General features: G+C 69.7%; 107 protein-coding genes and 4 pseudogenes (1 of these 111 cut by a window edge). 46 read left to right on the forward strand and 65 right to left on the reverse strand.

Going from position 1 to position 114733, the window contains the following annotated elements; all coding sequences use genetic code 11:
- Window positions 1-222 precede the first annotated feature (222 nt).
- Genes AC3ERS_RS30560 through AC3ERS_RS30570 form a run of 3 tightly spaced genes read left to right on the forward strand, consistent with a single transcriptional unit; the run spans window position 223 to window position 2755 of the window.
- Window positions 223-1095, forward strand: coding sequence for a MetQ/NlpA family ABC transporter substrate-binding protein (locus AC3ERS_RS30560; protein ID WP_431971596.1), 873 nt, complete (start codon window positions 223-225; stop codon window positions 1093-1095).
- On the forward strand, window positions 1092-2087 hold the full coding sequence (locus AC3ERS_RS30565) for a methionine ABC transporter ATP-binding protein (RefSeq protein ID WP_431971597.1): 996 nt from the start codon (window positions 1092-1094) through the stop codon (window positions 2085-2087). Before AC3ERS_RS30560 ends, AC3ERS_RS30565 begins: the two co-directional genes overlap by 4 nt.
- A gap of 5 nt (window positions 2088-2092) precedes the next feature.
- The gene (locus AC3ERS_RS30570; protein ID WP_431971598.1) at window positions 2093-2755 is read left to right on the forward strand and encodes a methionine ABC transporter permease; all 663 of its coding nucleotides are present in this window, start codon (window positions 2093-2095) and stop codon (window positions 2753-2755) included.
- Between the two features lie 7 nt (window positions 2756-2762).
- Here the strand turns inward: AC3ERS_RS30570 and AC3ERS_RS30575 are convergent, their stop codons facing one another.
- Complete coding sequence (locus AC3ERS_RS30575; RefSeq protein ID WP_431971599.1) at window positions 2763-3263, reverse strand: GNAT family N-acetyltransferase; 501 nt, start codon at window positions 3261-3263, stop codon at window positions 2763-2765.
- An 80-nt stretch (window positions 3264-3343) separates the two neighbouring features.
- Complete coding sequence (locus AC3ERS_RS30580) at window positions 3344-3787, reverse strand: DUF4189 domain-containing protein (RefSeq protein WP_431971600.1); 444 nt, start codon at window positions 3785-3787, stop codon at window positions 3344-3346.
- 167 nt (window positions 3788-3954) lie between these two features.
- Here AC3ERS_RS30580 and AC3ERS_RS30585 point away from each other — a divergent pair, with 167 nt between their 5' ends.
- Window positions 3955-8187, forward strand: a complete 4233-nt coding sequence (locus tag AC3ERS_RS30585; RefSeq protein WP_431971601.1) for an nSTAND1 domain-containing NTPase — start codon at window positions 3955-3957, stop codon at window positions 8185-8187.
- Window positions 8188-8374: 187 nt separating this feature from the next.
- Here AC3ERS_RS30585 and AC3ERS_RS30590 read toward each other — a convergent pair whose 3' ends face one another.
- Window positions 8375-8992, reverse strand: a complete 618-nt coding sequence (locus AC3ERS_RS30590; RefSeq protein WP_431971602.1) for a TetR/AcrR family transcriptional regulator — start codon at window positions 8990-8992, stop codon at window positions 8375-8377.
- On the opposite strand from AC3ERS_RS30590, the gene AC3ERS_RS30595 reads away from it, so the two are divergent.
- On the forward strand, window positions 8976-9851 hold the full coding sequence (locus AC3ERS_RS30595) for an SDR family oxidoreductase (protein ID WP_431971603.1): 876 nt from the start codon (window positions 8976-8978) through the stop codon (window positions 9849-9851). The genes AC3ERS_RS30590 and AC3ERS_RS30595 overlap by 17 nt on opposite strands.
- Before the next feature lie 40 nt (window positions 9852-9891).
- Here AC3ERS_RS30595 and AC3ERS_RS30600 read toward each other — a convergent pair whose 3' ends face one another.
- The 9 genes from AC3ERS_RS30600 to AC3ERS_RS30640 form a co-directional block, all read right to left on the reverse strand.
- On the reverse strand, window positions 9892-10311 hold the full coding sequence (locus AC3ERS_RS30600; protein WP_431971604.1) for a DUF4189 domain-containing protein: 420 nt from the start codon (window positions 10309-10311) through the stop codon (window positions 9892-9894).
- Between the two features lie 236 nt (window positions 10312-10547).
- Window positions 10548-10973, reverse strand: coding sequence for a DUF4189 domain-containing protein (locus AC3ERS_RS30605; protein WP_431971605.1), 426 nt, complete (start codon window positions 10971-10973; stop codon window positions 10548-10550).
- A 176-nt stretch (window positions 10974-11149) separates the two neighbouring features.
- On the reverse strand, window positions 11150-11521 hold the full coding sequence (locus tag AC3ERS_RS30610; protein WP_431971606.1) for a metal-sulfur cluster assembly factor: 372 nt from the start codon (window positions 11519-11521) through the stop codon (window positions 11150-11152).
- Window positions 11514-12011: a Fe-S cluster assembly sulfur transfer protein SufU gene (gene sufU / locus AC3ERS_RS30615; protein WP_431971607.1), complete on the reverse strand. Its 498-nt coding sequence runs from the start codon at window positions 12009-12011 to the stop codon at window positions 11514-11516. Before sufU ends, AC3ERS_RS30610 begins: the two co-directional genes overlap by 8 nt.
- A 3-nt stretch (window positions 12012-12014) precedes the next feature.
- The gene (locus tag AC3ERS_RS30620) at window positions 12015-13268 is read right to left on the reverse strand and encodes a cysteine desulfurase (protein ID WP_431971608.1); all 1254 of its coding nucleotides are present in this window, start codon (window positions 13266-13268) and stop codon (window positions 12015-12017) included.
- 1 nt (window position 13269) lies between these two features.
- Window positions 13270-14046, reverse strand: a complete 777-nt coding sequence (gene sufC, locus AC3ERS_RS30625; RefSeq protein ID WP_431971609.1) for a Fe-S cluster assembly ATPase SufC — start codon at window positions 14044-14046, stop codon at window positions 13270-13272.
- A 36-nt stretch (window positions 14047-14082) separates the two neighbouring features.
- On the reverse strand, window positions 14083-15261 hold the full coding sequence (gene sufD / locus AC3ERS_RS30630; protein ID WP_431971610.1) for a Fe-S cluster assembly protein SufD: 1179 nt from the start codon (window positions 15259-15261) through the stop codon (window positions 14083-14085).
- Window positions 15261-16697, reverse strand: a complete 1437-nt coding sequence (gene sufB, locus AC3ERS_RS30635) for a Fe-S cluster assembly protein SufB (RefSeq protein ID WP_431971611.1) — start codon at window positions 16695-16697, stop codon at window positions 15261-15263. Before sufB ends, sufD begins: the two co-directional genes overlap by 1 nt.
- The gene (locus tag AC3ERS_RS30640) at window positions 16694-17506 is read right to left on the reverse strand and encodes a helix-turn-helix transcriptional regulator (protein WP_431971612.1); all 813 of its coding nucleotides are present in this window, start codon (window positions 17504-17506) and stop codon (window positions 16694-16696) included. The genes sufB and AC3ERS_RS30640 overlap by 4 nt, the downstream gene beginning before the upstream one ends.
- Window positions 17507-17978: 472 nt before the next feature.
- Here AC3ERS_RS30640 and mptB point away from each other — a divergent pair, with 472 nt between their 5' ends.
- The 4 genes from mptB (at window position 17979) to AC3ERS_RS30660 (ending at window position 22424) form a co-directional block, all read left to right on the forward strand.
- On the forward strand, window positions 17979-19661 hold the full coding sequence (gene mptB / locus AC3ERS_RS30645; protein WP_431971613.1) for a polyprenol phosphomannose-dependent alpha 1,6 mannosyltransferase MptB: 1683 nt from the start codon (window positions 17979-17981) through the stop codon (window positions 19659-19661).
- Window positions 19658-20590, forward strand: coding sequence for an ABC transporter ATP-binding protein (locus AC3ERS_RS30650; RefSeq protein ID WP_431971614.1), 933 nt, complete (start codon window positions 19658-19660; stop codon window positions 20588-20590). The genes mptB and AC3ERS_RS30650 overlap by 4 nt, the downstream gene beginning before the upstream one ends.
- Window positions 20587-21378 carry an ABC transporter permease gene (locus AC3ERS_RS30655; RefSeq protein WP_431971615.1) on the forward strand — a complete coding sequence of 264 codons (792 nt, stop codon included), beginning with the start codon at window positions 20587-20589 and terminating at the stop codon, window positions 21376-21378. Before AC3ERS_RS30650 ends, AC3ERS_RS30655 begins: the two co-directional genes overlap by 4 nt.
- Window positions 21379-21449: 71 nt before the next feature.
- Window positions 21450-22424 (forward strand): COX15/CtaA family protein, encoded by a 975-nt coding sequence (locus tag AC3ERS_RS30660; RefSeq protein ID WP_431971616.1) that lies wholly within the window; start codon window positions 21450-21452, stop codon window positions 22422-22424.
- A 25-nt stretch (window positions 22425-22449) separates the two neighbouring features.
- On the opposite strand, the gene AC3ERS_RS30665 is transcribed toward AC3ERS_RS30660, so the two are convergent.
- Window positions 22450-23199 carry a hypothetical protein gene (locus AC3ERS_RS30665; protein ID WP_431971617.1) on the reverse strand — a complete coding sequence of 250 codons (750 nt, stop codon included), beginning with the start codon at window positions 23197-23199 and terminating at the stop codon, window positions 22450-22452.
- 199 nt (window positions 23200-23398) lie between these two features.
- Here AC3ERS_RS30665 and AC3ERS_RS30670 point away from each other — a divergent pair, with 199 nt between their 5' ends.
- Window positions 23399-24286, forward strand: coding sequence for a universal stress protein (locus AC3ERS_RS30670; protein WP_431971618.1), 888 nt, complete (start codon window positions 23399-23401; stop codon window positions 24284-24286).
- A 19-nt stretch (window positions 24287-24305) separates the two neighbouring features.
- On the opposite strand, the gene AC3ERS_RS30675 is transcribed toward AC3ERS_RS30670, so the two are convergent.
- The gene (locus AC3ERS_RS30675; protein WP_431971619.1) at window positions 24306-24659 is read right to left on the reverse strand and encodes a hypothetical protein; all 354 of its coding nucleotides are present in this window, start codon (window positions 24657-24659) and stop codon (window positions 24306-24308) included.
- A gap of 62 nt (window positions 24660-24721) precedes the next feature.
- Here AC3ERS_RS30675 and AC3ERS_RS30680 point away from each other — a divergent pair, with 62 nt between their 5' ends.
- Window positions 24722-25687 carry a quinone oxidoreductase family protein gene (locus tag AC3ERS_RS30680; protein ID WP_431971620.1) on the forward strand — a complete coding sequence of 322 codons (966 nt, stop codon included), beginning with the start codon at window positions 24722-24724 and terminating at the stop codon, window positions 25685-25687.
- 120 nt (window positions 25688-25807) lie between these two features.
- On the opposite strand, the gene AC3ERS_RS30685 is transcribed toward AC3ERS_RS30680, so the two are convergent.
- On the reverse strand, window positions 25808-26410 hold the full coding sequence (locus AC3ERS_RS30685; RefSeq protein WP_431971621.1) for a TetR/AcrR family transcriptional regulator: 603 nt from the start codon (window positions 26408-26410) through the stop codon (window positions 25808-25810).
- Window positions 26411-26493: 83 nt separating this feature from the next.
- Here AC3ERS_RS30685 and AC3ERS_RS30690 point away from each other — a divergent pair, with 83 nt between their 5' ends.
- Complete coding sequence (locus AC3ERS_RS30690; protein WP_431971622.1) at window positions 26494-27918, forward strand: FAD-dependent monooxygenase; 1425 nt, start codon at window positions 26494-26496, stop codon at window positions 27916-27918.
- A 66-nt stretch (window positions 27919-27984) separates the two neighbouring features.
- Here the strand turns inward: AC3ERS_RS30690 and AC3ERS_RS30695 are convergent, their stop codons facing one another.
- Entirely contained in the window at window positions 27985-28977 is a 993-nt protein-coding gene (locus AC3ERS_RS30695) for a heme o synthase (protein WP_067835303.1), read from the reverse strand.
- 398 nt (window positions 28978-29375) lie between these two features.
- On the opposite strand from AC3ERS_RS30695, the gene tkt reads away from it, so the two are divergent.
- From tkt to AC3ERS_RS30730, 7 genes are all read left to right on the forward strand, one after another.
- A complete protein-coding gene (tkt, locus tag AC3ERS_RS30700) occupies window positions 29376-31517 on the forward strand; it encodes a transketolase (RefSeq protein ID WP_431971623.1) in 2142 nt (713 codons plus the stop codon).
- A gap of 6 nt (window positions 31518-31523) precedes the next feature.
- On the forward strand, window positions 31524-32660 hold the full coding sequence (gene tal / locus AC3ERS_RS30705) for a transaldolase (protein WP_431971624.1): 1137 nt from the start codon (window positions 31524-31526) through the stop codon (window positions 32658-32660).
- 4 nt (window positions 32661-32664) lie between these two features.
- Window positions 32665-34233: a glucose-6-phosphate dehydrogenase gene (gene zwf / locus AC3ERS_RS30710; RefSeq protein ID WP_431971625.1), complete on the forward strand. Its 1569-nt coding sequence runs from the start codon at window positions 32665-32667 to the stop codon at window positions 34231-34233.
- Window positions 34230-35138, forward strand: a complete 909-nt coding sequence (gene opcA / locus AC3ERS_RS30715; RefSeq protein WP_431971626.1) for a glucose-6-phosphate dehydrogenase assembly protein OpcA — start codon at window positions 34230-34232, stop codon at window positions 35136-35138. The genes zwf and opcA overlap by 4 nt, the downstream gene beginning before the upstream one ends.
- Window positions 35131-35916: a 6-phosphogluconolactonase gene (gene pgl, locus AC3ERS_RS30720; protein ID WP_431971627.1), complete on the forward strand. Its 786-nt coding sequence runs from the start codon at window positions 35131-35133 to the stop codon at window positions 35914-35916. The genes opcA and pgl overlap by 8 nt, the downstream gene beginning before the upstream one ends.
- A gap of 271 nt (window positions 35917-36187) precedes the next feature.
- Window positions 36188-38437: a thiamine pyrophosphate-dependent enzyme gene (locus AC3ERS_RS30725; RefSeq protein ID WP_431971628.1), complete on the forward strand. Its 2250-nt coding sequence runs from the start codon at window positions 36188-36190 to the stop codon at window positions 38435-38437.
- 89 nt (window positions 38438-38526) lie between these two features.
- Window positions 38527-39006: an SRPBCC domain-containing protein gene (locus AC3ERS_RS30730; protein ID WP_431971629.1), complete on the forward strand. Its 480-nt coding sequence runs from the start codon at window positions 38527-38529 to the stop codon at window positions 39004-39006.
- A 44-nt stretch (window positions 39007-39050) separates the two neighbouring features.
- Here the strand turns inward: AC3ERS_RS30730 and AC3ERS_RS30735 are convergent, their stop codons facing one another.
- Window positions 39051-39605: a hypothetical protein gene (locus AC3ERS_RS30735; protein ID WP_431971630.1), complete on the reverse strand. Its 555-nt coding sequence runs from the start codon at window positions 39603-39605 to the stop codon at window positions 39051-39053.
- Between the two features lie 202 nt (window positions 39606-39807).
- Between AC3ERS_RS30735 and AC3ERS_RS30740 the strand changes: the two genes are divergently transcribed.
- Both AC3ERS_RS30740 and AC3ERS_RS30745 read left to right on the forward strand, forming a co-directional pair.
- Window positions 39808-40614: a bestrophin-like domain gene (locus AC3ERS_RS30740; protein WP_431971631.1), complete on the forward strand. Its 807-nt coding sequence runs from the start codon at window positions 39808-39810 to the stop codon at window positions 40612-40614.
- A gap of 97 nt (window positions 40615-40711) precedes the next feature.
- Window positions 40712-41530 (forward strand): hypothetical protein, encoded by an 819-nt coding sequence (locus tag AC3ERS_RS30745; protein WP_431971632.1) that lies wholly within the window; start codon window positions 40712-40714, stop codon window positions 41528-41530.
- 10 nt (window positions 41531-41540) lie between these two features.
- Here AC3ERS_RS30745 and AC3ERS_RS30750 read toward each other — a convergent pair whose 3' ends face one another.
- A complete protein-coding gene (locus tag AC3ERS_RS30750) occupies window positions 41541-42488 on the reverse strand; it encodes an alpha/beta fold hydrolase (protein ID WP_431971717.1) in 948 nt (315 codons plus the stop codon).
- Window positions 42489-42584: 96 nt separating this feature from the next.
- Here AC3ERS_RS30750 and AC3ERS_RS30755 point away from each other — a divergent pair, with 96 nt between their 5' ends.
- Window positions 42585-43433, forward strand: coding sequence for an SDR family NAD(P)-dependent oxidoreductase (locus tag AC3ERS_RS30755; RefSeq protein WP_431971633.1), 849 nt, complete (start codon window positions 42585-42587; stop codon window positions 43431-43433).
- 26 nt (window positions 43434-43459) lie between these two features.
- Window positions 43460-44629, forward strand: a complete 1170-nt coding sequence (locus AC3ERS_RS30760; protein ID WP_431971634.1) for a YbfB/YjiJ family MFS transporter — start codon at window positions 43460-43462, stop codon at window positions 44627-44629.
- Here AC3ERS_RS30760 and AC3ERS_RS30765 read toward each other — a convergent pair.
- Window positions 44604-45292 (reverse strand): annotated as a pseudogene (locus tag AC3ERS_RS30765) (DUF8020 domain-containing protein). The gene AC3ERS_RS30760 and the pseudogene AC3ERS_RS30765 sit on opposite strands and share 26 nt — an antisense overlap.
- Window positions 45293-45483: 191 nt before the next feature.
- On the opposite strand from AC3ERS_RS30765, the pseudogene AC3ERS_RS30770 reads away from it, so the two are divergent.
- Window positions 45484-46354 (forward strand): annotated as a pseudogene (locus tag AC3ERS_RS30770) (ABC transporter ATP-binding protein); the annotation flags it as partial.
- Here the strand turns inward: AC3ERS_RS30770 and AC3ERS_RS30775 are convergent.
- The 6 genes and pseudogenes from AC3ERS_RS30775 to AC3ERS_RS30800 form a co-directional block, all read right to left on the reverse strand.
- Window positions 46351-46605: pseudogene (locus AC3ERS_RS30775) on the reverse strand (LysR family transcriptional regulator); the annotation flags it as partial. The pseudogenes AC3ERS_RS30770 and AC3ERS_RS30775 sit on opposite strands and share 4 nt — an antisense overlap.
- Window positions 46606-46707: 102 nt before the next feature.
- Window positions 46708-46941 (reverse strand): preprotein translocase subunit SecG, encoded by a 234-nt coding sequence (secG, locus tag AC3ERS_RS30780; protein ID WP_067835097.1) that lies wholly within the window; start codon window positions 46939-46941, stop codon window positions 46708-46710.
- 87 nt (window positions 46942-47028) lie between these two features.
- Window positions 47029-48639 carry an MFS transporter gene (locus AC3ERS_RS30785; RefSeq protein ID WP_431971635.1) on the reverse strand — a complete coding sequence of 537 codons (1611 nt, stop codon included), beginning with the start codon at window positions 48637-48639 and terminating at the stop codon, window positions 47029-47031.
- A gap of 278 nt (window positions 48640-48917) precedes the next feature.
- Entirely contained in the window at window positions 48918-49121 is a 204-nt protein-coding gene (locus AC3ERS_RS30790) for an EF-hand domain-containing protein (RefSeq protein ID WP_431971636.1), read from the reverse strand.
- Between the two features lie 170 nt (window positions 49122-49291).
- Window positions 49292-49684, reverse strand: a complete 393-nt coding sequence (locus AC3ERS_RS30795; RefSeq protein WP_431971637.1) for a GlcG/HbpS family heme-binding protein — start codon at window positions 49682-49684, stop codon at window positions 49292-49294.
- Entirely contained in the window at window positions 49681-50268 is a 588-nt protein-coding gene (locus AC3ERS_RS30800) for a hypothetical protein (RefSeq protein WP_431971638.1), read from the reverse strand. The genes AC3ERS_RS30795 and AC3ERS_RS30800 overlap by 4 nt, the downstream gene beginning before the upstream one ends.
- A gap of 200 nt (window positions 50269-50468) precedes the next feature.
- Between AC3ERS_RS30800 and AC3ERS_RS30805 the strand changes: the two genes are divergently transcribed.
- Window positions 50469-51263 (forward strand): META domain-containing protein, encoded by a 795-nt coding sequence (locus AC3ERS_RS30805; protein WP_431971639.1) that lies wholly within the window; start codon window positions 50469-50471, stop codon window positions 51261-51263.
- Window positions 51264-51645: 382 nt separating this feature from the next.
- Here AC3ERS_RS30805 and tpiA read toward each other — a convergent pair whose 3' ends face one another.
- From tpiA to gap, 3 genes are read right to left on the reverse strand one after another with little or no spacing between them, the layout of a single operon-like run.
- Window positions 51646-52431: a triose-phosphate isomerase gene (gene tpiA / locus AC3ERS_RS30810; RefSeq protein ID WP_431971640.1), complete on the reverse strand. Its 786-nt coding sequence runs from the start codon at window positions 52429-52431 to the stop codon at window positions 51646-51648.
- Window positions 52432-52434: 3 nt separating this feature from the next.
- Window positions 52435-53649, reverse strand: coding sequence for a phosphoglycerate kinase (locus tag AC3ERS_RS30815; RefSeq protein ID WP_431971641.1), 1215 nt, complete (start codon window positions 53647-53649; stop codon window positions 52435-52437).
- Between the two features lie 5 nt (window positions 53650-53654).
- Window positions 53655-54674 carry a type I glyceraldehyde-3-phosphate dehydrogenase gene (gene gap / locus AC3ERS_RS30820; RefSeq protein WP_431971642.1) on the reverse strand — a complete coding sequence of 340 codons (1020 nt, stop codon included), beginning with the start codon at window positions 54672-54674 and terminating at the stop codon, window positions 53655-53657.
- Window positions 54675-55085: 411 nt separating this feature from the next.
- On the opposite strand from gap, the gene AC3ERS_RS30825 reads away from it, so the two are divergent.
- Window positions 55086-55670, forward strand: coding sequence for a GNAT family N-acetyltransferase (locus AC3ERS_RS30825; protein ID WP_431971643.1), 585 nt, complete (start codon window positions 55086-55088; stop codon window positions 55668-55670).
- A 114-nt stretch (window positions 55671-55784) separates the two neighbouring features.
- Here the strand turns inward: AC3ERS_RS30825 and whiA are convergent, their stop codons facing one another.
- From whiA to AC3ERS_RS30850, 5 genes are all read right to left on the reverse strand, one after another.
- The gene (gene whiA, locus AC3ERS_RS30830; protein ID WP_357459559.1) at window positions 55785-56762 is read right to left on the reverse strand and encodes a DNA-binding protein WhiA; all 978 of its coding nucleotides are present in this window, start codon (window positions 56760-56762) and stop codon (window positions 55785-55787) included.
- Window positions 56759-57805 carry a gluconeogenesis factor YvcK family protein gene (locus AC3ERS_RS30835; protein ID WP_067780407.1) on the reverse strand — a complete coding sequence of 349 codons (1047 nt, stop codon included), beginning with the start codon at window positions 57803-57805 and terminating at the stop codon, window positions 56759-56761. The genes whiA and AC3ERS_RS30835 overlap by 4 nt, the downstream gene beginning before the upstream one ends.
- The gene (gene rapZ / locus AC3ERS_RS30840; RefSeq protein WP_431971644.1) at window positions 57802-58743 is read right to left on the reverse strand and encodes an RNase adapter RapZ; all 942 of its coding nucleotides are present in this window, start codon (window positions 58741-58743) and stop codon (window positions 57802-57804) included. Before rapZ ends, AC3ERS_RS30835 begins: the two co-directional genes overlap by 4 nt.
- Window positions 58744-58901: 158 nt before the next feature.
- On the reverse strand, window positions 58902-60953 hold the full coding sequence (uvrC, locus tag AC3ERS_RS30845) for an excinuclease ABC subunit UvrC (protein WP_431971645.1): 2052 nt from the start codon (window positions 60951-60953) through the stop codon (window positions 58902-58904).
- Window positions 60954-61024: 71 nt separating this feature from the next.
- The gene (locus AC3ERS_RS30850) at window positions 61025-61720 is read right to left on the reverse strand and encodes an HAD family hydrolase (protein ID WP_431971646.1); all 696 of its coding nucleotides are present in this window, start codon (window positions 61718-61720) and stop codon (window positions 61025-61027) included.
- Window positions 61721-61912: 192 nt separating this feature from the next.
- Between AC3ERS_RS30850 and AC3ERS_RS30855 the strand changes: the two genes are divergently transcribed.
- Together AC3ERS_RS30855 and ggt are read left to right on the forward strand one after the other, a co-directional pair.
- Window positions 61913-62593 carry a hypothetical protein gene (locus tag AC3ERS_RS30855; protein ID WP_431971647.1) on the forward strand — a complete coding sequence of 227 codons (681 nt, stop codon included), beginning with the start codon at window positions 61913-61915 and terminating at the stop codon, window positions 62591-62593.
- Window positions 62594-62647: 54 nt separating this feature from the next.
- Window positions 62648-64597 carry a gamma-glutamyltransferase gene (gene ggt / locus AC3ERS_RS30860; protein ID WP_431971648.1) on the forward strand — a complete coding sequence of 650 codons (1950 nt, stop codon included), beginning with the start codon at window positions 62648-62650 and terminating at the stop codon, window positions 64595-64597.
- Between the two features lie 131 nt (window positions 64598-64728).
- Here the strand turns inward: ggt and AC3ERS_RS30865 are convergent, their stop codons facing one another.
- From AC3ERS_RS30865 to AC3ERS_RS30880, 4 genes are all read right to left on the reverse strand, one after another.
- Window positions 64729-65247 carry a PH domain-containing protein gene (locus AC3ERS_RS30865; RefSeq protein ID WP_431971649.1) on the reverse strand — a complete coding sequence of 173 codons (519 nt, stop codon included), beginning with the start codon at window positions 65245-65247 and terminating at the stop codon, window positions 64729-64731.
- Between the two features lie 3 nt (window positions 65248-65250).
- Window positions 65251-65730, reverse strand: a complete 480-nt coding sequence (gene ribH, locus AC3ERS_RS30870; RefSeq protein ID WP_431971650.1) for a 6,7-dimethyl-8-ribityllumazine synthase — start codon at window positions 65728-65730, stop codon at window positions 65251-65253.
- Between the two features lie 31 nt (window positions 65731-65761).
- Window positions 65762-67006 carry a bifunctional 3,4-dihydroxy-2-butanone-4-phosphate synthase/GTP cyclohydrolase II gene (locus AC3ERS_RS30875; protein WP_431971651.1) on the reverse strand — a complete coding sequence of 415 codons (1245 nt, stop codon included), beginning with the start codon at window positions 67004-67006 and terminating at the stop codon, window positions 65762-65764.
- 85 nt (window positions 67007-67091) lie between these two features.
- Window positions 67092-67715 carry a riboflavin synthase gene (locus AC3ERS_RS30880; protein WP_431971652.1) on the reverse strand — a complete coding sequence of 208 codons (624 nt, stop codon included), beginning with the start codon at window positions 67713-67715 and terminating at the stop codon, window positions 67092-67094.
- A gap of 610 nt (window positions 67716-68325) precedes the next feature.
- Here AC3ERS_RS30880 and AC3ERS_RS30885 point away from each other — a divergent pair.
- A complete protein-coding gene (locus AC3ERS_RS30885) occupies window positions 68326-68796 on the forward strand; it encodes a hypothetical protein (RefSeq protein ID WP_431971653.1) in 471 nt (156 codons plus the stop codon).
- A 43-nt stretch (window positions 68797-68839) separates the two neighbouring features.
- Here AC3ERS_RS30885 and rpe read toward each other — a convergent pair whose 3' ends face one another.
- Window positions 68840-69493 (reverse strand): ribulose-phosphate 3-epimerase, encoded by a 654-nt coding sequence (rpe, locus tag AC3ERS_RS30890; protein WP_431971718.1) that lies wholly within the window; start codon window positions 69491-69493, stop codon window positions 68840-68842.
- 124 nt (window positions 69494-69617) lie between these two features.
- Here rpe and AC3ERS_RS30895 point away from each other — a divergent pair, with 124 nt between their 5' ends.
- Together AC3ERS_RS30895 and AC3ERS_RS30900 are read left to right on the forward strand one after the other, a co-directional pair.
- Window positions 69618-70040, forward strand: a complete 423-nt coding sequence (locus AC3ERS_RS30895; RefSeq protein WP_431971654.1) for an ATP-binding protein — start codon at window positions 69618-69620, stop codon at window positions 70038-70040.
- Window positions 70040-70900, forward strand: coding sequence for an RNA polymerase sigma factor SigF (locus AC3ERS_RS30900; protein ID WP_431971655.1), 861 nt, complete (start codon window positions 70040-70042; stop codon window positions 70898-70900). Before AC3ERS_RS30895 ends, AC3ERS_RS30900 begins: the two co-directional genes overlap by 1 nt.
- 4 nt (window positions 70901-70904) lie before the next feature.
- Here AC3ERS_RS30900 and AC3ERS_RS30905 read toward each other — a convergent pair whose 3' ends face one another.
- The 6 genes from AC3ERS_RS30905 to AC3ERS_RS30930 form a co-directional block, all read right to left on the reverse strand.
- Window positions 70905-71249: an MmcQ/YjbR family DNA-binding protein gene (locus AC3ERS_RS30905; protein WP_431971656.1), complete on the reverse strand. Its 345-nt coding sequence runs from the start codon at window positions 71247-71249 to the stop codon at window positions 70905-70907.
- A gap of 104 nt (window positions 71250-71353) precedes the next feature.
- Window positions 71354-72688: an RsmB/NOP family class I SAM-dependent RNA methyltransferase gene (locus AC3ERS_RS30910; protein WP_431971719.1), complete on the reverse strand. Its 1335-nt coding sequence runs from the start codon at window positions 72686-72688 to the stop codon at window positions 71354-71356.
- A gap of 644 nt (window positions 72689-73332) precedes the next feature.
- Window positions 73333-74256, reverse strand: coding sequence for a methionyl-tRNA formyltransferase (gene fmt, locus AC3ERS_RS30915; RefSeq protein WP_431971657.1), 924 nt, complete (start codon window positions 74254-74256; stop codon window positions 73333-73335).
- Window positions 74256-74813: a peptide deformylase gene (gene def / locus AC3ERS_RS30920; RefSeq protein ID WP_431971658.1), complete on the reverse strand. Its 558-nt coding sequence runs from the start codon at window positions 74811-74813 to the stop codon at window positions 74256-74258. Before def ends, fmt begins: the two co-directional genes overlap by 1 nt.
- Window positions 74814-75064: 251 nt before the next feature.
- Complete coding sequence (locus AC3ERS_RS30925; RefSeq protein ID WP_431971659.1) at window positions 75065-75502, reverse strand: RICIN domain-containing protein; 438 nt, start codon at window positions 75500-75502, stop codon at window positions 75065-75067.
- A 182-nt stretch (window positions 75503-75684) separates the two neighbouring features.
- On the reverse strand, window positions 75685-76677 hold the full coding sequence (locus tag AC3ERS_RS30930) for a helix-turn-helix transcriptional regulator (protein WP_431971660.1): 993 nt from the start codon (window positions 76675-76677) through the stop codon (window positions 75685-75687).
- A 300-nt stretch (window positions 76678-76977) separates the two neighbouring features.
- On the opposite strand from AC3ERS_RS30930, the gene AC3ERS_RS30935 reads away from it, so the two are divergent.
- Window positions 76978-77943 carry a hypothetical protein gene (locus tag AC3ERS_RS30935; protein WP_431971661.1) on the forward strand — a complete coding sequence of 322 codons (966 nt, stop codon included), beginning with the start codon at window positions 76978-76980 and terminating at the stop codon, window positions 77941-77943.
- 145 nt (window positions 77944-78088) lie between these two features.
- Window positions 78089-79468: an MFS transporter gene (locus AC3ERS_RS30940; RefSeq protein ID WP_431971720.1), complete on the forward strand. Its 1380-nt coding sequence runs from the start codon at window positions 78089-78091 to the stop codon at window positions 79466-79468.
- Window positions 79469-79576: 108 nt separating this feature from the next.
- Here the strand turns inward: AC3ERS_RS30940 and AC3ERS_RS30945 are convergent, their stop codons facing one another.
- Window positions 79577-79996: a DUF6223 family protein gene (locus AC3ERS_RS30945; protein WP_431971662.1), complete on the reverse strand. Its 420-nt coding sequence runs from the start codon at window positions 79994-79996 to the stop codon at window positions 79577-79579.
- Between the two features lie 216 nt (window positions 79997-80212).
- On the opposite strand from AC3ERS_RS30945, the gene AC3ERS_RS30950 reads away from it, so the two are divergent.
- The 5 genes from AC3ERS_RS30950 (at window position 80213) to AC3ERS_RS30970 (ending at window position 85512) form a co-directional block, all read left to right on the forward strand.
- Window positions 80213-81319, forward strand: coding sequence for a sensor histidine kinase (locus tag AC3ERS_RS30950; RefSeq protein WP_431971663.1), 1107 nt, complete (start codon window positions 80213-80215; stop codon window positions 81317-81319).
- Window positions 81316-81978 carry a response regulator gene (locus AC3ERS_RS30955; protein ID WP_431971664.1) on the forward strand — a complete coding sequence of 221 codons (663 nt, stop codon included), beginning with the start codon at window positions 81316-81318 and terminating at the stop codon, window positions 81976-81978. Before AC3ERS_RS30950 ends, AC3ERS_RS30955 begins: the two co-directional genes overlap by 4 nt.
- A gap of 106 nt (window positions 81979-82084) precedes the next feature.
- The gene (locus AC3ERS_RS30960) at window positions 82085-82291 is read left to right on the forward strand and encodes a hypothetical protein (RefSeq protein WP_431971665.1); all 207 of its coding nucleotides are present in this window, start codon (window positions 82085-82087) and stop codon (window positions 82289-82291) included.
- A gap of 268 nt (window positions 82292-82559) precedes the next feature.
- The gene (locus AC3ERS_RS30965; protein ID WP_431971666.1) at window positions 82560-84062 is read left to right on the forward strand and encodes a sulfatase family protein; all 1503 of its coding nucleotides are present in this window, start codon (window positions 82560-82562) and stop codon (window positions 84060-84062) included.
- Between the two features lie 226 nt (window positions 84063-84288).
- Window positions 84289-85512, forward strand: coding sequence for an oxygenase MpaB family protein (locus AC3ERS_RS30970; RefSeq protein WP_431971667.1), 1224 nt, complete (start codon window positions 84289-84291; stop codon window positions 85510-85512).
- Window positions 85513-85790: 278 nt separating this feature from the next.
- Here AC3ERS_RS30970 and AC3ERS_RS30975 read toward each other — a convergent pair whose 3' ends face one another.
- From AC3ERS_RS30975 to AC3ERS_RS30985, 3 genes are all read right to left on the reverse strand, one after another.
- A complete protein-coding gene (locus tag AC3ERS_RS30975) occupies window positions 85791-86777 on the reverse strand; it encodes an esterase/lipase family protein (protein WP_431971721.1) in 987 nt (328 codons plus the stop codon).
- Between the two features lie 120 nt (window positions 86778-86897).
- Window positions 86898-87560, reverse strand: coding sequence for a PadR family transcriptional regulator (locus AC3ERS_RS30980; protein ID WP_431971722.1), 663 nt, complete (start codon window positions 87558-87560; stop codon window positions 86898-86900).
- 156 nt (window positions 87561-87716) lie between these two features.
- Window positions 87717-88283 carry a TetR/AcrR family transcriptional regulator gene (locus AC3ERS_RS30985; RefSeq protein ID WP_431971668.1) on the reverse strand — a complete coding sequence of 189 codons (567 nt, stop codon included), beginning with the start codon at window positions 88281-88283 and terminating at the stop codon, window positions 87717-87719.
- A gap of 72 nt (window positions 88284-88355) precedes the next feature.
- Between AC3ERS_RS30985 and AC3ERS_RS30990 the strand changes: the two genes are divergently transcribed.
- Complete coding sequence (locus tag AC3ERS_RS30990; RefSeq protein WP_431971669.1) at window positions 88356-89201, forward strand: NAD(P)H-binding protein; 846 nt, start codon at window positions 88356-88358, stop codon at window positions 89199-89201.
- A gap of 92 nt (window positions 89202-89293) precedes the next feature.
- Here AC3ERS_RS30990 and AC3ERS_RS30995 read toward each other — a convergent pair whose 3' ends face one another.
- From AC3ERS_RS30995 to pyrR, 13 genes and pseudogenes are all read right to left on the reverse strand, one after another.
- The gene (locus AC3ERS_RS30995) at window positions 89294-91975 is read right to left on the reverse strand and encodes a primosomal protein N' (protein ID WP_431971670.1); all 2682 of its coding nucleotides are present in this window, start codon (window positions 91973-91975) and stop codon (window positions 89294-89296) included.
- Window positions 91976-92041: 66 nt separating this feature from the next.
- Window positions 92042-93253 (reverse strand): methionine adenosyltransferase, encoded by a 1212-nt coding sequence (gene metK / locus AC3ERS_RS31000; RefSeq protein ID WP_431971671.1) that lies wholly within the window; start codon window positions 93251-93253, stop codon window positions 92042-92044.
- A gap of 278 nt (window positions 93254-93531) precedes the next feature.
- Window positions 93532-94761, reverse strand: a complete 1230-nt coding sequence (gene coaBC, locus AC3ERS_RS31005) for a bifunctional phosphopantothenoylcysteine decarboxylase/phosphopantothenate--cysteine ligase CoaBC (protein WP_431971672.1) — start codon at window positions 94759-94761, stop codon at window positions 93532-93534.
- Window positions 94762-94835: 74 nt separating this feature from the next.
- The gene (rpoZ, locus tag AC3ERS_RS31010; protein ID WP_068066473.1) at window positions 94836-95111 is read right to left on the reverse strand and encodes a DNA-directed RNA polymerase subunit omega; all 276 of its coding nucleotides are present in this window, start codon (window positions 95109-95111) and stop codon (window positions 94836-94838) included.
- 103 nt (window positions 95112-95214) lie between these two features.
- Window positions 95215-95796, reverse strand: coding sequence for a guanylate kinase (gene gmk / locus AC3ERS_RS31015; protein WP_431971673.1), 582 nt, complete (start codon window positions 95794-95796; stop codon window positions 95215-95217).
- Between the two features lie 8 nt (window positions 95797-95804).
- Window positions 95805-96125 (reverse strand): integration host factor, actinobacterial type, encoded by a 321-nt coding sequence (mihF, locus tag AC3ERS_RS31020; RefSeq protein ID WP_040708330.1) that lies wholly within the window; start codon window positions 96123-96125, stop codon window positions 95805-95807.
- Between the two features lie 626 nt (window positions 96126-96751).
- On the reverse strand, window positions 96752-97576 hold the full coding sequence (gene pyrF, locus AC3ERS_RS31025) for an orotidine-5'-phosphate decarboxylase (protein ID WP_431971674.1): 825 nt from the start codon (window positions 97574-97576) through the stop codon (window positions 96752-96754).
- 11 nt (window positions 97577-97587) lie between these two features.
- A complete protein-coding gene (gene carB / locus AC3ERS_RS31030) occupies window positions 97588-100920 on the reverse strand; it encodes a carbamoyl-phosphate synthase large subunit (RefSeq protein WP_431971675.1) in 3333 nt (1110 codons plus the stop codon).
- Entirely contained in the window at window positions 100920-102032 is a 1113-nt protein-coding gene (carA, locus tag AC3ERS_RS31035; RefSeq protein ID WP_431971676.1) for a glutamine-hydrolyzing carbamoyl-phosphate synthase small subunit, read from the reverse strand. Before carA ends, carB begins: the two co-directional genes overlap by 1 nt.
- Entirely contained in the window at window positions 102029-102526 is a 498-nt protein-coding gene (locus AC3ERS_RS31040; RefSeq protein ID WP_431971677.1) for a PH-like domain-containing protein, read from the reverse strand. Before AC3ERS_RS31040 ends, carA begins: the two co-directional genes overlap by 4 nt.
- 104 nt (window positions 102527-102630) lie before the next feature.
- Window positions 102631-103914: pseudogene (locus tag AC3ERS_RS31045) on the reverse strand (dihydroorotase); the annotation flags it as partial.
- Between the two features lie 106 nt (window positions 103915-104020).
- Window positions 104021-104980 (reverse strand): aspartate carbamoyltransferase catalytic subunit, encoded by a 960-nt coding sequence (locus tag AC3ERS_RS31050; protein ID WP_431971678.1) that lies wholly within the window; start codon window positions 104978-104980, stop codon window positions 104021-104023.
- Window positions 104981-105057: 77 nt separating this feature from the next.
- Window positions 105058-105696 (reverse strand): bifunctional pyr operon transcriptional regulator/uracil phosphoribosyltransferase PyrR, encoded by a 639-nt coding sequence (pyrR, locus tag AC3ERS_RS31055; RefSeq protein ID WP_431971679.1) that lies wholly within the window; start codon window positions 105694-105696, stop codon window positions 105058-105060.
- 320 nt (window positions 105697-106016) lie between these two features.
- Between pyrR and AC3ERS_RS31060 the strand changes: the two genes are divergently transcribed.
- Window positions 106017-106484, forward strand: coding sequence for an NUDIX hydrolase (locus tag AC3ERS_RS31060; RefSeq protein ID WP_431971680.1), 468 nt, complete (start codon window positions 106017-106019; stop codon window positions 106482-106484).
- A 38-nt stretch (window positions 106485-106522) separates the two neighbouring features.
- On the opposite strand, the gene AC3ERS_RS31065 is transcribed toward AC3ERS_RS31060, so the two are convergent.
- A complete protein-coding gene (locus AC3ERS_RS31065) occupies window positions 106523-106657 on the reverse strand; it encodes a hypothetical protein (protein WP_431971681.1) in 135 nt (44 codons plus the stop codon).
- Window positions 106658-106719: 62 nt separating this feature from the next.
- Here AC3ERS_RS31065 and AC3ERS_RS31070 point away from each other — a divergent pair, with 62 nt between their 5' ends.
- Together AC3ERS_RS31070 and AC3ERS_RS31075 are read left to right on the forward strand one after the other, a co-directional pair.
- Window positions 106720-107346, forward strand: a complete 627-nt coding sequence (locus AC3ERS_RS31070) for an alpha-ketoglutarate-dependent dioxygenase AlkB (protein ID WP_431971682.1) — start codon at window positions 106720-106722, stop codon at window positions 107344-107346.
- Between the two features lie 166 nt (window positions 107347-107512).
- Complete coding sequence (locus AC3ERS_RS31075; RefSeq protein WP_431971683.1) at window positions 107513-108226, forward strand: HD domain-containing protein; 714 nt, start codon at window positions 107513-107515, stop codon at window positions 108224-108226.
- A gap of 12 nt (window positions 108227-108238) precedes the next feature.
- On the opposite strand, the gene AC3ERS_RS31080 is transcribed toward AC3ERS_RS31075, so the two are convergent.
- The gene (locus AC3ERS_RS31080; RefSeq protein ID WP_431971684.1) at window positions 108239-108823 is read right to left on the reverse strand and encodes a TetR/AcrR family transcriptional regulator; all 585 of its coding nucleotides are present in this window, start codon (window positions 108821-108823) and stop codon (window positions 108239-108241) included.
- 93 nt (window positions 108824-108916) lie between these two features.
- Here AC3ERS_RS31080 and AC3ERS_RS31085 point away from each other — a divergent pair, with 93 nt between their 5' ends.
- The 4 genes from AC3ERS_RS31085 to AC3ERS_RS31100 all read left to right on the forward strand — a co-directional run bounded on the left by AC3ERS_RS31085 (window position 108917) and on the right by AC3ERS_RS31100 (window position 111829).
- Window positions 108917-109891 carry a quinone oxidoreductase family protein gene (locus AC3ERS_RS31085; protein WP_431971685.1) on the forward strand — a complete coding sequence of 325 codons (975 nt, stop codon included), beginning with the start codon at window positions 108917-108919 and terminating at the stop codon, window positions 109889-109891.
- 136 nt (window positions 109892-110027) lie between these two features.
- Window positions 110028-110312 carry a hypothetical protein gene (locus AC3ERS_RS31090; RefSeq protein WP_431971686.1) on the forward strand — a complete coding sequence of 95 codons (285 nt, stop codon included), beginning with the start codon at window positions 110028-110030 and terminating at the stop codon, window positions 110310-110312.
- Window positions 110309-110617, forward strand: coding sequence for a ribbon-helix-helix domain-containing protein (locus AC3ERS_RS31095; RefSeq protein WP_431971687.1), 309 nt, complete (start codon window positions 110309-110311; stop codon window positions 110615-110617). Before AC3ERS_RS31090 ends, AC3ERS_RS31095 begins: the two co-directional genes overlap by 4 nt.
- 30 nt (window positions 110618-110647) lie before the next feature.
- On the forward strand, window positions 110648-111829 hold the full coding sequence (locus AC3ERS_RS31100; protein ID WP_431971688.1) for a serpin family protein: 1182 nt from the start codon (window positions 110648-110650) through the stop codon (window positions 111827-111829).
- Window positions 111830-111832: 3 nt separating this feature from the next.
- On the opposite strand, the gene AC3ERS_RS31105 is transcribed toward AC3ERS_RS31100, so the two are convergent.
- Both AC3ERS_RS31105 and AC3ERS_RS31110 read right to left on the reverse strand, forming a co-directional pair.
- The gene (locus AC3ERS_RS31105) at window positions 111833-113065 is read right to left on the reverse strand and encodes an FAD-dependent oxidoreductase (protein ID WP_431971689.1); all 1233 of its coding nucleotides are present in this window, start codon (window positions 113063-113065) and stop codon (window positions 111833-111835) included.
- Window positions 113066-113162: 97 nt separating this feature from the next.
- Window positions 113163-114733 carry the end of a WD40 domain-containing protein gene (locus AC3ERS_RS31110; protein ID WP_431971690.1) on the reverse strand. Its footprint extends 4159 nt past the window's final position, so 1571 of the gene's 5730 nt are visible here — the last part of the coding sequence; its start codon lies beyond the right edge, outside the window; it ends in the stop codon at window positions 113163-113165.

Genomic DNA, 114733 nt, shown 5'->3' on the forward strand with positions numbered 1-114733 from the left:
CCCCCCCTTCCTTCCCCCACCGCACGAGACCGCACACGGCGCAGCATTCACCTTGCAGGCAAACTAGACGATCGTCCAATTCTCCGCGAGGGTTCCGCTCACCACTATCGAAATTCTTGTCGCCGCGCCGGGCGCACCGCTTGGATTGCCGGGTTCAGAAAAAGGCGGGACGGTGCGAACGCGCGGTCCCGCCCCCTCGCGACGAGCATTTCGGGAGCACGAGTGAAATTCCATCGGGTACTGGCGATCCCGGTCCTGGTAGCAACCGCGGCCCTCACCCTGACGGCGTGCGGCACCGACGAGGCGTCCTCCGGCAAGGTGGTCCGCATCGGCACCACCGACCGGGACCAGGTCTGGGACGTCTTCGAGCGCAAGGCGAAGGACCAGGGCATCACCCTGCGGATCACCAACTTCTCCGATTACCAGCAGCCGAATCTCGCGCTCGCGCAACGCCAGATCGATGTCAACCTGTTCCAGCACCTGCAGTTCCTCGGCCAGTACAACGTGTCCAACAACGACACGCTGACCCCGATCGGCTCCACCTACATCGTGCCGCTCGGCCTGTACTCGAAGAAGCACAGATCACTGGCCGACATCCCGCAGGGCGGCCAGATCGCCATTCCGAACGACCCGACCAATCAGGCGCGGGCGCTGTTCGTGCTCCAGGCGGCCGGGCTGCTGAAACTGTCCGGCGACAGCCGCCAGCCCTCCCCCGCCGACATCGACAAGGCCGCCTCGAAGGTCACCGTGACACCGGTCGATGCGGCACAGACGGCGCTGTCGCTGGCCTCGACGGACGGCTCGATCATCAACAACACCTTCCTGGAGCGCTCCGGCATCGACCCGAATTCGGCGCTGTACAAGGACGATCCGAAGAATCCGGCGGCCGAGCCGTACATCAACGTGATCGTCACCAGGGCCGAGGACAAGGACAACCCGCTCTACAAGCAGATCGTCGACGTCTGGAAGGATCCGGAAGTGCAGGCGGCGCACGCGGCGTCGACCAAGAACACCGCGGTGGCGGTGACGCGCGGCGCGCCCGAGTTGGAGCAGATCCTGCAGCGGGTGCAGCAGACCATCCGCGACGGCAAGTGAGCGCGGTCGAATTCCGCGGGGTCACCAAGGTTTTCGGCAAGGGCGCCGACAGCCAGGTCGCGCTCGACGGTATCGACCTGCGCATCGAGCGCGGCGAGATCTTCGGTGTGATCGGCTATTCCGGCGCGGGCAAGAGCACGCTGGTGCGCCTGATCAACGCGCTGGAGAAGCCGACAAGCGGCACCATTCTGGTCTCGGGTACGCCGATCACCGGCGTGCCCGAGTCCCGGGTGCGGCAGATCAGGCGCGATATCGGCATGGTGTTCCAGCAGTTCAACCTGTTCCGGTCGCGGACCGTCGCGGGCAATGTGGAGTACCCGTTGAAGGTCGCGGGCAGGCCGCGCGCCGAGCGCAAGGCGCGGGTGGCCGAACTGCTCGAGTTCGTCGGCCTGTCGGAGAAGGCGCGCAGCTACCCCGATCAGCTCTCCGGCGGCCAGAAGCAGCGGGTCGGCATCGCGCGGGCGCTGGCGACCTCGCCCGCGCTGCTGCTCGCCGACGAGGCCACTTCGGCGCTTGACCCGGAGACCACCGGCGAGGTGCTGCGGCTGTTGCGGAAGATCAATCGTGAACTCGGCGTCACCATCGTGGTGATCACGCACGAGATGGACGTCATCCGCGCGGTGGCCGACCGGGTCGCCGTGCTCGCGGACGGCCGGATCGTCGAGCTGGCCGAGACCTTCGACGTCTTCGCGACGCCGCAGGCGGCGCCGACCAAGTCGTTCGTCGGCACCGTGCTGCACAACCGGCCCGATCCCGGCGAATTGGCCACGCTGCGGGAACGCCACGGCGGCACCCTGGTGACCGTCGACGTCGACGACGACCGCGGCCTCGGCGACGCGCTGGCGCTCGCCGCGCACGCCGACGTGCGATTCGAGGTGGTGTACGGCGGGGTCGGCACCTTGCAGGACAAGACCTTCGGCAGCGTCACGCTGGCCCTGCACGGGCCGGACGACGCGGTGGCGAAGGTGATCGACGAACTGGAGCGGCGGTAACGACGGTGCACACGGATTGGGAGAAACTGCGTCCGGTGCTGTCCGAGGCGATCGGCACCACCATCTATCTCGTGTCGATCACCTTCCTGATCGGCGGGCTGATCGGGCTGTTCCTCGGCACCGCCCTGTACACCACACGCAAGGGCGGCCTGCTCGCCAACGCGCCGGTCAACGTGCTGCTCAACGTGCTGGTGAACGTGGTGCGGCCGATCCCGTTCATCATCCTGCTCGCGGCACTGGGACCGGTGACGCTGGAGGTGGTCGGCACGACGATCGGCACCGAGGCGGCCGCCTTCGTGATGATCGTGGCGGCCTCGTTCGGCATCGCCCGCATCGTGGAACAGAACCTCGTCACCGTCGATCCCGGCGTGATCGAGGCGGCGCGAGCGGTGGGCGCGGGACCGCTGCGCATCATTCTGACGCTGCTCATCCCCGAGGCGCTTGGCCCGCTGGTGCTCGGCTACACCTTCGTGGTGATCGCCATCGTCGACATGTCCGCGATGGCCGGCATCGTCGGCGGCGGCGGGCTCGGCGATTTCGCCCTGGTGTACGGGTACCAGCGCTTCGACTGGCAGGTCACCCTGGTCGCCACGCTGATCATCATCGCGGGGGTGCAGGGCATCCAGTTCCTCGGCAACTGGCTGGCGCGCAAGGCGTTGCGTCGATAGCCGCCGCTCAGAGGGCCTGGATGTACCAGTCGAGCGGGCCCTCGCCGGGTTCGTCGCTGCTGCGCAGGTAGTGGAACCTGGCCCGGCGGGCGACGCCCACCGCATCGGCGTTCACAGGATCGATCCGGAGCACCACTTCCTCGGCCAGACCCGTACGGGCCAGGTACCGGCACCCGAGGACGACCGCCTTGGTGGCGAAGCCATGGCCGCGCCACATCGGATAGATGCCGTAGGTCAGGTCGGCCCGCCCCGCGGCCAGAAAGGGCCGACCGATCTGGATATCCAGGGTGCCGACGAGGGTGTCGTTCCTGGTTATCGCGAACGTGCGCTGCGGCCCCTGCGCCGCCCAGTTCGCCGCGCACTCCTCGAAGTACGCGGTCACGCTCTCCAGCGAGCCGCGGCCTCCGTCGAGCCAGCGCACCAGCTCACGGTCCTCACCGGCCAGATGCGCCTCCGCATCGGACACCTCGATCGGCCGCAGCGTGATCACACCGTCGGAAAGCTGCACGCCTCCATGATTGTCAACAAGATCACGATCCGGCAACCGACATCCCGAGGATTCGCACAACAAACCGGGTCGGGCCGACCTCAGCCGACGTTCGAGGTGCAGGCCGAGAGCACGGTGCTCGCCGGGCGCGGCGAGGCGCTGCCGAGATCGGGGAACGGCGGGGCGCTGAGGCCGAGCACCTGGATCGCGGCCCGCTCCGCCCCGCCCTTGGTGGTGTCCCACGCCCAGCCGACGCGTCCGTCGGCGCCCTGCGCCACGGCGCCGCATGCGTTGCGGAAGTGGACGACGACCTGGCAGTCCCGCGCGCCGCACTCGTCGATCGCTTCGGCGTCGGCCGCCCCGAGGCTTGCGTAGTTCACCGCGTAGGACACCGCGCCGGTGCTGCGCGAAATGGCCATGGCGCCGTAGAGATCCCCGAGCCGGGTCTCCCACGGCTCCGCCTGCTCGGCCAGCGCCGGGCCCGCACCGGCCACCACCGCGCCCGCGGCGATCGCGCCCACGAAAAGACTGCGCGACAAAGACATTGGAATTCCTCCCCGCAAAAAGACTATCGACGATAGATCATCGTCCACGGCATCGGAAATGTCCAAACCCTCTGCGCAGACGCCGTCCTCCTGTGAAACCCGACCGCGCAAGAATCGAGTAGTCCAATACTCGCGACCCTGTCGCCACGCGGCAGCAGTATCGGCGCATGTACCGCGTGTTCCTGAGCCACTCCAGGCGGGACAACGCAGCCGCGCAGGCCCTCCTCCGGTGGCTGACCGACAATGAGCCCAGCCTGAAAGGCCAGATCTTCCTGGACATCGACCCCGACACCGGGTTTGCGCCGGGAGTGCGCTGGAAGTCCGAACTGACTCGCGCGGTGGATCGTTGCGAGGCGGTCCTGTGCCTCGTCTCCCGGCACTGGGAGAATTCGCACGAGTGCCTGGCCGAAGCCCGGCTCGCGGAATCTCTCAACAAGCGCGTCTTCTGCGCCCGCATCGATCCGGCGGCGCAGGGCGAGCGAGTGCGCGAGTGGCAGATCTGCGATCTGTTCCCCGACGGTGACGGCGAGGTCACCACGGTCTTGTCCGATGCGGGTGAACCGGTGCACTTCGCCACCGACGGGTTGGCGCGGCTCCTGCGCGGGTTGCACGACGCGGGAATCGGCGCCGAGTACTTTCCCTGGCCGCCGGACGACGACACCCAACGCGCGCCGTACCGCGGATGGCAATCGATGGAAGATGTCGACGCCGCGGTGTTCTTCGGACGAGACCCCCAGATCCTGCGCGGCCTGGACACGTTGCGCGGGATGCGCGCCGCGGGTGTGGAAGGGCTGTTCGTGATCCTCGGCCCCTCCGGTGTCGGCAAGTCGTCGTTCTTACGCGCAGGTCTGCTGCCCCGGCTACGCCGGGACCCCACGAACTTCCTGGTGTGTGAGATCGTGCGCCCCGAGCGCGCCGCGTTGACCGGTGATCAGGGCCTGGCCGAAGCCATTTACCGGCTGCGGGCGCAAGCAGGCCCGGGCGGCCCGGCGCTCGGCGATGTCAAGGCCGCCTGCCACGACACCGACACCGCCCGGCTCGCCACGTGGTTACGCGAGGCCCAGCTGGCGGCGGCAGGCGACGCGGGCGTGCCGACCGTGGTGTTGCCGATCGACCAGGGTGAGGAGTTGTTCTCCGCCGACGCAGGCCCCGAGGCCGCCACATTCCTGGCGCTGCTGGGCGCTCTGCTGCAGACCGGAGCGCTCGATGATCTGCCGCTGATCGCGGCGATGAGCATCCGGGCCGACCGCTACGAGTCGCTGCAGAACGCACCGGAGCTGCTCGCGGTGCACACCCGGGAGTTCGGCGACCTGAAGCCGATGCCGGTCACCGAATACAAGGACGTGATCACTGGACCCGCCGCCCGCGCCACCGCGGCGGGGTTGCGGCTGAGCCTGGACGCCGCGCTGGTGGCCCGGCTGCTGGACGACACCACCGGGGGTGCGGACAGCCTGCCGCTGCTGGCATTGATGCTGTCGCGGCTGTACCTCGACTACGGCAGCGCCGGGCGGCTCACCCTGGCCAACTATGAGGCCATAGGCGGCATGCGACGCATCGTCGAAGCCGAGATCGACACGTTGCTGGCCGCGAATCCCGACCGGCGCGCCCAGCAGCTCGATACGCTGCGCGGTGCGTTCATCCCCTGGCTCGCCACGATCGATCAGGACACCGACGCACCCTCACGCCGCGTCGCGCGCTGGGACGAGCTGCCACCGGACAGCCACGAGCTGATCGATGCGATGGTCACCCGCCGGCTGCTCGTCAAGGACGAGCGCGGGGGTGAGACGGTGGTCGAAGTTGCGTTGGAAAGCCTGCTGCGGCAATGGGACTCGCTGGCGTCGTGGCTGTCCGAGCATGCCCAGGATCTGAAGGCCGCCGACAGCCTCGACCGCGCGGCCGCCGATTGGGAACTCAATCGACGCAGCCAGGAATGGCTGTTCGAAGGCGTGCGCCTGGCTACGGCCGAGCAACTGGCCGGCTCCACCATGTTCCGCGACCGAGTACGACACGCCGCCGACTTCCTCGCGGCATCACGCGAGCATGAGGACGCCCGCGCCGACGCCGAGCGACAACGCCGTGAGGCCGAGCTGCGGAACGCGCAGCAGCGCCGTGAAGAGGCGGAAGCCTATGCGGCGGCCCTGCGCCACCGCGCGAGGGTCCTCGTCGCCGTGCTCGCCGGGACGCTGGCGGTGGCGCTCGTGGCGGTGATCGCGCTCGTGGTGGCAGTGCACGCCAGCAAGGAGGCCGACGCCAAACGCCACGAAGCAGAAGCCCGCAGCCGCGACGCGTTGAGTGGGCGGCTGACCTCACAGGTGCAGGCCATGCTCAGCGGTGGCCGACCGGGAACCGAACTGGAAGTTGTCGTCAAAGCTCTTGCGGCGCATCGCTTGTCGGAAAGGGAGGGGATCGGGGCGCTGCTGAGCGTGCTGGACGAGAAACCGCGAGTCGACATGGTAATGGACGTGGCCGGCGCACAGGTCAGCGCTGATGGTCGGCGGATTGCCGCCCGCACCGCGTCTAGCATTCAGTTGTGGGACACCGAGACCGGCGAACCGATCGGGGACCCGTTCACAGACCCGCAGTTCTTCGCCATATTCGCCATGAGTCCTGATGGACGGTATCTCGCAATGGGAAGCGAAGATTTCGCGATCCGTATCTGGGACTCGGACAGCCGTCAGTTCGTCGGCCAGCCGATGATAGGCAGCGAAAAATACGTCGACGAGGCCGCCGTCAGCGCCGACGGACGACGGGTCGCCGCCATCGACGGCAATGACAATCTGCGGCTGTGGGATGTGCAGACCAGCCAGCAGATCGCGAGCCCACTGAGAGGACACACTGGGGACGTGAACGCGCTGGCATTCAGCCGGGACGGGCGCCGCCTGGCCTCCGCCGGAGATGACCAGACCGTCCGACTGTGGGACGCCGACAATGCAGCGCCACAGGGTGAACCGCTGCGCGGCGAAGATGTGGGCCTTTTGAGCAGTGTGGCGTTCAGCCCGGACGGCCACATCGTCGCCGCCGGCGGATATGGCGCCTTGTCGTACGACAAGGCGCCGCTATTGATCTGGAATGCCGACACCGGCGCCCCCATCGGAAGACCTGCCACCGGAACCTTCAAGGCTATTTGGTCGGTGGCATTCAGCTCTGACGGAACACGAATTGCCACCGGAGGCACGGAACACTCGGTCCGCCTATGGGATGCGCGCACCGGTGATTCGATCGGTGATCCGATCACCCTTCAGATGTCGGTCTGGGACATTGCGTTCACCCCTGGAGACGACCGCATTGTTTCCGGTTCCCCCGACACCGTCCAGGTATTGCGGACCGCCCCCGGTTCCGGACTGAGTGCCGAGATGGCGGGCAGCAAGGCGGCGGAAGGCCACGGGACCTACTGGCTCGTGAACACGAAGGGCGGACCGCGACTCGTCGTGTTCAACGACAACACGATGCGATGGCTGGACATCGACACCGGTCGACAGATCGGTGCGGCCATGGTCTCCGAGGCGCTTCGAGACGTGAGCAAGATCGACTTCAGCGCCGATGACCGCTGGCTGGCAGTGCTGTCACGCGACAACGAACTCCGCGTCCTCGACGCCTCGAACGGGCAGCCTTACGGCGAAGTGATCAAGACATACGACGAGGTGGACAGTGTGGCATTGAGCCCCGACGGACAGACACTCGCGATAGGGAGCGACGACAACACCGCTCGACTCTGGGACTGGAGACACAGCAGGCCAATCGGCGAGCCGATGGGAGGTCACAAGTACTTCGTTGGGAGGGTTGCCTTCAGCGAGGACGGCCGACGCCTCTATTCCCAAAGTTTCGATTCGGTCAGGATCTGGGACACCGCGACACAGCAGTTGCTCGGCGAGGTGCGCTCCCCCGCAGCCGTCACCAGCATGGCGATCAGTCCCGATGGCCGGCGCCTCGCGATCGCCGACTACAACTACATCCAGGAGTTCGATGCCCGAGACGCCAAACCTGTCGGGTCGCAGATCCCAGGCCGCGGTCTTGCCCCTGAAGCTCTCAGTTACAACAGCGACGGTCGTTACCTCGTCTCGATCGCACCGGACAAGACCGTGCGGTTCTGGGATGTCGCCTCGCGGACTCAGATCGGCGACGCGGTCGACGCCACGGCGACCGGCGAGGGCACCGAGATCGAATTCAGTCCCGATCAGCGCCGCGTCTTCGTCACGGCGAACGCCGACTACTTGCCCGTTCCCGGCGGGTTGTCCTGGGTCGGCGGCGGGGTCTGGGAGCTGCCCGCTCCCGCCGTCTGGAAGGAAGAGCTGTGCAAGAAGCTCGTAGCGAATCCGACCCAGAGGCAGTGGGAGGAGTGGGTCTCCCCCAATCCCGACGTTGCCTACACGGAGCTGTGTCCAGGCAAGCCCGGGGGCTGACGTCACGATCCTGCTCGACAGCCGCGGCGTCGTGCTCGGGCCGGTTCATGGCGTCGCCTCGTCGCCCATGAGGCGGGCCGAATCGGACACAGTCCCGTGCCACGGCACGCGCTGATAGCGTTCCGGTTCGGCAACGACTTCCTGACAGCAGGGTTGCCAGGAGAACCATGGCGCCGGAAATCCACGCTCATGCGTCGTGCCCGGCTCCGCCCCGCCACGGCAAAGCGTTCACGACCAGATCGGCGACGGTACGCAAACTTTCCCGGTCGGTACCGTCACGAGCCTGTTGGGCCATGCCCTGGATCACCACACCGATCATCTCGGCCAGCACTCGCGCGTCCGCGTTCTCGGCGAGTTCGCCACGCGCGATACCGGATTCGATTCTCGCCCGTAGCGCTTCCAGGCTGGTGACGCGTTCCTCGCGGAGCCCATTGCTGACCGTCACCGAACCGCAATTGACCGCACCGCTGATGATCAGACAACCCGCCGGATAGCCCGGGACGGTGTACGCGTCGGCGGCTTCACGCAGCATGCGGGCGAGCCCGGCGCGCAAGGTCGGCTCCTCACGTAAGGCTTGTGCCAGGAATCCGCGGTGCTCCCGCGAATAGAACCGCACCGCTTCGCCGAAGAGTTGCTCTTTGCTCCCGAAGGCCGCGTACAGGCTGGCCGCGCCAATGCCCATGGCTTCGGTCAGATCGGCGAGGGTGGTCGGTTCGTAGCCGTGTTCCCAGAACAACTCCATCGCGCGCCGCAGAGCGAGGTCGCGATCGAACTCGCGTGGTCGCCCGGTGCGCTTCGAAGCCATCGCCCAATTATATAGCAAACATTCCAGAAGTCGCGTAGCGTCACTTCTGGAATGTCCGATACAGAAGATTGGGTGGGAAACGATGAAACCTCTGGACACCAAGATCGCACTCGTCACCGGCGCCAGCCGAGGCATCGGCAAGGCCGTCGCACAACGACTCGCCCGTGACGGCGCCACCGTCGCTGTGCACTACGGAACCAACGAAGCCGCCGCCCTCGAGACCGTCGCGACGATCGAGGCCGAGGGCGGCATCGCCTTTCCGCTCGGTGTCGAACTCGGCGTTCCCGGTGACGCCGAGGCGCTCTGGGATGCCTTCGACGCCACCGGACTCGGCGCGGTGGACATCATCGTCAACAACGCGGGAACGGTCGTCTACAGCACCATCGAAGGCGTCAGTGAGAAGGATTTCGACGCCGTCTTCGCGGTCAACGCCAAAGCGCCGTTCTTCGTCATCCAGCAGGGACTGCGCCGACTTCGCGACGGCGGACGGATCATCAACATCTCGTCGGCCGCGGCGCGGGTGGCCACACCGCTGACGATCGCCTACTCCATGACCAAGGCCGCCCTCAACGGCCTGAGCCGCACGCTGGCGCTCGAACTCGGAAACCGGGGAATCACAGTCAATTCCGTCGAGCCCGGCATCGTCGAAACCGACATCGCCGCCTGGTTGGCCGACGATCGGATGCACGCACAGGCCGCCGCCTGGTCGGCGTTCCACCGTGTCGGCCAACCACATGACATCGCCGACGTCGTCGCCTTCCTCGCCTCGCACGACGCCCGATGGGTGACCGGACAGTACATCGATGCCACCGGCGGCCTGGCGCTCGGACCGACCGTCGACGTCGGATCCCTGCGGTAGGGGACGGCTCGAGCCCGCGGCGGACGCGCCAGAAGTCAGGTCAGGCGATGTTCTTCGTGCACGCCGACACGGCGACCTGCGCCGCGCGCGGCGACGCGCTGCCGAGATCCGGGAAGGGCGGAGCGCTCTCGCCGAGGGAGGCGATCGCGATCCGTTCGGCTTCCTCGCGGGAGCCCGCGGCAGCCCAGCCGAAGCGCCCGTCGGCGCCGCGCGCGATGGCGCCGCAGCCGTCGACGATGTTCAGCACCAGATCGCAGTCGTAGACACCGCACTCGCGGATGGCGGCCGCGTCGGCCTGCACGCGGCTGGTGTGGTCCATCGCGGCCACCACTTTGCCGGTGCTCGGCGAGAGCGCGAGGGTGCCGTAGAGCTTGGGCGCCGCGTCGGCCGCACCGGCGGCGACGATCCCGAGGGCGGCAGTGGAGGACACGGCGACGGCCAGGGCCGACTTGCGCAGCACGGACAACAGAATCTCTCCGTTTCAGAAGCGTTGACGGAGAGATCCTTGCCGAGCGTCCCTGAATTGTCCAGATATTCCGCGGTTTTCGGTCGGCGGGACCGCGCAGTTCAGAAATGCGTCGGCTCCGCGCACGATATTCGCGAAGCGAAATCCCCGATCTGCGAACGCACACCGATCGAAAAACGCGAGCGGGCCCGGCCCCCATGGGGATCCGGGCCCGCAATCTCACCGACGAATCAGCGTGCGTTCGACGTGCAGACGACCTCGACGATCCGCGCACCGCTCAGGTTGGCGGAGCCGACGTTGGCGAGCTGCGCCGTCGGGGTGATCTCCGCGAGCCGCTGGTAGGCGGCACGCTCGGCCTCCGCCCGGTTGGGACCGGACGCCGCGGCAACCCCTTCGTTGCTCTCCACCAGCGCGCCGCAGCCGTTCGCCCACGAGGCGAGCACCTCGCAGTCGGCTGCGCCGCAGTTGGCGATCGCCGCGGCCTTTGCTTCGTCGAAGCCCGCCTCATTGGCGCTCACCCCGTACGTCCACGAGCCACCGCTCACCGCGATCGCCCCGTACAAGCCCGACGCGTTCGCCGACCCGGCACCCAGAACCGACCCCACCGCAAGGCCGGTCAACGCGACGGCGAAGCCGACCCTACCCATGAATTTCATAGAAGATCTTTCTCTTGAAACGGCTCCGTTATCGGAGTCGCACAATCATCGCCGATGCCGTCGAATTCGTCCAAAACGCAAGTCGGACAATGGACGGGCGGGCATACGGGTCGGGCCCGGATCACGCGGATCCGGGCCCGATATCGAACGGCAGCCAGCGAAAGGCGCAGGTATTCCTACACCGTGAAGCCGAGGGCGCGCAGCTGCTCGCGGCCGTCCTCGGTGATCTTGTCCGGACCCCACGGCGGCATCCAGACCCAGGTGATCTCGAGGTCGTCGACCAAGCCGCTGCGGACGAGGGCGTTGCGGGACTGGTCCTCGATGACGTCGGTGAGCGGGCAGGCCGCGGAGGTCAGCGTCATGTCCAGCTTGGCGATCTCGTTCTCGACCTTGATGCCGTAGACCAGGCCGAGGTCGACGACGTTGATGCCGAGTTCGGGGTCGACGACGTCGCGCATCGCCTCCTCGATGTCCTCGAGATGCTTGATCTGCTCGGCCGAGAGCTCGACCTGCTCGACTGTTTCCGTCGCAGGTGTCGACTCACTCATGACGTTCCCCATTCTTCGGCAGGGCGCTGCCCATCGCGCGCTTGGTCTCTTCCGCGGAGGTTATCCGGACCACGGCGTCCTTGAACGCCATCCAGCCCAGCAGTGCGCATTTGACCCGCGCCGGGTACTTCGACACGCCGGCCAGCGCGATGCCGTCGCCGATCATGTCCTCGTCGCCCTCGACGGTGCCGCGGCTGGAGATCATCTCGTTGTAGGCGTCGACGACCTTCAGCGCCTGCTGCACGGGCAACCCGATCACCTGGTCGGTGAGGATCGACGTGGCGGCCTGGCTGATCGAACAGCCCTGACCGTCGTAGGAGACGTCGGCGACGTCGCCGTTGCCGTTCAGCTGGACGCGCAAGGTCACCTCGTCACCGCAGGTCGGGTTCACGTGGTGCACTTCGGCGCCGTACGGCTCCCGCAGCCCGCGGTGATGCGGGTGCTTGTAGTGGTCCAGGATCACTTCCTGGTACATCTGCTCCATGCGCATGATCTATGCAACCCCGAAGAAGCTCTGAGCCTTCCGCACCGCGGCGATCAGCGCGTCCACCTCGTCGAGGGTGTTGTAGACCGCGAACGAGGCCCGCGCGGTGGCGGGAACGCCCATCCGCCGCATCAGCGGCCAGGCGCAGTGGTGCCCGACGCGAATCGCGACGCCTTCGTCGTCCAGGATCTGTCCGACATCGTGGGCGTGGATGCCGTCGACCACGAAGGACACCGCGCCACCGCGTTCCACGTTCTCGGTCGGGCCGACGATACGCACGCCGTCGATCGCGCCGAGGCCCTCCAACGTGGCGCCGACCAGCATGTGCTCGTGGGCGGCGACGGCGTCCATGCCGATCTCTTCGAGATACCGCACCGCGGCGCCCAATCCGACCACCTGCGAGGTCATCGGTACGCCCGCTTCGAACCGCTGCGGCGGCGGGGCGTAGGTGGTCACCTCCATGGTGACCGTCTCGATCATCGAGCCGCCGGTGATGAACGGCGGGGTCTCCTCGAGCAGCGCGCGACGGCCGTAGAGCACTCCGACGCCGGACGGTCCGAGCATCTTGTGCCCGGAGAACGCGGCGAAATCGACACCGAGCTCGCGGAAGTTCACCGGCATGTGCGGCACCGACTGGCAGGCGTCGAGCACCACGAGCGCGCCGACTTCCTTGGCGCGGCGGACCATTTCGGCCACGTTCGCGACCGCGCCCGTGACGTTCGACTGGTGCGTGAACGCGACGACCTTGGTGGCGGGCGACAATTCGAGCGAATCGAGATCGATCCGGCCGTCGTCGGTGATGCCATACCACTTCAGCGTCGCACCGGTGCGCCGCGCGAGTTCCTGCCACGGAACGAGATTCGCGTGGTGCTCCAGTTCGGTGATGACGATCTCGTCGCCGGGTCCGACGTGGTACGGGAACCGGTCGTCGCCGAACGCGTAGGTCACCAGGTTCAGCGACTCGGTCGCGTTCTTGGTGAACACGATCTCGTCGGCGTCGACACCGACGAACCGGCCGATGTCGGCCCTGGCGCCCTCGTAGGCGTCGGTCGCTTCCTCGGCCAGCTGGTGCGCGCCGCGGTGCACCGCCGAATTGCTCTCGGTCAGGAACCGCCGTTCCGCATCGAGCACCGCGAGCGGCCGCTGCGAGGTCGCGCCGGAGTCCAGGTACACCAACGGTTTCCCGTCCCGAACCGTGCGGCTCAGGATCGGGAAGTCGGCCCGGATGCGGGCGACGTCGAGGGTGCGGACCGTAGCGGTCATGTCAGGCTCCAGCGGTCGCGGTCTGAGTAAAACGAACGTAGCCGTTGGCGTCGAGTTCCTCGGCCAGCTCGGGGCCGCCCTCGGCGACGATGCGGCCGCCGACGAAGACGTGCACGAACTGCGGCTGGATGTAGCGCAGGATGCGGGTGTAGTGCGTGATCAGCAGCACGCCGCCGTCCTCGCGCTCCCTGTAGCGGTTGACGCCCTCGGAGACGATGCGCAGCGCGTCGACGTCCAGGCCGGAGTCGGTCTCGTCCAGGATGGCGATCTTCGGCTTGAGCAGGCCCAGCTGCAGGATCTCGTGGCGCTTCTTCTCACCGCCGGAGAAGCCCTCGTTCACGCTGCGGTCGGCGAAGGCGGCGTCGATCTCGAGCTCGTTCATCGACTCCTTCACCTCCTTGACCCAGGTGCGCAGCTTGGGGGCCTCGCCGCGGACCGCGGTGGCGGCGGTGCGCAGGAAGTTCGACATCGAGACGCCGGGCACCTCGACCGGGTACTGCATGGCCAGGAACAGGCCGGCACGCGCGCGCTCGTCGACCGACATCTCGAGCACGTCCTCGCCGTCGAGGGTGATCGAGCCGGAGGTCACCGTGTACTTCGGGTGGCCCGCGATCGCGTAGGACAGGGTCGACTTGCCGGAGCCGTTGGGGCCCATGATCGCGTGCGTCTCGCCCGACTTCACGGTCAGGTTCACGCCCTTGAGGATCTTGATGGGCTCGCCGGTCTCGTCCGGGTTGGCGACCTCGACGTGCAGGTCCTTGATTTCCAGGGTGGTCATGGAGTTCCTTTGCGGGGTAAGTAAGTGTTTCGGTGATCAGGCGCCGATCGCGGCGAGCTCGGCCTCGATGGCCGTCTCGAGCCGCTCCCGGACCTCGGGGACCGCGATCTTCTGGATGATCTCGTGGAAGAAGCCGCGCACCACCAGACGGCGGGCGGCGTCCTCGGGGATGCCGCGGGCGCGCAGGTAGAACAGCTGCTCGTCGTCGAAACGGCCGGTGGCCGAGGCGTGCCCGGCGCCGAGGATCTCGCCGGTCTCGATCTCGAGGTTCGGCACCGAGTCGGCGCGGGCGCCGTCGGTGAGCACCAGGTTGCGGTTCACCTCGAAGGTGTCGGTGCCCTCGGCGGCCGCGCGGATCAGCACGTCGCCGATCCAGACCGTGCGGGCATCGCCCTTCGGCGAATGCGGGTCGCCTTGCAGGGCGCCCTTGTACAGCACGTTCGACTTGCAGTGCGGCACAGCGTGATCGACGAGCAGGCGCTGCTCGAAGTGCTGGCCCGCGTCGGCGAAGTAGAGGCCGAGCAGTTCGGCGTCGCCGCCGGGGCCTGCGTACTTCACGGTGCCGGTGAGCCGCACCAGGTCGCCGCCGAGGGTGACCGAGGTGTGCCGCAGGGTGGCGTCGCGACCCAGCTTCGCGTGGTGCGCCGTGGCGTGCACGGCGTCGTCGGCCCAGTCCTGAATCGCGACTACGATCAGCTTGGCGCTGTCGCCGAGCACGAATTCCACATTCTCCGCGTAGGTTCCGCTGCCGCGCTGGTCGATGACGACGGTGGCGACGGCGAAGTTCCCGAGCCGGATCTGCAGGTGGCCGTAGGCGGTCTTGCCCTCACCCGGACCGGTGATGGTGACGGTGATCGGCTCGGCCACTTCGGTTTCCGCGCCGACCGACACGACGGTGGCCTGGTCGAAACCGGAGTACGCCTGCGCCGCGACGCGATCCGAAGGGATGCCCGCCTCGCCGAGGCGGGCGTCGGCACGCTCGACGGTTTCCACGGTGACGCCTTCGACCGGCGCGACCTCGACCTGCGTCCGGCCGTCACGCGTGGCGGTTCCGTCGTGCAGGCCGCGCAGGCGGCGCAGCGGGGTGAACCGCCACGCCTCGTCCTTGGCGTGCGGAACTTCGAACGCGTTCACGTCGAACGAAGTGAAGACCTCGCCCTTGTTGATCGCGGGAGTACGAGCCTCAGCGGCTACGGCAACGTTCTCGACGGCCATCAGCCGACGGCTCCTTCCATCTGCAGTTCGATCAGGCGATTGAGCTCGAGGGCGTACTCCATCGGGAGTTCCTTGGCGATCGGCTCGACGAAGCCGCGCACCACCATCGCCATCGCCTCGTCCTCGGTGAGGCCGCGGCTCATCAGGTAGAACAACTGGTCCTCGGAGACCTTGGAGACGGTCGCCTCGTGGCCCATGGTGACGTCGTCCTCGCGGATGTCGACGTACGGGTAGGTGTCCGAGCGGCTGATCGTGTCGACCAGCAGCGCATCGCACTTCACCGTCGACTTCGAGCCGTGCGCGCCCTTGTTGACCTGCACGAGGCCGCGGTAGGACGCGCGACCACCGCCGCGCGCCACCGACTTCGACACGATGGTCGAGGAGGTGTGCGGCGCCAGGTGCAGCATCTTCGCGCCGGTGTCCTGGTGCTGGCCCTCGCCCGCGAAGGCAACCGAGAGGACCTCGCCCTTGGCGTACTCGCCGGTCATCCAGACCGCCGGGTACTTCATGGTGACCTTGGAACCGATGTTGCCGTCGATCCACTCCATGGTCGCGCCCGCCTCGGCCTTGGCCCGCTTGGTGACCAGGTTGTAGACGTTGTTCGACCAGTTCTGGATGGTGGTGTAGCGGCAGCGGCCGCCCTTCTTCACGATGATCTCGACCACCGCGGAGTGCAGCGAGTCGGACTTGTAGATCGGCGCGGTGCAGCCTTCGACGTAGTGCACGTAGGCGCCCTCGTCGACGATGATCAGGGTCCGCTCGAATTGGCCCATGTTCTCGGTGTTGATGCGGAAGTAGGCCTGCAGCGGGATGTCGACGTGCACGCCCGGCGGCACGTAGATGAACGAGCCGCCCGACCACACCGCGGTGTTCAGCGCGGAGAACTTGTTGTCGCCCGCGGGGATCACCGAGCCGAAGTACTCCTGGAAGATCTCCGGGTGCTCGCGCAGGCCGGTGTCGGTGTCCAGGAAGATCACGCCCTGGGCCTCCAGGTCCTCGCGGATCTGGTGGTAGACGACCTCGGACTCGTACTGCGCGGCGACGCCGGCGACCAGCCGCTGCTTCTCCGCCTCGGGGATGCCCAGCTTGTCGTAGGTGTTCTTGATGTCCTCGGGCAGGTCTTCCCAGCTCTCGGCCTGCTTCTCGGTCGAGCGCACGAAGTACTTGATGTTGTCGAAATCAATACCGTCGAGGTTGGAGCCCCAGTTCGGCATCGGCTTGCGGTCGAAGATGCGCAGCGCCTTCAGCCGCTGCTCGAGCATCCACGGCTCCTCGTTCTTCTTGGCCGAGATGTCGCGGACGACAGCCTCGGACAGACCTCGTTGCGCGCTGGCGCCGGCCTCATCCGAATCGGCCCAGCCGTAACCGTAATTGCCCAGCGAGGCGATGGTCTCTTCCTGGGTGAGCGGTTGCACCTGGTCGGTGGTCGTCGTCATTCGGCACTCCTTCCGGAGTCGTTCGTTCGTACCGTCGCGGGCTGTGCGGCGGCTTGGGGTGCGGCTTTCGAAGTGGTAATCGGCAGTGCGAGCAGCGGCACGTGCGTGGTGCACGCGCAATCGCCGTTGGCGATCGTCGCGAGCCGCTGGACATGGGTGCCCAGCAGATCGCGGAACGCCTCGAGTTCGGCCGCGCACAGCTGGGGGAATTCCTCGGCGACGTGCGCGACCGGGCAGTGATGCTGGCAGATCTGCACGCCCGTGCCCACCTTGCGGGTGGTCGCGGCGAACCCGGCGTCGTTGAACGCCTCGGCGATCTCCTCGGCCTTGGCCTCGGTGGTCTCCGGGGTGTGCTCCCCGACGGGTTCGATCCCGGCCACGATAGTGCGTGCCCGTTTGCGCGCGAAGTCGGTGATCGCCTGGTCGCCGCCGATCTCACCGAGCTGGCGGATCGCCGCGCCCGCGAGGTCGTCGTATGCGTGCCCGAGCTTGCCGCGACCGGTCGCGGTCAGCTGATATTGCTTGGCCGGACGGCCGCGCCCCTTCTGCTGCCACGGCGCGGATCGGCTGGCTCTCGCCTGCCCGGAATCGATGAGCGCGTCCAAGTGGCGGCGCACCCCGGCCGGGGCGAGCCCCAGCTTGTTGCCGATCGCCGTCGCGGTGATCGGCCCCTCCTCCAGCAGCAGCTGGACGATCGCGGCGCGGGTGTGATGTCCCTCGGCGCCGACCGTGACGACGGCAGCGGACGACGCGGCGCCGGCCTTGCGACCGGTCCTCTCGTCTTTCTTCCGCAAACCCACGGTTTTCACAACATCAGTGTGGCGGAATTCGTTCCCGAAATCTAATAAGGGTGCCCTGAGTAGAACGGGGGTTGACCTGCGCCAGCGGGGCGACGGGCAGCCCTCCTTCCCGTGAGCGACAAGGCCCGCGATTCAGCAAACCGGACACCGTCTCTCCGCCTTCACAGGGCTTGCGCGGCCCCAACCTGGCGCTTTCCGCTTCGACCCGCGTCTGCGTCCGTCCCGTCCGGTGGCGGCTACATCGCGCTCTCGCGCCCCCGCCACAACCCTTCGATGCGAGGTCCGGTTCCGTTGCGACATTGGCCACACCCACTCCGGACGCCCGGGAAATACGCACAGGCATCTTTCGTAAATGCCCGCGGACGGGTCGCGCGCGATGCTCGATCCCACGGTCGCTCGGTGCGGCGCGAGACCGACGCCCGGTCCTGCGCGCGGACTGTTGACGGACTTGCGCCCGGCAACGCCCATTAGGCTGCGTCTCGTGGTGGTACTGGAGGGCGCGCGGCGCAAGGCAGTGGCATTCGGGCGCCGGGCACTCGGACTCGACGTGCCCGCGGCCGATCACACCATCGCGGTGTTGCACCGGGACGAGTCCGAGGTGCCCGAACTCGACCGCAGAGAACTGGTTCAGCTCGACCGGATCCGGCTCATGGGCGCGACCGGCACGGTGCTGATGGCGATCAGCGCGCTCGGCATCGGCGCGCAGCCGGTGCAGCAGAACCCGACATCCGGCATGCGCGTGCTCGGCATCTTCGCCAGGGCGCACACCGGGTCGCTGGCCATGTGCATGATCGGCGCCGTAGTGGTGGTGCTCGCGTGGCTGCTGCTCGGCCGTTTCGCGGTGGGCGGCATCGGCGGCTCCCCCCTCCACCGGCTGACTCGCTCGCAGCTCGACCGCACCCTGTTGCTGTGGATCATCCCGCTCAGCGTCGCACCGCCGCTGTTCAGCAACGACGTGTACTCCTATCTGGCGCAGAGCGAGATCGCCGCGCGCGGCATCGACCCGTACGAGGAGGGCCCGGTCGCGGGCCTCGGGATCGACAACGTCCTGACCAACAACGTCCCGACCATCTGGCGTGACACCCCGGCCCCCTACGGCCCTCTGTTCCTGTGGATCGGCCGCGGCATCGCCGAATTGACCGGGGACAACATCATTCTCGGCGTCTGGGTGCACCGGGTGCTCGCGCTGGCGGGCGTGGCCTTGATCGTCTGGGCGCTGCCGCGCCTTTCCGTCCGCTGCGGCGTCGCCGGGGTGAGCGCGCTGTGGCTCGGCGCGGCGAATCCGCTGGTGCTGTTCCACCTGGTGGGCGGCGTGCACAACGACGCGCTGATGATCGGTCTGATGCTGGCGGGACTCGAGTTCGCGTTGCGCGCGATCGAGGACACCCACCCGTTCGACGGACGGGCCTACGCGCTGCTGATCGCGGGCGCCTTGATCATCGCGCTGTCCTCCACGATCAAGATCACCTCGATCATCGCGATGGGTTTTGTGTGGATGGCGCTCGCACGGCGCTGGGGTGGCGGCTGGCGGGCCGTGGTGACCGCGGCGGCGATGCTCGGCGCGATAGCGCTCGGCACGACGTTGGTGATCAGCTCGGCCAGCGGGCTCGGCTTCGGGTGGATACACACGCTCAACACCGCCAGCGCCGTGCGCAGCTGGATGTCCCTGCCCACCGCGCTCGGCATCATCACCGGTTTCGGCGGCGTATTACTCGGACTGGGCGACCACACCACCGCCCTGCTCAGTATCACCCGCCCGATCGCCGCCACGGTCGCCGCGTTCGTCACGGTGCGCATGCTCGTCGCGACCGGCACCGGACGCCTGCATCCGGTCGGCGCGCTCGGCGTCGCACTCGGCGCCATCGTGCTGCTGTTCCCGGTGGTGCAGCCGTGGTATCTGCTGTGGGCCATCGTGCCGCTCGCGGCGTGGGCGACCCGGCCTGTGTTCCGCGTGCCCGCGGTGGCGTTCTCCGCCGTCGTGAGCGTGCTGCAGATGCCGCGCGGCGCCGATCTCGAAGTGTTCCAGATCGTCGGCGCCGCTATCGCCACCGTCATCGTCGGCGTGCTGTTCATCGTCATCACTCGCAACGCCCTGCCGTGGCGCGCTCAGGCGGGGGTGTCGGCTCCGTCACAGCAGCCGACGTCTTACGGTGTCTCTTCGTGACCGCTGCCTCCGGACCCGCCGTTAGTGTCGACGGCGTCGTCAAGCGTTATGGCGAGACCACCGCGGTCGACGGCCTCACCTTCGATGTCGAACGGGCCCAGGTGCTCGCGCTGCTCGGGCCCAACGGCGCGGGGAAGACGACGACCGTCGAGATGTGCGAGGGCTTCGTGCGCCCGGACGCGGGCGGCGTGCGCGTGCTCGGACTCGATCCGATCGCCGATTCCGACCGGCTGCGCCCCCGCATCGGCGTCATGTTGCAGGGCGGCGGCTCCTATCCCGGCGCGCGAGCGGGCGAAATGCTCGATCTGGTCGCGGCGTATTCGGCCGATCCGCTCGACCCGCAGTGGCTGCTGCGGACGCTCGGGCTGCAGGACAATCGCCGCACCCCGTATCGGCGGCTCTCCGGCGGCCAGCAGCAGCGCTTGGCGCTGGCCTGCGCGCTGGTCGGGCGGCCGGAGATCGTCTTCCTCGACGAACCCACCGCGGGTCTGGACGCGCAGGCCCGGCTGATCGTGTGGGAGCTGATCGACGCGCTGCGCCGCGACGGCGTCACCGTCGTGCTCACCACGCACATGATGGACGAGGCCGAGCAGCTGGCCGATCAGCTCGTCATCATCGATCACGGACGGATCGTCGCCTCCGGCACGCCCGCCGAGGTCACCGCGCACGGCGCCGCCGGGCAGCTGCGCTTCACCGCGCCGCCCAAGCTGGACCTGAAGCTGTTGAAATCCGCGCTCCCCGAGGGTTTCTCGCCGCGGGAGACGGCACCGGGCTCGTATCTGGTGGAGGGCGAGATCGACCCGCAGGTGCTGGCCACCGTGACCGCGTGGTGCGCGCGGCTGAACGTGCTGGCCACCGACATCCGGATCGACCAGCGCCGCCTCGAGGACGTCTTCCTGGAACTGACCGGACGGGATCTACGCGGATGAACCAGCCCGACCTGACCGCCAACCGCTTCGCGCCGGGCACCTTCGCTCCCGATCCGCGCCCGACCACCCGCGCGGCCATGCTCGCCGCGCAGACCAGGCTCGAGCTGATCCTGCTGCTGCGCAACGGCGAACAGCTGCTGCTCACCATGTTCATCCCGATCACGCTGCTGGTCGGGCTGACGCTGCTGCCGTTCGGCGGTCTCGGCGAGGACCGGGTGGACAAGATCGTGCCCGGCGTGATGATGGTGGCGGTCATGTCCACCGCCTTCACCGGGCAGGCCATCGCCGTCGGTTTCGACCGGCGCTACGGCGCGCTCAAACGCCTCGGTGCCACCCCGCTGCCGCGCTGGGGCATCATCGCGGGCAAGAGCGCGGCGGTGCTGATCGTCGTGGTGCTCCAGGCGATCCTGTTGGGCGCCATCGGTTTCGCGCTCGGCTGGCGGCCGGAGGTCGCCGGTCTGCTGCTCGGCGCGGTGGTGATCGCGCTCGGCACCGCGACGTTCGCCGCGATGGGCCTGCTGCTCGGCGGCACGCTGAAAGCGGAGATCGTGCTGGCGCTGGCGAACATCCTCTGGTTCGTCATGCTCGGCATCGCGAGCGTCGTGTTCGCCGCCGACGACCTGCACGTCGCGGTGAACGTGCTCGCCCGCCTCGTGCCCTCCGGCGCGCTCGCGGTCACCCTGGAGCACGCGCTGCGCAGCAGCGTCGACTGGTTCGGCCTTGCGGTGCTCGCGGTGTGGGGCGTGGTGTCGGGGTGCCTGGCGGCGCGCTGGTTCCGTTTCGAGTGAGCATCGGTACAAACGACGGTATGTAGTAGACCGGGTGCGGCGCCCCGATCGCCGGTCGCTACCATCGTTGCGTGCTGTATCGCGCATTCTTGCGACTCGTCGACAAGCTCCCGCTCCCCTCGCTGCGGGTGCAGCGGCTGATCGCTCTCGCGGTCGTGCTCACCCAGGCGGGTATCGCGGTGACCGGATCGATCGTCCGGGTCACCGCCTCCGGTCTCGGCTGCCCGACCTGGCCGCAGTGCTTCCCCGGCAGCTTCACCCCGATCGGCGTGTCCGAGGTGGCGGTGCTGCACCAGGCCGTCGAGTTCGGCAACCGGATGCTGACCTTCGTGGTCTCCCTGTTCGCCGGACTGATCGTGCTCGCGGTGACGCGGGCGCGACGCAGGAACGACGTGCTGCTCTACGCCTGGTTGATGCCGGGCGGCACCGTGCTCCAGGCGGTCATCGGCGGCATCACCGTCCGCACCGGGCTGCTCTGGTGGACCGTGGCGGTGCACCTGCTCGCCTCGATGCTGATGGTGTGGCTGGCCACCGTGCTCTACGCCAAGATCTGCGAGCCGGACGACGGCGTCGAGACCGTCCAAGCGCCCGCGCCGCTGCGCTGGCTGACGGCGTTGAGCGGCGTCGCGCTGGCCGGCGTCCTGGTCGCGGGCACCCTGGTCACCGCCGCGGGACCGCACGCGGGCGACAAGAGCATCGAACGACCGGTCGCGCGGTTGCAGGTCGAGATCGTCACGCTGGTGCACCTGCATTCCCAGCTGCTGGTGGGTTACCTGGCGCTGCTGATCGGCCTCGGCTTCGGGCTCTACGCCGTCGGCATCTCCCGCGCGGTGCGCACCCGCCTGTTCGTCTTGCTCGGCGTCGTGGGCGCGCAGGCGCTGGTGGGCGTCGTCCAGTACTTCACCGACGTGCCCGGCGCGCTGGTCGCCACCCACGTGGGCGGCGCCGCCGCGTGCACCGCGGCGACGGCCGCCCTGTGGGCCGGGTTGCGCACCCGCGAACCGATCCCCGCCGTCGCGCCCGATCCGGCGGTGCAGTCCGCCTGAGCACCCGCGCGGGAGCCGGGGCGGGTCAGACCACGGACGGCCGCGTCAGGCTCGACCAGAGCGGATCTCCCTGGGCGGCAAGCCGATTCGCGATCTCGGCGCGCGCGTCGGTGACGCCGCCGGTGCCGGAGACGCAGAACGCGGTCTCGGCGACGGTGAGCACCTTGATGTTGACCATGCGGATCTCCGACAGCGGACCGGCGACGACGTTCGGGAAGCCTTCGCCGGTCAGGCCGAGCAGCACGGTGACCAGCCCGTCGCCGTCGACGTAGGTACCTGCGGCCTCCGGGGGAAAGTCCAATCCGGGGAGCGAGATCGACAGCGTCCCATAATGTTCCAGATTCCGGGTGAAACGGAATCCGTGCTGTGATGCCGTCCGCGCGACGGCCGCCACCACCTGCCCGAGCCACGAACCCATGACATCGGCGAACGACGCGTCCGCCGAGATCCCGGTGGCGGCCGCGTAGACCTCGACCTCGATGCCGTTGGTCGGCTCCGCATCGGACCAGGTGGTGGGGAACGACAGGCCGAGGCTGGTCACCACCAGCCCGTACTGTCTGCGCACCACCCGGTAGCTGGGGTGATCGATGCTGGGCGGCTCGGGCTCGTTGATGCCCATGTTCGCCCAGATCTCGGTCGGAAGGAATCTCGATTGATAGCGCGGGGCCGACACTTCCTGATCGAGTCGCCCCCACGCGCTCCAGACATCGTCGTGCAGCGCCCACATCTGGGCCTCGTACCGCTCACTGATGTCCAGTTCGTCCATTTCACTCACGACGCGACGCTACCCACGCCGCGGGATCAGGGGCAAAACCGCGCCGCGTGGCTCGGCGGGCGATCCGGCGGCGGCTGCCACGATAAAAGGGAAGAGTGGAGACACAGGGTTGAGCCAACGACCACCGAGGAAAGACACAGCGTCCGAGAAAGACCGTCCGAGAAAAGACACAGCGCCGAGACCACCGGAGGGCAGCGAGATGACCAGGTTCGCCAATCAGCAGTCCATTGTCGTCGGCGTGGACGGCAGCCCCGCCGCGCTGGCCGCCGCGCGCTGGGCGGGCGCGGTCGCCGCGCGCGAGGGCGTGCGGCTGGTCGTCCTCAGCATCGTGCCGACCATCGACTATCGGATCACGGCCGCGATCGTCGCCGACGCGGACATCCTGCCGACGCTGCGGTTCGTGGCGAAGAAGCACGCGGGCGAGGCGGTCGACGCGGTGCGTGCCGACCAGCCCGAGCTGGAGATCACCCAGACGGTGGTGGAGGGCGTGCCGGGCGACGAACTCGTCGAGGCGAGCGAGACCGCGCTGCGGCTGGTGGTGGCCGCCACCGCCGACGACCGGATCACCACCCTGCTGATCGGTTCCACGGCGCTGCGGGTCGCGAACAAAGCGCACTGCCCCGTGGTGGTATGGCGTGGTGACGTCGGTAACCCGCTGCCCGACGAACGCCCGGTCCTGGTCGGCGTCGACGGCAGTCCCGGCAGCGATGCCGCGGTCGGCCGGGCCTTCGAATTGGCCGCGCTGCTCGACGTCGGCGTCATCGCCCTGCACGCGTGGAACGATCCCGACCTGCTGCAGTGGACGCCGGTGCCCGATGCCTGGGAGACCTTGGCCCAGGAGGAGCACGAGTTGTTGAGCGAGCGGCTCGCGGGATGGTCGAGCCAATACCCGGATATTCGAGTCGAGAAGATGGTGCTGCAGAGCCCGGCGGCCCGCGCGCTACTCGAACACGGGGCGGACGCCCAGGTGATCGTCACGGGAAGCCAGGGCCGCAACCGGCTCACCGGCCTGCTCCTCGGTTCGACGAGTCAGAACCTGCTGCACCACGCGCCGTGCCCGGTGCTGGTGGTCCGCGCCAAGTCCTGAGACCGGCCGGGCCTCCGCATCACTTCTCGTTGCGCGCCTTCGGGAAACGGGTCTGCTTCGCCACCCAGCCCGCCATCTGCGCCCAGTGGCCCTTGCGCGGAGTGACGACGGAGGTGAGCTCACGATCCCACTCGTCGGCCTCGGTCAGGCCGTCGATCACCTCGACGAGGCGCTTGGCCGTGGGCAGGTCGTCGACCACGCGGTCGCCGAGGATGCCGTCCTCGCCGACCAGGGTGACGCGCACGCCGATGCGGCCGATCGGCTGCAGGACGGCCGTGGCCGAACCGCCGTGATCGGCGAGGAATCCCTTCACCGAGTCCACGAGGGAGCTCGACAGCTTCACGGGGGCCGGGGCGGCGGTCTCAACGGTCATGCACGCGAGTTTACCGACCGGTAGGACGTGGTCCAGACCCGGCGGGTGTAGAACTGAATGCCATGCGCGCCATTCAGGTTTCCGAACACGGTGGTCCCGAGGTACTGCGGTACACGGAGGTCGAGGAGCCGAGCATCGGGCCGGGTCAGTTGCTGGTGACGACCGAGGCGATCGGCGTCAATTACATCGACACCTACATCCGCACCGGGACGTACCCGCAGCCGGTGCCGTACGTGCCGGGCGCGGAGGGCACCGGCGTGGTCTCCGCGGTCGGCGCGGACGTCACCGAGTTCACGGTGGGCGACCGGGTCGCGTGGGCGGCCGCGCCGGGCAGCTACGCCGAGAAAGTCGCGGTCCCCGCGGCGGTCGCGATTCCGGTGCCCGCGGGCGTCGAACCGCCGGTCGCCGCCTCGGCGCTGCTCCAGGGCATGACGGCGCACTACCTGCTCGAGTCGATCTACCGGCCGGAACCGGGCGAGACGGTGCTGGTGCACGCGGGCGCGGGCGGTGTCGGCCTGATCCTGACCCAGCTCGCCGCCGCGCGCGGCGTGCGCGTCATCACGACGGTGTCCTCCGACGAGAAGGAGGCGCTCTCCCGCGAGGCGGGCGCGGCCGAGGTGCTTCGCTACGGCGACGACCTCGCCGACCACGTCCGCAAGCTGACCGACGGCGTCGGCGTCGCGGCGGTCTACGACGGCGTCGGCAAGTCCACCTTCGACGCGAGCCTCGCCTCGTTGCGCGTGCGCGGCACGCTGGCCCTGTTCGGCGCGGCGAGCGGCCCGGTCCCGCCCTTCGACCCGCAGCGCCTCAACGCGGGCGGTTCGCTGTTCCTGACCCGCCCTTCGCTGGTCCACTACACCCGCGACCGCGCCGAATTGCTCTGGCGCGCGGGCGATATCCTCGCCGCGCTCGCGAACGGGACGCTGCGCATCCGCGTCGGGGCCACCTACCCGCTCGCGGAAGCCGAACGGGCGCACCGTGATCTGGAGGGGCGCAAGACCACCGGTTCGATCGTTCTGCTGCCCTGAGTCGTCCCGGGGCGGGGTGTCCCTCCGGAGCCGCGTCGTTCGTTCGCGGCAGCACCCCGCTTCCGGACCACGTTGTGTCCGGGATGTTTTCGGTCCGCGGCGCGCCCGGAGGCGCACCGTTCAGTAGTCGCGGCCGGTGAGCCCGCGGTAGACGAAGCGGGTCAGCCCGTCCACGGCCTGACCGTCGTCCAAGTCGACGGTGCCGTCCTCGACGGCGGCGAGCAGCGCCTGGGTGAGCAGGAACATCATCGCGAGACTGGCGTCGGGCGTGCTCGGCAACCGCAGGCCCGCCGCGGCGAAACCCTCCACGTGGTCGGCGATGTCGGCGCGCTGCTCCCGCGCGAATTGCCCCATGCGACGGGCGAATTCGGCGTTGACCAGGGCTGCTTGATCGACCGATCGCAGCACCGCGACGTGCTCGCGCGCGAATTGCCAGTAGCCCGCGATGTGGTACCTGACCGCGTCGGGATCGCTGAAATCCGGCTCGTGGCCTTCCCCTTCGGCGCGCACGTCACCCGCGTCGGCCATATCGCGCAACAGCGCCGTGAGCAGGTCTTCTTTGCTCGCGAAGTGGTTGTAGAAGGAGCCGGCCGCGCGTCCGGCCGCCGCGGTGATGTCGGTGATCTTGGTGTTCAGATAGCCGCGTTCGGCGAAGACACGCAGTGCGGCCTCCTTCAGCGCCTGCTCCGTCTCGACCGACTTCTCCTTGCGGTTCGTCGCCACCCGCGCCACCTCCTTGACAGCACAACGTATCAACCCCATACTGAATCCGAATTCAGTGAATATCGATTCAGTATGGAGACATCGTGCAGGTACTCATCGCAGGCGCCGGACCCACCGGCCTCACCCTCGCCATCGATCTGGCCCGGCGGGGCGTGCGGGTGCGCCTCGTGGACCAGGCCCCCGAGTTCTTCGCCGGGTCACGCGGCGACGGAATCCAGCCGCGCGCGCTCGAGGTGTTCGACGACCTCGGCGTGCTCGACGCGGTGCTGGCGGCGGGCGCGCCCACACCGGTGATGCGCGCCTACCTGGGTGGCGAGTTCGTCGGCGAGCGCCGGATGGCCGAGCCGGTCGCGCCGACGCCCGCGGTCCCCTACCCCAACCTGTGGACGCTCGGGCAGTCGCGGACCGAGGCGATCCTGCGCGACCGATTGGCCGAATTCGGGGTGCGGGTGGAGACCGGCACCGCACTGGTGTCGTTCGAGCAGGACGACTCCGGCGTCACCGTGGTCCTCGACCGCGACGGCGTACGGGAGACCGTCCTGGCCGCGTACCTGGTCGGCGCCGACGGCGGGCGCAGCACCGTGCGCAAGACGCTGGGCATCCCATTCGAGGGCAGCACCGACGAGTCGCTGCGCATGCTGCTCGGCGACGTGCGCGCCGACGCGCTGGACCACACGTACGGCTATTGGTTCGCCGCCGCGGCCGACCGTCCGATGGAGGGCATCGCCCTCTCGCCGCTGCCGGGCGGCAAGCACTTCCAGGTCGCCGCGCCGCTGACCGAGGACGCGGAGGCGGGCCTCGACCTGTTGCAGGACTACGTCGACCGGCACAGCGGCCGGACCGACGTCGTCCTCACCGACCTGGCCTGGGTCACCGTCTGGCGGCCGAACATCCGGCTGGCCCGCACCTTCCGCGCGGGCCGGGTGTTCCTCGCAGGCGACGCCGCGCACGCGCACCCGCCCACCGGCGGCCAGGGCATGAACACCGGCATCCAGGACGCCTACAACCTCGGCTGGAAGCTGGCGAAGGCACTGGATGGCGACGAATCCCTGCTCGACAGCTACGAATCCGAACGGCGGGCGGTGGCGGCCCGCGTGCTCGGTCTCAGCACCGAACTGCTGGACAAGCTGGTGGAGGGCGACGAGGACGCCATGGCGCGCGGCGAGGACACCCGCCAGCTGGACATCAGCTACCGCGCGCCCGGCGATCACCGGACCATGGCGGTCGGCGACCGCGCGCCCGACGCGCCGGTGAAGGACGCCGACGGACACGCGGTCCGGCTGTTCGACCTGTTCCGCGGACCGCACGCGACACTGCTCTGCTTCGGCGAGACCGGTCAGCTGCCCAGCGAACCGGGCGCGCGCAGCATCGCCGTGCTCCGGCCGGGCGCGACGACCACCGAACCGCACGTGGTGGACATCGACGGGCACGCCTTCACCGCCTACGCCGCCGCCGAGGGCGAGCGCGTCCTCGTTCGCCCGGACGGATACCTCGGCCGCCGCTCTTGATCACCGCCCGAACGACGAAGGCCGACGCACACGCGGTGCGTCGGCCTTCGCGAATCCGGGGGCGGGTCAGCCGAAGAAGCTCCCGACGGTGTCCCAGCCGAGGACCGAGTCGACCGCCAGACCGCAGAACACCACGGCCAGGTAGTTGTTCGACTGCAGGAACAGCCGCAGCGGCTTCACCGATTCGCCGCGGCGCACGCCCGCGTACAGCTGGTGGGCCATCAGCAGGAACCAGGCGCCCGCCACGAGGGCCACCGCGGCGTAGAGCACGCCGGTGGCGGGTACCAGGGCCAGCGTCGTGAGCACGGTGAGCCAGGTGTAGACGACGATCTGCTTGGTCACCGTGCGCTCGGTGGCGACGACCGGCAGCATCGGCACACCCGCCGCGCGGTAGTCCTCCTTGTAGCGCATGGCCAGCGCCCAGGTGTGCGGCGGCGTCCAGAAGAAGATGACGCCGAACAGCGCGACCGCGGGCCAGCCGATGCCGCCGGTCACCGCCGACCAGCCCACCAGCGCGGGCATGCAGCCCGCCGCGCCGCCCCACACCACGTTCTGCGAGGTGCGCCGCTTGAGGCCGAGGGTGTAGACGAAGACGTAGAACAGGATGGTCGCGACGACGAGCACGCCGCTGAGCAGGTTCGCCTGCCACCACAGCCACGCGAAGGACCCGATGCCGAGCGCGACGCCGAACACGAACGCGTTGCGGGTCGGCACCGCCTCCCGCGCCAGCGGGCGCTTGGCGGTGCGCTTCATGACCTTGTCGATATCCGCGTCGGCCACGCAGTTGAGCGTGTTGGCGCTCGCCGCGCCCATCCAGCCACCGAACAGGGTGGCCAGGATCAGCGGCATGTCCACGTCGCTGCCGCGATCGGCGAGCAGCATGGTCGGGATGGTGGCGACGAGCAGCAGCTCGATGACGCGCGGCTTGGTCAGCGCGATATAGGCGAGCACCCGTCGCATCAGCCGGGACGGCAGGCCGGGACCAGTGAAACGGTCGGCAAGCACCGTCGCGGAGGAGCCGTGTGCGCCATTGCCACCCGGCTGTTGCCCAATCCGCACTGTCTCTCCTCGCACGCTGTGCATCGCATCCGGCAATGAAACGAGCAGCTCGCTCATTCCGCTGTCACGGAGGCGCGAGAGCCGGATGTCCGTCCGCCTCGACGCCCTGACAGCCGAATGCGGCGCGGCTACTACTACAGAGGATGGTAGACCCCCGCCGACATCGGCCCGCCGCGAGCCCCGCCCAGCGCGAGCCCGCCGGGCGCCGTTCGGGGGCTCGCGCCACGCCGCGGACTTCATCCGGTAGGACGCATTGGGCGGGTTCCCGGCATGCCGCTCAGCGGGCACATCTAGGGTGGTTGGGTACACACCCGGTATGCATGCCGCCGCTGCCGTGCGTTCACACCACCGCCAGCAACACCGCCGTCGACGAGACCAATGTCAGGAGAACCTCGGTCGTGTCAGTCACAGACGACATCCGCGCCCTCACTCAGCCGAACTACCCGGACGACTGGACGGATCTGGACACCAAGGCCGTCGACACCGTCCGTGTCCTAGCCGCCGACGCGGTGCAGAACGCGGGCAACGGTCATCCGGGCACCGCCATGAGCTTGGCGCCCCTTGCCTACACCCTCTACCAGCGCGTGCTGCGCCACGACCCGAGCGACCCCAGCTGGGTCGGCCGGGACCGTTTCGTGCTGTCGTGCGGTCACTCCAGCCTCACCCAGTACATCCAGCTCTATCTGACCGGGTTCGGTCTGGAACTGGACGACCTGAAGCACCTGCGCAAGTGGGGTTCGCTCACCCCGGGCCACCCGGAGTTCCGGCACACCGACGGCGTCGAGATCACCACCGGCCCGCTGGGCCAGGGTCTGGCCTCCGCGGTCGGCATGGCGATGGCGGCGCGCCGCGAGCGCGGCCTGTTCGACCCGGCCGCCGCACCGGGCGCGAGCCCCTTCGACCACTTCGTCTACGTGGTGGCGTCCGACGGTGACCTCGAGGAAGGCGTCACCTCCGAGGCGTCCTCGCTCGCGGGCACCCAGCAGCTGGGCAACCTGGTCGTGTTCTACGACGACAACCAGATCTCGATCGAGGACGACACCACCATCGCCTTCACCGAGGACGTCGCGGCACGCTACGAGGCCTACGGCTGGCACGTGCAGACCGTGCAGGGCGGCGAGGACGTCGTCGCGATCGAGGCCGCCGTCGAGGCCGCCAAGGCCGAGACCGGCAAGCCCTCGATCATCGTGCTGCGCACCGTGATCGGCTACCCGGCCCCGAACAAGATGAACACCGGTGCCTCGCACGGCGCGGCGCTCGGCGCCGACGAGGTGGCCGCCACCAAGAAGATCCTCGGCTTCGACCCCGAGCAGAGCTTCCAGGTCGACGACGCCGTCATCGCGCACACCCGCAAGGCCGTCGAGCGCGGCAAGGCGGCGCACGCGGCCTGGCAGCAGGAGTTCGACGCGTGGGCCGCGGCCAACCCGGAGAACAAGGCGCTGTTCGACCGGCTCGCCGAGCGCAGGCTGCCGGAGGGCTGGACCGCCGCCCTGCCGGTGCACGAGCCCGACCCCAAGGGCATGGCCACCCGCAAGGCGTCCGGCAAGGTGCTCGCCGCGCTGACCGACGTGCTGCCCGAGCTGTGGGGCGGTTCGGCCGACCTCGCCGAATCCAACAACACCACGATGCCCGGCCAGCCCAGCTTCGGCCCCGAGTCGATCTCGACCGGCATGTGGAAGGCCGACCCGTACGGCCGCACCCTGCACTTCGGTGTGCGCGAGCACGCCATGGGCTCGATCCTCAACGGCATCGCGCTGCACGGCCCGACCCGCCCGTACGGCGGCACCTTCCTGGTGTTCAGCGATTACATGCGCCCCGCGGTCCGCCTGGCCGCGCTGATGCGGGTGCCCGCGATCTACGTGTGGACGCACGACTCCATCGGTCTCGGCGAGGACGGCCCGACCCACCAGCCGATCGAGCACCTGGCCGCGCTGCGCGCGATCCCGGGCCTGAACGTGGTCCGTCCTGGTGACGCCAACGAGACCACCTACGCCTGGCGCACCATCCTGGAGCGTGAATCGGCCGAGAACGCCTCGCACTTCTCGGTCTCCGAGATGCCGCACCAGGACGGCCCGTCCGCGCTGGCCCTGACCCGCCAGGACCTGCCGATCCAGGAGGGCACCAGCTACGAGGGCGTCGCCAAGGGCGGCTACGTCCTGGCCGAGGCGTCCACCGGCACCCCGCAGGTGATCCTGATCGCCACGGGTTCGGAGCTGCAGCTCGCCGTGGCCGCGCGCACTACGCTGGAGGCGCAGGGCGTCGGCACCCGCGTGGTGTCGATGCCGTGTGTGGAGTGGTTCGACGCGCAGGACAAGGCATATCGGGACGAGGTGCTTCCGCCCGCGATCCGCGCGCGCGTCGTCGTCGAGGCCGGTATCGCGATGCCGTGGCACCGGTTCGCCGGTGACGCGGGCGAGATCGTGTCCATCGAGCACTTCGGCGCCTCGGCCGATTACAAGACCCTGTTCCGCGAGTTCGGCATCACCGAAGACGCGGTCGTTGCCGCCGCGCAGCGCACGCTGGACAACGTGAAGGGATAACACCTCATGACACAGAACGAAAACCTCGCCGCGCTCTCCGCGGCGGGCGTCTCGGTGTGGCTCGACGATCTGTCGCGGGACCGGATCCAGTCCGGCAACCTGGCCGAGCTGGTCGCCACCCGCAGCGTCGTCGGCGTCACCACCAACCCGACCATCTTCCAGGGCGCGCTCAGCCAGGGGCACTCCTACGACGCGCAGGTGAAAGCGCTTGCCGCGCAAGGCGCCGACGCCGACGCGGCCATCCGCACCATCACCACCGACGACGTGCGCTCGGCCTGCGACGTGCTGGCCGGGGTGTACGAGTCCTCCGGCGGCGTGGACGGCCGGGTCTCCATCGAGGTCGACCCGCGCCTGGCCTTCGACGCCGAGAAGACCGTCGCGCAGGCCATCGACCTGTGGAAGACGGTGGACCGCCCCAACCTGTTCATCAAGATCCCCGCGACCGAGGCGGGCCTGCCCGCCATCACCGCGGTGATCGCCGAGGGCATCAGCGTGAACGTCACCCTGATCTTCTCGGTGGCGCGCTACCGCTCGGTGATGGGCGCCTACCTGGACGGTCTGCGCAAGGCCAAGGGCGCGGGCTACGACCTGGCCAAGATCCATTCCGTCGCTTCGTTCTTCGTATCCCGGGTGGACACCGAGATCGACAAGCGGCTGGAGGCGATCGGCTCCGAAGCGGCGCTCGCGCTGCGCGGCAAGGCCGGTGTGGCCAACGCCCGCCTGGCGTACGCGGAGTACCAGGACGTGTTCGACGGTGGCAAGCACACCTCCACCTATGCGCACCTGGGCTCGAGCGGCGCGAACCGGCAGCGGCCGCTGTGGGCGTCGACCGGCGTGAAGAACCCGGACTACTCCGACACCCTCTACGTCACCGAGCTGGTCGCCCCGAACACCGTGAACACGCTGCCGGAGAAGACGCTCGAGGCGGTCGCCGACCACGGCGAGATCCGCGGCGACACCATCCGCGGCACCGCGGCGGAGGCCAAGGAGGTCTTCGACCAGCTCGCCGCCGTGGGCATCGATCTGGCCGACGTGTTCGACGTGCTGGAGCGCGAGGGCGTCGACAAGTTCGAGAAGTCCTGGGAGGAGCTGCTTTCCGCCACCGCCGAGGAGTTGGGCGCAGCGTCGACCGGAAGCAACTGATTCCATGGCAGGCTCGGCTTCGAAAACGTCGACTGTCTGGAAGAACCCACTCCGCGACGAGCGGGACAAGCGGGTGCCGCGGATCGCGGGACCCTGCAGCATGGTGATCTTCGGCGTCACCGGAGATCTGTCTCGCAAGAAACTGATGCCCGCCATCTACGACCTGGCGAACCGGGGGCTGCTGCCCCCGGGTTTCGCGCTGGTCGGTTTCGCGCGGCGCGATTACGCGGACGAGGACTTCGCGCAGGTCGTGCTCGACGCGGTGAAGGCGCACGCCCGCACGCCCTTCCGCCAGGAGGTCTGGGACCACCTGGCCGAGGGGATCCGGTTCGTGAAGGGCACCTTCGACGACGACACCGCCTTCGCCAGGCTCGCCGACACGCTCGGCAGGCTGGACAAGGAGCGCGGCACCGGCGGCAATCACGCCTTCTACCTGTCGATTCCGCCGAACATGTTCCCGGTGGTGCTCGACCAGCTGTCCGAGCACAAGCTGGCCCAGCCGTCCGGCCCCGACATCGCCGGGCGCAAGCCGTGGCGGCGGGTGGTGATCGAGAAGCCGTTCGGGCACGACCTGGACAGCGCGGTCGAGCTCAACGCGCTGGTCAACCGGGTGTTCCCGGAAGAGACGGTGTTCCGCATCGATCACTATCTCGGCAAGGAGACGGTGCAGAACATCCTGGCGCTGCGCTTCGCCAACCAGCTGTTCGATCCGATCTGGAACGCCAACTACGTCGACCACGTCCAGATCACCATGGCCGAGGACATCGGCCTCGGCGGGCGCGCGGGCTACTACGACGGTATCGGCGCGGCCCGCGACGTCATCCAGAACCACCTGCTGCAACTGCTCGCGCTCACCGCCATGGAGGAGCCGATCAGCTTCGAGCCCAAGCAATTGCAGGCCGAGAAGATCAAGGTGCTCTCGGCCACCAAGCTGGTGGAACCGCTGGACGAGACCACCGCGCGCGGGCAGTACGCGGAGGGCTGGCAGGGCGGCGAGCACGTCGTCGGCCTGCTCGACGAGGAGGGCTTCGACCCGCAGTCGAAGACCGAGACCTACGCGGCCATCACCCTCGAGGTCGACACCCGGCGCTGGGCGGGCGTGCCGTTCTACCTGCGCACCGGAAAACGCTTGGGCCGCAGGGTGACCGAGATCGCGGTGGTCTTCAAACGGGCGCCGCACCTTCCCTTCGACCAGACCATGACCGAGGAGCTCGGTCAGAACGCGCTGGTGATCCGGGTGCAGCCGGACGAGGGCATCACCATGCGCTTCGGCTCGAAGGTGCCGGGGTCGGGCATGGAAGTGCGCGACGTCAATATGGATTTCAGTTACGGCGAAGCGTTCACCGAGTCCTCCCCCGAGGCCTACGAACGTCTGATCCTCGACGTGCTGCTCGGGGTGCCGTCGCTGTTCCCGGTGAACGCGGAGGTCGAATTGTCCTGGCGCATCCTGGATCCCGTGCTCGAACACTGGGCGGCGGACGGCAGACCCGATCCGTATCCCGCGGGCACGTGGGGGCCGGCCTCGGCCGACGAGATGCTGGAGCGCACCGGCCGGGAATGGCGGCGCCCATGATCATCGACATGCCCGACACCACCACCGGCGCGGTCACCAAGCGCCTGGTCCAGCTGCGCGAGAGCAACGGCGTCATCACCATGGGGCGGGTGCTCACCCTCGTGGTGTGCACGCTGGACAGCTCCGAGGCCGAGGACGCGATCGACGCGGCCAACGACGCCAGCCGCGAACATCCCTGCCGCGTGGTGGTTCTCGCGCGCGGCGACCGCGAGGCCGAGACCAAGCTCGACGCCCAGATCCGGGTCGGCGGCGACGCGGGCGCGGCCGAGGTGATCGTGTTGCGCCTGCAGGGCGAGCTGGTGAGCCACGAGAGCAGCGTGGTCATTCCGTTCCTGCTGCCCGACACCCCGGTGGTGGCGTGGTGGCCGCGCGGCGCGCCGGAATTCCCCTCCAAGGATTCGGTGGGACGGCTGGCGACCCGGCGCATCACCGACGCCACCTTCGCGGCGGACCCGCAGGCGACGATCAAGAAGCGCCATGCCTCCTACGCGTCCGGCGACACCGACCTGGCATGGAGCCGGATCACCTACTGGCGGGCGCTGCTGGCCGCCTCGCTGGACGAGCCGCCCTTCGAACCGGTCGACTCGGTGACCGTGTCGGGCCTGCGCGACGAGCCCGCGCTGGACATGCTCGCCGGGTGGCTGGCCGCCCGGCTGGGCTGCCCGGTGCGCAGGCGCTCGGGCGCGCTGCGGGTGGAGGTGCACCGGCCGTCGGTGACCATGGCCATCGAACGCCCGCAGACCGGGCGCACCGCGACGCTCACCAGCACCGGCGATCCCGATCAGCGAATCGCATTGGCGCGGAGGGAAACTCGCGACTGCCTCGCCGAGGAACTGCGTCGGCTCGACGCCGACGAGATCTATCACGAAGCCCTCGCCGGAATCGAGAAGGTGACCTATGAGTGAGCCCACCGCTCAGCAGTACGCCGGTCGGGAGCGCGCCGACAGCGATCTCCCCGCCGACACCGTCGAGGTGCACCCCGACGCGGGCGTGCTCGTCGCCGCGGCGGCCGCCCGCTTCGTGCAGGTGGTGGTGGCGGCGCAGGCCGAGCGCGGCACCGCCTCGGTGGTGCTGACCGGCGGCGGCACCGGCATCGCGCTGCTCGAGGAGGTGCGCAAGGCGCCCGGCGACATCGACTGGTCGCGGCTCGACATCTTCTGGGGCGACGAGCGTTTCGTCCCGGCGGGCGATCCCGAGCGCAACGAGCTGCAGGCCAGGCAGGCGCTGCTCGACCACGTGCCGGTCGACCACGCCAGGGTGCACCCGGTGGCGACCTCCGACGGCGAATATCCCGACCCGGTCGAGGCCGCGGCCGAGTATTCGACGGCGGTGCACGCCCACCTCGCCGAGCACGGCGCGTTCGACCTGCACCTGCTCGGCATGGGCGGCGAGGGCCACGTCAACTCGCTGTTCCCGGACACCGACGCGGTGCGCGAGGAGCACGAACTCGTTGTCACCGTGACGAATTCCCCCAAGCCGCCGCCGGTCCGCGTCACGCTGACGCTGCCCGCGGTGCGTCGCTCGCGCCACGTCATGCTGATCGTCGCCGGAGCGGGCAAGGCGGAGGCCGTCGCCGCGGCCATCGGCGGGGCCGAACCGGTCGACATCCCCGCGGCGGGCGCGGCGGGATCGGAGTCCACCACGTGGTTGCTGGATCGCGAAGCCGCCAGCGCTTTGCGCTGAACGCGTTCCGGCGCACAACGCTGCGTAGTTTCCAGCGCACGACGCTGCGTAGTTTCCAGCGCACGACGCTGCGTAGTTTCCAGCACACGGCGCTGAGTAGGCTCGAGTGCACAACGCCGGGCACTACCTAGCGCACGGCGTTGAGCGCTCTCGATACGGGAGGTCGCATGCCGCACCTGGTCGTCGATAGTTTCGCCGGTGGCTCGTCGGGTCACCGGCGGGATGACGCGGCCCGTGCCGGTCGGCCGAGTTCCTGTCGCGCGGACCGGCGATGAGCGGCATGTCGCCGGAATCCGGCGCGAATCCGGGACAGGCGCTGGACGAGCGTTTTCGCGCCGAGATCGGCACACTGGCGACGCGACCGGCCCGCGACGATGACGTCGCCCCCGGCATCTCCCGCGCCACCCTGCTCGAGGTGTTCGACGCGCAGGCCACCAGCAGGCAGCTCGATCTGGCGGCGCGCGGGCTCGGCGTGGCCAAGCGCGGGTACTACAGCATCGGGTCGTCCGGTCACGAGGGGAATGTTGCGCTCTCGATCGCGATGCGGGCCACCGATCCCGCACTGCTGCACTATCGTTCGGGGGCCTTCTTCGTGCACCGGGCGCGGCGGGTGCGGGGGCTCGATCCGATCCGTGACATCCTGCTCGGCGTGGTCGCCGCGGCGGTCGACCCGATCTCCGGCGGCAGGCACAAGGTCTTCGGCAGCAAACCGGCGCACGTCATCCCGCAGACCTCCACCATCGCCTCGCATCTACCGCGAGCGGTCGGCCTGGCGTTCGCGATCGAGCGCGCGGCGCGGCTCGGCATCACACCGGCGTGGCCGCGGGATTCGGTGGTGCTGTGTACTTTCGGCGACGCCTCGGCCAACCACTCGACGGCGGCGGGCGCCGTCAATGCCGCCGTGCACACCGCGCACCAGGGCATTTCGGTGCCGATCCTGTTCGTCTGCGAGGACAACGGCATCGGCATCAGCGTGCCCACCCCGCCGGACTGGATCGAACACGCCTACGGAACCCGGCCCGGGCTGGCGTATTTCACCGCCGACGGCTGCGATCCGATCGACGCGCTGACCGTCTCCGAACGCGCCGTGCGCTGGGTGCGCGAGCACCGCGCGCCCGCGTTCCTGCGGTTGCGCACGGTGCGGCTGCTCGGGCACGCGGGGTCGGACATGGAAACCGCGTACCGCAGGCCCGCCGATATCGCGGCCGATCTGGAGCGTGACCCGGTCGTCGCGACGGCCCGGCTGCTCGTCGAGCATGGGCTGGCGAGTCCCGACGAGGTCGTCGGGCTCTACGACGAGATCGGCCACCGGGTCTCGGCCATGGCCGAATTGGTCTGGCGGGAACCGAAATTGACGTCCGTCGCGGCCGTCACGGCGCCGCTGGCGCCCGCGCGTCCCGACGCCGTGCGCGCCGACGTGCTGCGGGACACGACGCCCGCACCGGCCGCGACGCACCGGCTGGGGGTGCGGCTCACCGGTTCGGACCGTCGACGGCCGGCGCAGGCGGGCGAGCCCGGGATGACCATCGCGCAGGCGATCAACCACACCTTGGCGGCCCTGCTCGAACGCGACCCCGACGTGCTGGTGTTCGGCGAAGACGTGGGACGCAAGGGCGGCGTGTACGGCGTCACCAAGGGATTGCAGAAGCGCTTCGGCGCGCGCCGCGTCTTCGACACGCTGCTCGACGAACAGAGCGTGCTCGGCACCGCGCTCGGTGCGGGGCTCGCCGGTTTCGTCCCGATTCCGGAGATCCAGTACCTCGCCTACCTGCACAACGCCGCCGACCAGGTGCGTGGCGAGGCCGCCACCCTCCAGTTCTTCTCGCACGGCCGCTACCGCAATCCGATGGTGGTGCGGATCGCGGGCCTGGCCTATCAGAAGGGGTTCGGCGGGCACTTCCACAACGACAATTCCGTTGCGGCGCTGCGTGATATCCCCGGGCTGGTGATCGCGGTCCCGGCCCGCGCCGACGACGCGGCCGCGCTGCTGCGCACCTGCGTCTCGGCGGCGCGGGTGGACGGACGGGTCTGCGTCTTCCTCGAGCCGATCGCGCTGTATCACACCAAGGACCTGCACCCGGGCGACAGCGCCTGGCTCGCGCCAGGTGCCGCAGGGGAGCACGTGGAGATCGGCCGGGCCCGCGTCTACGGCGACGGCGACGACCTCACGATCGTCAGCTTCGCCAACGGCGTCCCCATGAGCCTGCGGGTGGCGGAGCGGCTCGCGGCTCGCGGCGTCCGCACCCGGGTGCTCGACCTGCGCTGGCTGAGCCCGCTGCCGGTCGATGATCTGCTGACGCATGCCCGCGCCACCGGGCGGGTGCTGATCGCCGACGAAACCCGGCACAGCGGCGGCGTTTCCGAATCGGTGTGCGCGGCGCTGGTCGACGCCGGTTTCACGGGCCGGGTCGCGCGGATCACCAGCGCGGACAGCTTCGTTCCGCTCGGGCCCGCCGCGGATTCGGTGCTGCTGGACGAGACCGGCATCGAGAAGGCCGCCGCGGAACTGCTCACCGATTAGCGTGCGATCCGCGTGTTCGCGGTTCGACGGGCGGTCCCGGGAAATACCCTGGAGAAAGCAATGGTGACCAGCGGCGAAAGGGCAGGGCGATGACCACGATGTCCATCCTGGGCGAGGTGCGACCCGAGCACGATGCGAAGACGGGCGACGATCGCGTGCTGCTGCACTATCTGCGGTCCTACCGTCAGCCGGTGCTGGACGTCTGGTCGGCGTGCACGTCCCGCAGCCAGCTGGAACGCTGGCTCGGCGCCGTGTCGGGCGGCAGCGGCAACTTCACGATCGAGCCGGCGGACGGCCCGGTGCCCGGCCCGATCGCGGTCCGCGTCGATCACTGCGTCGCGCCGCACGAACTCGTCGTCCACGTCGACGGCTGCCTCCTCGAGCTGCGGCTCACCCAGGTCGGCGTCGTCACCAACCTCGAGCTCGTCCGCCGCCACCTCTCTCACACCGACGCGAGCGCCGTCGGCCCGCGCTGGCAGTACCTGCTGGACCGGCTCACCGCCTACCTCGAATTCCGCCAGCTGCCGCGCTGGGCGGACTACCCGGAGCTGGCGGCGGAGTACCGCTGAGCCACGGACGACGGCCGCGCGGGGGTGCGTCGGCGCGCGGCCTGCTAGAAGACCCAGTACCGGAACCAGACGCCGTCGTAAGGACGGAACTTGTACTCGTACTCACCCTGCGATTCCGGCGCGCCGTTGGGCATGTACGCGTAGCCGCTCAGGCTGAGCAGACCTCGCGTCTCGAACAGACAACCGCCTCGGTACTGCTCGACTTTGGTGATCGTGTACACGCCGTAGCGGGCATCGGCATCGGACACCACGCAGTCGGCGGCAGCCCGTTCGAGGCTGCCCTTCGACAACCGCCACCCCAGATCTTCGGGCAGACCCGTCCAGACCAGCCCCACCGCGCAGACCACCAGCAGCGGCGCAACCAAGCTCAACCTGCCGTTGCCATAGGCGATCAACCCGACCAGTCCGCAGATCAGCCAGGACACTCCGGCCGAGAACAACGCCAGGAGCAAGATCAGGGTGAGGTCTTCGTAGCCTTCCACAGCGTTCTGAAAGATCAATCCGAGGCAACAGAGACCCGAGAGTCCCGCTGTGCCCAGCACCCAGGCGATCCACCACCGCGGCGCCCCACGCCGCCAGTCGACTCCCCCGATTCTCATGCGGTCACACTACCGGTCGCCTGGCGCGGCGGCGTCCAGCGAGCACGCCGATACCGCGCGACTCACCGAATGCGCGACACGCCAAGGGATCTCATCCACCCCTGACGCCGCCTCGAATACCTGACGATCGCTGCTGTCCGCGATCACGTGTCGCGCCGAGGTGTCACCTCGGCGGCTCAGTCGTGTGGAAGGCGGTGCCGATATGGCCTTGGAGTTCCTCGTTCCGGTCGCCGCGGCGGTCTCGGCGCTGACGGTCTTCGTGGTGGGTGATCGCCTACGCCCCCAGTCGTGGCGGCAGACGAGCGACGAGGCGTCGGGCACCCTGGTTCTCGACCTCATCAAGACGTTCTTCACGGCGGTCGTCGCCTTCGTGGTGGTGATCTGCTGGCAGCAGTACCAGAGCGCGCACAATCACACGGTCGCGGAATCGAAAGCGCTGGTGGACACTTACGCCGCCGCGCAGGAGTTGCCCGACCCCGATCGACAGCTCGTCCAGAGTTCGGTGCGCGGGTACACCGACCAGGTCGTCACCGGGGAGTGGGCGGTGATGGACACCGAGCACAGGCTCAGTCCGCTCACCCAGGACACCTTCGACACGCTGCGCGCCGACGTCGCAGCCTTGCCCTCGGGCGACGCGGCCGCCGACACGCTGGCCGGACTCGACCGGGTCGCGCAGGCCAGGCACGACCGGGCCATGGACACCGGCGGCGGGGTGCCCGGATTCCTCTATCTTGCACTGTGTTTCGGCACCATCCTGCTGCTGCTCAGTCCCGTGCTCTCCGGCCTGCGGGTGACCAGGCGCAGCGTCGCGATGACCGTGCTGCTCGGCGTGGTGGTGGGCGCGGCGGTGCTCGCCATCCACAACCTGGACCGTCCGTTCTCCGGCGGGAACCGCGTCCCGAGGGACGCCTACGAGTACGCGCTGTCACGTTTCGAGCAGATCGGCGAACGCACGCCGAATCCCGCACCCGCCACCGCGATCGGCGTCGGCGATGTTCCGCACCGGTAGACACGGCCGCAGCGGGGACGGATCGGGCGAACTCCGATCGGGCGCATGGGGCACGAAAACCCTGTGTGCGACAGTCGGTCTCGCCGCACTCCCCCTGATGGCAGCCTCGCTGGCCTATTCGCCACTCGCCGCCGCCCAACCGGCTCCGCCCCTCCTTCCGCCGAGCCTCGTCAGCGGAAGCGCGGGTGCACAGCCGATCGACACCGGAAGTGTCTCCGCGGCAATCCCTTTGGACCTCACGCCGCGTTACGCACCGATTCTCCCTGCCTCGACCGGCAGCTACACCCCGGTGCACGAGCCCGAGACCGTCCCGGTCGCTCCCGCCGACACCGAACTCGCCCTCGCACCGGCCACACCGGCCGAAGCCCTCGGCCTCGATGTCGGCAGCGTCCGCGCCGCCTGCACCGGAAGCGCCGCGGCGGGCAGCGCCGCGCTCGCTCTCGGCTCCGCGCTCGGTAGCGGCGGCGGCAGCGGCCCCGTGAGTCCCGGCCTCGTCGGCTTCGGCTCCAGCGGGTCCGCGCTCGGCAGCTCGACCGGCAGCGGCCTGGTCGGCCCCGGTTCCAGCGGTTCGGCGCTCGGTAGCGCCGCGGGAAGCGCTTTCGGCAGCGGCGCACTGTTCACGTGTCTCTTGCTGTTGCCGATGACCCCGCCGACGCCGGGTATTCCGCTCCGCCTCGATCCGCCGACTCCCGTTCCGATCCCGCAGGCCGCGCCCGAACCTGTTCCGGCGCAAGCACCGGAACCCCAAGCTCTGCCCGCGCGCCCACCGCAAGCGGCCGACCCGCAGCCCGTCGAACCCACCGCCGACGCTCTCCCCTGGAACCTCCTGGAGATCGTCACGGTCCTGGTGATCACGGTGCTCACGGCCGTCCGCACCAGGGTCGTCGCCGGTCGTGTCCCGCCGATGCCGCGATGACCGGGCGCTGTCAGGCCGGGAGGTCGGCCGTCGCGGGCGCCAGGTCGGCGAGATGCGCCGTGATCAGCGCGTTCACCTCGTCGCTTCGTTCGAGCTGGACGAGGTGCCCGGCGTCCGAAACCTTCGTCACCGCACGAAGATCCGACACGTACGCGCGCAGCGTCCCCAACGGATCGCGGCCGCTGAAACCCTCCATATCCGGGTCGCGCTCGCCGTAGAGGAAGTAGGTGGGCACGGTCACCCGCGCGTCGGCGTAGTCGGCCGTGAGGCTCCAGTTCCGGTCCAGATTGCGGTACCAATTGAGGCCGCCGGTGAAACCCGTGCGCTCGAAATCGGCTGCCAGGGTGTCGAATTCGTCCTCGGAGAGCCATCGCCACGGCAGCGCGGGCGCCTCGGGGAGCACGTCGAGATAGCCGGTGCCCTCGGCGGGGAACCGCCACGTGTCGAGGTAGTGGTAGTCGGCGCTGAGCGAGTAGTAGACGCGGGCGAGGAATTCGCGCGGACGGGCCCCGAGTTCGGCGTCGGCGACGCCGGGCCGCTGAAAATAGTCCAGGTGCAGGAAATGGCGCGCGGCCGCTTTCGCCCACAGCTCCGAGGGCGCCCGCGGCGGGCGCGGCGCGTACGGATTGTTCAGCACGATCAGGCCCGCGACGCGCTCGGGCGCGCGCAGCGCCAGTTCCCACACCAGGGCGGCGCCGAAATCCAGCCCGACGAACACCGCGCGCTCGGCGCCGATGTCGTCGAGCAGGCCGAGCAGATCACCGGCCACCGCCTCGTTCGTGTAGTGCGCCGGGTCGTCGGGAGCCTCGGTCCGGCCGTACCCGCGCAGGTCGGGCGCGAGGGCGCGATATCCGGCGGCGGCGACCGCGGCCAGCTGTCGATGCCAGACGAACCCGGTGTGCGGGAAACCGTGACAGAACACCACGGGATGGCCGCTACCCTGTTCGGTGACGTGCATCCGGGTACCGTTGGTGGTCACGAACCGATGCGTCGGCTCCACTCTCGCCTCCAAACTTAGAACCTGTTCTATGTTTCACGGTAATGTCCGGGAGTCGTGAGCGGAATACCTCGAGAACTCCACGGCCGGGTCGCGGTCGTCACCGGCGCGAGCCGCGGCATCGGCAAGGGCATCGCGTTGGAACTGGGCGCGGCGGGCGCGACGGTGTACATCACCGGCCGGTCGGCGACGCCGGGCCGACTACCCGGCACGGTCCACGACACCGCGGCCGAGATCGACGCGCTCGGCGGGCGCGGCATCCCCTTTGTCTGCGATCACCGCGACGACGACGCCGTGCAGCGGCTGTTCGAGCGGGTGCGCGCCGAGCAGGGTCGTCTCGACGTGCTGGTGAACAACGTCTACAACTCCCCCGCCGCCGCGCGCTGGCTCGGCAAACCGTTCTGGGAGGTGCCGCCGACCGCCTGGGACGAGACCTTCGACGTGGGCGTCCGATCCCACTACGCGGCAAGCTTCTTCGCGGCGCCGCTGCTCATCGGCTCCGGCGGGCTCGTCGTCAACATCTCGTCGCCGGGGTCGCGACGGTACATGCACAACGCGGTCTACGGCGTCGCCAAGACGGCGCTGGACCGGCTCACCGCGGACATGGCGCACGACCTGGCCGACACCGAGGTCACCGTGGTCTCGCTCTGGCCGGGCATCGTGGATACCGAACTGCTGCAACTGGTCCCCGCCGACGCCGACGGACGGCGCCTGGTCACGCTGCCCGGCGAGGGCACCTTCGACCTCGCCGTCGCCGAGACGCCGCGTTTCCCCGGGCGCGCCGTCGTGGCGCTGGCCGCCGATCCCCGCCGACGCGCCCGCACCGGACGGGCCTGGCGGGTGGCCGACCTCGCCGACGAGTACGGCTTCACCGATGTCGACGGCCGGGTGCCGCGCAACGACTGATTCGCGGCGCGGTACCGTCGGGTCACGTGATCAGTACCGCCGTCGCCGCCCCGTCCGCCACCCTGCGCCCCGCGCTGGCCGCCGCATCGGGTTTGGCCGCCGCGATGGGCGTGGGGCGCTTCGTCTACACGCCGCTGCTGCCGGTCATGGTCGACGCCCACCGCATCACCGCGAGCGACGGAGCGGTCATCGCGACCGCCAACTACGCGGGTTATCTGCTCGGCGCGGTGCTGCTGGCGCGCAAGCCGAAAGGCAACAATCCGCGATCCTTCCGGGTCGCCGCCGTGGCCCTGGTCGCGAGCGAGGCGTTGATGGCGCTGCCCGCGCCGACGGCGCTCGCCGCCGCGTTGCGGCTGATCGCGGGAATCGCCAGCGCCGTGGTGTTCGTCGGCTGCGCGAGCGCGATGGCCAGGCACGACGGCTCCGGCCGGGCCGCCGGAATCGCTTTCGGCGGTGTGGGTTTCGGTATCGCGCTGACCGGCATGCTGGTGCTCGCGGTGCGGCCGGTGCTGTCCTGGCAGGGCATGTGGCTCGGGGCAGCCGCGCTCACCGCGATCCTGCTCGCGCCCGCACTGCGCCTCGACATCCATCCCGGCGGGTCCGCCGGACACGCCGCCTCCCCGCCGAGCCGCGCCTGGCGGGCGCTGCTCGCGGCGTATTTCCTGGAGGGCCTCGGTTACATCGTCATCGGCACCTTCCTCGTGGCGGCGGTGAGCGATCAGCGCGGCGCGGCGCTCGGGTCCTCGGCCTGGATCGTCGTCGGTGCGGCCGCGGCGCCGGCCACGGTGCTGTGGGCGGCGGCCGCGCGCCGCGTGACGCCCGCCGTCGCGCTGCCGATCGCGCTACTCGCTCAAAGCGTTTCGGCGTTGCTGCCCGCGGTGACGGGCGCGAGCTGGGCGATGGTGGTGTCGGCGGCGCTGTTCGGCGCCACCTTCATGGGCATCGTCATGCTCGCCATGCGTGTGGGCGGTGAGCTGTCCGGGGCCGACGCCGCCGCACCGCTCACCGCCGTCTACGGGGCGGGCCAGATGCTCGGCCCGCTCGTCGTCGCGCCGGTGCTCGGCGACGGCTATCCCGCGGCGTTCGGCATCGCCACCGCCGTCCTCGGCCTGGCGGTCGTCACGGCGCTGGTCGTGACGCGCGAGCGAGCGCGCGACACGGCCGCCGAGGTCACTTCTTCGGGAACGGAGTGTTGATCGTCGTGAAGTACTGGGCCGCGGCCAAGACGGCGACGGGCGCGGTCACCAGCAGCTGACCCGCGACGGTGCCGAGGGCGCCGATGGCGACGATGCCGCCGAGACAGCCCACCCCCGCGGCGGGAATGAACGGACCGAACAGCCCGACGATGGTCGCCGACGCCACGGTCGCGCCGACGACGCCGCCGAGGACACAGCCGACCGCCGCGCCGCCCAATCCGCCGACCAGCGTCCCGATGGTGGCCCCCATCGAGATGGTGGACGTCATCCGGCTCCAGGCCGCCTGCTCCCGCTCGTATTCCGACTTCCACGGCGCCTGCTCCTCGAAGGGCAGGGCGACCGGCCGGTAGGCGGCGTGCGCGAGATCGAATCGCGGCGTCAGCGTGGCCGAGCGCCCGGCGATCTCCGCGGCGATGGGGAACACGAAATCGTCGACGCGGAAAGCCAATCGGTGCCCGCGAGCACCGTGCCGTCCGTGGCGCGGATCTCGAACACGCCGTCGTCGACCACCATCGAGCCCGCGTCGACGGTGACCACGGCCGATGTCTCGGTGGCGGTAGCGGAGAATCCGACCGCATCGGATTCCGGTGCGGCCCCGGCGGGCGCGGCGCCGAAGGCGAGCGCGGCCGCCAGTAGCGCGCAAGTCACGAGTGTGCTTCTCATGGGTGTCTCCTCTGGTCGTCGGGTCGGCGCCCGGCGCGCCGACGTCGGCGAGAAGACCGTGCCGTCACGGCGCGTCCGAGCGGCGGTCGACAGCGGGACGTGATTCGCGCGATCGGCTTCTCCTATCGCCCGCTGCCATGCCCCCGCTCCGCCCGACACTCGACAGGTCTCGGTGCGAGAGGAGGACCCGGATGGCCCGGCTACAGATCGACGCGGTGTCGAAACGTTTCGGCGCGACCGACGCGGTGCGCGAGGTGTCGCTGGACATCGCCGATGGCGAGTTCATGGTGCTGCTCGGGCCGAGCGGCTGCGGCAAGTCGACGCTGCTACGCCTGATCGCCGGTCTGGAGACGCCGACCTCCGGACGCGTCCTGCTCGACGGCCGCGACATCACCGGCGCGGCCCCGCAGCAGCGGGACCTTGCCATGGTCTTCCAGAGTTACGCGCTGTATCCGCATCTCACGGTCGAACGCAATATCGCGTTCCCGCTCCGGGCCAGGCGGCTGTCCCGCGCCCTGATCGCCGAGCAGGTGGCGGAGGTGGCCGCGGCGCTCGAGCTGACTCCGCTGCTGCGCCGCCGCCCGGCCGCGCTGTCGGGCGGCCAGCGGCAGCGAGTCGCCTTGGCGCGCGCCATGGTTCGCGATCCGGGGGCCGTTCCTCATGGACGAGCCGCTGTCGAATCTGGACGCGAAACTGCGCAGCGCCACCAGGGCGGAGCTCATCGCCCTGCACCGCAGGCTCGGTGCGACGTTCCTGTACGTCACGCACGACCAGGTAGAGGCGATGACGATGGCCACCCGCATCGCGCTGTTCGAGGACGGCGCACTGGCGCAGGTCGGGCCGCCCGAGGAGCTCTACGACCGGCCACGGTCGACCTTCGTCGCGGGCTTCCTCGGCGCACCGCCCATGAACCTGCTGTCCGCCACCGTCACCGAGCGCGACGGTCGACTGCGTGTGGTCGCGGAGGGACTCGACGCCGCGCTCGGCATCGCGGGCGCCCACGGTGATCTGGCGGTCACCGTGGGCGTCCGTCCCGAGCGGTTGCGCGTGGTCACCCGCGCCGGGGCGCTGACCTCGGCGGCGCGATCCACCTGCGCCACGATCAGCCGGGCCTGTCCCTCGAACTCGCGGCCCGCCGACGTCAGCTTCACCTCGTGCGAATTCCGCGCGACGAGCCGCACGCCGAGGGACTTCTCCAGCTTCTGCAGCTGCGCGCTGAGGCTCGGCTGGGTCAGGTGCAGCCGCTGCGCGGCGCGACCGAAGTGCAGTTCCTCGGCTAGCACCAGGAACGACACCAGATGCCGGAGTTCCATACCGACTCCTTCCCGTGCTCGTCACGCTAACCGTGTCGAGTAACGGGAAGTGAATCGCGCGCCAACGTTCGCGGCAGGCCCGGTGTCCGGGCCGTTGCCCGCTCAGGCGAACTTGATCTCCAGGCCGATGCCGAGGATGGCGATGACCCAGATGAGGCCGGTGAAGATGGTGACGCGGTCGAGGTTCTTCTCGACGACCGTGGAGCCGGACAGGCTCGATTGCACGCCGCCGCCGAACAGGCTGGACAGGCCTCCACCCTTGGCGCGGTGCAGCAGCACCAGCAGCACCAGCAGCACGCTGGTGATGATCAGGAGGATATCCAGGAACATCCGCATGGCGATCAGTCTATGGGGTGGGTTCATCCCGCGCCTAATGGGGCTCGGCGGCGCTGCCCCGGCTCTGGCTCGGCCGGGGGCCGCGCGCTACCTGCGGTCGACTCCGACCAAGTGGGTGATCTGTTCCTCGCCCGCGCCGAACTCCGCCACCGCGTGCTCGCGGAGTTGGTCCTGCGCGGTCAGACGGACCTGGTGCTGATGCATGTGCTCGGCCCAGGAGCGCACCACGAACGCCTCGACATAGCGGTCGACCACGCCGACGTCGCGGTACAACCGCCATTCCATCGCGCCGGTGCGCTGGCGCGAGCGCCCAACGAACGCCATCGCCTCGAGGAATTCCTCGACCCGGTCCTCCGGCACGTCGTAGGACCGCAGCACCAGCACGGGGCCGTCGGCGGGCTGCGGTTCCACCACCAGCTGCGGCTCCGGCCAGAACGCCGAGGGCGTGTGATCGAGTTCCTCGGCGTTGTGCCGGATGGGCAACCACACGCTGCTCACCGCACTGCCCGCCAACAGCGCCGCGGCGATGAGCAGCGCGGCGACCGAGTCGAGCGCACCGGCCACCAGACCCCAGAACAGCGAGCCGATCGCCTGCCCGCCCATGAAGACCAGCATGTAGACCGAGAGCCCGCGGGCACGCACCCAGGCGGGCAGCAGCAGCTGCATGGTGGAGTTCATCGTGGACATGGCCAGCAGCCAGGCCAGACCCGCGGCCACCAGCAGCACCAGCACCACCGCCACGGTGTGCAGCAGCGCCGCGCCCGCCGACGCCACGCCGAACAGCACCGCGGCCGTGGTCAGCCGCTGCGTCGGCGTCAACAGCGCGCGGATCCGCGATAGACCCGCCGCGCCGAGCACGGCGCCGAGGCCGAGCGCGCCGAGCATCAGGCCGTAGCCGGAGGACGACAGGCCGAGTGAGTCCCGCGCGATCACCGGAAGCAGCGCCCACAGCGCGCTCGCGGGCGCGATGAACAGGATCGATCGCAGCAGCACCCGGCGGATCGCGGGCGCGGCCCGGATGAACCGGGTGCCCGCCTGTAACGCGGCCAGCGGTCGCTCGGTGGGCAGCTGCCGATCGGTGACCGGCCTGCGCCAGACGGCCAGCACCGCGACGATCCCGGCGAAGGACAGCGCGTTGAGCGCGAAGACCAGCGTCGGCCCCGACAGCGAGACCAGCACGCCCGCCACCGCGGGCCCCACCGCGCGGCCGATGTTGATGTTCATGCTGCCCAGCGCCGCCACGGACGGAATCTGTTCGCGCGGAACCAGTTCCGGCTGGATCGCCTGCCACGCGGGCGCGGTGAGCGCCTGTCCGCAGCCCAAGAGGAACAGCAGGGTGAGCAGGACCTCGGGGGTGGTCTGCCCGGTCGCGGTGGAGATCGCGAGCAGCGTCGCGAGCAACGCCATCGCGGACTGGGCGCCGAGCAGCAGGCGACGACGGTCCACCAGGTCGGCGATCACCCCGGACGGAATGGCCAACAGCATGACCGGCAGCGTGATCGCCGTCTGCACCAACGACACCAGCGTCGCCGCGTTCGGCTCGTCGACGAGGATCCACTGCGCGCCGACCGTCTGCATCCAGGTGCCGAGGTTGGACACCAATTGCGCGATCCACAGCGCCCGATAGATCGGCGACCGCAGCGGCGCCCAGGTGGAGAGCGGGGTCGTCGCGTCGGCGGTGGTCACTCCGCCGAGCATATCGCCGCGAGCACCGGCACCGTTCCGCACATCCGTCGGGCTGCCATTCAAGGCTGCTCCTGCGTGACCGGACAGCACCGCCCAGTCACCGCCGCCAGCGCGGTCAGGTTTCGCCGACACCACCATCCGCGTCGAGAACCTGTAGCCCTACCGCACAGCGCAGCCCCGGACTGTGCGGGTCCGGGGCTGCGGGGCCTCGAGCTGGTGCGCGATCGACAGCGGCACGGCCAGCACCGCCTCGTGATGATTGCCGAGACGGCTGGCGGTGCGACGCGGAACTAGCGGCCTGCCAGGTAGGACTGCTCGAATTCCTCGAAGCTGATCTGGTCGTCCTTGTTCTTGTCGAGCAACCCGAAGTACCTGGAGCCTGCGGCGTCGCTGACCGGACGAGTGCGATCGAGGTATTCCTTCAGTTCGGCGACGGAAATGTAGCCGTCATCATCGAGATCGATCTCGGCGAATACCTGGGTGGCGTCGGCCATGGCAACTCTCCCTTCGTAGCTGTCCGAATCGGTATCCCATCTTCTGGTCGAACTACGAGCGTCGAGCCCGTCGAATATACCGCCGCGCCCGACGTCCGCGGACCGCTTCCAGCGGCGCCCGCGACAGCGAGGTCTACGCCGATTCGGGGTGCCGTGAAGCGGAAGTGCACTCAGCCTGCGGCCGTCGACGCGATCTTGTGATCGACGATCGGGGTCGTTGCGCCGGATACTCCGAGCGCACCGATCACGACCCCGCCCGCTCGTATCAGCACACCTCCACCGTGCGGCACGATCGGATCGCCAGAGGAGACGGCGCCGGGCAACAGATGACCCGGGTCGCTCAGCGAGGCCATCTGAATGGTGTCGAAGCCGAGCACGATCGCGGCGGCAGCCTTGTGTTGGGCGGAGTCGATGGTCGGCAGCGCGGCGCCAGGCATGCGTGCGAACGCGATCAACCTGCCGTCGCCGTCGACCACCGCGATCGTGACGGTTTCCCCGCGGTCGGTCGCGGCGCGGCGGGCGGCGGCAACCACGGAGTCGGCCTGGTCGAGCGAGATCGTCATGGTGTCCAGCATGACGTACTTCGGAGTGCGGGGTCGGCGGCGATCCGGGCAGCGGCATCGGCTCCGGGCGGGTAGTGGCGGACGCCGACCAGCCATTCGCGGCGCAGCTCCGGCAGCACGATCTGGGTGGCGTCCCATTCGTCGACCGGGACGCCGCGCCAATCCATCGCCGCCTCCTCGGGCCCGAACGCCGGACCTTCGGATCGTCCCGCCGCCGCGAGCATGGCCATCGTCTCCCCCAGGTAGTCGTTCCAGCGGGCGTAGGACGTCGCGAGCGCGGCCGAGGGCGGCACGGTCAACCGCAGCAGGCACACGCCGTGCGCCCATTGATCGTCGCCGAGCAACAGGTCCGCGGTCATCCGCACCCGCCTGCGGCGCAGCGCCCGCCCCGGCCAGCACCACACCGGCGGATCGTCGCCGCAGGCGATGCCGCTGCGCTCCATCTGCGCCACCATGGCGCGGTAGGCGGGCCGCCAGTTCACGACCACCCGATCCCACGACGCCCGGTAGCGGCCCCGGCTCCGCAGCGCCGCAACCACTTCCGGCGCTTGCAACGTCCACACTCGCACCCGCGCCCTCCCCACGATTCACGATGATCATCCGAGCTCGATTCGTCCCCGACATCTTGCCTGGTCCGCCGCAAAGGTCGAAGCCGATGTCGGCAGTGGCCGAGTGGCGTGCGCGCTCGTCGTCGGCACTGTCCCCGAACGTTTCTCGTCCCGGGTCCGACCGGCGCAGGCTGGGATCCCGCGGCGCGAGCCCCGATCTCGGTAGCATCGCGCCCATGGCGTCCTCACTCCTGCGATTCGTCCCGGTGCTGTTGCTCGCCTTCGGCGTCGCCGCCTGCTCCGGCGGAGACGACACCGAGCCGAGCGAGCCCGTGGCGACGCCGATGGGACGCACGTTCTTGTCGACGCAGGTGCGGGGAGAGCCGATTCCCGGTGGCGGCCCGCTCTCGTTGCGGTTCGCGGACGGCAAGGTCACCGCGTCCGCGGGATGCAACACGATCTCGGGGGCGGTGACGCTCGACGACCACGTGCTGCGAGCCGAGGAACTGGCGAGCACGCTGATCGGTTGTCCCGGCGAGCTGGCCGACGCGGATCGCTGGGTGGACACGCTGCTGAATTCCGCGCCCACCTGGAAGCTCGACGGCGACACCCTGACCTTGCAGAACAACGAGCAGACCGTCACGCTGCTGGACAAGAAGGTCGCGCGACCGGACAAGCCGTTGCGCGGCACCACGTGGGTGGTGAACGGGCTGATCACCCCGGACGCGCAGATCCGGTCCCAGGCCATCGACGACGCGAAGCCGACGCTGGTGATCGCCGAGGACGGCGCCGTCTCCGGATCGGCGGGCTGCAACCGGCTGACCGGCACGGCCACCATCGAGCCGGGGCAGGGCGGCCAGAAGGTCACCTTCCGGCTGGGCGCCACCAAGATGATGTGCCCGCCGGAGGTGATGGAGGTCGAGACCGTGGTGCTGCGCGCACTCGACGGGACGACCACCGCCACCATCGACGCCGACATCCTGACCCTGCGCAACCAGAACGGGCACGGTCTCACCCTGACGGCGCAGTAGCGATCACGTCCGCCTGAGGGGCGCCCGGCTCGCGTCGTCCACTCGTGGCGGTTGCCGGTCGGTGGACAGCCGAGGGTTCCTGGAGCGCACGGAAATCCTTGTCAGCCTTGAAGATCGAGCCTGCCCAGCATCACGCACGAAACGCGCCACCGGCCGCCGCACGGTTGTCGCCGAGAACGAAGCAGCGCCACGCAAAGCACAGCGCAACACCGCGCTGTCGAAACACAGCGCCGCCCGAACGAAAAGCCCCGGTATCGCACACGCGATACCGGGCCCTTCGATCGAGCGTCAGGGCGACACCCTCACTATCCGAAGGCAGCGCCCTCGATATCTCAGGGCGAAGCCCTCTGGATCACCTCGAGGGCGAAGCCGTCTGGATCACTCAGGGCAGCGGGCCGCCCGCGGCGATCGCGGAGAGGGTGGCGAACTCGTCGCCCTTCAGCGACGCGCCGCCGACCAACGCACCGTCGATGTCCGGCTGAGCGACCAGCTCGCCGACATTCTTGGCGTTGACCGAACCGCCGTAGAGCACCCGCACGTCCATGGCGACCTCGGGCGAGGCCAGCTCGCCCAGCTCGGCGCGGATGGCGCCGCACACCTCCTGCGCGTCGGCGGGGGTGGCGACCTTGCCGGTGCCGATGGCCCACACCGGTTCGTAGGCGATGACGACCTTCGAGATCTCCTCGGTGGTCAGGCCCTTCAGCGAACCACGCAGCTGCTCGAGGTTGTACTCGACGTGCGTGCCCGCCTCGCGGACGTTCAGCCCCTCGCCGATGCAGACGATCGGCGTGATGCCGTGCTCGAGCGCCTGCTTGGCCTTGGCCAGCACGGTGGCGTCGTCCTCGTTGTGGTACTGCCTGCGCTCCGAGTGCCCGACCACCGCGAAGGTGCAGCCGAGCTTGGCCAGCATGCTGCCGCTGATCTCACCGGTGTAGGCGCCCGCGTCGTACACGGAGACGTCCTGCGCACCGTAGGTGATCAGCAGCTTGTCGCCCTCCACGAGAGTCTGCACGCTGCGGAGGTCGGTGAACGGCGGGATGACCGCGACGTCGACCTTGGCGAAGTACTTCTCCGGCAGCGCGAAGGCGATCTTCTGCACCAGGGCGATGGCCTCGAGGTGATTGAGGTTCATCTTCCAGTTGCCCGCGATGAGCGGTTTGCGTGCCATGGATCAGCCCTCCAGAACGCTGATGCCGGGGAGTTCCTTGCCCTCCAAGTACTCCAGCGACGCGCCGCCGCCGGTGGAGATGTGCGAGAAACCGTCCTCGGGCAGTCCGAGCGCGCGCACGGCCGCGGCCGAGTCGCCGCCGCCGACCACGGTGAACGCGCCCTTACCGGTGGCGGTGACGATGGCCTCGGCGACCCCGCGGGTGCCCGCGGCGAAGTTGTCGAACTCGAACACGCCCATCGGGCCGTTCCAGAACACCGTCTTCGCCTCGGTGAGCAGCGCCGCGAACCGGGCGACCGACTCCGGGCCCACGTCCAGACCCATCCAGCCTTCGGGAATCTCGTTGGCGGGCACGACCTTCGAATCGGCGTCGGCCGCGAACTTGTCCGCCACCACGATGTCGCGCGGCAGGTGGATGACGTCGCCGAAGCGCTCGAGCAGGCCCTTGCAGGTCTCGATCATCTCTTCCTGCAGCAGCGAGGAGCCCACCGGAAGGCCTTGTGCGGCAAGGAAGGTGAAGCACATGCCGCCGCCGATCACCAGGGTGTCGACCTTGGGAGCCAGCGCCTCGATGACCGCCAGCTTGTCGGAGACCTTCGAGCCGCCGAGCACGACCGCGTACGGCCGCGCGGGGTTCTGGGTCAGCTTGGCCAGCACGTCGACCTCGGCCGCGACCAGCGTGCCCGCGTAGTGCGGGAGCAGCTCGGCCACGTCGTAGACCGAGGCCTGCTTGCGGTGCACGACGCCGAAGCCGTCGGAGACGAACGCGCCGTCCTCGCCGACCAGCTCGACGAGGGCGGCAGCGAGCTTGCCGCGCTCGGCCTCGTCCTTGCTGGTCTCGCGGGGGTCGAAGCGCACGTTCTCCAGCAGCAGCACGTCGCCGTCGGTGAGGCCCTCCGAGCGCGAGAGCGCGTCGTAGCCCACCACGTCACCGGCCAGCTGGACGTTGCGGCCGAGCAGCTCGGCCAGCTTCGCGGCGACCGGAGCCAGCGAGAACTTCGCGTCCGGCTCGCCCTTCGGACGACCGAGGTGCGCGGTGACGACCACCTTGGCGCCGGCCTGGACCAGCGCCTCGATCGTCGGGACCGAGGCGATGATGCGGCCGGGGTCGGTGATCTGACCGTTGTCGTCGAGGGGGACGTTCAGGTCGGAGCGCACCAGCACGCCCCGACCCTCGACACCCTCGTTCAGGAGATCCTGGAGCGTCTTGACAGTCATGCGGCTCAGAGGCTCTTGCCGACGAGGCCGATGAGGTCGGCGAGGCGGTTGGAGTAGCCCCACTCGTTGTCGTACCAGGACACGACCTTCACCTGATCGTCGATGACCTTGGTCAGCGGCGCGTCGTAGATCGACGAGTGCGGGTCGGTGACGATGTCGCTGGACACGATCGGGTCGGTGTTGTACTTGAGGATGCCCTTCAGCGGGCCCTCGGCGGCGGCCTGGTACGCGGCGTTGATCTCGTCGATGGTGGCCGACTTGCTCAGGGTCGCGGTCAGGTCGGTGACCGAGCCGGTCGGGACCGGCACGCGCAGCGCGTAGCCGTCCAGCTTGCCCTGCAGCTCGGGCAGCACCAGGCCGATGGCCTTGGCGGCGCCGGTGCCGGTGGGCACGATGTTCAGCGCGGCGGCGCGGGCGCGGCGCAGGTCGGAGTGCGGGCCGTCCTGCAGGTTCTGGTCCTGGGTGTAGGCGTGGATCGTGGTCATCAGGCCACGCTCGATGCCGAACTCGTCGTTGAGGACCTTGGCCAGCGGACCGAGGCAGTTGGTGGTGCAGGACGCGTTGGAGATGATGTTCTGGCTGCCGTCGTACTGGCTGTCGTTGACACCCATGACCACCGTCAGGTCCTCGCCCTTGGCCGGGGCGGAGATGATGACCTTCTTGGCGCCCGCCGCCAGGTGGCCCTTGGCCTTGGTGGCGTCGGTGAAGATGCCGGTGGACTCGACGACGACGTCGACGCCCAGGTCGCCCCAGGGCAGGGCCGCCGGGCCTTCCTTGATGGCCAGGGCCTTGATCCGCTGGTCGCCGACCACGATGGTGTCTTCGCCGTCCAGCGAGACATCCTGCGGCAGACGGCCGAGGATCGAGTCGTACTTCAGCAGCGTGGCCAGGGTCGCGTTGTCGGTGAGGTCGTTGACCGCGACGATCTCGATATCGGTGGTGCCGAGCGCCTTCTGCGCCTCCACCGCCCGGAAGAAGTTACGTCCGATACGGCCGAAGCCGTTGATGCCTACCCGGACAGTCACGTTATCGCTCCTCAGCTTTCAAGCGGATTCATTCCGATGCCTCACTCACACTAATGCCCGGCCGTCACCTCTCCGACACGCACCTCGCATGGTGAGCACCGCCGGAGAGCCGTGACCGGTCGCGATCCGGCGGCGGCGCGCCACGTCGCGGCCAGTGCGGACGCCCGTCCGTGCCGCCCGCGTGGCGACCGGGACGGTGACAATCCCCCTCGACAGAATTCCGCGTGTCGCGGAAGCCTAGCGCCCCAACGCCTTTCGCTGTCACGTCGCCCGAACACGCGCCTACGACGCCCGCACGGGGACGCGGCGCGGCGCAGCCCGGCTGAGACGGCCGAATATTCGACGGCGAATATCGCGCGGCACGGCAGTATGGACACAGTGCGTACCGAACAGTCGTCCCAGCCCGCTTCCGTGACCGTGCGACCAGCGGCTCTCTCCGACATTCCCCGCGCCGCCCTGACCCTGAGCCGGGCCTTCACCGACTATGCGTGGACTCGCCACACCATCGACGCCCACGACCACGACCAGCGGATTCGCGGCATGCAGGAACTTTTCCTGACCCACGTCGGTCTGCCGCACGGTCATGTCTGGGTCGCCGACGAGGGCGCGGCCATCGCCGTCTGGACCACCCCCGACACCGACGCGGGCCCGGTCTTCGCCGAACTCGCGCCGCGGTTCGCCGAGCTGGCCGGTGACCGCGCCGCGGCGTACGCGGCGGCGGAGGCCGCGCTCGCACCGCACCGCCCGGTCGAACCCGTCTGGTTCCTCGGCACCGTCGGCGTCGACCCGGACAGTCAGGGACGCGGGCTCGGCAGCGCCGTGATCCGGCCGGGGCTGGCGGCCGCCGAGCGCGCGGGTGTGCCCGCCTTCCTGGAGACCTCCGAGAAACGCAACGTCGGCTTCTACGAGCGGCTCGGCTTTCGCGTCACCGCGACGGTGGAGATCCCGGACGGCGGTCCCGTCACGTGGGCCATGCTTCGCGATCCCGGCGCGTGAACTCCGTGCAGACGAGACGCCCCCTCGGATAGCGGCGAACCTCGAGGCCCCGTACGCGACACACCCCGAGCGCCGGATATCGGCCCTCGGGGCGTGCGGGTGACTCGAGCGCTGTCAGGCCTCGTCGAGAAGCTCAGCGGTCACAGCGGATTCGGTGTCGGGCACGCCGAGTTCCTTGGCGCGCCGGTCCGCCATCGAGAGCAGGCGCCGAATCCGGCCCGCCACAGCGTCTTTCGTCATCGGCGGGTCGGCGAGCTGACCGAGCTCCTCCAGGGACGCCTGGCGGTGCTGGACGCGCAGCTTGCCCGCCGCGGCCAAGTGATCGGGCACCTCGTCGCCGAGGATGTCCAGCGCACGCTCGACCCTGGCGGCCGCGGCGACCGCGGCGCGCGCCGAGCGGCGCAGGTTCGCGTCGTCGAAGTTGGCCAGCCGGTTGGCGGTGGCGCGCACCTCGCGGCGCATCCGGCGCTCCTCCCAGGTGAGCCGGGTGTCCTGGGCGCCCATCCTGGTCAGCAGCGCGCCGATGGCCTCGCCGTCGCGCACCACGACGCGGTCGGTGCCGCGCACCTCGCGCGCCTTGGCCGTGATGCCCAGCCTGCGGGCCGCGCCGACCAGCGCGAGCGCCGCCTCCGGGCCGGGGCAGCTGACCTCGAGCGCCGAAGAGCGACCCGGTTCGGTGAGCGAGCCGTGCGCGAGAAACGCTCCGCGCCAAGCGGCTTCGGCGTCGGCGATGCTGCCGCCGACCACCTGGGCAGGCAGTCCGCGCACCGGGCGGCCGCGCACGTCGAGCAGACCGGTCTGCCTGGCCAGCGCCTCGCCCTCCTTCGACACTCGCACGACGTAGCGGGAGGTCTTGCGCAGACCGCCCGCACCGAGCACGTGCACATCGGAGCCGTAGCCGTACAGTTCGAAGATCTCCCGGCGTAGCCGTCGAGCGATGGAACCCATGTCCACCTCGGCCTCGACGATCACCCGACCCCCGACGATGTGCAGGCCACCCGCGAAACGCAACAGGGCGGAGAGCTCCGCCTTGCGGGAACTGACCTGCGACACCGTGAGCCTGCTCAGCTCGTCTTTCACTTCGGCTGTCATCGCCACGAGACGCGCTCCTTTCCACCCAACCCGGACCGCACATCCGCGCCCATGTGCCGTCCTTCGACTCGAAGTCCTGCCATTTGCGGCCGAGGTTGCCGGATCAGCTGATCCAGTGCGGCGGCAAGCTTTCCGGGGTGATGCCGGTCCGTTCCCGCTTCGGCGACATCGGAGAAGGTTACTCGCGCCCGCAACTGTTCGGCAGCCCTGGCCACATGTTCGCGTTCCCGGCCCTCCGGGACCGAGCCGGAATCGACCAAGACCTCGTCGACCACGAATTCCGGTGCGTGCTGGGACAATACATGCAGATGACGCTCGGCGGAGAAACCGGCCGTCTCCCCTGGCTCCGCGGCGAGGTTGAGCACCAGCACCTTTCTGGCTCTGGTGTAGACCAGCGCGTCGCGCAGCTCGGGAACGAGGACGTGCGGAATCACGCTGGTGAACCACGAGCCGGGCCCGAGCACCACCACGTCGGCGTGTTCGATGGCCGAGGTCGCCTCCGGGCTCGCGGGCGGATCGGACGGGATCAGCCGCACGCGCCGCACCTTGCCCGGCGTCGTGGCGACCGCCACCTGGCCGCGGATACAGCGGCTGACCCGAGGGTCCGCTTCCAGCCCCGAGACATCGGCCTCGATGTCGAGCGCGATCGGCGACATCGGGAGCACCCGGCCGCTGGCGCGCAACATCTTGGCCACCTCGTCCAGCGCGGCCACGGGATCGCCGAGCACCTCGGTGAGCCCCGCCAGAATGAGATTGCCGACCGAATGACCCGCGAGCGCGCCGGTGCCGCCGAAACGATGCTGGACGGTTTGCGTCCACACTCCTTCGGGGTCCGCGGCCAATGCGGCCAGGGCCATGCGCAGATCCCCCGGCGGCAGCACCCCCAGCTCCGCGCGCAGCCTGCCGGAGGACCCGCCGTCGTCTGCGACGGTAACCACCGCGCAGATCTTCCTGGTCAGCCGCCGCACCGCCGTCAGGGTGGCGTACAGGCCGTGGCCGCCACCGAGCGCGACGATGGCGGGATTCGATTCCCACCCGGTCATTCGCGCCCCAGATCCCGGTGCACGACCCGCACGACGTCGGCCGAGCCGTCCGACTCCGATCCGATGAGTTCGCACAGCGCCTCGGCGATCGCCACGCTGCGGTGCTTGCCCCCCGTGCAGCCCACTGCCACCGTCATGTATCGCTTCCCCTCTTGGCGGTAACCGTTCGTCGTCAGGTCGACGAGGTGGCGGCAGGTGTGCAGGTAGTCGGTCGCCCCGGGGCGCGACAGCACGTACTCGCTGACCACCGTCTCCTGTCCCGTGTGTTCCCGCAGTTCCGGTATCCAATGTGGATTGGGTAGAAAACGCACATCCAACACCATGTCGGCGTCCAACGGAACCCCGTACTTGAAGCCGAAGGACTGCACGGTCAGCTGCAAGGCGGCGGGCGCGCCGCCGCCGTAGGCCTCCTCCAGCTTGCGGTGTAACTGGTGAATGGACAACTCGGTGGTGTCGATCACGAGGTCGGCGGCCGTCTTCACGGCGGAGAGCCGCACCCGTTCGGCGGCGATGCCGGCGGACAGCGTGCCGTCGGCGCTCTCGCTCTGCAGCGGGTGCCGCCTGCGGGCGAATCCGAAGCGGCGGATCAGCACGTCGTCGGAGGCCTCGAGGAACAACACCCTGGTCCGCACGCCGAGCGCGCGCAGCTGTTCGGTGACCACCGAGAGGTCACCGGTGAAGAATCTGCTGCGCACGTCCATGACCAGCGCGAGCCGCCGGATCGGCGGTTCCGCGGAGGCGCCGAGCTCGACGAGCCTGCCGATCAGCTCGGGCGGCAGGTTGTCGGCGACGTACCAGCCCAGATCCTCCAGCACGCGCGCGGCCGTGCCGCGGCCCGCGCCGGACAGGCCGGTCACGATGACCACTTCGACCTGCTGCCGCAGCTGATTGCCCGCACGCGGACTGCCCGCACTGTTGTTCGATTCGACGCGTGTCATGTCCTACCGGAATCCGTGTCTAGGTGCCTCTCGATCATCCCGCACCGGATTCGGTACCGGGCATGCGCGCTCACCCTCCGTGATGAGGACGGCTTACGAACATGAACGGTACCGAGGATATATGCAGGTCGGACCGGAGCTGGAGATTTTGCGGTCCCTCACTCGTCCCGCAGCGCCGCGAGCACGGCTTTCGCCGTCGCCACGCCGATGCCGGGTACCTCGGTGATCTGCTCGACTGTCGCCTCCTTCAACTTGGCCACCGAACCGAAATGCGTGACCAGCGCGGTCCGGCGCGTCGCGCCGAGTCCGCGCACCGAATCCAGCGCGGAGGCGGTCATTCGCCGCGAGCGTTTGCTGCGGTGGAAGGTGATGGCGAAGCGGTGCGCCTCGTCGCGGACCCGTTGCAGCAAGAACAGCGCCTCGCTGTTGCGCGGCATGATCACCGGGTCGGGCTCGCCGGGCACCCAGACCTCCTCCAGGCGCTTGGCCAGGCCGATCACGGCGACGTCGGTGATGCCGAGTTCGTCCAGCACCTCGGCGGCGGCCGCGACCTGGGGTGCGCCACCGTCGACCACGTACAGGTTCGGCGGGTAGGCGAACTTGCGCGGACGGCCGGTGCGCGGGTCGATGCCGGGGCGCGAGGTGAGCTCGAGTTCGGCGGCGTCGTCGTCCGGCTCGGCGGCCGGGCCCGCGTCGACGAGCGGCGAGGCGACGCCGTCGTCGAGTTCCTCGCGCTCGATCTCGTCGCGTTCCTTGCGCAGCCGGTAGAACCGCCGCCTGGTCACCTCGGCGATGCTTCCGACGTCGTCGGAGCGCCCGTCGCCCGCGGCCTCCTTGATCGCGTAGTGCCGGTACTCGGACTTGCGCGGCAGGCCGTCCTCGAACACCACCAGCGAGGCCACCACGTCGGTGCCCTGCACGTGGCTGATGTCCACGCACTCGATGCGCAACGGCGCGCTGTCCAGCTCGAGCGCGTCCTGGATGTCCTGCAGGGCCGCGGACCGGGAGGTGAGGTCGCCCGCGCGCTTGAGCTTGTGCTGGGCGAGCGCCTCCGCGGCGTTGCGCTGCACGGTCTCGGCGAGTGCCTTCTTGTCGCCGCGCTGCGGGACGCGCAGCTGCACCGCCGAACCACGCAGCCTGCTCAGCCACTCCTGGATCTGCTCGTGGTCGGCGGGCAGCTCGGGCACGAGCACTTCGCGCGGGACGACGGTGGCGGGCTGCTCGTCCGGGCTCTCGTCGGCGTTGGCGACCTGCTCGCCGTAGAACTGGGTGAGGAACTGTTCGACCAACGCGGCCAGCTCACCGCCGGACGCCGCGGTGTCCACGGCGTCGCCGGACTTGTCGACCACCCAGCCGCGCTGACCGCGCACCCGGCCGTCGCGGACATGGAAGATCTGCACCGCCGCCTCCAATTCGTCGGTAGCGAAGGCGATCACGTCGGCGTCGGTGCCGGTGCCGAGCACCACGGCCTGCTTCTCCAGCGCGCGGCGCAGCGCCTGCACGTCGTCGCGCAGCCGGGCCGCGGTCTCGAAGTCCAGGTCCTCGGCGGCGGCGTGCATGCGCCGCTCCAGATCGCGCACCATCCGGTCGGTGCGCCCGGCGAGGAAGTCGCAGAAATCGTCCACGATCCGGCGGTGCTCGTCGGCGGTGACCCTGCCGACGCACGGCGCGGAACACTTGTCGATATAGCCGAGCAGGCAGGGACGCCCGATCTGGTTGTGCCGCTTGAAGACTCCGTTCGAGCAGGTGCGCGCGGGGAACACCCGCAGCAGCAGGTCGAGCGTCTCGCGAATGGCCCAGGCGTGCGCGTACGGGCCGAAATACCGCACGCCCTTCTTGCGCGCGCCGCGGTAGACGAACAGGCGCGGGTATTCCTCGTTCAAGGTCACGGCCAGCACCGGGTAGGACTTGTCGTCCCGGTAGCGCACGTTGAACCGCGGATCGAATTCCTTGATCCAGTTGTATTCCAGCTGCAGCGCCTCCACCTCGGTGGAGACGACCGTCCACTCCACGCCGGCGGCGGTGGTGACCATCTGCTTGGTGCGCGGGTGCAGCGAGGCCACGTCGGCGAAATAGGAATTCAGCCTGCTGCGCAGGCTCTTGGCCTTGCCGACGTAGATGACCCGCTGCTGTGCGTCCCGGAATTTGTAGACGCCGGGTTCGACGGGGATCGTACCGGGGGCCGGCCGGTACCTCGCTGGATCTGCCACTCGACCAGCCTATAGGCGGGGTCGGACACGGTTTCCGGGCAACCCGCGCCGTCCTGGCTCGGCGCGGCGACCTACCTCGGGACGGCCAGCCCGTGCGCGCGCAATGCGTCGACGAGCGCGTCGGGTCGCTGCGCGGTGGGCAGCGGGTCGACGAGGGCGAAGCGCGAGCCGAGCGCCGTCGCGCCGCCGTCGGCGTGGGCGCTGTCGCCGACCATCAGCGCCCGCGCCGGATCGACGCCGAGCTCGTTCAACGCCGCGAGGAAGATCCCCGGCTCGGGCTTGATCACGCCCACCTCGAAGGAGAGCGCCGTCGCGCCGACGAACCGGTCCCAGCCCCGCGCACGGAACGCGGGCCGCACGTCGAATGCGATATTGCTCACCACACCGACCGGAACGCCCTGTGCGGCAAGGAACTCCAGCACGGCACCGGTGTCGGGATACGGCGTCCACGCCAGCGGATCGATCAGCCTGCCGTAGAGCCGTTCGGCCTGGTCCTCGGTCGGCACGCCGGAGGAGCGCAGCACCTCCAGGTACGCGTGCCGGTGCATCGCCGGATCCAGATCCCGGTTGTCCCAGGCCCGCTGGCCCTCGGCGTCGAAGGTCATGAACTGCTCGACCGGCGCCGTCATCCGCCGCAGAATCTCGGCCTTGGCCTCGACGTCGAAATCCGCGCCGTCGGCGCCGATCAGATCGTCACCCCATGACTCGTCCTCCTCCAGCCGAAAGATCGTCCCGGAGAAGTCGAAAAGCACGGCCTCGATATCCATTCGACCAGGGTACCGACGCCGCGGCGGACGTCCATCGATCCCGGCGGCGCGCGAGAGCGCAAGGGGCACCGGCGATTCGAGCGCTACCTTTGGCGCGAAACGGGTGCGCGCGGTAAATTCACGCGGCGCCGGTCAGTTCCCCGAACCGGGCCTGCCGGGCCGCTTCGTTCGATCTTCCGGGGGAAATACCGCGTGACAACTCCATCGCCCGTGCCCGGCCCTGCGCTCGATCCCGCGGGGCCCGCTCCGACGCCGCCGAAACGCGGCCGCGCGGTCGCACTCGGGTTTCTGCTCGGCATGGTCTTGTGCCTGGTCGTTGTCGGCGCGTTCTTCCTCGGCGCGCGGACGAGCGACGAGCCGGCGGGCGCGGCAGGCACGACCACCTCCACCGCGCGCACCACCACCGCACCGCCGACCACGACGACACCGGATCCGCTCGCGGGCATGGCAATCGGCGAATGCGCGGCGCTGCAATCACCGGGTGCGCCGGGCACCCCGGCCCGGCCGATCGCCCGTCCCGAGAAAGTGCCGTGCGAGTCGCTCGGGTCGGTCTACCGGCTGGTGCAGTACGGTCCCTGCACCGAACCTCGGGTGAGTGTGCAACAGACGCAACGGGATTCGACCGGCCGGTTGGTGTACCACTACTGCTTTGCCTACGACTGGCAGGCAGGCACGTGCTACGACGCCTCCGATTGGTCCGAGCCGCTCAGGGTGGACTGCGGTACGCCGGGATCGATCATGGTGACAGCGGTGTTCCACGAGATCACGCCGGTGCAGAACTGTCCGTTGGACGAGAACGGCGCGAGCGCGCGGACCTGGGACAAGCGGAATCTCACCCTCTGCATGCGCGGTTCGGACGGCGCGGGTAACTGACGCCCTCGCCCGAAAGCCGTACCGCTGTCGGTCCGGAGGGCTACAGTCCAGGCCATGACGCGCGCGCGACACAGCTGGACCGGAGCCGCCGCGGCAACGCTGCTCACGGTCGGGCTTCTCACCGGATGTTCCTCGACCGAGGAGACGACAACCGCCGAATGCACCAGCGCACCCAACGGGACGCCCGTGCTCGCGGCGCCGCCGACCGCGGCGGGCACGACCACCAAGAACCTGAGCACCAACCCCGAGATCGCCTCCGGATATCGCAGCGGGATGACGGCGGTGCGCACCGGGTCGTACGCGGTCTCCACCGCGAATCCCCTTGCGACCGAGGCGGCCTGCCGGGTGCTGCACGACGGCGGCACCGCGGCCGACGCGCTGGTCACCGCGCAGCTGGTGCTCGGCCTGGTGGAGCCGCAGGCCTCCGGCATCGGCGGCGGCGCGTTCCTGCTGTACTACGACGGGACGACCAAGACCGTCGAGGCGTACGACGGCCGCGAGGTGGCGCCCGCCGCGGCCACCGAGAACTATCTGCGCTGGATCAGCGACGCCGACCGCACCGAGCCGCAGCCGAACACGCGCGCCAGCGGCCGCTCGATCGGCGTGCCAGGGGTGCTGCGGATGCTGGAGCTCGCGCACCGCGAGCACGGTAAGACCGGGTGGCGCGAGCTGTTCGATCCGGCCATCGCGCTGGCCGACGACGGCTTCGCCATCAGTCCCCGGCTCGCGGGCCAGATCGCGGAATCGGCGCGGGATCTGGCCAGGGACGAAGCCGCCGAACAGTACTTCCTCGAGCCCGACGGTTCGCCGAAGCCCGCGGGCACGAAGCTGACCAACCCGGCGATGTCGAAAACGTTGAGCGCCATCGCCTCCGACGGCGCGGACGCCTTCTACACCGGCGCCATCGCCGCGGACATCGTCGAGGCGGCGACCACGGGGGCCGGCGGGCGCACGCCCAGCCTGCTCACCGCCCAGGATCTCGCCGGCTATCAGGTGAAGAAGCGCACGGCGCTGTGCGGCGGCTACCGCGGGCACGAGATCTGCGGCATGCCGGCGCCCTCCTCGGGCGGCAGCACGGTCGCGGCCACCCTGGGCATCCTGGAGAATTTCGATCTGGCCGCGCTGAAACCCGAGACCGTCGATCGCAACGGCGGCAAGCCGAGGGCCGAAGCCGTGCACCTGATCTCGGAAGCCGAGCGGCTGGCCTACGCGGACCGCAACAAATACGTGGCCGACACCGACTTCGTTCCGCTGCCGGGAAATTCGGCCCAGACTCTCATCGACAAGAACTATCTGAAGCAGCGGGCGTCGCTGATCGACCCCGGCCGCAGCATGGGGACCGCCAAACCCGGCGACTTCGGACCGGTCCCGGTGGGCGTCGGTCCGCAGCCGCCCGAACACGGCACCAGCCACATCTCGGTGATCGACAAGTACGGAAACGCGGCCGCCCTGACCACCACGGTCGAGTCCGCGTTCGGGTCCTTCCACGTCGTCGACGGTTTCGTGCTGAACAACCAGCTCACCGACTTCGCCGCGGAACCCGTCGACCCGGACGGCACACCGGTCGCGAACCGGCTGCAACCCGGCAAGCGCCCGCGCAGTTCGATGGCGCCCACCCTGGTCTTCGATCGCGCGCCGGACGGCGCCCGCGGCGAGCTCACCCACGTCACGGGATCGCCGGGCGGTTCGGTGATCATCCAGTTCGTGGTGAAAACGCTGATCGGGATGCTGGATTGGGGGCTCGACCCGCAACAGGCGGTCTCGGCTGTCTCGTTCGGCGCGGGCAATACCCCCACCACCGGCGTCGGCGGCGAACACCCGGCCATCGACGCGACCGACAACGGCGACCACGATCCGCTCGTACGGCGCCTGCGCGAACTCGGCCACCAGGTATCCGTCGCACCCCAGTCCAGCGGGCTGAGCGCGCTGGTCCGCGAGGGCGCCGGGCTGATCGGCGGCGCTGATCCACGGCGCGAGGGCGCGGTCCTCGGCGACACGCGCTGAGCCGCGCGCGGACGATCGTTCAGCGCGACAGCGACATCGGATCCATGAGCGGATCGTCGGCGAAGACGAGCGAACCCGGCGTCATGTCGCGAGACTACCGGCGCGCCGCGGGCGCCGCCGGATCGTGTGCGTCAGTCCTGCTTCGGCTCGTCCGACTGCGTATATCTCGCACCGAGTTCGCGCAGCCGGTCCATCGCTCGCGCGGCGTGCGCCTTGTCGTTGGAGCGGATCGCGAGCAGGGGGACGTAGTCGTCGTCGACCAATTCCAATCGCGCCCAGGACTTCCGGTCCGGAAACGAGACGCCGCGGATGTGTTCCCAGCCGAACAGGGTGTCGCCGAGGATGTTGCGCACCGACACTCCGCGCGAGCCGACGCGCACCCGGGGGCGGGTCAGCATCAGCACCGCGGCCGCGCCGAGCACGCCGATGCCGATCATCGCGATCTGGTCGGCGAGCCGGAAGTTGACGCCGGTCGAACCGCTGCGCAGCCAGATGCCGCCCACCGCGAACACGGCCACGATCAGCACGGCGACGATCCGCGCCGTCAGCACCGCGCGGCGCGGGCGCACCTCGAGGTCCCACTCGGCGTCGGCCGCACCGCCGACAGGCCGCGTGCCGTCGTTCCTCCTCCAGATGCGGACGACCGGCATGACTTACGCGGACTGCCGCAGCGCGCGCAGGGTGAGCGCGGCGTCCAGCGCCGCAGCGCAGGCCTGCTCGCCCTTGTTCTCGGCCGAACCGGGCAGCCCGGCGCGATCCAGCGCCTGCTCCTCGGTGTCGGTGGTCAGCACGCCGTTGGCGACCGGCGTGGCGGCATCCAGCGAGACCCGGGTGAGGCCCGCGGTCACGGCATCGCAGACGTATTCGAAATGCGGTGTGCCGCCGCGGATCACGACGCCGAGCGCGACGACCGCGTCATGCGTGCGGGCCAGTTCCTGAGCGACCACCGGCAGCTCCATGGCGCCGGCGCAGCGCACCACCGTCACGTGCCGGACACCCGCCTCCTTCGCCACCCGCTCGGCATTCGCCACGAGCGTGTCGCAGATCTCGGTGTGCCAGCGTGAGGCGACGATGCCGAGCTCGAGGTCCTTGGCATCCGACAGCTCGAAGCTGGGTACGCCGGTGCCGCTCATCGTGTTCCGCCTTTCCGAAGGTCGTGGAAGCTCACTGCGCCGTTTCGCCGAGGTCGAGTTCGTCGAGACCGATCAGGTCGTGACCCATCCGGTCGCGCTTGGTGCGCAGGTAACGCAGGTTCTCGGCGTTGGCGCGCAACGGCATCGGGACGCGCTCGGTGATGCGCAGGCCGTAGCCGTCGAGGCCGACCCGCTTGGCCGGGTTGTTGGTGAGCAGGCGCATCGACCGGATACCGAGGTCGACCAGGATCTGCGCGCCGGTGCCGTAGTCGCGGGCGTCGGCGGGCAGGCCGAGCTCCAGGTTCGCGTCGACGGTGTCGTGGCCCGAGTCCTGCAGCTGGTAGGCCTGCAGCTTGTGCATCAGCCCGATGCCGCGGCCCTCGTGACCGCGCATGTACAGCACGACGCCGCGGCCTTCGCTGTCCACCATCTCCAGCGCGGCGTCCAGTTGCGGGCCGCAGTCGCAGCGCAGCGAACCGAACACGTCACCGGTCAGGCATTCGGAGTGCACCCGGACCAGCACGTCCTCGCCGTCGCTGATGTCGCCGCGCACCAGCGCGACGTGCTCGACCTCGTCGTAGATGCTCTGGTACCCGACGGCCGTGAAATCGCCGTGCGCGGTGGGGATGCGCGCCTCGGCGACCCGCACCACCTGCTTCTCGTGCTTGCGCCGCCAGGCGATCATGTCCGCGATGGAGATCAGCGCCAGCTCGTGCTCGTCGGCGAAGACGCGCAGTTCCTCGGTCCGGGCCATGTGGCCCTCGTCCTTCTGGCTGACGATCTCGCAGATCACGCCCGCCGGATGCAGGCCCGCCATGCGGGCCAGGTCGACGGCGGCCTCGGTGTGGCCGGGACGGCGCAGCACGCCGCCCTCCTTGGCACGCAACGGCACCACGTGGCCGGGTCGGGTCAGGTCGTCGGCCTTGGCGGCGGCGTCGGCGAGCAGGCGCATGGTGGTGGCGCGGTCGGCGGCCGAGATACCGGTGGTGATGCCCTCGCGGGCGTCGACCGACACGGTGTAGGCGGTGCCGTGCTTGTCCTGGTTCGTGGCGTACATCGGCGGCAGGCCGAGGCGATCGCAATCGTCACCGGTCAGCGGCACACAGATGTAACCGGACGTGTAGCGGATCATGAAGGCGACCAACTCGGGGGTGGCCTTTTCCGCGGCGAAGATGAGGTCGCCCTCGTTCTCGCGATCCTCGTCGTCGACGACTACGACGGCCTTACCCGCGGCGATGTCGGCGACTGCGCGCTCGATGGTGTCGAACCTGGTCACGTCTGCTGTGCTCCATCTCGAATTAGGTGCCTCACTACAGTAAGGCCTGTCCCGTGCGCCCGCGGCGGCGCACCCGCCCGCGCGCTCAGCCGCGCTGCTGCAGGCGTTCGACGTACTTGGCGATGACGTCGACCTCGAGGTTCACGGTCGTCCCCGCGACCGCGAAGCCCAGATTCGTCAGGGAGAGCGTGGTGGGGATCAGCGAGACCTCGAACCAGTCGCGGTTGCCGTCGGCGGCGGGCTCGTCGGCGATGCCGAGGCCCGAGACGGTGAGCGAGATGCCGTCGACGGTGATCGAGCCCTTCTCCACCACGTAGCGGGCGATCGCGTCCGGCAGGGAGATGCGCACGACCTCCCAGTTCTCCGAGGGGGTGCGCGACAGCACCGTGCCGGTGCCGTCGACGTGACCCTGCACCAGGTGTCCGCCGAGGCGGCTGTTCAGCGCGGCGGCGCGTTCCAGGTTGACCCGCGAGCCCTCGCCGAGCCCGCCGATGGAGGAGCGGTTCAGCGTCTCCTGCATGACGTCGACGGTGAAGGAGTCGCCGCCGACGACCTCGACCACGGTCAGGCACACGCCGTTGACCGCGATCGAATCACCGTGTCCGGCATCGGAGGTGACGAGCTTGCCCTTGATGGTCAGGCGCGCGGCGTCGGCCAGCTGCTCGGTGGCGACGATCTCGCCCAGCTCCTCGACGATGCCTGTGAACATGCGTGACTCCCTGTCGCGTGTGTACGTACGGTTGCGGAACAGCCGGGACCCCGGCGCTATTCCCGGCGTTCGGTGCACTCCCAGCGTAACGACGCGGGGTCGTACCGGCCCCCGCACGGTGGGCCCGCCGACCCGCATCAGAAACCGTAATTCTGCGACACGCCACCGAAACAGCCGGGCAGACTTTTATCCACCACCGGAAGAGCATTATTCGAGTTCTTTCGAAACAATTCCGTACAGTCATACCGGAATTTCCACGTTCACCTGTCGACGACAATTGTTCAGCGGAACTTTCGACGCGTTCGCCGGTCGATTTCACCCGGCCCGCGTAACGTCCAACCTGTGCTGATACCCAGCCGAAACACAGATACACCAACTTCTTGCGCCGCGGCGAAAACGGACGCAATATTGTTATGTAGCTGACAACTACCGTTCAACTTCCGATCCGCGCAGTTCGCCGTCGAATGATTCGACGAGGTCGACGCCGCTTCGCCAGGGCAGTGCCCGCGTTCGAACGCAGTGCCCGAGTTCGACCCAAGGAAATCCACCACTCGAGGAAGCCGGAAAGCGCAGTCGGCCGACACGAGTTCGACACCGATGGGGGTGCCGCGTGACCACGTTTGTCGATTCGACACTGGAAGTCCGCTGCCTGCAGTACCGGCGCGAGTTCCATATGCCCGCATCGATCGATCCCACGTCGCGCCGCATCCTGCTGCACATCGGCACCCACTACGGCGCCGTCACGATGCCCGCCGAGCTCGGCGACCAAGTGCAAGGGAAACTCACGCAGGCACGGATCGCCGCACCGGTCGTCCATCATCCGCGCGCGCGGCGGTGGACGTTCATCACCGGGCCCGCTCGACCCGATGCGCTCACCGCCCACATCTCCGCCGAACTCTTCCGTCTGTACGCGACGGTCGCCTGCACCGGAAGCCAGGTGGTGCTGCCCTCGCCCGACGACGAGCGCACCGGCTACCGCGTCTGGGTGCGGCCGCCCGAGAGCGCGACGACACTGCCGCCGTCGAACGTGGTCATCGAGGCGACGCTCGCCCTCGGGACACCGAAAAACCGCGCGCTGTAACCGAATTCGGCCGCGTCGCCGCGGCCTCTTCCGGCGCCGCCGCTCAGTGCCAGACGGCGGCCGCCTGCCGCCGCAGCGCCGCCACGGTGGCGCCGGGATCGGCGGTGTTGTAGACCGCCGAGCCTGCCACGAAGCAGTCGATCCCCGCCTCGGCTGCCTGCTCGATGGTGTCGGCGTTGATGCCGCCGTCGATCTCGACGATCAGTCGCAGCTCGCCCGCATCGACCAGCCTGCGCACGGTGCGCGCCTTGTCCAGCACGTGCGCGATGAACGACTGCCCGCCGAAGCCCGGCTCCACGCTCATCACCAGCAGGGTGTCGAACTCGCGCAGAATCTCCAGGTACGGCTCGATCGGCGTGTTCGGCTTCACCGACAGACCGGCCTTCGCGCCCGCCGCGCGGATGTCGCGCGCCACGGCGATCGGGTCGTCGGTCGCCTCGGCGTGGAAGGTGACGTTGTGCGCGCCCGCCTCCGCGTACGGCGGGGCCCAGCGGCCCGGGTCCTCGATCATCAGGTGGCAGTCCAGCGGTATGTCCGTTACCTTGAGCAGACTCTCGACCACCGGAAGGCCCAGCGTGAGATTCGGCACAAAATGGGCGTCCATCACGTCGACGTGCAGCCAGTCCGAGCCTTCCACCCGGCGGGCCTCGTCCGCGAGATGGGCGAAATCGGCGGACAGGATGGACGGCGCGATCATCGGCTGGCCAGGGCGGGAAAACGTCGGAGAGGACACAGCCCGGGAGTGTACCGAGCCGGGATCACATGTCCTACCGCAGGGAATCGGTGATTGTCGGCGGCCTCCAGTGGGTAGCCTGTGCAGAGTGATCAACATTTCGGCGGAACAGGGGCTCTACAGCACCCCGGTGGAGATTCGGGTGGCCGCATCGGTCACGCAGCTGCCCATCGTGCGCGGGCTCGCCGAAACTCTCGTCCTGCTCAGCGATTTCACCCTGGACGAAGTAGCCGACATCCGGCTGGCCGTCGACGAGGTGTGCTCGACCCTCATCGCGCTAGCCGCGGCGGGCACCAGCCTGGACTGCCGATTCACCATCGGGGAGGCCCAGCTGCTGGTCGAGGTCACCGGTGTGGCCGAGACCGAGGGGCTACCTGACCAGCGCAGCTTCGGCTGGCATGTGCTGCGGACGCTCACCGACTCGGTCGAGGCGACGCAGAATTCGTACGATGCGGCGCTCTCCGGATATCCGACGACGGTGGAGTTCCGTCGGGTCCGGGGGAAGGCGTAGTGGCGGACGAGGACACCGTGTTCGACCAGGACCGCGATGAGGAAGCCGAATCCGAGCCCACCGACGCCGCCGAGGACGCGGAAGCCGTCGCGGAGGCCGGTTCGGTCACCGGCTACGACGATCTGAACGCGTTGTTCGAGCGGCTGAGCTCGGCCGAACAGGGCACCGCCGAGCATGCCGCGGTGCGCGCCGAGCTGATCGGCCGCTGCATCCCGCTCGCCGACCACATCGCGCGCAAGTTCAGCGGCCGCGGCGAACCGTTCGACGACCTCACCCAGGTCGCCAGGGTGGGGCTGGTGCACGCGGTGGACCGTTTCGACATCTCGCGCGGATCGAACTTCCTCTCGTTCGCTGTGCCGACCATCATGGGCGAGGTCCGGCGCTACTTCCGCGACAACACCTGGGCCATGCGGGTGCCGCGGCGGGTCAAGGAGACCCACCTGCGCATCGGGTCGGCCATCGACACGCTCTCGCAGACCCTCGGCCGCTCCCCGACCGCCAAGGAGATCGCGGCGGAACTCGACGTCGATCCCGACGAGGTGACCCAGGCCGTCATCGCGGGCAACGCCTATCAGCCCAGTTCCATCGACGCCGCGGCGCTCGGCCGCGACACCGAGGCCTCGCTGCTGGACACGCTGGGCGAGGAGGAATCCCAGTTCGACCGGGTGGAGGAGTACGTCGCCATCCGGCCGCTGCTGGCCGGACTGCCGGAGCGCGAACGCCGGATCCTCACCATGCGTTTCTTCGAATCCATGACCCAGACCCAGATCGCCAAGCAGATGGGCATCTCGCAGATGCACGTCTCGCGCATCCTGGCGAAAACCCTTGCCCGGCTGCGGGAGCTGTCGAGCCGGGACTGACGGTTCATCCCGCCGCGCGCTGCTTGCGGATCTTCGCGGGCGCCGAAAGCCACCAGGCGGCGTCGATCAGTTCGCGTAGCTGATCCGGTGCGATCCGGTCGAGATCGATGAGGATGTACGGGTATCCGTCGTAGTGCGGTGTCGTGTAGAAGGCCGGATCGCCCGCGGCGAGCAACGCCTCCTTCTCCACCGTCTCGCACAGCAGCACGAGCCCGCCCTCGGCCTCCGACCGCAGCCGCGCGATCCCCTTGCCGCCCACCTTCAGCGCGGGGCTGCGCCACCACGTCGACTCCTCGACCGCAGGGAGCTCGGTCGCGATCGCCACCACGTCTTGCCACGTCAGAGTCATGCGACCAGTGTGCGTCGCGCGGGCTCCGAGGGATTGGACGGATGGAACCGGCGCGTTCGCACGGACCGGTTCCATCGGGCCGGTTTACCTCAGAGCGGTTTACCTCAGATCGGTTTACGCAGCGCCGCCATGAACATGGCGTCGGTGCCGTGGCGATGCGGCCAGAGCTGCGCGGCGGGGCCGTCGCCGACGTCGGTGACGCCGGGGAGCAACTCGCCGGTGTCGAGTTCGACGGCGCCCGTGCGGCGGACATGGTCGGCGACGATCGACACGGTCTCGGCCAGGTGGGGCGAGCAGGTCGAGTACACCACCACGCCACCGGGACGGACCAGATCCCATGCCGCGGTGAGCAATTCGCGTTGCAGCACGACCAGGTCGCGCACGTCGGCGGGGGTGCGCCGCCAGCGCGCCTCCGGCCTGCGCCGCAGCGCGCCGAGGCCGGTGCACGGCGCGTCGACCAGGATGCGGTCGTAGCCGGGCGCCAGACCGCTGTCGCGGCCGTCGACGACGTGCACCCGCACCGGAAGGTCGTGGGTGGCCTTGCGCACCAGTTCGGCGCGGTGTTCGGCGGGCTCCACGGCGTCCACTTGGAAGCGATCGATCGCCGCGAGCGCGCCGAGCAGGGCCGCCTTGCCGCCAGGTCCGGCGCACATGTCGAGCCAGCGCCCGCCGTCCGGACCCTCCAGCGGCGCCCGGGTCAGGCTCAAGGCCACCAGCTGGCTGCCCTCGTCCTGTACCGCGGCCATGCCTTCGCGCACCGGCTCCAGCCGCCCCGGATCACCGCCCTCGAGGTACACGGCGTACGGCGACCAGCGGCCCTCTTCGCCGCCGGTGACCAGCGCCAGTTCCTCGGCGGTGATCTCACCGGGCCGGGCGACCAGGTGCACGACCGGCCGCTCGTCGTCGGCGGCGAGCAGGTCACGCAGTTCGCCCGCGCGGGCGCCGAGCGCGTCGGCGAACGCCTGAGCGATCCAGGCCGGATGCGCGTACTCGAAGGCCAGCCGTCCCACCGGATCGGCAGGGGCCAGCGTCTCGACCCACTCCTCGGCGGACTTCTCCCCCACGCGCCGCAGCACCGCGTTCACGAAACCCGATTTGCCCGCGCCGAATTCGGCCCTGGCCAATGCCACCGAGGTGTCGACCGCGGCGTGCGCGCCGATGCGGGTGCGCAGCAGCTGGTAGGCGCCGAGCCGCAAGATGTCGAGCAGCGGTCCGTCGATCTCCTCGACCGAACGGCCCGCGCCGTGCGCGATCACCGCGTCCAGCAGGCCCGTTGTCCGGCAGGTCCCGTAGGCCAGCTCGGTGGCCAGCGCCGCGTCCCGGCCGGACAGGTGCCGGTCGCGAAGCAGGCCGGGCAGGACGAGATTCGCGTAGGCGTCGCGCTCCCGTACCGCCCGCAGCACCTCGAGCGCGACCTCGCGCACGGGGTCCACGCTCACGGTGCGCCGGGACCGCTTTCCTGCCGAGCCCCGATCCTTCTCCGTGCCAGTGGTTTTCGCCTCACCGCGCCCGGCTCGCTTGGCGCCCGACGACCGCTCCGCCGGGCGTCCGCCGCGCTCGGACCGTCCGCCGACGGCGTCGTCCGCACGCCGCTTCCCGTGCGCTCCCGCGCCGGAATCCGAGCGGCGCCCGGAGGCATCCCCGCCGCGTGCCTCTGGCCTGCCTTCCGACCTGTCGTCCCAGAATCGTTCGCGACCGCTCTTGCCGCTGGGCGCCTGCGCCGATCGGTCGGCGCGGCCGTAGCCCGGTCGTCCCGCCTCGGAACGTCCTGCGCCGTAACCGGACTCGCGTCCCGCCCGGCCACCCGCCGGCTTGCCGCCGCCCGGCTTCTCGAAGCCCCGAGTCGATTTCCCCTCGAATCGACGGTCGTCTCGACCCCGGTAGTCCGCCGCGTCCCGATCGGAACGGAACGGTTTGCGCGGCGAATCCGATTTCCGTTGCGCGCCACGGCTTCCGGTGTACGACTCCGACTCGCGAGCCAGCTTGCCCGACGCGGCGTCCCGGCGGGTCTCCTGCTTGCGGGCGGCGCGTTTGGCCCATCCGCCGTCGACGTCGTCGGACTTGCGTGGGCGATCCGCGGGGCTCATTCGACCACCGCGCCGGGCTGCAGGCGCGCGCCGCGCGCCCAATCGAGGGCGGCCATCATCCGTTTACCCTGCGGCTGTACCTGATCCAGGCGCACGGCGGTGGTCGCGGTGCCGACGAAGACGCCGGTCTTGCGCACCTCGATGACGCGTTCGGGCAGCGCCTCCTGCACCATCTCGACCGGTCCGAGCTTCAGCCGGGTGCCGTTCACCTCGGTCCAGGCGCCGGGCGCGGGGGTGACGGCGCGAATGCGCCTGCTGATGGCGAGCGCGGGCAGATCCCAGCGGATGTGGCCGTCCTCCGCGGCCACCTTCGGCGCATAGGAGACGCCGTCCGTGGACTGCGGCACCGCATGCAGGGTGCCGTCCTCGACGCCGTCCAAGGTGGTTTCGAGCAGATGCGCGCCGGTTTCGGCGAGCTTGCCGAGCAGGGTGCCCGCGGTGTCGGTCACCGCGACCTTCTCGGTGACCACGCCGAAGACCGGTCCGGTGTCCAGACCAGCCTCGATGAGGAAGGTGGACGCGCCGGTGATCTCGTCACCGGCGTCGATGGCGGCCTGCACCGGCGCCGCGCCACGCCACGCGGGCAACAGCGAGAAGTGCAGGTTGATCCAGCCGAAGCGCGGGATGTCGAGCACCCGCTGCGGCAGCAGCGCGCCGTAGGCCACCACCGGACAGCAGTCCGGGGCCAATTCGGTGAGCTGCCCGATGAATTCGGGTTCGCTGGGGCGGCGCGGGGTGAGCACGGGGATGCCGTGCTCGTCGGCCAGCGCGCCGATCGGCGACCGCGTCACCTTGCGACCGCGGCCTGCGACGGCGTCGGGCCGGGTGACGACGGCGACCACTTCGTGGCGCTCGGACTCGATGAGCCTGCGCAGCGAGGGCACGGCGGGTTCGGGGGTGCCTGCGAAGACGACGCGCATCAGCGGCTCCGTCCGAACGGTCCGGCCTGACCCGCACCGCGCGAGTCGCGCACCGTGATGCCCGAGACGAACCAGTCGGATTCCCGGATGGTGCGCATCGCCTCCTTGCGGGAGGCCGGATCGAGGCGGTCGATGAACAGCATGCCGTCGAGGTGATCGGTCTCGTGCTGCACGCAACGCGCCAACAGCTCCTCCGCGGCGAATTCCACGGGCTTGCCGTGCATGTCGACACCGGACGCGCGCACTCGCAGCGCGCGGCGCGTGTCGTACCGCAGGCCGGGAATGGACAGGCAGCCCTCCGGACCGACCTGCTCCTCGTCACCCACCACCGTGTAGGTCGGATTCACCAGATGTCCCGCCGCGTCGCCGGTGTCGTAGACGAACACCCGCAGGCCGACGCCGATCTGCGGCGCGGCCATGCCGACGCCGCCGTCGTCGTGCATGGTGTCGGTCAGGTCGGCGACCAACTGGCGCAGCTCACGATCGAATTCGGTGACCTCCGCCGCACGGGCGCGCAGAATCGGATCGCCGAACAGGCGAACGGGCTGAATGGTCACGGCGGCTCCTGGAAGCGACGAACACGGTCGTCTCATTCTAGAGAGCGACGTCGATCACCCCGATCTCCCCAACGCGAGCCCCCCGACCTGGTAGAACTCCATTGCGGACCGGGCGGGGTGTGCACACCCCCGCCCGGCCGCCTGGAAACAGCAGTCATGGCCGCATCCGACCCCGTATTTCTGGACGCGATCAGCGATTCCTCACGGAGACTCCGGAGATCGGCGGCTGTTCGCGTGTGCGGCAGGCTCGATCACGGCCACTGGAATTGCCACTGCTGGGTATCGCTGTCGGGCGCGTACTGCGTCAACGCGATCTGCTCCGCACGACCGCATTCGTGGCCGGGTACGGCGAGGACGAATCCGCCTGCGGCCCAGACGGCGATGCGATAGCGGTCGGTGTGGGCTTCGTCGGACGCGATCTGCCATCCCAGCGGCGTCCCGCTGCACTCGACATGGGCTCCTTCGGTCACCAGACCGTCGCCGAGGCCGAGCCGGCTGCCGGTGCGGCCGCTGGCGATGAACCATATCCCTTCGCCGAATTCCGGCGCACTCGACAACAGCCAGTGCTGCCAGCCGTCCTCGACACTCGGCTCGCCCACCACTCTGACCTGATCGTCGCTGTCGAGCGCCAGTACACAACCGGTGCCGACATTGACGATTCGATAGACGCCTTCGGTCAATTCAGCCATGGCCCGTCGTCCTCACCGTCCGCGAACTCCGACGCCCCGGTCGTCGCACCGGAGCGTCCCGAATCTTCGAGATTCCGACACCGCCGAACTACCCGCCCGCTCGCCGATCAATCATCTCGCCCCGGATCCTGGTTCGCACGGGTGGTCGACGACGGTGAACGACCGGCGGACTTCCGCGGTCCTCACTGCGGCGCATCCTCGCGAACGGCGTCGCCGTAGCGGCGGGCCAGCCGCGCGCAGGCCTCTCGGAGTTCTCGCGGGCCGACGATGTCGATGTCCGCGTCGAATGCGCCGAGGGCGGCCGCCAGGCTCGGCCAGGACCAGGAACCGAGAACGAGCCGGCAACGGTCGGGGCCGAGTTCCTCGACGACTCCGTCGGCGGCGAAGGGAGCGACCGCCGCGGCGGGGAGGTCGAGGATCGCCTCCCCGCGGCACGGCCAATCGCCGGAGGTATGCGAGCCGCGGAACCGGCCTGCCACGAATTGGGCGACATCCTGTCCGGGCAGTTCACGCGGAGAGAAGCGCGGCCCGGTCGGGATGCGCGGGGTGATGCGGTCGACGCGGAAGATTCGCCAGTCGTCGCGGTCGAGATCCCACGCGATGAGGTACCAGTGGCCGCTCCTGGCAACCAGGTGGTGCGGTTGCGTCCGGCGCGGTGGAGCGCAGGTGTCGGCCGACGTCGCCGCCCGGCTTGTCGTCGTGTAATCGAAGCGCAGCACTTCGCGGGCGTGGATGGCGGCGCTGAGCGCCGTGAGCACGCGAGTGTCGACGGGCGGTGCGGGCGGGCTCGCGCCGACGGCGGTGATCCGCAGGGCGTCGATGCGGCGCCGCAGCCGCGCAGGCATGACCTGCCGGACCGTGGTCAGCGCGCGCATCGCGGCTTCCGCGACGCCCGCACCCGACGCGACGGCGAGCTGGAGCGCGACGGCGAGCGCGACGGCCTGCTCGTCGTCGAACAGCAAGGGCGGCAACTCGGAACCGGGATCGAGGCGGTACCCGCCCTCGGGGCCTTTGACGGCGGCGATCGAGTAACCGAGCTCGCGCAGTCGATCGATATCGCGCCGCACGGTCCGCGGGCTGACGTCCAATCGTTCGGCCAGCAGCACCCCTGGCCAATCCCGACGCGCCTGCAAGAGCGACAGCAGCGCCAGCAATCGCGCTGAGGTTTTCGGCATGAATCCACTATCCCCGGAGAAGCGGACACATCCTGGCCTCTTCCCCTGCGACTGTGATCGGCGGGCCCACCAATTGCATGGGCGCCCTTGTACGGGATGCTGCGGGATCGGTTCGGCGTCACCTGGGTGCTGGACGTCGCCATCTCATACGACGCGTCCTGACCATCGAAATCCGATAGCGGGCAGAGAGACATCGGCAGGGCCGTGTGCGAAGTGCGTCACACGTGGGTTGCAACATACCCCCAGGGGGTATTACATTTTCGATCGCGACGAAACGACAAGATCGGAAAGGCCGGAGCGATGACCACGCAGACTCACACCAATCACGAGGGCGCGCACGGGGCTCACACCGGGCACACGGCCCATGCCGGACATGGCGACCACACCGCGGCTCACGCCGGGCACGGAGACCACACTCAGCACACAGCGCACGCCGGGCACGGCGACCACGCCCAGCACGCGGCTCACGCCGCACATGCCGGTCACGCCGGGCATGCCGCTGCTCAGCACGGAGCCCACGCCGGGCATGACGACCACGCCGCGGGCGGCGGATTGCCGGGCGGTCTCCAGATCACCCAGGACGGCTACACGCTGGCGCTCGCGGAGCCGATCATCGGAACGGGCGAGGTCGACTTCCGTTTCCGGATCCTCGGCCCCGACGGCGCGCCGGTCACCCGCTACGACGCCATCCACGACCGCGATCTGCATCTGATCGTGGCGCGGCGCGAGCTGACCGGGTTCTGGCACGTCCATCCCGAACTCGACGTGGACGGCACCTGGGCCGTGACGCTGAATCTCCCGGAAGCGGGCGCGTACCGCGTCTTCACCGATATCGCCCCGCACGCCCTCGGCAAGACGATCACCCTCGGTGCGGATCTCGCCGTGGCGGGCGCCTACGAACCGCGGCCGACGCCTGCCGCCGCGCGCACCGCGACCGTGGACGGATACGAGGTGACCCTCGACGGCGATCTGGTGCCGGGCACGGGACAACTGCTCACGCTGACCGTTCGCAAAGACGGGCAGCCGGTCACCGACCTGCAGCCCTATCTGGCCGCCTACGGGCATCTGGTGATCCTGCGGGCGGGCGATCTGGCCTATGTCCACGTCCACCCGAACGGCGAGCCCGGCGACGGCGTGACCGCACCCGGCCCGGACATCACCTTCCACACCGCCGTGCCCGGCCCCGGAACCTACCGCCTCTTCCTGGATTTCCAGCACGGCGACGTCGTCCGCACCGCCGCCTTCACCCTGCACACCACCAACTAGCGCCGAAAGCCGTTGGGCGAGCGTGGATTCCGCCCGCTCACCAGCTGTCGGAGAGGGACCGAGATGTGCGAGTGCTGCTGTCGAAGCACGCGTGATCCACCCCGACTCATCCCAGAGGAAGTGTTTTCCGATGCGTTCCACGCCCATGATCACCGCACTGTTCGGCAACCACGATTACCTGCGACTGTTCACCGCCCAGGTGTCGGCGCTGTTCGGCACCGGACTGACCACCGTCGCTCTCGGACTGCTCGCCTACGAGCTCGCCGGGGCCGACGCGGCCGCCGTTCTCGGCACCGCGCTGACGATCAAGATGGTGGTCTACGTGACGGTCGCGCCCATCGTGGCCGCCTACGCCGATCGATTCCCGCGCCGATCGTTCCTGGTCGGGCTCAACGTCGTTCGCGCGGCGGTGGTGCTGGCACTGCCGTTCATCGACCAGATCTGGCAGATCTACGTACTGATCGCCCTGCTGCAAACCGCCTCGGCCGCCTTCACCCCGACCTATCAGGCGATCATCCCCGACATCCTGCCCGACGAACGCGAATACACCAGGGCGCTGTCGGCCGCACAGCTGGCCGCCACCATGGAAACCTTGCTCAGCCCGATGCTGGCCGCGGCGGCGCTGGCCGTGATCAGCTTCCACTTGCTGTTCGTCGGTACCGCCATCGGGTTCGCCGTCTCGGCGGCCCTGGTGATCGCGACCCGCATCCCGAACGCGACCGCCGCCACCGAGGGCTCCTTCCGGGAGCGGATCACGGTGGGCATGCGGATCTTCGCCGCGACGCCGCGGCTGCGCGGCCTGCTCGGGATGAACCTCGTGGTCGCCGCCGCCGGATCGGTGATCATGGTCAACACGGTCAACTACGTGCGCGACACCCTCGGCGGCACCCAGTCCGGAGTGGCGCTGCTGTTGGCGGCCAACGGGTTCGGCACCATGCTCGTCGCACTCTCGCTGCCCCGGGTCCTCGATCGCGTCGGCGCGCGGCCGGTGATGCTGACGGGCGCGGCCGCGCTGATCACCGGACTCGGCTCGGCCATCGCCCTGTCGCTGGCGAACGCGGGCGACTGGCGGTGGGGCGCCGCGATCGCGGTGTGGGCCACCGTGGGCGCGGGCACCGCGGCGGTGCTCACCCCGACCGGTCAGGTGCTGCGGCGCTCGTCGCGACCCGCCGATCGGCCCGCGCTCTTCGCGGCCCAGTTCTCGCTGTCGCACCTGGCCTGGTTGGTCACCTACCCGATCGCCGGGTGGCTGACGACCGCCGCCGGTTTCACCACCACCTGGCTGACGCTGGCCGTCCTCGCCGCGACGGGAATCACCGTGGCGGTGCGGATGTGGCCGCGCCACGACCCGGAGGAGCTGACCCACCTGCACGAGGTCGGCACCATCGACCCGGCCCTGCTGGCCGATGCCGTGCGCGTGGACGACCGTTTCTACCGGCACACCCACGCCTACGTCATCGACGCCGAACACCGCCACTGGCCGGCCCGGGCGGAGCGGCAGCTCGCAACCGCCGCGGCCGCCTAGCGAAACCGATCGCGGAATCACGAGGCGGGCACCCGATTTCGGGTGCCCGCCTCGTTGGCATCGAAGAACTCGGCGAGTCTTGCGCAGACCACACTGTTTTCACTCGTGTCAGTCCGCGCGGCGGGCACGGGCCAGACCCACCCCACCGAGGACGGTCGCGATCAGACCCACCACCAGCGCCACGATGGCGCCGCCCAAACCGTTGCCGGTGCCGATCCCCCCGTCGGACGTGGCCACCACCACCCCGCCGAGGCCCACGCCGATCAGTCCCGCCACCAGCGCGACGCCTGCCCCGAGCCTCCCGTTGCTCGCGCCGAGACGGCCCGCCCGGCGAGCCAGGACCATCCCACCGACGACCACGCCGGTCAATCCCGCCAGCGCGGCCACGATGGCGCCGAGTCGCCCAGCGCTCAGGTCGCCGAAACCGGCGGCCGACTGAACCGAGAGGTGCGAGGTCGCCGGTGTGGCCAGCGCGAAGCCTTCGCGCAGGGCGACCGCCGCGGCGGCGGGCAAGTGAGGGAGGGACACGAGGTTCTCCTTGGTCGTTCGGCTGAATGTCGTTCGATCATCTCCGGCCGAGCCGTCGCCGATCATCGTGCGGGCGTGGGCAATTCGCGCTGTCACAGCGGCGGTAGCCGACTGCCGCGGACGCGGTAGCAGCCGCGAAAGTACTGCGTACGCAGCAGACGATTGATCCTCCGTGTGCCGGAGTCGCCCGCGCGAATATCCGGCTAGGGTGCACGCATGAGCAGCCGATGGATCGGAGACTGGGCGATCGCCGTCGGCGTGGCGGCGATCCTGTTGGTCACCGGGCTGTCCAAACAGCACTCCCCCACGGATCTCGACCCGCTGGGCTACACCTTGTTGACGAGCGGCGGACTGGCGCTGGCCGCCCGCCGCCGGGCTCCGGTCGCCGTGCTCATCGTGACCGGGTTGTGCGCGCTGGGTTACCAAGCCGTCGGTTTCGACGTGCCCGCCGTCGCGTTCTTGTTCGCGGTGTACGCCGCGGTGCGGGCGGGGTACCGGACGATCACGGTGGCGGCGTCGGTGACCCTGCTGGCCGCTCTCCCGCTCGCCGCGCTGGCCTCGCTGCACGATACAGGTGAGGCGTTCGCGCGAGCCAGGGATGCCCTCGAGCTGGCCTGGTTGATCGCGGCGGGCGCCGCGGGCGAAGCGCTGCGGCAAGCGGAGCGGCGGGCGGACGAAGCCGAGCGCACCAGGGAGGAGACCGCGCGGCGCCGCGCCGACGAGGAGCGCCTGCACATCGCCAGGGAGCTGCACGATTCGCTCACCCACCAGATCTCGGTCATCAAGGTGCAGTCCGAGGCCGCCGTCCACGTCGCTCGCAAACGGGGCGAAGAGGTACCCGAGGCCCTGCTCGCGATCCGGGAGGCAGGCCGGGAAGCGGCCAGGGAACTGCGAGCGACGCTCGAGGCGCTGCGAGACGACGGCAAGAGCCCGCCGCAGGGGCTCGATCACCTCCCGGATCTGGTGGAACGGGCCCGGACGACCGGCCTCGACGCGACGCTGACGATCGAAGGGGAACGCCAGGATCTCCCGGCCGCGGTGGACCGGACCGTGTATCGGATCGTTCAGGAGTCGCTGACCAACATCACCCGGCACGCCGCCGCCTCCAACGCGTCGGTCCGAATCGATTACCGCCCCGACACTGTGGTCGTGCGAGTCGACGACGACGGCACGGCGACATCGGACACCGCGCCGCCGCACGGCGTCGGATTGCTGGGGATGCACGAACGCGTCACCGCGCTGGGCGGTCGGCTGCGGGCGGCTCCGCGCGGCGCGGGCGGCTTCTCGGTCCGAGCCGAACTTCCTGTGGAGCGGACGCTGTGATCCGCGTGCTGCTGGTCGACGATCAGCCGCTCATCCGCAGCGGATTCCGCGCGTTGCTCGACCTCGAGGACGACATCGAGGTGGTGGCCGAGGCCGCCGACGGCGCCGAGGGTTTGGCGCTGGCCAGGGAACACCTTCCCGACATCGCGCTCATCGACATCCAAATGCCCGGCCTCGACGGCATCGAGACGACCCGCCGCATCGCCGCGGACCCGCGCCTGGCCTGCGTGCACGTCGTCATCCTGACGAACTACGGCTTGGACGAGTACGTCTTCCACGCATTGCGCGCGGGCGCGGCCGGATTCCTCGTCAAGGACATCGAGCCGGAAGACTTCCTGCACTCCGTCCGCGTCGCCGCCCGCGGCGACGCGCTGCTCGCACCGTCGATCACTCGCAGGCTGATCGACCGGTACGTCACCCAGCCGTTCGCCGGCGCCGTCGGCAAAGCGTTGGAAGAACTGACCAACCGCGAACGCGAGGCCGTGACGCTGGTCGCGCAGGGCTTGTCCAACGAGGAGATCGCCGACCGCATGGTGATCAGCCCACTGACCGCGAAAACCCATGTCAACCGGGCCATGACCAAGCTCGCCGCCCGCGACCGGGCCCAACTCGTCGTTCTCGCCTACGAATCCGGCCTGGTAGCCCCGCGACGCTCGTGACCTCCCGCGCCACATGGTTCTCGCCGAACTCCGGCGGCTTTCCTCGCAGGTGCGGGTAGATGCGCATCGCCGGGAAAGAGCGCAGAATGGACACAGAAAGGTCGTCATGCGAGCGCTAACTGGCCTGCTCAACTTCGTGGTGGGACTCGTGACGGCCGTGCTCGGCACGGTAGTCGGATTGCTCGCGGCCGTGGTGTGGCTCCTCGGCGCGGTGTTGTGCGCGACGATCCTCCTGATTCCGCTGGGGCTTCCCGTCATCAGGCTCGGCAGCCGCCTGTTCGGCCTGGCCCGGCAGCTGATGCATCTCCCCTGACGCACCTCCCAGACGTCCTCAGCGCGGCCCGCAAGTACAGCTCGACCGGGCGGCGGGCTACGCCGCGGTAGAGCTTCCCCACCCTGTATCGAATGACGATGCTGGCCGACCGATGAGCTGCGCCAACAGATTCGAGCGATTCCCCTCACGTTCGTCTCGGCTGTCGGCGCGCACATTCGGGATTTCGACGCGCGCTCTTGACTGACACTTCGTTCGTATATGACGATACCGTCAGTCACATGGCCGATGAGGAGAGGTTTCGTCACACATGCCCGAAGAACCGAAACTCGGCCGTCGCGAGGTGCTGGCCATGATGGCGGCCGTTCCGGCGCTGCCCGTCCTGGCCTCCGCAGCCCCGAGCGCGGGCGCGGCACCCAGGTCCCGGCGGCCGAACATTCTGGTCGTCATGACCGACCAGGAACGCGCGGATGTCACTCTGCCATCGGGGTTCACGCTGCCCGCCCGCGCCCGGATCGCAGCGGCGGGAGTGCGTTTCACCATGCACCACACACCGACCGCTCCGTGCTCGCCCGCCCGGTCGACGTTCTTCACCGGGCGACAGGCGCCGGTCACCGGCATGCTCGACAACGTGCGCGGCAGTGAGCCGATGGGGGCGCTGCTCGGCGCGATGCAGGCATTCAGCCCCGATCTCGACACCACCGTCCCTACGCTCGGTACGGTCCTGCGCCAGGCCGGGTATCGCACCGCCTACATCGGCAAGTGGCATCTGTCCGACCCGGTCGGCCCAGGGATCACGGCGCTGTCGCCGTACGGGTTCGACGAGGCGCTCGACATCCTGTCCGGCGGCGGACCGAACGAGGGTCTCCACGAGGACCCCGGCGTCATCGATCACGCGACGGAATGGCTGCGTCGCCGCGGCGCCGACTCCGAGCCGTGGCTGTGCGTGGTCAGCATGGTCAATCCGCACGACATGATGTTCTGCCCCCGCTTCTACCGGCTCGAAGACGTCCCCGACCACGGCGCCGACGTCCCGCCGAACTTCGAATCCGACCTGTCGTCCAAACCACGGGTGCAAACCGCTTGGCGCACCGCCAATTCCGTGGTCGGCGGCGCGATGCCCGACACCGTGACCTCCCCGCTGGGCGAGCGGCAGTGGCGACAGTGGGGCAACTGGTACCTCGAACTGCTGCACCGCACCGACGATCTCATCGACAGGGTACTGACCGCCCTCGACGACAGTGGCGCCGCTGCCGACACCGTCGTGGTCCGGGTCGCCGATCACGGCGAACTCGGTGGCGCACACGGACTCCGGCAGAAGGGCGCCATGATCTACCGAGAGAACAATCGCGTCCCGCTGGTGATCGCCGACCCGCGCAACCCCGGCACACATGGGACGACCGCCAACGGCTTGACCTCCCATATCGATCTGGTGCCCACCCTCGCCGCGCTCGCCGGAGCGAACCCCGCGACACTCGGCCCCGTCGCGGGCCGCGACCTCACACCACTACTGACCGATCCCACCCGAACGGTTCGCGACGCGATCCTGCTGACCTCCGACGCCAAATCCAGCGGCGGCCTCCCGCCGGGCGTGAACTACTGCCTGCGCGGCGCGATCACCTCGCGATACAGCTTCGCCCGATACTCCACGCCGGAGACCATCTCCAGCCCGCACGCGGACTTCGAATACGAACTCTACGACCGCCAGGACGACCCCCTGGAACTGCACAACCTCGCCAACGAGGGCGGCGCGCGGAATCTCGTCTCGGAGCTCGACGACCTCGTGGATTCCCTTGCCGCCCAGGAGCTGTGACGCCTGATCCTGCTTTCCGAACCGGAGCCTCAGCCGTTGGTCAGGGTGCGGGCGGAGGAGAAGCATGCGGTCCCAGTGGCGCTGTAGTGCGGACTCGCTACGCCACTCTTTGGCAAGGACTATTGCCAAAAACTTAGTTCTGGTAGAGGATCTTGCCAGAAGCGGCGGGTGCGGCGCACCGCCCCGATCGCGAAGTGCTGGCATCACCTCGAAGGAGAGAGTGACCATGGAATCGACGATCCCGAGTCGACACCCGGCCGCACCGCAGGCTGTCCCCGGCCCGGGTTTGGGGCTGGTCACGCGGGTGCTGGGCCTGCGGAAGCCGACCCCGGTCCAGTTCCGCGAGCTGGGGGAAGCGCTGAATGTCGGTGACCGGCCGATGGACGAGCTGGTGGACTGGATGTATCGCGAAGGGATGACGACTACTCGGCCGCTGTTCGAGCGCGCACTCCGCGAAGGGATCGCGGCGGTTTCCGAGGCGCCCGGCCCGCTACGCGAGTTCTTCGACTACCTCGAGGCCGTGCCGGACTGGGTGGACTGGGACAAGATCCGCCGCGCAGAACGTGTGTTCAGTATCGGCGGCCGCGACGGGCTCTACGTCGCGCGCGACATGTCTTTCCTCGGCGGATACCTGGCCTCGGGATTCAACAAAACCCTCCTTCGCACAGGGGCTTTGGAGAAGGGGCCTGCCAAGCGTTTCGCCGAGACGACGCAATGGGCGATGGATGTCACCTCCGCCGACGGCATGTTGCCGCTGGGACTCGGTTATCGCTCCACGGTGCACGTGCGGATGATCCACTCGATGGTCCGCCGCCACGTCGCGGCACTGCCGGACTGGCGCGGCGAAGAATGGGGACTGCCGATCAACCAGACCGACATGGCAGCCACCCTGGTCGGCGCCTTGATCGCGCCCATGGTGGGAGCCATGGGCATGGGGTGGCTGGTCACGCCACGCGACGCCGACGCCGCGGCGCACTTCACCCGCTATGTCGGATGGGTGATGGGGGTGGAAGAACGCTTCCTGCCCAAGGACTTCCGGGACAGCGTCCGCATCCTGTATCACACGATGACCGCGATCACGAACCCCGACGAGACCTCGCCCCAGCTGGCGCTGCCGATGCGCGACGAACCACTGGGCTGGCACTACCGCCACCTCGCCGGACTACGCCGGCGCATCGCACGCTCCCAGCACCTGTCGATCGCGACCATGTTCCTGGGTCCGCCCGCGATGAGAAAACTGGGTCTGCCCGCCTACACCCCGCCGTGGTATCCCTTGCTGCGCCTGCCGTTCAATCTCGCCCGGTCGATATCGACGTGGATCGCGCCCGGACGATTCGAACGGGCCGCCGCACGAGGTCGCGCAGAGCAGCTGGCGTTCATCCGCACCCTGACCGGCGCGGACACCGCGGTCATCGGTGACTCCGCCCAGCACATCGGACACGCCGCTTAGACCACCCCGCGCCCGCGCGCCGGGATCCTCGCCGCCCTGCGGCACACGCACCCGATTTCAGCGATCGATCGAAACTGCAACGGCCGCAGGAAGTTCGGCGATGCGGTCGCCCGCTCACCGAGCCGAGCAGCACAGCCACGACGACACGAAAATCCCAGCACCGACCGAAGGCGCAAGGCCGCCAGTCGTCACTGCGCGGTGGTCGACCGAGCGGCGGGGCGGCGGGTCCGAACCCATCCGCCCCGCGTCATCCACCGGCGCGTGGCCGCGGCCGACGATCAGGAATTGCCCGCGATGATCACCTGCGGGATGCCGGTGCCGAGCGCGACAGGCTCGCAGGTCGGCGCGGGAGCGTGCGCGGGGTCGAGCGCCCGCAGCACCAACTCCTGCACGAACGGGTCGTAGACCATGTGGAAGTGGCCGGTGAGGTTGTCCGGACACAGGTCCTGCACGACGATGTTCTCCGCGCCCGCCCCGCGCAGCGCGATATTGCTGAACGGCTGGATCATCTCGTCGACCCGGCTGCCGATGGTCACGTAGCGCATACCGGGGACGGTGTCACCGCCCGCGTTGAGCTCGAGCATGATCGGCGAGCCTTGCGCCTGCTGCACCGCCGCGGTCGAGGTGACTTTGGCGAACACCTCCAGCGCACCCGGAATCACCTGCGCCACCGGCACCAGCCCGTACATCACCCCGCCGTAGGTCGGCGAGGCCACGCCGACCCAGTTGCCCACCTTCGCCGCCCCGCCCAGCTTGTTGGTGTAGTACCGCGTCACGTTGGCGCCCTGGGAGAATCCGACGAGATCCACCTCCGCCGCGCCGGTCGAGTCGAGCACGAGGTCGACGAATTGGCCGACTTGATAGGCGCTGGCGCGCAGGTCCTCGGTGCCGTAGGTGTCCGCACCCGGCGCGCCGCCGTAGTTGAGCGCGAAGACGCAGAATCCCGCCGCCACCAGCTGGGGTCCGATGGCCGACCAATCGGAATAGGCGGTGGAGTCGGTGCCGTGCGCGAGCACCACCGGACGGGGGTGGGCGGCCGTGGGACGGCAGCCGAAATCGTTGGTGCCCATCGGCGTAGCGTTCTTGTGGCCCTTCAGATACCGGGCCGCGGCGAGGTGGTCGGGCTGCGGCGGCGCGCCCTCGGTCGGCACGTCCGGCGGCCGGACGACGAGCGGTTCGGCGATGGCGGCCGGATCGGCCGCGGCGGTTGTCAGACCGCCCGCGCCCGAACCGACCAACGCCCCCGCGGCCAGCGCACACGCCATGACGACGCGACCCCACTGTGATCTACCCCAACCCCACAAACCAATTGGCTGTTCCATATCACAATGATCTACCCCATTTGCTCGAAAATCGCACGCCCACGGGCTGTTTCGTGATCATTACTATTCGGTAGCGTCATCCTCGGCGAGAACGCGGTAGAGCGAACGACGAGTTTCCTTGAGGATCTCCGCCGCCTTCGCCGCCTGCTCGGGGGTGCCCGCCGCGGCCACCTGGGCGACCGCGCCCATCACCTGACCGACCAGACCGCGCAGGTCGATGGCCTGTGCGCCGACGTCCGCCTTGACCTCGGCCCAGGGATCGCCGAGTTCCTCGCGGTGCTCGGTGACGTATTCGGTGCCCGTGTCGGTCAGCTTGGCGGTCTTGCGCCCGGCAACCTTCTCGATGAGCACCAGGCCCTCGTCCTCCAACTGCGCCAGCGCGGGGTAGATCGATCCGGGGCTGGGCCGCCAGATGTCGTCGCTGCGCTCGCGGATCTGCTGGATCAGTTCGTAGCCGTGCATCGGCCGCTCGGTGAGCAGCAGCAGCACGGCGGCGCGCACGTCGCCGCGCCGACCACGGCCACCGCGGCCGCGCCCGCGTCCGAAGTGCGGACCGTAGCCGGGCCCGAAGCCAGGGCCGAAGCCAGGCCCGAACTCGGGACCGAAGCCGTGCCTGCCGCCGCGACGATGCTGCCGACGGTCGGGGCCGAACTCCCCCCGACCCGGCTTGCGCCAGCGGCCGCCGCGTCCGAAATCTCCGTTGTGCATGTTCTCGATGTTCTCCATGAAAGCCTCCTCGGGCTCTTGTGTTCGTTTCACAGTATCGACGATATATCGACAATGCATCGAACGCAAGGGTGCTCTCCGGCATTCCCACCCCGAGAAACGACTCGGGCGCGCCCGGCACCACGCGGTGCACGGACGCGCCCGGCGCGCGCGTCGCTACAGCGAATCGATCCAGCCCTGGAGCCGCTTCCCTTCTGCCGTCATCAGCTCCGGATCGCGAAAGGCATTGGTCAGCAGGGAGATTCCCTGATAGGAGGCGATGAGCGCCACCGCGAGCTCGCGCGCGTCGGAGCGACCGATTTCCGCGAACTGCCGCTCGGCCCAGTCCAGCAGCGTCCGCATCACCTCGGCCGCCCGCCCGTCCAGCGGGTCGGGACGCTTGTGCAACTCGGCGGTCAGGGAGCCGAAAGGACAGCCGTATCGGACGGCCATCTCCCGCTCGTCGACCCAGCCCTGAATCAGCACCTTCAGCCGCTCCCGAGGCGTCGGCAGCTCATCCAAGCCTGCGATCAGCTCGTCGAGCCCGCGCGCGTGCGCGCCGATGGCGGCTTCGAGCAGCTGATCCTTGGTCTTGAAGTAGTAGTACACATTGCCCACCGGCACCTCGGCGGTGTGCGCGATGTCGGCGATGGTGGTCTTCTCGATGCCCCGCTCGTAGAACTCGCGCACCGCCGCCTCGACCAGCCGCTCGCGCTTGCCCGCCTTCTCGACTGAGTTAGTCACACAACTGACTATAGACAGCCGGGGAATCCTCGGCTACGTTCGTTTTAGTCAGCCAACTAACTAGGAGTGCACATGATCGTGGTGACCGGGGCGACCGGCAATATCGGACGCTCGCTCGTACCGCTGCTCGCGGCGGCGGGCGCCCAGGTGACGGCCGTCTCGCGCGGCATCGGCGACGTCGCGCTGCCCGAAGGAGTCCGCCGTGTCGCGGGCGATCTCGGCGATCCCGCGAGCCTCTCCCCCGCCCTCGCGGGCGCCGAGGCGCTGTTCCTGCTGATCACCGGCGAGCAACTGATCGCGGGACCGGAACCGGAGGAAGTCCTCGGCGTCGTCGCGGCCGCAGAAGTGCGGCGGGTGGTCTTCGTGTCCTCGCTCGGCACGCAGACCCGGCCGGAAGCCGCAGGCTACGACCGAATTCGCGCCTACGAGAACGCGATTCGCGCCTCGGACGTGGAATGGACCATCCTGCGGCCGGGCGGCTTCTTCAGCAACACCTACGCGTGGGCCGAATCGGTGCGGGCCGAGAGTGTCGTCGCCGCGCCGTTCGGATCGGTCGGACTGCCATCGGTGGACCCGGCCGATATCGCGGCCGTCGCCGCCGCGGCGCTGCGCGATGACGGGCACGCCGGCCGGATCTACACCCTGACCGGACCCGCGCTCAGCACCCCGCGCGAGCAGGCCACGGCACTCGGCGCGGCGCTCGGAACCGAGGTTCGCTTCGTCGAGCTCACCCCCGCGCAAGCCCGCGAGGGCATGCTGCGCTTCATGCCGGAAGCGGTGGCCGACCACACGCTGGAGATTCTGGGCGCGCCCACGCCCGGCGAGCTGCTGATCAGCCCGGACATCGAGGAAGTGCTCGGCCGACCGGCGGGCACGTACGCCGAATGGGCCGAACGGAATCGGGCCGTCTTCGTCTGAGGGCATCCTGCGGGAGTCGAGTGGTGGCCGGACGACGATGTTCGGCCGCCTTCGACCGCATCTGTTCGAGGTTTCGGACGCGGCCCGTGCGATCAGCCTATGTCGATCGGGTCGATCTGGACGCGGAGCGGGGCGTCGGAGCGGTGGGTGCTGCGGACGGCCTGCGCGGCGGTGAGCGCGCGGGAGAGGGCGGCGCCGGAACGGCGGGGCACGCGCAGGAGCATGCGTTCGACCTCGGCCGGGGAGTCGCCGGAGAAGGGTTTGCGGGCGATGGCGGGCAGCGGGACCGGACCGAGCACTTCCACGTCGGCGGGGAGGTCGGCGGCGGAGAGCAGTTCGTCGATGGCATCGGAGGCGCCGTCCACCGCGGCGAGGCGGACCGCGGGCGGGAAACCGACCTCGGCGCGGGCGTCGACTTCGGCGCGGGCGTGGCCGAGCGGGTCCCAGCGCACCAGCGCCTGCACCGTCGGCAGGGACGGTTCGGCCATCACCACGACCTGCCCGTGCGGGCGCACCAACGCGGCGGCCGACATCCAGCGCCGTAGCGCGTCCTCGGCGGCGCGCAGATCGGCGCGACTCAGCAGCGCCCAGCCGTCCAGCAGCAGGGCGACGCCGTATCCGCCGCGCACCACCGGTTCCGCGCCGACGGTGGAGACGATCACCTGCGGTCCCGGTTCGACGGTGTCCAGCACCGCGCCGCCGCCGGAACCGCGGATCGGCACCCCGGGGAAGGCGCGGCCCAGTTCCTCGGCGGTGCGGACGGCGCCGATCACCACGGCACGAAGGGCGCGAGAGGCGCAGGCCGGGCAGCGGAAGGCGGTCTCGGTGATTCCGCACCAGCGACAGCTCGGGCTGTGGGCTTCGTCGCGGCCGCGGGTGTTCTCCGGGAGCGCGAGCGGGCCGTTGCAATGCCTGCACCGCGCGGGCGTGCGGCACTTCGCGCAGGCCAGCGCGGGGACATAGCCGCGGCGCGGCACCTGCACCAGCACCGCGGCGCCCTCCTTCAGCGCCGCGCGCGCGGCCGCGAACGCGACGCCGGGGATGCGGACGGCCCGCGCCACCGGATCGCGCTCCATCGCCAGATCGCTGTCGCCGGGAGCGCTGATCCGCGGCGCGGCCTTGCGCAGTACCGAGCGATCGGCGACGAGGTCGTGCGCCCACCCGGAATCGACCACCGCCTGGATCTCGGCGGTGCGGGCGAAACCGGCCGCGACGAACGCCGCCCCGGTCTCGTGCACCCGCAACATCGAGATCTCCCTGGCATGCGGGTAAGGGGCGCGGGGTTCGGCGTAGGTGTCGTCGCCGTCGTCCCAGATCGCGACGAGACCCAGATCCGCGGCGGGCGCGAACACGGCGCTGCGCGTGCCGACCACGATCCGCGCGCTCCCCCGCAACACCGCGAGCCAGCGCCGGTACCGCGCGGCGGGCCCCAGCCCTGATGTCAATCCGACGGCCGAATCCCCCACCAGCCGAACGCATTCCGCCAGCACTCGAGCCAGATCTCGCTGGTCGGGCACCATCAGGATCGCGCTGCGCCCCGCCGCGACCACGGTCGCGGCCAGCTCGGCGAGCCGCCGCGCCCAGTCTTCCCCCGGCATCGCCTGCCACGCGGCCCGCACGCCTTTGCCTTGGCCCAGCGCCGCGAGGAACGCGCCACCGTGGACGTAACGCTCCCAGGGCGCGGTGTCGAAGGACTGTTCCGAGCGCCCCGCCGCCTCGGATGTCTTCTCGGGCAGAGCATTCGGGACGGAGTCGCCACCCTCGGTAGCCAGGCTCGCGGCGGCGACGTCCTCGGTCGCACCAACCTTCGCGGCGGCGACGTCCTCGGCCGCACCAACCTTCGCGGCGGCGACGTCCTCGGCCGCACCAACCTTCGCGGCGGCGACGTCCTCGGCCGCACCAACCTTCGCGGCGGCGACGTCCTCGGCCGCACCGGCTTTCGCGGCGCCGTACTCGGCCGTGCCTTTCATCGCGGCACGGACCGCAGCCACGCCGACTACACCGGCATCCCTCGGTGTCAGGTCGCCGTCCAAGAGTTCGGTCGACATCAGCGCCGGTTCGGTCGATGCGCTGCGCTCGCTACCGATCCCGGGCGCAACGCCGGGGGGTGTCCGAGACTCGTTCTCGCCGAGGGCATCCGGCAGCTCTCCCGCGGCGGCACCGAGTGCGGTCGCCTGCTCCGAGTCGGTGGTATCAACGACCGCGTCCGGATGGTAGATCGAATCGTCTGGTACGGATCCGTTTTCGGCGATGCGTACCGGTGTGCCGTCCGCGTCGAATCCAGGCATGTTCTGCCGCACGGGTTTTGGATCGGAGGCGGGATCCGCGGGCGAATCGTTCGTCGCCTCGGCTGTGGACGACTCGTCCGGTGAGGGATCGGCGGCAGCCGTCTTCTTGGTCCCCCCATTCTCCGTCCGCGCATGCCGCGGAGGGATGGCCAGGCGCAGGACGTCAGCGCGGGTGCCCGCGTAGCGGGCGGCGATGGCGGTCGCCAGGTGCAGGATCTCGGGGGTGAGGACGCGTTCCGCGGAGACGACGCGCTCGAGTTTGACGAGTTTGCCGCCGTGCTCGCTGTGGGTGAGGCGAGCGAGGAGGTAGCCGTCGACGAGACGGCCCGCGAAGCGCACGCGCACCCGCACGCCGGGCTGGGCGATCTCGTCGAGTTCGGGGGGCACCAGGTAGTCGAAATCGCGGTCCAGGTGCGCGGGCGTCAACAGCGGAAGCACCCGCGCGATAGGTCGCGCGGGTGCTTCCGCTGTTGTCGACGGTCCCACGGACACATCATCCGCGGGGAGGGCGGATGCGTCCGCCGGGGGTCGGTTCACTCCAGCCCGGTCGGCCTACAGACCGGCGGCCGCGCGCAGCTTGTCCGCGCGGTCGGTGTGCTCCCAGGGCAGGTCGACGTCGGTGCGGCCGAAGTGACCGTAGGCCGCGGTCGGCGCGTAGATCGGGCGCAGCAGGTCCAGGTCGCGGATGATGGCGCCGGGGCGCAGGTCGAACACCTCGGTGATGGCGCTCGAGATGCGCTGCGGGTCGACCTTCTCGGTGCCGAAGGTCTCGACGAACAGACCGACCGGCGCCGCCTTACCGATGGCGTAGGCGACCTGCACCTCGACCCGGTCGGCGAGGCCCGCGGCCACCACGTTCTTGGCGACCCAGCGCATGGCGTACGCGGCCGAGCGGTCGACCTTCGACGGGTCCTTGCCGGAGAACGCGCCGCCGCCGTGCCGCGCCATGCCGCCGTAGGTGTCGACGATGATCTTGCGGCCGGTCAGGCCCGCGTCGCCCATCGGGCCGCCGAGCACGAACTTGCCGGTCGGGTTGACCAGCAGCCGGACGTCGGCGATGTCCAGGGTGGGCAGGTTCAGGTCGGCGAGCACCGAGTCGAGGACCTTCTCGCGGATATCGGGCGCGAGCAGGTTGTCCAGGTCGATGTCGGCGGCGTGCTGGGTCGAGATGACCACGGTGTCGAGCCGGACCGGCCGGTGGCCGTCGTATTCGATGGTGACCTGGGTCTTGCCGTCGGGACGCAGGTAGGGCAGCACGCCCGTCTTGCGGACCTCGGTCAGGCGGCGCGAGAGCCGGTGCGCGAGCGCGATCGGCAGCGGCATCAGCTCGGGGGTGTCGGTGTTGGCGTAGCCGAACATCAGGCCCTGGTCGCCCGCGCCCTGCTTGGCGATCTCGTCGTCTTCACCGCCGATACGCGCCTCGTGCGAGGTGTCGACGCCCTGCGCGATGTCCGGCGACTGGGCGCCGATGGCGATGTTGACGCCGCACGAGTTGCCGTCGAAACCCTTTGCGGACGAGTCGTATCCGATCTCGAGGACCTTCTCGCGGACGATGCGCGGGATATCGGCGTAGGCGGAGGTGGTGACCTCACCCGCGACGTGCACCTGACCGGTGGTGACGAGCGTCTCCACGGCGACCCGGCTGCGCGGGTCTTCCGCCAGCAACGCGTCGAGGATGGAATCGCTGATGGCGTCACAGATCTTGTCCGGATGACCCTCGGTCACGGACTCACTGGTGAATAGGCGGCTGCCAGACGTGCGCACAGTTGTTCCCTCTCCCTCAACGGGTTTCTCGTATCGGATGGCCACAGCGACAGTAATGCGATACCGCCGCCGCGCAACCCTTCATCTCAGACTATTCCAAACCTCGACGCGCCGAATCCGCCGCTTATCGCCGTCTCAGACTATCCGGAACCGCGGCGGACGCGGCACACATTCGCGCACCGCGCCGACCGCCGAGGTCCGATCCGATCGATCGGCGCGGCAACGTAATTCGATCGCGTCCAACTTACCTGGTGTGCAACAGCGGACCCAGCGCGTCCTTACCTGGTGTGCAACAGCGGACCCAGCGCGTCCAGCACCCGGCTGGCGAGCAGCGCCTTCGACCCGTGGTCGAGGGCCTGTTCGGTGCCGTCGGCGCCGAGCAGCCAGCCGTCGTTGGTGTCGACCTCGAAGGCCTTGCCCTCGCCGACCGCGTTGACCACGAGCAGGTCGCACCCCTTGCGGGCCAGCTTGGCGCGCGCGTGGGTGAGCACGTCACCGTGTTCGTCGCCGGTCTCGGCCGCGAAACCGACGATGGCGGTATCCGGCAGCTGACCGTCGCGCCGCGACTGCACCAGCCCGGCGAGGATGTCGTCGGTCTTGGTCAACGGGATGACGTCCGGTTCGCCCGCGCCCTTCTTGATCTTGGCCGCGGCCACGTTGGTCGGCCGGAAATCGGCCACCGCCGCCGCCATGATCACCGCGTCCGCGCCGACCGCGTGCTTCTCCACGGCGGTCTTGAGCTGTTCGGCGGTGGTGATGTGCACCAGGTCGACGGCCGCGGGCGCGGCCATCTCGATCGTGTTGCCCGCGATGAGCGTGACGTGCGCGCCGCGCTGCGCGGCGACCCTGGCCAGCGCGTAGCCCTGCTTGCCCGAGCTGCGGTTGCCGAGGAAACGCACCGGATCCAGCGGTTCCCTGGTTCCGCCCGCGGTGATCACCACGCGGCGGCCGACCAGATCGCGCGGGATGGCGTCGGCGCGCTCCAGGAGCAGCGAGGCCAGCCCGAAGATCTCCTCGGGCTCGGGCAGCCTGCCCGGACCGGTGTCGGTGCCGGTGAGGCGGCCCGACGCGGGCTCCATGACCGTCGCGCCGTGCCTGCGCAGCGTCTCCACATTGGCCACGGTGGCCGGATGCTCCCACATCTCGGTGTGCATCGCGGGCGCGAAGAGCACCGGACATCGCGCCGTCAGCAGCGTGGCGGTGAGCAGATCGTCGGCGCGGCCGTGCGCGGCGCGCGCGATCAGGTCGGCAGTGGCGGGGGCGATGACCACGAGGTCGGCCTCCTGCCCCAGCCGAACGTGCGGGACCTCGGGCACGTCCGTGAACACGTCGGTGTGCACCGGGTTCCCGGACAGGGCCTCGAAGGTCGCCTTGCCGACGAACTGCAGCGCCGACTCGGTGGGGATCACCCTGACCTCGTGCCCGGTCTCGGTGAAACGCCGGACGAGCGCGCAGGCCTTGTAGGCGGCGATGCCTCCGCTGACACCGACGACGATGCGTGTGGTCACTGCGCCTCCGTGGGCTCGTCCCCGGCGACGCGGGGGGTTCGATACTGCGGCATCACGCGCGGACGCGGGAGGGGTTACTCGCCCTCGGAGTGCTCGAGCAGGTCGGAGTGGATCTCGCGCATGGCCACCGACAGCGGCTTCTCCTGCAGGCCCGGCTCCACCAGCGGGCCGACGTACTCGAGGATGCCGTCGCCGAGCTGGTTGTAGTAGTCGTTGATCTGGCGGGCCCGCTTGGCGGCGTAGATGACCAGCGCGTACTTGGACGACGTGCGCTCGAGCAGTTCGTCGATCGGCGGGTTGGTCAGGCCGATCGGGGTGTCGTACGCGGGCGCGGTCTTGGTGTCGCTCACTGGTGAGGCTCCTGCGGGTTGTCGTGGGAAAAATCAGCGGGTAATCGAGCGTGCCATGTCAGCGCCCTTGCCCCGGCCGAGGCGGGACACGGGTGTTCGGCAACTACCTCGAATTTGTGCTAACGAACAACGATACCAACTGCTCACAGGCGCTGGTCACCTCGTCGTTCACGATGACGATGTCGAACTCGTCACAGGCCGCCAATTCGGTCCTCGCGGTCTGCAGCCTGCGCTCGATCACTTCCGGCGATTCGGTGCCGCGCGAGGTGAGCCGGGAGACCAGTTCGTCCCAGCTCGGCGGGGCGAGGAAGACCAGAAGAGCGTCCGGCATCGCACGGCGCACCGAGCGCGCGCCTTCGAGATCCACCTCGACGAGCACGGGTATGCCCGCGTCGAGCGCTTCGCGCACCGGCCCGGCCGGGGTACCCGACCGCTGCAGGCCGCCGTGGATGTCCGCCCATTCCAGGAGTTCGCCCGCCTCGATCATGGCGTCGAACCGCTCACGGGAGACGAACTGGTAGTCGAGGCCGTCGACCTCCCCGGGCCGCGGGGCCCGGGTCGTCGCCGACACACTGAAGACCAGTTCGGGCAGGCGTTCCCGCACGCACCGCACGACCGTGGACTTGCCTACGGCCGAGGGGCCGACCAGTACTACCAGCCGACCCTTCCGCGTGTGTTCGACCACCCTCGTCGTCAGGCGTCGAAGTCGAAGCGGGCGAGCAGCGCCTTGCGCTGCCGATCGCCGAGTCCGCGCAGACGGCGGGTGGGGGCGATCTCCAGCTCGGTCATGATCTCTGCCGCCTTGACCTTGCCGACCTTGGGCAGGGCCTCCAGCAGCGCCGACACCTTCATCTTGCCGAGGATCTCGTCGGTCTCGGCATCCTTGAGGACGCTCTTCAGGTCGGTGCCGCCACGCTTCAAGCGCTCCTTGAGCTCCGCCCGAGCGCGGCGAGCGGCAGCCGCCTTCTCCAAAGCAGCGGCGCGCTGCTCGTCAGTCAGCTGGGGAAGGGCCACGGTTCCTCCGTCTCATCGTTCATTGCTTGATCTACCGCCGGTAACCCGCGCGGTCTCAGCGACCGTACCCACGACGTCCGCCGATTGCGAACCCACCCCCCAGGTCAGCGCATGATTCTGCATGCCCTAGGGGCGAGCCGCACCGGATGCGCGTCGCGCTCCGGGCGCTGCGGTGATCGTACCGCCGAATCCCGGAAACGCCCTGCTACCAGCGTTTTTTCGAAGCATTCCAGAGTTAGCGGAGCGGTTGCGGTGACACGTCACAAGGTGTCAGCAACTGTGCAGGCTTCCGACCAGGAAGTTTCTGGAAATTTCCCGCGTGTCGCGCTGTTCGTCCGCGTGTCGGATCGAACATTTGTCTCATCGGATGGGATCGATCGCACCCGCGGACGACGAAAAGCCCCGGCGCATAGCGTCCGGGGCCGGCGATGAGAGCAGGCGGGCACGGCGTGCCGCTGAATCGCCGCCTGCGCGATTCACCACACGCCACCCAGGTTTCCCCGCGCGGAACACGTGTAAACCCCGCAGAATGGCGGCCAGACACCGCAAAGCGGCCCGCGGGTTCGGTCGGTACCGAGCCCGCGGGCCGCGAACGTGATCGATCGAAGAATCCGCCGTCGCGGGATTCAGCGCCCCAGGAAGGCGAAATCCTCCTGAAGTGCGGCGACCCTGGCACGCAGTGCCGACACCGAGGGACCTTCGCGCAACACCTCGCGTGACACATTCGGCACCACCGCGCCGAGCATCGACTCGGGCACCAGATCGCGCACCGACTCGGGGCCACCGCCCTGTGCTCCGACGCCCGGCATCAGGATCGGGCCGTTCAGCGCGGACAGGTCGGGCGCCTCGGTGAGGGTGGCGCCCACGACGACGCCGATCGACCCGAAGCCTGCGCCCGCGTTGCGCGCGGCGGCCTCGTCCACCATCGTCTGCGCGATGCTGCGCCCGTCCCCGGCGCGCGCCAGCTGCACCTGCGCCCCTTCGGGATTCGAGGTGGCGGCGAGCACGAAGACGCCGCGGTGGTTGGCCTCGGCCAGCGACAACGCGGGCGCGAGCGAACCGAAACCCAGGTACGGCGAGACGGTTACCGCGTCCGAACCGAGCGGCCCGTCGCCGAGCCAGGTACGGGCGTAGGCGTCCATGGTGGAGCCGATGTCGCCGCGTTTGGCGTCGGCGAGCACCAGCGTCCCCGACGCGCGCAGCACCTCGACGGTCCTTTCCAGCACCGCGATCCCGGCCGAACCGTGGGCCTCGAAGAACGCCACCTGCGGTTTGACGAGCGCGACGGTGCCGTCGAACGCCTCCACGCAGATCTCGGCGAACTTCTCCAGGCCCTCGGCACTCTCGGGCAGGCCCCAGGCCGACAGCAGCTGCGGGTGCGGATCGATGCCGACGCACAGCGGGCCGAAGTGATGCATCGCGTGCCGCAGCCGCGCACCGAACGTTTTCATCGACCGCCGCCTCAGCCGCGCAGCGACGAGTGCAGTTCCTGGAGGGACCGCACGCCGATGCCGCCGTTGATGCAGGCCTCGATGCCCTGCACGGCCGCGGCCGCGCCCTGCACCGTGGTGATGCACGGAATGTTCACGCCCACCGCGGCGGTGCGGATCTCGTAGCCGTCCACGCGCGGGCCCGAGTTGCCGTAGGGGGTGTTGAACACCATGTCGACTTCGCCGTCGCGGATCTGCTCCACGATGGTCGGCTCGTCGGCCGGGCCCTCCTCGGAGTGCTTGCGCACCTGCTCGCACGGAATACCGTTGCGGCGCAACATTTCCGCGGTGCCCTCGGTGGCCAGGATGCGGAAGCCCAGATCGTGCAGCCGCTTCACCGGGAACACCATGGCCCGCTTGTCGCGGTTGGCGATCGAGACGAAGACCGTGCCCTCGGTGGGCAGCGAGCCGTAGGCCGCGGACTGGCTCTTGGCGAAGGCGGTGCCGAAATCGGCGTCGATGCCCATCACCTCGCCGGTCGACTTCATCTCCGGGGAGAGCAGCGAATCCACACCGCTGCCGTCGGCGCGACGGAACCGGTGGAACGGCAGCACCGCTTCCTTCACCGCGACCGGGGCGTCCAGTGCGACATGGCCGCCGTCGCCCTCGCTGGGCAGCATGCCCTCCTTGCGGAGCTCGGCGATGGTGGCGCCCAGCATGACTCGCGCGCAGGCCTTGGCCAGCGGCACCGCGGTGGCCTTGGAGACGAACGGAACCGTGCGGCTGGCCCTCGGGTTGGCCTCGAGCACGTAGAGCACGTCGTCCTTGAGCGCGTACTGCACGTTGAGCAGGCCCTTGACGCCGATGCCCTTGGCCAGCGCGATCGTCGAGCGGCGCACCGCCTCGATGTCGCTGCGGCCCAAGGTGATCGGGGGCAGCGCGCAAGCCGAGTCGCCGGAGTGGATGCCCGCTTCCTCGATGTGCTCCATCACGCCGCCGAGGTAGACCTCCTCGCCGTCGCAGAGCGCGTCGACGTCGATCTCGATGGCGTCCTCGAGGAAACGGTCGACCAGCACCGGGTGCTCGGGGTTCAGTTCGGTGGCGCGGGAAATGTAGCCCTCGAGGGACTTCTCGTCGTAGACGATCTCCATGCCGCGCCCGCCGAGCACGTAGGACGGGCGAACCAGCACCGGGTAGCCGATGCCCGCGGCGATCTTCTTGGCCTGCTCGACCGTGGTGGCGGTGCCGTACTTCGGCGCGGGCAGCCCGGCCGCGACCAGCACTTCACCGAACTCGCCGCGATCCTCGGCCAGGTCGATGGCCGCCGCGCTGGTGCCGACCACCGGGACACCGGCGTCGGTGAGCCGCTGCGCCAGACTCAGCGGGGTCTGTCCGCCCAGCTGCACGATGACGCCCGCGACGGTGCCGGACTCGCTTTCGGCGTGGTAGACCTCGAGCACGTCCTCGAAGGTGAGCGGCTCGAAGTAGAGCCGGTCGGCGGTGTCGTAGTCGGTGGAGACGGTCTCCGGGTTGCAGTTGACCATCACCGTTTCGTAGCCGGCCTGCGACAGCGTCTGCGCCGCGTGCACGCACGAGTAGTCGAACTCGATGCCCTGGCCGATGCGGTTCGGGCCGGAGCCGAGGATGATCACCTTCTCGCGCTCGCGCTGCGGCGCCACCTCGGACTCCGCGGCGGGATCGAGCTCGTAGGCCGAGTAGTGGTACGGGGTCTTGGCCTCGAACTCGGCGGCGCAGGTGTCGACGGTCTTGAACACCGGGCGCACACCGAGCCGGTGGCGCAGCGCGCGCACGCCCGTCTCCCCCGCCAGTTCCGGTCGCAGTGCGGCGAGCTGACGGTCGGACAGGCCGTAGTGCTTGGCGCGGCGCAGCAGCGGCTCGTCGAGCACGGGGGCGTCGATGATCTCCTGGCGCAGCTCGACCAGACCGGCGACCTCGGCGACGAACCACGGGTCGATACCGGAGGCCGCGGCCACGTCCTCGATGCTCGCGCCGTAGCGCAGCGCCCGCTCGACCTGGTAGATGCGGCCCTCGATAGGCGTGCGCAGGTCGTCCAGGATCTTGTCGACAGCGGCCTGCACGTCATCGCCTGACGGGGCCCACGGGCCGTCGTCCAGGGTCCAGAAGCCGGTGGCCTTGGTCTCCAGCGAGCGCAGCACCTTGCCGAGCGCCTCGGAGAAGTTGCGGCCCAGCGACATCGCCTCGCCCACCGACTTCATGGTGGTGGTCAGCGTCGGGTCGGCGCCGGGGAACTTCTCGAACGCGAACCGCGGCGCCTTGACGACGACATAGTCCAGGGTCGGCTCGAAGCAGGCCGGGGTTTCCTTGGTGATGTCGTTGACGATCTCGTCCAGCGTGTAACCGATGGCCAGCTTGGCGGCGATCTTGGCGATCGGGAAGCCGGTGGCCTTGGAAGCCAGCGCCGAGGAGCGCGAGACGCGCGGGTTCATCTCGATGACGATCAGACGGCCGTCGCGCGGGTTCACCGCGAACTGGATGTTGCAACCGCCGGTATCGACGCCGACCTCGCGCAAGATGGCGATGCCCAGGTCGCGCAGCTTCTGGTACTCGCGATCGGTGAGCGTCATGGCCGGTGCGACGGTCATCGAGTCGCCGGTGTGCACGCCCATCGGGTCCACGTTCTCGATCGAACAGACCACCACGACGTTGTCGCGGCCGTCGCGCATGAGCTCGAGCTCGTATTCCTTCCAGCCGAGGATGGACTCCTCGATCAGGACGTTGGCGGTCGGCGACGCGGCCAGACCGCCGCCCGCGATGCGGTCGAGGTCCTGGTCGTTGTAGGCCATGCCGGAGCCGAGGCCGCCCATGGTGAACGAGGGCCGCACGACGACGGGGAAGCCCAGCTCGGCGACCGTCTCGCGCACCTCGTCCATGGTGAAGCAGACCCGCGACCGTGCGCTCTCGCCGCCGACCTTGGCGACGATGTCCTTGAACTTCTGCCGGTCCTCGCCGCGCTGGATGGCCTCGAAGTCGGCGCCGATCAGCTCGACGTTGTACTTCTCCAGCACGCCGCGCTCGTGCAGCGCGACGGCGGTGTTCAGCGCGGTCTGCCCGCCGAGGGTGGCGAGGATGGCGTCGGGACGCTCCTTCGCGATGACCTTCTCGACGAACTCCGGCGTGATCGGCTCGACGTAGGTCGAGTCGGCGAACTCGGGGTCGGTCATGATCGTCGCCGGGTTGGAGTTCACCAGCGATACGCGCAGGCCCTCGGACCTGAGCACCCGGCACGCCTGGGTGCCGGAATAGTCGAACTCACAGGCCTGGCCGATGACGATCGGGCCCGAGCCGATCACCAGGATGTGGTGGAGATCCTCGCGGCGAGGCATCAGGCTCCTTCCATGAGACCGGCGAAACGGTCGAACAGATATGCGGCGTCGTGGGGACCGGCGGCGGCCTCCGGGTGGTACTGCACGGAGAACGCGCGGCCGTCGAGCAGGCGCACGCCCTCGACGGTGCCGTCGTTCGCGCAGACGTGGCTGACCTCGGCGCGGCCGAACGGGGTGTCGAACTGCTCGCCCTGCTCGCCCTCCAGGGCGAAGCCGTGGTTCTGCGCGGTGATCGAGATCCGCCCGGTCTCGTGCTCGACGACCGGGACGTTGATGCCGCGGTGGCCGAACTTCATCTTGTAGGTCTTGCGGCCGAGCGCCCGGCCCAGGATCTGGTTGCCGAAGCAGATGCCGAACAGCGGCAGCCCTTGCTCCAGCACGCCCTGGGTGATCGCGACCGCGCCGTCCTGGGTGGCCGGGTCGCCCGGGCCGTTGGACAGGAAGACGCCGTCGGGCTTCAGCTCGCGGATCTGGTCCAGGGTGACGGTCGAGGGCACCACGTGCACGCGCATGCCGCGCTGGGCGAACATGCGCGGGGTGTTGGTCTTGATGCCCAGGTCGACGGCGACGACGGTGAAGCGGCGCTCGCCGGTCGGCTCGATGGTGTAGACCGAGTCGGTGCTGACCTCACCGGCCAGGTCCGCGCCGAGCATGGACGGCTGGCCGTTGACCCTGGCCAGCAGCGCGTCGGCGTCGGCGAGGGCGGGACCGGAGAAGATGCCCGCCTTCATCGAGCCGCGGGTGCGCAGGTGGCGCACCAGCGCGCGGGTGTCGACGCCCGCGATGCCGACGATGTCCTGGCGCTGCATCGCGTCGGGCAGCGTGGTGGTCGCGCGCCAATTCGACGCCCGCCGCGCGGGGTCACGCACCACGTAGCCGGCCACCCAGATCTTCGAGGACTCGTCGTCCTCGTCGTTCCATCCGGTGTTGCCGATCTGCGGTGCCGCCGCCACCACGATCTGGCGGTGGTAGCTGGGGTCGGTCAGGGTCTCCTGATACCCGGTCATCGCGGTGCAGAACACCGCCTCGCCGAGCGTCTCGCCCATGGCGCCGTAGGCGGTGCCGCGGAACACCCGGCCGTCCTCGAGCACCAGCGCAGCCGCTTCGTTCACGTTCTGTCATCTCCCGTCATCGTCGTGGCCCACGCCGGGTACACCGTCTTGTCGTCACCTCGGAAACCGGTGTCTATCTCGGTTCCGGTCGGCAGCTTCCAGCGAATTACCAGCACACCATCTTCCGTCATCACTTTGCCCGCGTGTCCGCGCTCGGTGCGCACCGCCGTGATGGATTCCTGCGGAATCCAGATCACCGTCGCGCCGTCACGCTCGAGCAGAATTCCCCCTTCGAACCGCGTGAGCTCCGCCGTAGCGCGGAAGCCCAGATCACCCACCGCGATCCGGTCCTGCCAGCTGGGCGCGATGGTGCTGCCGAGATACATCCCGGTGGTCGGTTCCAGCACCTGCGCGCCGAGTTCGGCGGGCACCGGCGGCAGTTCGCCGATCCGCTCCCGCTGACGTGCCTCGCGATTGGTCCAGCCTCGATACATCAGCCAGAGAGCGAGGACGAACAGCGCGAACAGCCCGACCACCCACAGCGTTCTTTCCACTACGGACCTCCTGTATCGGATCGGCGGCGCTCCCGGTGCCCTGCGTGGTCACGCTCCGCTACCGCCTCCGGGCCCGTCGCTCGCGCCGCGGAACCCAAGCCGACCGCCTTACCCTCCCGGGCGGTCACCCGGCCGCGCAGCACCGTCGCCGTCACTTTGGCCGGGAAGGTCATCGCCTCGAACGGCGTGTTGTTCGAGATGCTGGCCAGCTCGGCGGCGCGCACCGTCCAGGTGGCGTCCGGGTCGACCAGGGTGAGGTTCGCGGGCTCGCCCACCTCGAGGGGGCGGCCGTGGTCGTCGAGTCCGACGATCTGCGCGGGACGCTCGCTCATCACGCGGGCCACGCCGCGCCAGTCCAGCAGCCCCGGTCGCACCATCGTCTGCACGATGATCGACAGCGCGGTCTCCAGCCCGAGCATGCCCGGACGTGCTACGGCGAATTCGCAGCATTTGTCCTGTTCGGCGTGCGGGGCGTGGTCGGTGGCCACGCAGTCGATGATGCCCTCGGCCAGCGCCCGGCGCAGCGCCGCGGCGTCGGAGGCCTCGCGTAGCGGCGGGTTGACCTTGTTGACCGCGTCGTAGGTCTCCAGCCGCGAGTCGTCGAGCAGCAGGTGGTGCGGCGTCACCTCGGCGGTGATCGAAATGCCCTGGGACTTGGCCCATTTCACCAGTTCCACGGTGCCCGCGGTGGAGGCGTGGCAGATGTGCACGCGCGCGGCCGCGTCCCTGGCGAGCAGCGCGTCGCGGGCCACGATCGACTCCTCGGCGGCGCGCGGCCAACCTGCCAGGCCGAGCCTGGCGGCGGTCGGGCCTTCGTGCGCGACCGCGCCCTTGGTGAGCCGCGGCTCCTCCGCGTGCTGGGCGATGAGCACGCCGAGGGAGTTCGAGTACTCCAGCGCACGGCGCATGATCAGCGGGTCGTAGACGCAGTGGCCGTCGTCGGAGAACATGCGCACCGCGCCGACTCCGGCGGCCATGGTGCCCATCTCGGCGAGCTGCTTGCCCTCCAAGCCGACCGTCACCGCGCCCACCGGGAACACGTCGACGAGGCCGACCTCCTGACCGCGCCGCCAGACGTGATCGGTGACGACCACCGAGTCGGCGACCGGGTTGGTGTTGGCCATGGCGAACACGGCGGTGTAGCCGCCCAGCGCGGCGGCGGCGGAGCCGGTCTCGATGGTCTCGGTGTCCTCGCGGCCCGGTTCGCGCAGGTGGGTGTGCAGATCGACGAAGCCGGGCAACAAGATCTGGCCCTGCGCGTCGATGATCTCGGCGTCCACGATGCCGAGATCGGTGCCGATCTGCCGGATCTCGCCGTCGGCGACGAACACGTCGACCGGCTCGCCCTCGCCGTAGATCAAGGCCCCCTTGATCAACAGCCCACTCATGCTGTCTCCTTTCGGCCCGAGCGGGGGCTCTCCGTGGTTACGCGAGCTGCCTCCTCCGAGCCCTGACCGCTCATGCCGGGCGTCACCTTCCGCTCGTCGTTGCCGTTCATGCCACCGCCTCCTGCGCGCCGACCAGCAGGCGGAACAGCACCGCCATCCGCAGGTGCACGCCGTTGGTGACCTGCTGCAGGATCGCAGCCTTCGGCGAGTCCGCCACGGCGGAGGCGATTTCCATGCCGCGCAGCATCGGGCCGGGGTGCATGACCACCGCGTGCTCCGCGAGCAGCGCGAGCCTGCGCTCGGACAGCCCGTAGCGCACCGAGTACTCGCGCGCCGACGGGAAGAAACCGCCGTTCATGCGCTCGGCCTGCACGCGGAGCATGAGGACCGCGTCGGCGCCGGGCAGTTCGGCGTCCAGGTGGTGCGCGACCCTGGCGGGCCAGGCTTCGACGCCGATCGGCAGCAGCGTACGCGGCGCGACCAGCACCACCTCGGCGCCGAGGGTGTGCAGCAGGAAGACGTTCGAGCGCGCCACCCGGCTGTGCAGGATGTCGCCGACGATCACGACCCGCTTGCCCTCGATGTCGCCGAGCCGCTGACGCAGCGTCAGCGCGTCGAGCAGTGCCTGGGTCGGGTGTTCGTGCATGCCGTCGCCCGCGTTGATGATCGCCGGACCGGAGGCCCGGCCCTCGGCGCGCGCCCATCCGTCCATCCAGTGCGCGATCTGGTGCGCGGCGCCGGAGGCGGGGTGGCGCACGATCAGCGCGTCCGCGCCCGCGGCGTGCAGGGTCAGCGCGGTGTCCCGCAGCGATTCGCCCTTGGACACCGACGAGCTGCTCGCGCTGACGTTGATCACGTCGGCGCTCATCCACTTCCCGGCGACCTCGAAGGACACCCGGGTGCGGGTGGAGTTCTCGTAGAACACGGTCATGACGGTGCGGCCGCGCAGGGTCGGCAGCTTGTGCACTTCGCGGCCGAGCAGCGCCTGCTCGAAGCGCTCGGCCTCGTCGAGCAGCTCGGTCGCGGCGGCGCGGTCCAGATCTGTGACGCTCAGCAGATGTCTCACGCCTCGGCCTCCTGGGTCATGCGGGACACCCGCACCCGGTCGGCTCCGATGAGCAGGGCTGCGCAAATGTGGCTCATCTACGCCTCCTCCTGGTGCAAATAAACCCCGTCTCGGCCGTCGTGTTCGGTCAGCAGCACGGAGATGTCCTCCGACCGCGAGGTGGGCACGTTCTTGCCGACGAAGTCGGCGCGGATCGGTAGTTCACGGTGGCCGCGGTCGATCAGCACGGCCAGCTGCACGGCGCGCGGCCTGCCGAGGTCGCGCAGCCCGTCCAGGGCCGAGCGCACGGTGCGGCCGGAGAACAGCACGTCGTCGACGAGCACCACGAGCGCGTCCTCGATGCCGCCGTCGGGCACCGACGTGCGCTCCAGCGGGCGGTGCGGACGGCTGCGCAGGTCGTCGCGGTAGAGGGTGATGTCGAGCGAGCCGAGGGCCGGGCGGACGCCGGAGAATTCCTCGATCTTGTCGGTCAGCCGCGCGGCCAGGGTGGTGCCGCGAGTCGGGATGCCGATCAGCACCACGCGCGGCGACACGGCCTCGTCGGAATCCAGCGCGGTCTTCTCGATGATCTGGTGCGCGATGCGCGCGATGGTCCGGCCGACGTCGGAAGCCGACAACAGCTCCCGCCCCGCCGACACCCATTCGGGTGTGTGCCGCTGAGAGTGCGTCGTCTCGGCAGCGCCGGACTTGGCGGCCCGATCTCCGGGCACGGCCATGCCGACCTCCTTCCCCGCCTCACCGGACGGTCCGTTAAAGGATGTCTTTACGGCTAGCAGCGTAACAGCGCCTCCGACCGGGCTTTCACCAGGCATATCGGCCTGTGAGCTGCCCCACGAACCGGCTGTGAGCGGTGCCACCTGCCGCGGGTTGTGAGGCGACGGCGCGCGTTCATGTCGCGCCCGCCGAAGGGTGCTTGCCGTTTCGGAGTACTGCGGACACCGGTTGTTTCGTCGGTCGAAGACGGGAAGTGAACGGCGGCAATAAGAGATCGCGGGTGTCGCCGAGGCGGGATAGGGTCCGGCGGGAGGTTGCGGGGATGAGTTTCAGGCTGGCGGCGTATGCCGTATGCGTCGAGGACGGGCGGGTGTTGCTCGCCCATCACGTCGCACCGAGCGGCGAAACCACCTGGACTCTTCCAGGCGGTGGAGTCGAGCACGCGGAGGATCCATTCGACACGGTGATCCGTGAGCTCGCCGAGGAGACCGGCTGCCACGGGGTCGTCGAACGCCTGCTCGGCGTGGACTCGCGGGTGATCCCCGCGGCCGCCGCGCGCGCCGGAGCCGAGCACCAGAACGTCGGTGTCTTCTACGGCGTCCGGATCACCGGCGGCAGGCTCCGGCCGGAACCCAACGGAGCGACCGCCGAGTCGGTCTGGACTCCGATCCCCGACGTCGCCCGCCTACGCCGGTCATCACTCGTCGACATCGGCCTCGCGCTGGCTCGATCCCTTCCGGCGACCGGCCACGTCGCTCCCGTCCCGGTCAGCGGCTTGATCCAGCACTGACGCGCCACCTGTGGTCCACGGTCGCCGCGGGGCGAGCGCTACCGGCGAATCGCCGTGACGATCCCGGTGGTCGGGTCGCCTGTATCGGCGGGGCGGCCCAGCGCGGCGGTGGCGATCTGGAGATCGACGACGCGGAGTCGCGCGCCCGCCGCGACGGCGATCGCGCGGGACATCCTCGGCCGCATGTGAGCGCGGGTATGTGCACATATGTTCGAATGGAGGTAGGGTCGGGCGGGTGACGGCATGGCTGCAGGGTTCGCTGTTCGACGGGTTCGGGGACGCGCGCCTCGGCTCGCTCGACGGCACGCAGCGCACGGCACTGTCCGACGGCGCATGGGTCGACGTGCGCCCCGGATGGCTCAGCGGAGCCGACGCGCTGTTCGACCGGCTGGCGCGGGAGGTCCCGTGGCAAGCCGAGCGCAGGCCGATGTACGACCGGGTGGTCGACGTCCCCCGGCTCCTGCATTTCTATGACGAACAGGCGGATCTGCCGGACCCGATCCTCGGCGAGGCGCGCGACGCGCTCGGCCGCTACTACGCCGCCGAACTCGGCGAACCGTTCCGCACGGCGGGCCTGTGTTACTACCGCGACGGGCGCGACAGCGTGGCCTGGCACGGTGACACCTCGGGTCGCGGGGCGACGCACGACACCATGGTCGCGATCCTGTCCCTCGGCGCACCGCGCGCCCTGCTGTTGCGGCCGCGCCGGGGCGGCGCGAGCATCCGCTACCAGGTGGGACACGGCGATCTGCTCGTGATGGGCGGCTCCTGCCAGCGCACCTGGGAGCACGCGGTGCCCAAGACGCGCAAACCGGTCGGCCCTCGGATCAGCATTCAGTTCCGTCCGCGCGACGTGCGCTGAGCCCAGCCCTGCCGCACCTCGCGGAATCCGAACCGAAAATGGTTGGCGGCGAAGCGCATTCGCCGCCAGCCGAGTACATCCACGCGCGAGAATCACTCCGGTCCATCAGGTGAACAAAGTGTCGCAGGGCACTGCGCGCGGCCGGTCGGCCCGATAGATTGGCGGTATGAGCAATCCTGGGGCGGGAGTCTTGGCCGTGATGCCGCTGCACACGATCAGCGAGGTCTATGGCGAGGCGGGACTGCGCGAACGACTGCTGCTCGAGATCGCGGAACTGCCGGACGAGGATCGCCTCACCGAGGCGCTCGACCTGGCCTCCGAGTTGCACCGCGACGATCGCTACGGCCGCGAACCCTATCTGAATCACCTACTGCGCGTGGCGATCCGGATCGTCAGCCACTACGAGGTGCGCGACGCCGACGTGGTGGCGGCGGGATTGCTGCACGATTCCGTGGAAGACCACCCGGCCGAGCTGGCGGGAACGCGCGCGGGCTCCCCTACCGACGCCGCGCTCACCGAACTGTCCGAGCGCTTCGGCGGCCGGGTCGCCGAGCTCGTCGCCGCCGTCACCGTCCCCGAGCCCGACCCCGAGCGCGACAGCCACGAGCAGTACCGCGATCACGTCGCGTCGACCCTGGATCGCGCACCGTGGGCGCGCGTCGTCAAGCTCTCCGATTTCACCGACAACGGCGTGGGCATCCTCTACGCCGACGGGCCGATCATGCGCAAGCTGGCCGTTAAGTACCGCCCGCTCACCGACGTCTACCGCGATCTGGTGAGCAGGCCGGACACACCCCTGGCCGACCACGTCAAGCAGCACATCCTCGGCCAGCTCGATCGCGCCGACGAACGCTTCGAAGCCATCCTCGCGCGCGACTGACCGGCCGGCGTCTCAAGCGGACTCGGGGGCGCGCAGCACCGACGCCACGAGTTCGCGCATCGCGGCGCGCAAGCGATCCGCCTCCCCCGCGCGCACCATCCCGGAAGCGAGCTCACCACCCAACGGCGCGAGCAGCAGTGCGCCGACCGCTTCGGCGTCCAGATCCGGGCGCGCCTCGCCGAGCATCGCGGTGATGTGCGCGGCCCAGAACGCGTGGAACTCCTCGCGCCTCGGGTGCGGCGGCACCGCGTTGTAGGCCACGACGAGTTCGACGTTGTCGATCACGAGGTCGGTCATCGCCGCGAAGTAGGCCGACAGGCGTTCGGCGGCGGGTGCGCCGGGCCCGAGCGGCGGCGGGCCGCTGGAGACGGCCTCCATCAGGGCCACCGCGGGTTCGGCGACCAACTCGTGCAGCAGGCCCGCCCTGCTGCCGAAGCGGTGGAAGATGGTGCCTTTGCCCACCCCCGCCATGGCCGCGACCCGGTCCATGGTGACGCCCTCGGCCCCGCGCTCGGCGAGCAGCGTCCTGGTCGCGTCCAGGATCGCGCGCCGGTTGCGGGCGGCGTCGGCCCGTTCCCGGGTCCGCCCCTCGGACATGTCATCCGCCTTCGTCGTTGACAAAGTTGACCGACGGTCCATATCGTCGTGCGAGAAATATCTGGACCGTCAGTCAACTTATGGGAGTTCTCGATGCGAGCAATCGTAATGACAGGGGTGGGCGGGCCCGAGGTGCTGGTTCCGCGCGAAGTGCCACAGCCGCGGCCGGGCGCGGGCGAACTGGTCGTCCGGGCGGAGGCGATCCCGGTGCTGTACCCGGAAGTCGCGATCCGCGCGGGCAGTTTCCCGACGCCCGCCGAGCCGCCGCTGGTGTTCGGCTTCCAGGCCGCCGGTGTCGTCACCGAGACCGGGGCGGGCGTCGATCCCGGCCTGATCGGGCGTCGAGTGGCGGTGGCCACCAACGGTTCCGGCGCCTATGCCGACTTCGTCGTCGCGGCTGCCGCGCAGGCGACGTCCATCCCGGACGGCATGGACGCCGCCGTCGCCGCCGCGGTGCTGATGGGCGGTTCGGTCGCGACCGCCCTGATCGACACGGCCGCGCCCACCGCGGGCGAGACCGTGCTGATCGAAGCGGCCGCGACCGGCGTCGGCGCGTACCTCACCCAGTACGCGGTCCGCCGGGGTGCGCGCGTCATCGCGACGGCGGGCGGACCCGACAAGGCCGCGCGAGCGCGTGAACTCGGGGCCGCCGACGTCGTCGACCACAACGATCCGGAGTGGACCGACCGCCTCCGCAGCGTGCTCGGCGGCACGACACTGGACGTCGTGTTCGACGCGATCGGCGGACCGGCGACACCGGCGTTGCTCGACCTCATGACGCCGTTGCGCGGGCGCATGCTCGGCTACGGCTTCCTCTCCGGCGGTCCCGCGCCGATCACCGCGATCGACCTCGTCACCCGCGGGCTGACCTTGATCGGTTGCGCGGGCCCCGCATGGCTCGGCAAGGTGGCGGGCTACCGCGCGGCGGTCCTCGCCGAGGTCGGAGCCGGAACGCTCCAGCCGCTCCTCGACGCGACGCTGCCCCTCGACCAAGCGGCCCGCGCCCACGAACTGCTCGAACAGCGCGCCGCGTTCGGCACGATCATCCTGCGCCCGGACCAGGCCTAGCGACCGACCGTGCCCGCGCGCCGAGAAGCGCGCAGGCACGATCATCCGGCCGTCCCCCGCCCTTCGACGCAGCTGGGCACCTGAGTATCCGAAGTCAGGTACCACGCGGGTGGTACCCGGCCGGTACGATCGGGATGTGGCCTACGAATGGTGGTACGGCATCTCGACGGTTCTGGCCCTGGCCGGGATCGAGCGCCACGAGGTGATCGAGGTGCTCTATGCCGACCGTCGGTGGCCGCGCCGTGGCGTCGACCCGGTGACCGGGGTTACGGCGCTGACGATCTGGGGTCGCACCGATGACGGGCGACCGTTGATCGTCACCCTGCGAATGCTGGACGGCTCCGATCATCAGGTCGTGGCAGCCCAGCCGATGACGACGGATCAACTCCAGGAATTCAGCACGTGGGAGAAGATGCGATGAGCAACACCGAATGGCCCGACACTCCCGAAGAGGTGGCCGCTCTCGCCGCCCGTCTGGAATACAGCGACGAACCGGTCGAGCTGCCCCCGACCCCCGGCCCCGAAGGCATCATGGTGTCGCGGTCGCTGAAGATGCCGATCGAGCTGGACGCGCGGATCAAGACCGCGGCCGCCGATCGCGGTATCACCCAGTCCATGCTGATGCGCCAGCTGCTCGAGACCGGGCTCGCCGCGATCGAGCACGACCACCCGATCTCGCTGACCGATGCCATCCGCGCGCTCTCCGGTCTGGCCAAGCCCGCCTGACCCCCTGCCTGTCGCGACTATCGTGACGGCGTGGGGAGCACAGTGGACACACGGGTAGCCGCCGTCAACGACCTGACCGCGCGGTGGGTCGCCGCGGCGGGAGAGGACGATTTCGTCGTCTCGGGCGCCGGGCTCTGGCCGCTGCTCGCCCTGCTCGCCGGGGCCGCGTCGGGACCCGCCCGCACCGAGTTGGAAGCCGCCATCGGGCTGCCCGCCGAGGCGGCGCACGATGCCGCGCTGGAGCTGACGCGGATCATGACCGAGTCCGATGACGTGTCCGCGGTGCTCGGCGCGTGGTTCGCCGAGACGCTTCCGCTGCGCCGCGAGTGGACCGACACCATGCCGCCGGACACCATCGGGCGGCTGACCGGGCAGGACGCGCTCGACGCCTGGGCCGCGCGCGGGACCGGCGGGTTGATCGAACGGTTCCCGCTGTGCCTCACACCCGACACTCTCGTGGTCTTGGCGACCGCGCTGGTAGCCAAGACCCAATGGCGCGAGTCGTTCGACGAGACCGTGCTGTGCCCCGAATCCGGGCCGTGGCGCGGGATCAGGGGTCGCGGCCTCGCGCGATCCACCGGCGACCTCACCGCGGTCGCCCTCCTGGACGGCCAGGACCCGGTGACGCGCGTGGTGGTCACCGGGACCGCCGACCTGGACGTGCACCTGCTGCTCGGCTCGTCCGCACCGGACGCCGTGCTCGCCACCGGCCTCGCGGCCCTCACCGGACCGACGCCCGGCCACGCCGAGCTGTCGCCGGGAACCCCCGGACCCGGGCTGCGGGTCTCGCACTATCGTTCGCCGCTGCCCGGCGACCGGCTCGATATCCGGATGCCGCCCTTCGAGATCCGCTCCTCGCACGATCTGTGCGCCACACCCGAACTGTTCGGCCTGTCCGCTGCCATGACGACCGACCACGGCCACTTTCCGGCGATCTCGCCGCAGGAACTCGCGATCGCCCAGGGCGCGCAGGACGTGCTGGCGCGCTTCACCCGCGACGGTTTCGAAGCCGCGGCCGTCACCGCCGTGGCCGCCAGGGCGGTGAGCATGCCGCTGCCGGGCGACCATCTCGTCACCCGCGTCGACGTCGTCTTCGATCGGCCGTTCGGCTTCCTCGCCGTGCATCGCGAAACCGGGCTCGCCGTGGTCGCGGGCTGGGTCTCGCGGCTACCGAGGCACCCTGACGACGGGGCGGAGCCCTTGTTCGTCTAGTCCTCAGTGCGCCCGGCGTGCGAAATCCGGTGCGTGCTCGGGCAATATCCCGCGGGCGATCAGCAAGGCCGGAACGCCGCGCAACACCGGGACGCGCCGCAGGATCCGCAGCGGCAACGGCGCGTTGCCCGCGCGCGAGAGGTCCACTCGACCCGACAGGGCGGGCCCGATGGCCCAGGTGTGCAGCGACCGCTGCATGCCCTGCGTGACGACGGTCGGCAACCAGCGGCGGCGCTGCACCCTGGCCAGCTCCCGGACCCGCACCCGTCCGGAAAGGAGGGGCGCGGCAAGGATTCTCGCCGCCGCGACCGCGTCCTGTACCGCGAGGTTGATGCCGACGCCGCCCGCCGGGGACATGGCGTGCGCGGCGTCGCCGAGGCACAGCAGGCCGTCGATGTACCAGCGTTCCAGGCGGTCGAGCTGGACGTTGAGGAGCTTGACCTCGTCCCAGCTGTGCAGCGCGTCGACTCGGTCGGTCAGCCACGGTACGGCCTCGGCCATTTCGCGCAGAATCGCCCCGACGGGCCCGCGCCGCGCCTCTGCGTCGCTGCCTTTGGCGATGAGGGTGGCGCACTGCCAGTAGTCGCCACGATCGAGCATGACGGCGGCGCGGCGCGGGGTGACGAGCGGAATCGCGCCCGCGGGATCGATCCCGGTGCGCGGCAGGCGAAACCACCACACGTCCATCGGCGTGGGCCAGCGGCGTGGACGCAGCCCGGCGGCGGCCCTGAGCACCGAATCGCGTCCATCGCAGGCCACCGTGAGCACGGCCTCGATCGAACCGGTGCCGCCCTCGGTAGTCCGGTACCGCACACCCGTGACCCGGCCGTCGGCGTGGATCAGGCCGGTGGCCTCGGTGTTCCTCCGCAGCCGGAAGCCGGGTTCGCGATCGGCGGCGCGGGCGAGCAGGTCGAGCAGATCCCACTGCGGCACCATGGCGATGTATTTGTGTTTGCCGGGCAGGGTGTTCAGCGTCGCCAGGGTCTGCAACGAGCCGCCGACCGGCAGCTGCACCGATTCCAGCCGCCGCGCGGGCAGTTTCGCGAACTCCTCGCCGAGGCCGAGTTCGTCGAGCAGGTCGAGGGTGGTGGGGTGCACGGTGTCACCGCGGAAGTCGCGCAGGAAGTCGCCGTGTTTCTCCAGCACGGTGACCTCGACGCCGGCGCGGGCGAGCAGCAGGCCGAGCACCATGCCCGCGGGCCCGCCACCGACCACCAAACAGGTCGTTCGTTCCATCGACGATCTCCCCTCGCACGGCGATCAACCTCTCGGGCGAGTCCGATGGTATGTCGTGCGCGCGGTCTCTCGGCGCAGGACGACGAAGTACGACCCCCTACAGCGGCGCGTCCACCGGAACCTGCTCGACCTCCGGCAGGTAGGAGTCCAGCTCGCCGGACTCGAAGCGGGTCATGCCGATGACGTGCCAGAACTGTCCGGCGATATCGCCCTCGAACTTGTAGCGCCCGTCGGGGGTGAGCGCGGCCCAGCCCTCGGGCAGGCCGAGCAGCACCGCGCGCACGGCGGGCGCGACGTCGCGGCCGTTCGGGAGGGTCCACAGGATCGCGCTGCCGTCGTCTCCGCCGCTGGCCAGCCGCCTGCCCGCCGGGTCGAAAGCCAGCGACCAGACTCGCCGCTTGTGGCCCTCCATGGTGTGCAGATGTCGTCCGGTCGCCATGTCCCACAGGCGAATCACCAGGTCGTCGCCCGCCGTGGCCAGCGTGCCGGTGTGCGGGTCGATGGCCGAGGTCCACAGCCTGCCGGTGTGCCTGGTCAGCTCGTGCAGGCAGTCCCCCGACTCGACGTCCCAGATGCGCGCCGTGGCGTCCCACGACGCGCTGGCGAGCCGGTCGCCGTGGAAGGCCACCGAGTAGACCCGGTCGCCGTGGCCGCGCAGCGCCCGCAGGAATCGCCCGGACGACACCTCCCAGAGCCGCACCACCGAATCGTCGCAGCCGGTGGCCATCAGGGTGCCATCGGCGTTGAACGCGATGGAGCGCACCCGGCCGCGGTGTTCGGCGCAGACGGCGTGCAGCGCGCCGGTGGAGCGGACCCAGACGATCACGGTGTCGTCGTCGTTGGCGGTGGCGAGGAAATCGCCGGTCGGGTCGAAGGCGATCGTCCAGATCGGCGCCGACTCCACGGTGATGTGTCGTTCGAAGCCGTCGGCGTCGAGATTGAACAGGCTCAGCCGCCCGTCGTTGCCGACGGTGGCGAGCTGGCGTGGCTGCGCCGAGCTGAACACCGCCGCTTCGAAGGTGAGCAACCGGTCGTCGCTGCCGATCAGACGGCGAATCAGCCTGCCCGACACCGGATCCCACAGTCGCACCACGCCGTCGTTGCCGCAGGCGGCGAGCAGGTCGCCGCCGCAGTTGAAACTCACCGAGGTGACCTGGCGGCCGTGCCCGGTGAGAATGTGGCGGCACACGCCGGTCGCCGGATCCCAGAGCCGGGTGGTGAACTGGTCGTCGGTGATGGCCAGCTGGGCGCCGTCGGGCCGGAACGCGAAGGGCCAGATCGACCCGGTGTGCGCGGTGAGCCGGTGCCGCAGCTGCGCCGATTCGCTCTCGCGCAGGCAGACCAGTCCCGCGCTGTCCCCGGAGGCGAGCACCGCGCCGCTCGGATCGAAGGCCAGCCAGTAGATGGCGGCGGTGTGTTCGGTGGGCGCGTGCCGCGCCGCGCCCGTTTTGACGTCCCAGGTGCGCAGTCCGCCATCGGTGTCTCCGCTGGCAAGCAGCGGGAGGGTGGGATGGAAGGCCAGGGTGTAGACGCGCCCGGTGTGCCCGGCCAGTGTGCGGACCGGACGGCGGGTGGCCGGGTCCCACAGCGTCAGCGCGCCGTCCACGCCGCCGACCGCGAGCACCGAACCGGACGGATCGAACGCGATGCGGAACACCGAGCCGCCCG

The organism is Nocardia sp. bgisy134 (assembly GCF_057708325.1).

Bases quoted from the DNA above. Each gene is read 5' to 3' on its own strand.
- AC3ERS_RS30590 (WP_431971602.1), bottom strand. From the start codon at position 8,992: ATGGCTTCGAAGCGCACCGGGCGACCACGCGAGTTCGATCGCGACCTC.
- AC3ERS_RS31065 (WP_431971681.1), bottom strand. From the start codon at position 106,657: ATGTCCCGCGCGATCGCCGTCGCGGCGGGCGCGCGACTCCGCGTCGTC.
- AC3ERS_RS30655 (WP_431971615.1), top strand. From the start codon at position 20,587: ATGAACCAGCCCGACCTGACCGCCAACCGCTTCGCGCCGGGCACCTTC.
- ribH (WP_431971650.1), bottom strand. From the start codon at position 65,730: ATGAGCGGCACCGGCGTACCCAGCTTCGAGCTGTCGGATGCCAAGGAC.
- AC3ERS_RS30585 (WP_431971601.1), top strand. From the start codon at position 3,955: ATGTACCGCGTGTTCCTGAGCCACTCCAGGCGGGACAACGCAGCCGCG.
- AC3ERS_RS30965 (WP_431971666.1), top strand. From the start codon at position 82,560: ATGCCCGAAGAACCGAAACTCGGCCGTCGCGAGGTGCTGGCCATGATG.
- AC3ERS_RS30905 (WP_431971656.1), bottom strand. From the start codon at position 71,249: ATGACTCTGACGTGGCAAGACGTGGTGGCGATCGCGACCGAGCTCCCT.
- AC3ERS_RS31075 (WP_431971683.1), top strand. From the start codon at position 107,513: ATGAGCAATCCTGGGGCGGGAGTCTTGGCCGTGATGCCGCTGCACACG.
- AC3ERS_RS30960 (WP_431971665.1), top strand. From the start codon at position 82,085: ATGCGAGCGCTAACTGGCCTGCTCAACTTCGTGGTGGGACTCGTGACG.
- AC3ERS_RS30880 (WP_431971652.1), bottom strand. From the start codon at position 67,715: ATGTTCACAGGCATCGTCGAGGAGCTGGGCGAGATCGTCGCCACCGAG.
- whiA (WP_357459559.1), bottom strand. From the start codon at position 56,762: ATGACAGCCGAAGTGAAAGACGAGCTGAGCAGGCTCACGGTGTCGCAG.
- AC3ERS_RS30750 (WP_431971717.1), bottom strand. From the start codon at position 42,488: ATGCACGTCACCGAACAGGGTAGCGGCCATCCCGTGGTGTTCTGTCAC.
- sufC (WP_431971609.1), bottom strand. From the start codon at position 14,046: ATGACCACCCTGGAAATCAAGGACCTGCACGTCGAGGTCGCCAACCCG.
- AC3ERS_RS30725 (WP_431971628.1), top strand. From the start codon at position 36,188: ATGAGCGGCATGTCGCCGGAATCCGGCGCGAATCCGGGACAGGCGCTG.
- pyrF (WP_431971674.1), bottom strand. From the start codon at position 97,576: ATGAAAACGTTCGGTGCGCGGCTGCGGCACGCGATGCATCACTTCGGC.
- ggt (WP_431971648.1), top strand. From the start codon at position 62,648: ATGACGCGCGCGCGACACAGCTGGACCGGAGCCGCCGCGGCAACGCTG.
- AC3ERS_RS30925 (WP_431971659.1), bottom strand. From the start codon at position 75,502: ATGGCTGAATTGACCGAAGGCGTCTATCGAATCGTCAATGTCGGCACC.
- AC3ERS_RS30950 (WP_431971663.1), top strand. From the start codon at position 80,213: ATGAGCAGCCGATGGATCGGAGACTGGGCGATCGCCGTCGGCGTGGCG.
- AC3ERS_RS30935 (WP_431971661.1), top strand. From the start codon at position 76,978: ATGACCACGCAGACTCACACCAATCACGAGGGCGCGCACGGGGCTCAC.
- AC3ERS_RS30605 (WP_431971605.1), bottom strand. From the start codon at position 10,973: ATGAAATTCATGGGTAGGGTCGGCTTCGCCGTCGCGTTGACCGGCCTT.
- AC3ERS_RS30790 (WP_431971636.1), bottom strand. From the start codon at position 49,121: ATGGCCGACGCCACCCAGGTATTCGCCGAGATCGATCTCGATGATGAC.
- AC3ERS_RS30850 (WP_431971646.1), bottom strand. From the start codon at position 61,720: ATGGATATCGAGGCCGTGCTTTTCGACTTCTCCGGGACGATCTTTCGG.
- AC3ERS_RS30930 (WP_431971660.1), bottom strand. From the start codon at position 76,677: ATGCCGAAAACCTCAGCGCGATTGCTGGCGCTGCTGTCGCTCTTGCAG.
- pgl (WP_431971627.1), top strand. From the start codon at position 35,131: ATGAGTGAGCCCACCGCTCAGCAGTACGCCGGTCGGGAGCGCGCCGAC.
- sufB (WP_431971611.1), bottom strand. From the start codon at position 16,697: ATGACGACGACCACCGACCAGGTGCAACCGCTCACCCAGGAAGAGACC.
- AC3ERS_RS30740 (WP_431971631.1), top strand. From the start codon at position 39,808: ATGGCCTTGGAGTTCCTCGTTCCGGTCGCCGCGGCGGTCTCGGCGCTG.
- pyrR (WP_431971679.1), bottom strand. From the start codon at position 105,696: ATGGCCGTGCCCGGAGATCGGGCCGCCAAGTCCGGCGCTGCCGAGACG.
- AC3ERS_RS30785 (WP_431971635.1), bottom strand. From the start codon at position 48,639: ATGCTCGGCGGAGTGACCACCGCCGACGCGACGACCCCGCTCTCCACC.
- zwf (WP_431971625.1), top strand. From the start codon at position 32,665: ATGGCAGGCTCGGCTTCGAAAACGTCGACTGTCTGGAAGAACCCACTC.
- secG (WP_067835097.1), bottom strand. From the start codon at position 46,941: ATGCGGATGTTCCTGGATATCCTCCTGATCATCACCAGCGTGCTGCTG.
- AC3ERS_RS30735 (WP_431971630.1), bottom strand. From the start codon at position 39,605: ATGAGAATCGGGGGAGTCGACTGGCGGCGTGGGGCGCCGCGGTGGTGG.
- AC3ERS_RS30730 (WP_431971629.1), top strand. From the start codon at position 38,527: ATGACCACGATGTCCATCCTGGGCGAGGTGCGACCCGAGCACGATGCG.
- AC3ERS_RS30805 (WP_431971639.1), top strand. From the start codon at position 50,469: ATGGCGTCCTCACTCCTGCGATTCGTCCCGGTGCTGTTGCTCGCCTTC.
- fmt (WP_431971657.1), bottom strand. From the start codon at position 74,256: ATGCGCGTCGTCTTCGCAGGCACCCCCGAACCCGCCGTGCCCTCGCTG.
- AC3ERS_RS30835 (WP_067780407.1), bottom strand. From the start codon at position 57,805: ATGACCGGGTGGGAATCGAATCCCGCCATCGTCGCGCTCGGTGGCGGC.
- carB (WP_431971675.1), bottom strand. From the start codon at position 100,920: ATGCCTCGCCGCGAGGATCTCCACCACATCCTGGTGATCGGCTCGGGC.
- rpe (WP_431971718.1), bottom strand. From the start codon at position 69,493: ATGATCGCGCCGTCCATCCTGTCCGCCGATTTCGCCCATCTCGCGGAC.
- AC3ERS_RS31085 (WP_431971685.1), top strand. From the start codon at position 108,917: ATGCGAGCAATCGTAATGACAGGGGTGGGCGGGCCCGAGGTGCTGGTT.
- AC3ERS_RS30675 (WP_431971619.1), bottom strand. From the start codon at position 24,659: ATGACCGTTGAGACCGCCGCCCCGGCCCCCGTGAAGCTGTCGAGCTCC.
- opcA (WP_431971626.1), top strand. From the start codon at position 34,230: ATGATCATCGACATGCCCGACACCACCACCGGCGCGGTCACCAAGCGC.
- AC3ERS_RS30670 (WP_431971618.1), top strand. From the start codon at position 23,399: ATGACCAGGTTCGCCAATCAGCAGTCCATTGTCGTCGGCGTGGACGGC.
- tal (WP_431971624.1), top strand. From the start codon at position 31,524: ATGACACAGAACGAAAACCTCGCCGCGCTCTCCGCGGCGGGCGTCTCG.
- AC3ERS_RS30815 (WP_431971641.1), bottom strand. From the start codon at position 53,649: ATGACTGTCAAGACGCTCCAGGATCTCCTGAACGAGGGTGTCGAGGGT.
- AC3ERS_RS31105 (WP_431971689.1), bottom strand. From the start codon at position 113,065: ATGGAACGAACGACCTGTTTGGTGGTCGGTGGCGGGCCCGCGGGCATG.
- AC3ERS_RS30865 (WP_431971649.1), bottom strand. From the start codon at position 65,247: ATGCCGGTCGTCCGCATCTGGAGGAGGAACGACGGCACGCGGCCTGTC.
- AC3ERS_RS30680 (WP_431971620.1), top strand. From the start codon at position 24,722: ATGCGCGCCATTCAGGTTTCCGAACACGGTGGTCCCGAGGTACTGCGG.
- sufD (WP_431971610.1), bottom strand. From the start codon at position 15,261: ATGGCCGTCGAGAACGTTGCCGTAGCCGCTGAGGCTCGTACTCCCGCG.
- AC3ERS_RS30990 (WP_431971669.1), top strand. From the start codon at position 88,356: ATGATCGTGGTGACCGGGGCGACCGGCAATATCGGACGCTCGCTCGTA.
- AC3ERS_RS30970 (WP_431971667.1), top strand. From the start codon at position 84,289: ATGGAATCGACGATCCCGAGTCGACACCCGGCCGCACCGCAGGCTGTC.
- AC3ERS_RS30745 (WP_431971632.1), top strand. From the start codon at position 40,712: ATGGCAGCCTCGCTGGCCTATTCGCCACTCGCCGCCGCCCAACCGGCT.
- sufU (WP_431971607.1), bottom strand. From the start codon at position 12,011: ATGCGCATGGAGCAGATGTACCAGGAAGTGATCCTGGACCACTACAAG.
- rapZ (WP_431971644.1), bottom strand. From the start codon at position 58,743: ATGACACGCGTCGAATCGAACAACAGTGCGGGCAGTCCGCGTGCGGGC.
- AC3ERS_RS31060 (WP_431971680.1), top strand. From the start codon at position 106,017: ATGAGTTTCAGGCTGGCGGCGTATGCCGTATGCGTCGAGGACGGGCGG.
- AC3ERS_RS31095 (WP_431971687.1), top strand. From the start codon at position 110,309: ATGAGCAACACCGAATGGCCCGACACTCCCGAAGAGGTGGCCGCTCTC.
- AC3ERS_RS30980 (WP_431971722.1), bottom strand. From the start codon at position 87,560: ATGGAGAACATCGAGAACATGCACAACGGAGATTTCGGACGCGGCGGC.
- AC3ERS_RS30795 (WP_431971637.1), bottom strand. From the start codon at position 49,684: ATGACGATCTCGCTCGACCAGGCCGACTCCGTGGTTGCCGCCGCCCGC.
- AC3ERS_RS30940 (WP_431971720.1), top strand. From the start codon at position 78,089: ATGATCACCGCACTGTTCGGCAACCACGATTACCTGCGACTGTTCACC.
- AC3ERS_RS30580 (WP_431971600.1), bottom strand. From the start codon at position 3,787: ATGTCTTTGTCGCGCAGTCTTTTCGTGGGCGCGATCGCCGCGGGCGCG.
- AC3ERS_RS30620 (WP_431971608.1), bottom strand. From the start codon at position 13,268: ATGACCGCTACGGTCCGCACCCTCGACGTCGCCCGCATCCGGGCCGAC.
- AC3ERS_RS30975 (WP_431971721.1), bottom strand. From the start codon at position 86,777: ATGGCGTGTGCGCTGGCCGCGGGGGCGTTGGTCGGTTCGGGCGCGGGC.
- AC3ERS_RS30610 (WP_431971606.1), bottom strand. From the start codon at position 11,521: ATGAGTGAGTCGACACCTGCGACGGAAACAGTCGAGCAGGTCGAGCTC.
- tpiA (WP_431971640.1), bottom strand. From the start codon at position 52,431: ATGGCACGCAAACCGCTCATCGCGGGCAACTGGAAGATGAACCTCAAT.
- AC3ERS_RS31080 (WP_431971684.1), bottom strand. From the start codon at position 108,823: ATGTCCGAGGGGCGGACCCGGGAACGGGCCGACGCCGCCCGCAACCGG.